Annotated in this window: 114 protein-coding genes and 1 riboswitch (1 of these 115 running past the window's edge); of the genes, 42 read left to right on the top strand and 72 right to left on the bottom strand. The window is 45.1% G+C overall.

What is annotated here, in order from left to right:
- Positions 1-6: 6 nt before the first annotated feature.
- The gene (locus Q9R23_RS13140) at positions 7-2,088 is read right to left on the bottom strand and encodes a heavy metal translocating P-type ATPase (protein WP_311247251.1); all 2,082 of its coding nucleotides are present in this window, start codon (positions 2,086-2,088) and stop codon (positions 7-9) included.
- Between the two features lie 174 nt (positions 2,089-2,262).
- Between Q9R23_RS13140 and Q9R23_RS13145 the strand changes: the two genes are divergently transcribed.
- From Q9R23_RS13145 to Q9R23_RS13165, 5 genes are all read left to right on the top strand, one after another.
- Positions 2,263-3,099, top strand: coding sequence for an undecaprenyl-diphosphate phosphatase (locus tag Q9R23_RS13145; RefSeq protein WP_035410984.1), 837 nt, complete (start codon positions 2,263-2,265; stop codon positions 3,097-3,099).
- 108 nt (positions 3,100-3,207) lie between these two features.
- Positions 3,208-3,801, top strand: a complete 594-nt coding sequence (locus tag Q9R23_RS13150; protein ID WP_029340715.1) for a LemA family protein — start codon at positions 3,208-3,210, stop codon at positions 3,799-3,801.
- A complete protein-coding gene (locus Q9R23_RS13155; protein ID WP_311247252.1) occupies positions 3,798-4,538 on the top strand; it encodes a TPM domain-containing protein in 741 nt (246 codons plus the stop codon). The genes Q9R23_RS13150 and Q9R23_RS13155 overlap by 4 nt, the downstream gene beginning before the upstream one ends.
- A 17-nt stretch (positions 4,539-4,555) precedes the next feature.
- Complete coding sequence (locus Q9R23_RS13160; protein WP_396136376.1) at positions 4,556-4,819, top strand: DUF1294 domain-containing protein; 264 nt, start codon at positions 4,556-4,558, stop codon at positions 4,817-4,819.
- A gap of 177 nt (positions 4,820-4,996) precedes the next feature.
- Positions 4,997-5,959, top strand: a complete 963-nt coding sequence (locus Q9R23_RS13165) for an EAL domain-containing protein (protein WP_311247253.1) — start codon at positions 4,997-4,999, stop codon at positions 5,957-5,959.
- Positions 5,960-6,013: 54 nt separating this feature from the next.
- Here the strand turns inward: Q9R23_RS13165 and Q9R23_RS13170 are convergent, their stop codons facing one another.
- The gene (locus Q9R23_RS13170) at positions 6,014-7,039 is read right to left on the bottom strand and encodes an iron-containing alcohol dehydrogenase family protein (RefSeq protein WP_311247254.1); all 1,026 of its coding nucleotides are present in this window, start codon (positions 7,037-7,039) and stop codon (positions 6,014-6,016) included.
- A gap of 132 nt (positions 7,040-7,171) precedes the next feature.
- Between Q9R23_RS13170 and Q9R23_RS13175 the strand changes: the two genes are divergently transcribed.
- Positions 7,172-7,987, top strand: a complete 816-nt coding sequence (locus tag Q9R23_RS13175; RefSeq protein ID WP_214856053.1) for an aldo/keto reductase — start codon at positions 7,172-7,174, stop codon at positions 7,985-7,987.
- A 111-nt stretch (positions 7,988-8,098) separates the two neighbouring features.
- Here the strand turns inward: Q9R23_RS13175 and Q9R23_RS13180 are convergent, their stop codons facing one another.
- From Q9R23_RS13180 to Q9R23_RS13190, 3 genes are all read right to left on the bottom strand, one after another.
- Complete coding sequence (locus tag Q9R23_RS13180; protein WP_215085086.1) at positions 8,099-8,842, bottom strand: general stress protein; 744 nt, start codon at positions 8,840-8,842, stop codon at positions 8,099-8,101.
- A 128-nt stretch (positions 8,843-8,970) separates the two neighbouring features.
- A complete protein-coding gene (locus Q9R23_RS13185; protein ID WP_023467016.1) occupies positions 8,971-9,288 on the bottom strand; it encodes a DMT family transporter in 318 nt (105 codons plus the stop codon).
- A complete protein-coding gene (locus tag Q9R23_RS13190) occupies positions 9,285-9,614 on the bottom strand; it encodes a DMT family transporter (RefSeq protein ID WP_035399004.1) in 330 nt (109 codons plus the stop codon). The genes Q9R23_RS13185 and Q9R23_RS13190 overlap by 4 nt, the downstream gene beginning before the upstream one ends.
- Before the next feature lie 269 nt (positions 9,615-9,883).
- Here Q9R23_RS13190 and Q9R23_RS13195 point away from each other — a divergent pair, with 269 nt between their 5' ends.
- Both Q9R23_RS13195 and Q9R23_RS13200 read left to right on the top strand, forming a co-directional pair.
- Positions 9,884-10,438 (top strand): GNAT family N-acetyltransferase, encoded by a 555-nt coding sequence (locus Q9R23_RS13195; RefSeq protein ID WP_311247255.1) that lies wholly within the window; start codon positions 9,884-9,886, stop codon positions 10,436-10,438.
- Positions 10,439-10,579: 141 nt separating this feature from the next.
- Positions 10,580-12,934 (top strand): SH3 domain-containing protein, encoded by a 2,355-nt coding sequence (locus Q9R23_RS13200; RefSeq protein ID WP_311247256.1) that lies wholly within the window; start codon positions 10,580-10,582, stop codon positions 12,932-12,934.
- A 58-nt stretch (positions 12,935-12,992) separates the two neighbouring features.
- Here Q9R23_RS13200 and Q9R23_RS13205 read toward each other — a convergent pair whose 3' ends face one another.
- Positions 12,993-13,286, bottom strand: a complete 294-nt coding sequence (locus Q9R23_RS13205) for a putative quinol monooxygenase (RefSeq protein WP_029340705.1) — start codon at positions 13,284-13,286, stop codon at positions 12,993-12,995.
- A gap of 77 nt (positions 13,287-13,363) precedes the next feature.
- On the opposite strand from Q9R23_RS13205, the gene Q9R23_RS13210 reads away from it, so the two are divergent.
- Positions 13,364-14,542, top strand: coding sequence for a M20 metallopeptidase family protein (locus Q9R23_RS13210; protein WP_311247257.1), 1,179 nt, complete (start codon positions 13,364-13,366; stop codon positions 14,540-14,542).
- Between the two features lie 62 nt (positions 14,543-14,604).
- A riboswitch (SAM riboswitch) is annotated at positions 14,605-14,708 on the top strand.
- A 94-nt stretch (positions 14,709-14,802) separates the two neighbouring features.
- Positions 14,803-15,333, top strand: coding sequence for a peptide-methionine (S)-S-oxide reductase MsrA (gene msrA, locus Q9R23_RS13215; RefSeq protein ID WP_023467010.1), 531 nt, complete (start codon positions 14,803-14,805; stop codon positions 15,331-15,333).
- Between the two features lie 76 nt (positions 15,334-15,409).
- Here the strand turns inward: msrA and Q9R23_RS13220 are convergent, their stop codons facing one another.
- The 4 genes from Q9R23_RS13220 to Q9R23_RS13235 form a co-directional block, all read right to left on the bottom strand.
- Positions 15,410-15,892, bottom strand: a complete 483-nt coding sequence (locus Q9R23_RS13220) for a DMT family transporter (protein WP_311247258.1) — start codon at positions 15,890-15,892, stop codon at positions 15,410-15,412.
- 12 nt (positions 15,893-15,904) lie between these two features.
- Positions 15,905-16,573, bottom strand: coding sequence for a Crp/Fnr family transcriptional regulator (locus tag Q9R23_RS13225; RefSeq protein WP_214856062.1), 669 nt, complete (start codon positions 16,571-16,573; stop codon positions 15,905-15,907).
- 15 nt (positions 16,574-16,588) lie between these two features.
- Positions 16,589-17,017 carry a DMT family transporter gene (locus Q9R23_RS13230; protein WP_214856064.1) on the bottom strand — a complete coding sequence of 143 codons (429 nt, stop codon included), beginning with the start codon at positions 17,015-17,017 and terminating at the stop codon, positions 16,589-16,591.
- 136 nt (positions 17,018-17,153) lie between these two features.
- The gene (locus Q9R23_RS13235) at positions 17,154-18,092 is read right to left on the bottom strand and encodes an NAD(P)H-dependent flavin oxidoreductase (protein ID WP_311247259.1); all 939 of its coding nucleotides are present in this window, start codon (positions 18,090-18,092) and stop codon (positions 17,154-17,156) included.
- Positions 18,093-18,183: 91 nt separating this feature from the next.
- On the opposite strand from Q9R23_RS13235, the gene Q9R23_RS13240 reads away from it, so the two are divergent.
- Complete coding sequence (locus tag Q9R23_RS13240) at positions 18,184-18,723, top strand: gamma carbonic anhydrase family protein (RefSeq protein ID WP_311247260.1); 540 nt, start codon at positions 18,184-18,186, stop codon at positions 18,721-18,723.
- 46 nt (positions 18,724-18,769) lie between these two features.
- Here the strand turns inward: Q9R23_RS13240 and paaX are convergent, their stop codons facing one another.
- From paaX to Q9R23_RS13300, 12 genes are all read right to left on the bottom strand, one after another.
- Complete coding sequence (gene paaX / locus Q9R23_RS13245; RefSeq protein ID WP_214856067.1) at positions 18,770-19,654, bottom strand: phenylacetic acid degradation operon negative regulatory protein PaaX; 885 nt, start codon at positions 19,652-19,654, stop codon at positions 18,770-18,772.
- 73 nt (positions 19,655-19,727) lie between these two features.
- The gene (locus Q9R23_RS13250; protein ID WP_214856068.1) at positions 19,728-20,495 is read right to left on the bottom strand and encodes an enoyl-CoA hydratase-related protein; all 768 of its coding nucleotides are present in this window, start codon (positions 20,493-20,495) and stop codon (positions 19,728-19,730) included.
- Positions 20,492-21,700: an acetyl-CoA C-acyltransferase gene (locus tag Q9R23_RS13255; RefSeq protein WP_214856069.1), complete on the bottom strand. Its 1,209-nt coding sequence runs from the start codon at positions 21,698-21,700 to the stop codon at positions 20,492-20,494. The genes Q9R23_RS13250 and Q9R23_RS13255 overlap by 4 nt, the downstream gene beginning before the upstream one ends.
- Positions 21,697-22,563: a 3-hydroxyacyl-CoA dehydrogenase gene (locus tag Q9R23_RS13260; RefSeq protein ID WP_311247261.1), complete on the bottom strand. Its 867-nt coding sequence runs from the start codon at positions 22,561-22,563 to the stop codon at positions 21,697-21,699. The genes Q9R23_RS13255 and Q9R23_RS13260 overlap by 4 nt, the downstream gene beginning before the upstream one ends.
- Before the next feature lie 74 nt (positions 22,564-22,637).
- Entirely contained in the window at positions 22,638-24,146 is a 1,509-nt protein-coding gene (locus tag Q9R23_RS13265) for an aldehyde dehydrogenase family protein (RefSeq protein ID WP_311247262.1), read from the bottom strand.
- A 5-nt stretch (positions 24,147-24,151) separates the two neighbouring features.
- Positions 24,152-24,931: an enoyl-CoA hydratase/isomerase family protein gene (locus Q9R23_RS13270; RefSeq protein WP_290782616.1), complete on the bottom strand. Its 780-nt coding sequence runs from the start codon at positions 24,929-24,931 to the stop codon at positions 24,152-24,154.
- Positions 24,909-25,232, bottom strand: coding sequence for an EthD family reductase (locus tag Q9R23_RS13275; protein WP_023466996.1), 324 nt, complete (start codon positions 25,230-25,232; stop codon positions 24,909-24,911). Before Q9R23_RS13275 ends, Q9R23_RS13270 begins: the two co-directional genes overlap by 23 nt.
- Positions 25,233-25,247: 15 nt before the next feature.
- Positions 25,248-25,742 (bottom strand): 1,2-phenylacetyl-CoA epoxidase subunit PaaD, encoded by a 495-nt coding sequence (gene paaD / locus Q9R23_RS13280; protein ID WP_056063796.1) that lies wholly within the window; start codon positions 25,740-25,742, stop codon positions 25,248-25,250.
- A 14-nt stretch (positions 25,743-25,756) separates the two neighbouring features.
- Positions 25,757-26,542 carry a 1,2-phenylacetyl-CoA epoxidase subunit PaaC gene (gene paaC, locus Q9R23_RS13285; RefSeq protein ID WP_214856074.1) on the bottom strand — a complete coding sequence of 262 codons (786 nt, stop codon included), beginning with the start codon at positions 26,540-26,542 and terminating at the stop codon, positions 25,757-25,759.
- On the bottom strand, positions 26,539-26,883 hold the full coding sequence (paaB, locus tag Q9R23_RS13290) for a 1,2-phenylacetyl-CoA epoxidase subunit PaaB (RefSeq protein WP_290755800.1): 345 nt from the start codon (positions 26,881-26,883) through the stop codon (positions 26,539-26,541). Before paaB ends, paaC begins: the two co-directional genes overlap by 4 nt.
- A gap of 14 nt (positions 26,884-26,897) precedes the next feature.
- A complete protein-coding gene (gene paaA / locus Q9R23_RS13295; RefSeq protein ID WP_311247263.1) occupies positions 26,898-27,869 on the bottom strand; it encodes a 1,2-phenylacetyl-CoA epoxidase subunit PaaA in 972 nt (323 codons plus the stop codon).
- An 18-nt stretch (positions 27,870-27,887) separates the two neighbouring features.
- The gene (locus tag Q9R23_RS13300; RefSeq protein ID WP_311247312.1) at positions 27,888-29,141 is read right to left on the bottom strand and encodes a phenylacetate--CoA ligase family protein; all 1,254 of its coding nucleotides are present in this window, start codon (positions 29,139-29,141) and stop codon (positions 27,888-27,890) included.
- A 355-nt stretch (positions 29,142-29,496) separates the two neighbouring features.
- Between Q9R23_RS13300 and Q9R23_RS13305 the strand changes: the two genes are divergently transcribed.
- The 7 genes from Q9R23_RS13305 (at position 29,497) to Q9R23_RS13335 (ending at position 36,350) form a co-directional block, all read left to right on the top strand.
- Positions 29,497-29,898, top strand: a complete 402-nt coding sequence (locus tag Q9R23_RS13305) for a thioesterase family protein (protein ID WP_311247264.1) — start codon at positions 29,497-29,499, stop codon at positions 29,896-29,898.
- 37 nt (positions 29,899-29,935) lie between these two features.
- Positions 29,936-31,078 carry a Glu/Leu/Phe/Val family dehydrogenase gene (locus Q9R23_RS13310; RefSeq protein ID WP_311247265.1) on the top strand — a complete coding sequence of 381 codons (1,143 nt, stop codon included), beginning with the start codon at positions 29,936-29,938 and terminating at the stop codon, positions 31,076-31,078.
- A 13-nt stretch (positions 31,079-31,091) separates the two neighbouring features.
- Positions 31,092-32,141 (top strand): pyruvate dehydrogenase (acetyl-transferring) E1 component subunit alpha, encoded by a 1,050-nt coding sequence (gene pdhA / locus Q9R23_RS13315; RefSeq protein ID WP_311247266.1) that lies wholly within the window; start codon positions 31,092-31,094, stop codon positions 32,139-32,141.
- 1 nt (position 32,142) lies between these two features.
- A complete protein-coding gene (locus Q9R23_RS13320) occupies positions 32,143-33,141 on the top strand; it encodes an alpha-ketoacid dehydrogenase subunit beta (RefSeq protein ID WP_290755813.1) in 999 nt (332 codons plus the stop codon).
- Between the two features lie 13 nt (positions 33,142-33,154).
- Positions 33,155-34,372, top strand: coding sequence for a dihydrolipoamide acetyltransferase family protein (locus tag Q9R23_RS13325; RefSeq protein ID WP_290755815.1), 1,218 nt, complete (start codon positions 33,155-33,157; stop codon positions 34,370-34,372).
- Position 34,373: 1 nt separating this feature from the next.
- A complete protein-coding gene (locus Q9R23_RS13330) occupies positions 34,374-35,771 on the top strand; it encodes a dihydrolipoyl dehydrogenase family protein (RefSeq protein ID WP_290755817.1) in 1,398 nt (465 codons plus the stop codon).
- A gap of 78 nt (positions 35,772-35,849) precedes the next feature.
- Positions 35,850-36,350, top strand: coding sequence for a methylated-DNA--[protein]-cysteine S-methyltransferase (locus tag Q9R23_RS13335; RefSeq protein ID WP_290755819.1), 501 nt, complete (start codon positions 35,850-35,852; stop codon positions 36,348-36,350).
- Positions 36,351-36,430: 80 nt separating this feature from the next.
- Here Q9R23_RS13335 and Q9R23_RS13340 read toward each other — a convergent pair whose 3' ends face one another.
- The 11 genes from Q9R23_RS13340 to Q9R23_RS13390 all read right to left on the bottom strand — a co-directional run bounded on the left by Q9R23_RS13340 (position 36,431) and on the right by Q9R23_RS13390 (position 48,548).
- The gene (locus tag Q9R23_RS13340; RefSeq protein ID WP_290755821.1) at positions 36,431-37,435 is read right to left on the bottom strand and encodes an aldose epimerase family protein; all 1,005 of its coding nucleotides are present in this window, start codon (positions 37,433-37,435) and stop codon (positions 36,431-36,433) included.
- A complete protein-coding gene (locus Q9R23_RS13345; protein WP_290755823.1) occupies positions 37,432-38,928 on the bottom strand; it encodes a UDP-glucose--hexose-1-phosphate uridylyltransferase in 1,497 nt (498 codons plus the stop codon). The genes Q9R23_RS13340 and Q9R23_RS13345 overlap by 4 nt, the downstream gene beginning before the upstream one ends.
- 30 nt (positions 38,929-38,958) lie before the next feature.
- Positions 38,959-39,957: a UDP-glucose 4-epimerase GalE gene (galE, locus tag Q9R23_RS13350; RefSeq protein WP_290755825.1), complete on the bottom strand. Its 999-nt coding sequence runs from the start codon at positions 39,955-39,957 to the stop codon at positions 38,959-38,961.
- Complete coding sequence (locus tag Q9R23_RS13355; RefSeq protein ID WP_290755828.1) at positions 39,958-41,130, bottom strand: galactokinase; 1,173 nt, start codon at positions 41,128-41,130, stop codon at positions 39,958-39,960.
- Positions 41,127-41,252, bottom strand: a complete 126-nt coding sequence (locus tag Q9R23_RS13360; protein WP_290755830.1) for a YgdI/YgdR family lipoprotein — start codon at positions 41,250-41,252, stop codon at positions 41,127-41,129. Before Q9R23_RS13360 ends, Q9R23_RS13355 begins: the two co-directional genes overlap by 4 nt.
- A 29-nt stretch (positions 41,253-41,281) precedes the next feature.
- The gene (locus Q9R23_RS13365; protein ID WP_055970124.1) at positions 41,282-41,764 is read right to left on the bottom strand and encodes a hypothetical protein; all 483 of its coding nucleotides are present in this window, start codon (positions 41,762-41,764) and stop codon (positions 41,282-41,284) included.
- Positions 41,765-42,184: 420 nt separating this feature from the next.
- Positions 42,185-43,345, bottom strand: coding sequence for an ROK family transcriptional regulator (locus tag Q9R23_RS13370; protein ID WP_311247267.1), 1,161 nt, complete (start codon positions 43,343-43,345; stop codon positions 42,185-42,187).
- Between the two features lie 110 nt (positions 43,346-43,455).
- Positions 43,456-44,160 carry a hypothetical protein gene (locus Q9R23_RS13375; protein WP_311247268.1) on the bottom strand — a complete coding sequence of 235 codons (705 nt, stop codon included), beginning with the start codon at positions 44,158-44,160 and terminating at the stop codon, positions 43,456-43,458.
- Positions 44,161-44,473: 313 nt separating this feature from the next.
- A complete protein-coding gene (locus Q9R23_RS13380; protein WP_311247269.1) occupies positions 44,474-45,322 on the bottom strand; it encodes an MBL fold metallo-hydrolase in 849 nt (282 codons plus the stop codon).
- 84 nt (positions 45,323-45,406) lie between these two features.
- Positions 45,407-48,073, bottom strand: coding sequence for an MMPL family transporter (locus tag Q9R23_RS13385; protein ID WP_311247270.1), 2,667 nt, complete (start codon positions 48,071-48,073; stop codon positions 45,407-45,409).
- 31 nt (positions 48,074-48,104) lie between these two features.
- The gene (locus tag Q9R23_RS13390; RefSeq protein WP_290755839.1) at positions 48,105-48,548 is read right to left on the bottom strand and encodes a MarR family winged helix-turn-helix transcriptional regulator; all 444 of its coding nucleotides are present in this window, start codon (positions 48,546-48,548) and stop codon (positions 48,105-48,107) included.
- Positions 48,549-48,676: 128 nt separating this feature from the next.
- On the opposite strand from Q9R23_RS13390, the gene Q9R23_RS13395 reads away from it, so the two are divergent.
- On the top strand, positions 48,677-48,874 hold the full coding sequence (locus Q9R23_RS13395; protein ID WP_311247271.1) for a hypothetical protein: 198 nt from the start codon (positions 48,677-48,679) through the stop codon (positions 48,872-48,874).
- 40 nt (positions 48,875-48,914) lie between these two features.
- On the opposite strand, the gene Q9R23_RS13400 is transcribed toward Q9R23_RS13395, so the two are convergent.
- The 3 genes from Q9R23_RS13400 to Q9R23_RS13410 form a co-directional block, all read right to left on the bottom strand.
- Complete coding sequence (locus Q9R23_RS13400) at positions 48,915-49,364, bottom strand: universal stress protein (RefSeq protein ID WP_311247272.1); 450 nt, start codon at positions 49,362-49,364, stop codon at positions 48,915-48,917.
- 28 nt (positions 49,365-49,392) lie between these two features.
- Entirely contained in the window at positions 49,393-49,842 is a 450-nt protein-coding gene (locus Q9R23_RS13405; protein ID WP_214748489.1) for a general stress protein, read from the bottom strand.
- 64 nt (positions 49,843-49,906) lie between these two features.
- On the bottom strand, positions 49,907-50,641 hold the full coding sequence (locus tag Q9R23_RS13410) for a hypothetical protein (protein WP_290755844.1): 735 nt from the start codon (positions 50,639-50,641) through the stop codon (positions 49,907-49,909).
- 123 nt (positions 50,642-50,764) lie between these two features.
- Between Q9R23_RS13410 and Q9R23_RS13415 the strand changes: the two genes are divergently transcribed.
- A complete protein-coding gene (locus tag Q9R23_RS13415; RefSeq protein ID WP_214748485.1) occupies positions 50,765-51,403 on the top strand; it encodes a FusB/FusC family EF-G-binding protein in 639 nt (212 codons plus the stop codon).
- Positions 51,404-51,481: 78 nt separating this feature from the next.
- Here the strand turns inward: Q9R23_RS13415 and Q9R23_RS13420 are convergent, their stop codons facing one another.
- The 5 genes from Q9R23_RS13420 to Q9R23_RS13440 form a co-directional block, all read right to left on the bottom strand.
- The gene (locus Q9R23_RS13420; RefSeq protein WP_214856097.1) at positions 51,482-53,020 is read right to left on the bottom strand and encodes a GGDEF domain-containing protein; all 1,539 of its coding nucleotides are present in this window, start codon (positions 53,018-53,020) and stop codon (positions 51,482-51,484) included.
- Between the two features lie 196 nt (positions 53,021-53,216).
- The gene (locus tag Q9R23_RS13425; protein ID WP_290755847.1) at positions 53,217-55,787 is read right to left on the bottom strand and encodes a HAMP domain-containing sensor histidine kinase; all 2,571 of its coding nucleotides are present in this window, start codon (positions 55,785-55,787) and stop codon (positions 53,217-53,219) included.
- 150 nt (positions 55,788-55,937) lie between these two features.
- Positions 55,938-58,838: a S8 family peptidase gene (locus Q9R23_RS13430; RefSeq protein WP_290755849.1), complete on the bottom strand. Its 2,901-nt coding sequence runs from the start codon at positions 58,836-58,838 to the stop codon at positions 55,938-55,940.
- 143 nt (positions 58,839-58,981) lie between these two features.
- Complete coding sequence (msrB, locus tag Q9R23_RS13435; RefSeq protein WP_290755852.1) at positions 58,982-60,082, bottom strand: peptide-methionine (R)-S-oxide reductase MsrB; 1,101 nt, start codon at positions 60,080-60,082, stop codon at positions 58,982-58,984.
- Between the two features lie 207 nt (positions 60,083-60,289).
- Positions 60,290-61,147 (bottom strand): YihY/virulence factor BrkB family protein, encoded by an 858-nt coding sequence (locus Q9R23_RS13440; RefSeq protein ID WP_035411153.1) that lies wholly within the window; start codon positions 61,145-61,147, stop codon positions 60,290-60,292.
- A 187-nt stretch (positions 61,148-61,334) separates the two neighbouring features.
- On the opposite strand from Q9R23_RS13440, the gene Q9R23_RS13445 reads away from it, so the two are divergent.
- The 3 genes from Q9R23_RS13445 (at position 61,335) to Q9R23_RS13455 (ending at position 63,622) form a co-directional block, all read left to right on the top strand.
- A complete protein-coding gene (locus Q9R23_RS13445; protein WP_396136377.1) occupies positions 61,335-62,429 on the top strand; it encodes a nitric oxide synthase oxygenase in 1,095 nt (364 codons plus the stop codon).
- Entirely contained in the window at positions 62,426-62,872 is a 447-nt protein-coding gene (locus Q9R23_RS13450; RefSeq protein ID WP_290755854.1) for an NUDIX hydrolase, read from the top strand. The genes Q9R23_RS13445 and Q9R23_RS13450 overlap by 4 nt, the downstream gene beginning before the upstream one ends.
- Positions 62,873-62,938: 66 nt before the next feature.
- Complete coding sequence (locus tag Q9R23_RS13455) at positions 62,939-63,622, top strand: hypothetical protein (RefSeq protein ID WP_290755856.1); 684 nt, start codon at positions 62,939-62,941, stop codon at positions 63,620-63,622.
- Positions 63,623-63,718: 96 nt separating this feature from the next.
- On the opposite strand, the gene Q9R23_RS13460 is transcribed toward Q9R23_RS13455, so the two are convergent.
- From Q9R23_RS13460 to Q9R23_RS13485, 6 genes are all read right to left on the bottom strand, one after another.
- Positions 63,719-64,501 carry a GNAT family N-acetyltransferase gene (locus Q9R23_RS13460; protein ID WP_290755858.1) on the bottom strand — a complete coding sequence of 261 codons (783 nt, stop codon included), beginning with the start codon at positions 64,499-64,501 and terminating at the stop codon, positions 63,719-63,721.
- 90 nt (positions 64,502-64,591) lie between these two features.
- A complete protein-coding gene (bcaP, locus tag Q9R23_RS13465) occupies positions 64,592-65,977 on the bottom strand; it encodes a branched-chain amino acid transporter BcaP (protein WP_290755860.1) in 1,386 nt (461 codons plus the stop codon).
- A gap of 217 nt (positions 65,978-66,194) precedes the next feature.
- A complete protein-coding gene (locus tag Q9R23_RS13470) occupies positions 66,195-68,018 on the bottom strand; it encodes a mechanosensitive ion channel (protein WP_311247273.1) in 1,824 nt (607 codons plus the stop codon).
- 216 nt (positions 68,019-68,234) lie between these two features.
- A complete protein-coding gene (locus Q9R23_RS13475; protein ID WP_214856125.1) occupies positions 68,235-70,091 on the bottom strand; it encodes an ABC transporter ATP-binding protein in 1,857 nt (618 codons plus the stop codon).
- Positions 70,088-71,812, bottom strand: coding sequence for an ABC transporter ATP-binding protein (locus Q9R23_RS13480; protein ID WP_311247274.1), 1,725 nt, complete (start codon positions 71,810-71,812; stop codon positions 70,088-70,090). The genes Q9R23_RS13475 and Q9R23_RS13480 overlap by 4 nt, the downstream gene beginning before the upstream one ends.
- Positions 71,805-72,290, bottom strand: coding sequence for a MarR family winged helix-turn-helix transcriptional regulator (locus tag Q9R23_RS13485; protein WP_311247275.1), 486 nt, complete (start codon positions 72,288-72,290; stop codon positions 71,805-71,807). Before Q9R23_RS13485 ends, Q9R23_RS13480 begins: the two co-directional genes overlap by 8 nt.
- Positions 72,291-72,445: 155 nt before the next feature.
- On the opposite strand from Q9R23_RS13485, the gene Q9R23_RS13490 reads away from it, so the two are divergent.
- Complete coding sequence (locus Q9R23_RS13490) at positions 72,446-72,577, top strand: hypothetical protein (protein WP_311247276.1); 132 nt, start codon at positions 72,446-72,448, stop codon at positions 72,575-72,577.
- 44 nt (positions 72,578-72,621) lie between these two features.
- Here the strand turns inward: Q9R23_RS13490 and Q9R23_RS13495 are convergent, their stop codons facing one another.
- On the bottom strand, positions 72,622-73,491 hold the full coding sequence (locus Q9R23_RS13495) for a cation diffusion facilitator family transporter (protein ID WP_311247277.1): 870 nt from the start codon (positions 73,489-73,491) through the stop codon (positions 72,622-72,624).
- 298 nt (positions 73,492-73,789) lie between these two features.
- Between Q9R23_RS13495 and Q9R23_RS13500 the strand changes: the two genes are divergently transcribed.
- Positions 73,790-74,113: a thioredoxin family protein gene (locus Q9R23_RS13500; protein ID WP_023466923.1), complete on the top strand. Its 324-nt coding sequence runs from the start codon at positions 73,790-73,792 to the stop codon at positions 74,111-74,113.
- Between the two features lie 39 nt (positions 74,114-74,152).
- Here Q9R23_RS13500 and Q9R23_RS13505 read toward each other — a convergent pair whose 3' ends face one another.
- The 6 genes from Q9R23_RS13505 to Q9R23_RS13530 form a co-directional block, all read right to left on the bottom strand.
- On the bottom strand, positions 74,153-74,449 hold the full coding sequence (locus Q9R23_RS13505) for an excalibur calcium-binding domain-containing protein (RefSeq protein WP_311247278.1): 297 nt from the start codon (positions 74,447-74,449) through the stop codon (positions 74,153-74,155).
- A gap of 31 nt (positions 74,450-74,480) precedes the next feature.
- Positions 74,481-75,335, bottom strand: coding sequence for an anti-sigma-V factor RsiV (rsiV, locus tag Q9R23_RS13510; protein ID WP_311247279.1), 855 nt, complete (start codon positions 75,333-75,335; stop codon positions 74,481-74,483).
- Complete coding sequence (locus Q9R23_RS13515) at positions 75,319-75,837, bottom strand: RNA polymerase sigma factor SigV (protein ID WP_311247280.1); 519 nt, start codon at positions 75,835-75,837, stop codon at positions 75,319-75,321. Before Q9R23_RS13515 ends, rsiV begins: the two co-directional genes overlap by 17 nt.
- Before the next feature lie 114 nt (positions 75,838-75,951).
- Complete coding sequence (locus tag Q9R23_RS13520; protein ID WP_311247281.1) at positions 75,952-76,425, bottom strand: hypothetical protein; 474 nt, start codon at positions 76,423-76,425, stop codon at positions 75,952-75,954.
- A 380-nt stretch (positions 76,426-76,805) separates the two neighbouring features.
- Positions 76,806-77,840 (bottom strand): family 1 glycosylhydrolase, encoded by a 1,035-nt coding sequence (locus tag Q9R23_RS13525; RefSeq protein WP_311247282.1) that lies wholly within the window; start codon positions 77,838-77,840, stop codon positions 76,806-76,808.
- Between the two features lie 218 nt (positions 77,841-78,058).
- Positions 78,059-79,072 carry a LacI family DNA-binding transcriptional regulator gene (locus Q9R23_RS13530; RefSeq protein WP_311247283.1) on the bottom strand — a complete coding sequence of 338 codons (1,014 nt, stop codon included), beginning with the start codon at positions 79,070-79,072 and terminating at the stop codon, positions 78,059-78,061.
- Positions 79,073-79,279: 207 nt separating this feature from the next.
- Between Q9R23_RS13530 and Q9R23_RS13535 the strand changes: the two genes are divergently transcribed.
- The gene (locus Q9R23_RS13535; RefSeq protein ID WP_035411200.1) at positions 79,280-79,702 is read left to right on the top strand and encodes a VOC family protein; all 423 of its coding nucleotides are present in this window, start codon (positions 79,280-79,282) and stop codon (positions 79,700-79,702) included.
- An 88-nt stretch (positions 79,703-79,790) separates the two neighbouring features.
- On the top strand, positions 79,791-80,426 hold the full coding sequence (locus Q9R23_RS13540) for a DUF3885 domain-containing protein (RefSeq protein WP_311247284.1): 636 nt from the start codon (positions 79,791-79,793) through the stop codon (positions 80,424-80,426).
- 40 nt (positions 80,427-80,466) lie between these two features.
- Here Q9R23_RS13540 and Q9R23_RS13545 read toward each other — a convergent pair whose 3' ends face one another.
- Positions 80,467-81,315, bottom strand: a complete 849-nt coding sequence (locus tag Q9R23_RS13545) for a P-loop NTPase family protein (protein ID WP_311247285.1) — start codon at positions 81,313-81,315, stop codon at positions 80,467-80,469.
- 128 nt (positions 81,316-81,443) lie between these two features.
- Between Q9R23_RS13545 and Q9R23_RS13550 the strand changes: the two genes are divergently transcribed.
- Positions 81,444-82,406, top strand: a complete 963-nt coding sequence (locus tag Q9R23_RS13550; protein WP_311247286.1) for an HNH endonuclease signature motif containing protein — start codon at positions 81,444-81,446, stop codon at positions 82,404-82,406.
- Between the two features lie 39 nt (positions 82,407-82,445).
- Here Q9R23_RS13550 and Q9R23_RS13555 read toward each other — a convergent pair whose 3' ends face one another.
- The 4 genes from Q9R23_RS13555 to Q9R23_RS13570 are packed head-to-tail and all read right to left on the bottom strand — an operon-like array spanning position 82,446 to position 86,455.
- The gene (locus tag Q9R23_RS13555; protein ID WP_311247287.1) at positions 82,446-82,892 is read right to left on the bottom strand and encodes a hypothetical protein; all 447 of its coding nucleotides are present in this window, start codon (positions 82,890-82,892) and stop codon (positions 82,446-82,448) included.
- Between the two features lies 1 nt (position 82,893).
- Positions 82,894-84,876 carry an AAA family ATPase gene (locus Q9R23_RS13560; RefSeq protein ID WP_311247288.1) on the bottom strand — a complete coding sequence of 661 codons (1,983 nt, stop codon included), beginning with the start codon at positions 84,874-84,876 and terminating at the stop codon, positions 82,894-82,896.
- The gene (locus tag Q9R23_RS13565) at positions 84,876-85,058 is read right to left on the bottom strand and encodes a hypothetical protein (protein ID WP_075642718.1); all 183 of its coding nucleotides are present in this window, start codon (positions 85,056-85,058) and stop codon (positions 84,876-84,878) included. Before Q9R23_RS13565 ends, Q9R23_RS13560 begins: the two co-directional genes overlap by 1 nt.
- Before the next feature lie 17 nt (positions 85,059-85,075).
- The gene (locus Q9R23_RS13570) at positions 85,076-86,455 is read right to left on the bottom strand and encodes a DEAD/DEAH box helicase family protein (protein WP_311247289.1); all 1,380 of its coding nucleotides are present in this window, start codon (positions 86,453-86,455) and stop codon (positions 85,076-85,078) included.
- A 136-nt stretch (positions 86,456-86,591) separates the two neighbouring features.
- On the opposite strand from Q9R23_RS13570, the gene dptF reads away from it, so the two are divergent.
- The 3 genes from dptF to dptH are packed head-to-tail and all read left to right on the top strand — an operon-like array spanning position 86,592 to position 94,225.
- Positions 86,592-88,868 (top strand): DNA phosphorothioation-dependent restriction protein DptF, encoded by a 2,277-nt coding sequence (dptF, locus tag Q9R23_RS13575; RefSeq protein WP_311247290.1) that lies wholly within the window; start codon positions 86,592-86,594, stop codon positions 88,866-88,868.
- Between the two features lies 1 nt (position 88,869).
- Entirely contained in the window at positions 88,870-90,243 is a 1,374-nt protein-coding gene (gene dptG, locus Q9R23_RS13580; protein ID WP_311247291.1) for a DNA phosphorothioation-dependent restriction protein DptG, read from the top strand.
- Complete coding sequence (dptH, locus tag Q9R23_RS13585; protein ID WP_311247292.1) at positions 90,224-94,225, top strand: DNA phosphorothioation-dependent restriction protein DptH; 4,002 nt, start codon at positions 90,224-90,226, stop codon at positions 94,223-94,225. The genes dptG and dptH overlap by 20 nt, the downstream gene beginning before the upstream one ends.
- Before the next feature lie 49 nt (positions 94,226-94,274).
- Here the strand turns inward: dptH and Q9R23_RS13590 are convergent, their stop codons facing one another.
- The 7 genes from Q9R23_RS13590 to dndD (Q9R23_RS13620) all read right to left on the bottom strand — a co-directional run bounded on the left by Q9R23_RS13590 (position 94,275) and on the right by dndD (Q9R23_RS13620) (position 103,300).
- Positions 94,275-95,396 carry a cysteine desulfurase family protein gene (locus tag Q9R23_RS13590; protein ID WP_311247293.1) on the bottom strand — a complete coding sequence of 374 codons (1,122 nt, stop codon included), beginning with the start codon at positions 95,394-95,396 and terminating at the stop codon, positions 94,275-94,277.
- 14 nt (positions 95,397-95,410) lie between these two features.
- A complete protein-coding gene (locus tag Q9R23_RS13595; RefSeq protein WP_311247294.1) occupies positions 95,411-95,782 on the bottom strand; it encodes a DndE family protein in 372 nt (123 codons plus the stop codon).
- Positions 95,779-97,785, bottom strand: coding sequence for a DNA sulfur modification protein DndD (dndD, locus tag Q9R23_RS13600; RefSeq protein ID WP_311247295.1), 2,007 nt, complete (start codon positions 97,783-97,785; stop codon positions 95,779-95,781). The genes Q9R23_RS13595 and dndD (Q9R23_RS13600) overlap by 4 nt, the downstream gene beginning before the upstream one ends.
- Positions 97,760-99,409, bottom strand: coding sequence for a DNA phosphorothioation system sulfurtransferase DndC (dndC, locus tag Q9R23_RS13605; protein ID WP_075642726.1), 1,650 nt, complete (start codon positions 99,407-99,409; stop codon positions 97,760-97,762). Before dndC ends, dndD (Q9R23_RS13600) begins: the two co-directional genes overlap by 26 nt.
- Before the next feature lies 1 nt (position 99,410).
- The gene (gene dndB, locus Q9R23_RS13610) at positions 99,411-100,514 is read right to left on the bottom strand and encodes a DNA sulfur modification protein DndB (protein ID WP_075642727.1); all 1,104 of its coding nucleotides are present in this window, start codon (positions 100,512-100,514) and stop codon (positions 99,411-99,413) included.
- 126 nt (positions 100,515-100,640) lie between these two features.
- Positions 100,641-101,045, bottom strand: a complete 405-nt coding sequence (locus Q9R23_RS13615) for a hypothetical protein (protein ID WP_311247296.1) — start codon at positions 101,043-101,045, stop codon at positions 100,641-100,643.
- Positions 101,045-103,300, bottom strand: coding sequence for a DNA sulfur modification protein DndD (gene dndD, locus Q9R23_RS13620; protein ID WP_311247297.1), 2,256 nt, complete (start codon positions 103,298-103,300; stop codon positions 101,045-101,047). Before dndD (Q9R23_RS13620) ends, Q9R23_RS13615 begins: the two co-directional genes overlap by 1 nt.
- Positions 103,301-103,486: 186 nt before the next feature.
- Here dndD (Q9R23_RS13620) and Q9R23_RS13625 point away from each other — a divergent pair, with 186 nt between their 5' ends.
- A complete protein-coding gene (locus Q9R23_RS13625) occupies positions 103,487-103,876 on the top strand; it encodes a RidA family protein (RefSeq protein ID WP_311247298.1) in 390 nt (129 codons plus the stop codon).
- A 55-nt stretch (positions 103,877-103,931) separates the two neighbouring features.
- On the opposite strand, the gene Q9R23_RS13630 is transcribed toward Q9R23_RS13625, so the two are convergent.
- Entirely contained in the window at positions 103,932-104,294 is a 363-nt protein-coding gene (locus Q9R23_RS13630) for a hypothetical protein (RefSeq protein ID WP_311247299.1), read from the bottom strand.
- Positions 104,291-104,728, bottom strand: a complete 438-nt coding sequence (locus Q9R23_RS13635; RefSeq protein ID WP_311247300.1) for a hypothetical protein — start codon at positions 104,726-104,728, stop codon at positions 104,291-104,293. Before Q9R23_RS13635 ends, Q9R23_RS13630 begins: the two co-directional genes overlap by 4 nt.
- Positions 104,729-104,877: 149 nt before the next feature.
- Here Q9R23_RS13635 and Q9R23_RS13640 point away from each other — a divergent pair, with 149 nt between their 5' ends.
- The 6 genes from Q9R23_RS13640 (at position 104,878) to Q9R23_RS13665 (ending at position 109,708) form a co-directional block, all read left to right on the top strand.
- Positions 104,878-105,558: an ABC transporter ATP-binding protein gene (locus Q9R23_RS13640; RefSeq protein ID WP_311247301.1), complete on the top strand. Its 681-nt coding sequence runs from the start codon at positions 104,878-104,880 to the stop codon at positions 105,556-105,558.
- Entirely contained in the window at positions 105,551-106,549 is a 999-nt protein-coding gene (locus Q9R23_RS13645; protein WP_311247302.1) for an ABC transporter permease, read from the top strand. Before Q9R23_RS13640 ends, Q9R23_RS13645 begins: the two co-directional genes overlap by 8 nt.
- Before the next feature lie 48 nt (positions 106,550-106,597).
- The gene (locus Q9R23_RS13650) at positions 106,598-107,248 is read left to right on the top strand and encodes a Type 1 glutamine amidotransferase-like domain-containing protein (RefSeq protein ID WP_311247303.1); all 651 of its coding nucleotides are present in this window, start codon (positions 106,598-106,600) and stop codon (positions 107,246-107,248) included.
- A complete protein-coding gene (locus Q9R23_RS13655) occupies positions 107,245-107,649 on the top strand; it encodes an NUDIX hydrolase (protein ID WP_035411230.1) in 405 nt (134 codons plus the stop codon). Before Q9R23_RS13650 ends, Q9R23_RS13655 begins: the two co-directional genes overlap by 4 nt.
- Positions 107,650-107,792: 143 nt before the next feature.
- Complete coding sequence (locus Q9R23_RS13660) at positions 107,793-107,969, top strand: hypothetical protein (protein ID WP_167507521.1); 177 nt, start codon at positions 107,793-107,795, stop codon at positions 107,967-107,969.
- Positions 107,970-108,058: 89 nt separating this feature from the next.
- Complete coding sequence (locus tag Q9R23_RS13665; RefSeq protein WP_311247304.1) at positions 108,059-109,708, top strand: methyl-accepting chemotaxis protein; 1,650 nt, start codon at positions 108,059-108,061, stop codon at positions 109,706-109,708.
- A 47-nt stretch (positions 109,709-109,755) separates the two neighbouring features.
- Here the strand turns inward: Q9R23_RS13665 and Q9R23_RS13670 are convergent, their stop codons facing one another.
- The gene (locus tag Q9R23_RS13670; RefSeq protein ID WP_311247305.1) at positions 109,756-110,283 is read right to left on the bottom strand and encodes an NUMOD4 domain-containing protein; all 528 of its coding nucleotides are present in this window, start codon (positions 110,281-110,283) and stop codon (positions 109,756-109,758) included.
- 132 nt (positions 110,284-110,415) lie between these two features.
- On the opposite strand from Q9R23_RS13670, the gene Q9R23_RS13675 reads away from it, so the two are divergent.
- Positions 110,416-110,994, top strand: a complete 579-nt coding sequence (locus Q9R23_RS13675) for an AAA family ATPase (protein WP_311247306.1) — start codon at positions 110,416-110,418, stop codon at positions 110,992-110,994.
- 37 nt (positions 110,995-111,031) lie between these two features.
- On the opposite strand, the gene Q9R23_RS13680 is transcribed toward Q9R23_RS13675, so the two are convergent.
- The 3 genes from Q9R23_RS13680 to Q9R23_RS13690 are packed head-to-tail and all read right to left on the bottom strand — an operon-like array spanning position 111,032 to position 113,460.
- Complete coding sequence (locus Q9R23_RS13680) at positions 111,032-111,373, bottom strand: GNAT family N-acetyltransferase (protein WP_290783449.1); 342 nt, start codon at positions 111,371-111,373, stop codon at positions 111,032-111,034.
- A complete protein-coding gene (locus tag Q9R23_RS13685; protein ID WP_311247307.1) occupies positions 111,374-112,420 on the bottom strand; it encodes a DNA alkylation repair protein in 1,047 nt (348 codons plus the stop codon).
- Complete coding sequence (locus tag Q9R23_RS13690) at positions 112,417-113,460, bottom strand: bifunctional transcriptional activator/DNA repair enzyme AdaA (protein WP_311247308.1); 1,044 nt, start codon at positions 113,458-113,460, stop codon at positions 112,417-112,419. Before Q9R23_RS13690 ends, Q9R23_RS13685 begins: the two co-directional genes overlap by 4 nt.
- Positions 113,461-113,622: 162 nt before the next feature.
- Between Q9R23_RS13690 and Q9R23_RS13695 the strand changes: the two genes are divergently transcribed.
- From Q9R23_RS13695 to Q9R23_RS13700, 3 genes are all read left to right on the top strand, one after another.
- A complete protein-coding gene (locus tag Q9R23_RS13695; RefSeq protein ID WP_311247309.1) occupies positions 113,623-113,760 on the top strand; it encodes a hypothetical protein in 138 nt (45 codons plus the stop codon).
- Complete coding sequence (locus tag Q9R23_RS15940; RefSeq protein WP_396136378.1) at positions 113,761-113,922, top strand: ATP-binding protein; 162 nt, start codon at positions 113,761-113,763, stop codon at positions 113,920-113,922. It abuts the gene before it with no gap.
- 136 nt (positions 113,923-114,058) lie between these two features.
- On the top strand, positions 114,059-115,343 hold the 5' portion of the coding sequence (locus Q9R23_RS13700) for an acyltransferase family protein (protein ID WP_311247310.1). Its footprint extends 509 nt past the window's final position; only the first 1,285 of its 1,794 coding nucleotides appear in the window; it begins with the start codon at positions 114,059-114,061; its stop codon lies off the right edge, out of view.

Here is a 115,343-nt window from a genome sequence, read left to right on the forward strand (position 1 = left end):
ATTTGTTCATGCACGTATCTTTAATAGACGCATCGCATTCAGGACCGCTAACACTGTCACACCGACATCAGCAAAGACGGCTTCCCACATCGTTGCGATTCCAAAGGCTCCAAGTAACAAAAAGATTGCTTTGATTCCAAGGGCAAAATAGATGTTTTGATAGACGATCTTTCGCGTCGTTCTGGCAACATCCATCGCATCGGCAAGCTGTTTCGGCTCATCGGTCATCAAAACGACATCCGCTGCTTCAATCGCCACATCACTCCCGAGTCCGCCCATGGCGATTCCGACATCCGCCCGTGTCAGGACAGGGGCATCGTTGATTCCATCCCCTACGAACGCTGTTTTTCCTTTTGCTGTCTTCATCAGTTCTTCCAGCGCTTCGACTTTTTGATGCGGCAACAAGTTCGCAATGACGTGATCGAGATCCAACTGTTTTTTGATTGCTTCTGCCGTCTGTTTCCGATCGCCTGTCAGCATGACGATTCGACGGATGCCTCGCTTTTTCAATTGGATGATCGCTTCCATCGTCGTCGTCTTCAGTTGATCTGCAATTCGAATCCATCCCAGATAGTCTTGGTCCTGAGTAATGTGAACATAGGTACCGGTTTCGGTTTCTTTATCAGGTGTAAAGCCCAGTTCCTTTAACCACTCGGCATTTCCTGCACGCAGCAGTCGACCATCGTACTCCCCACTGACGCCTTTCCCTGCTATTTCTGATAAGTGAATGCCACCATCTTTAGATGGTAAGCCATCAACCGCCCGGACGATTGAAGTCGCGATCGGATGATTCGATTGCCGTTCCACCCGAGCTGCTACTTGTAGTAACTCTTGTTTCGTCATCGTATGTGCTTGAATAGCGACGACTTCAAAATTCCCTTTCGTCAACGTACCTGTTTTATCCAAGACGAGGGTATCGATTCGTTGCAACGATTCTAGATGATTTCCGCCTTTGACGAGTATGCCTCGCTTTGAAGCAGCACCGATTCCACTAAAAAAGCCGAGCGGGATGGAAAGCATGAGCGCACAAGGACAACTGATGACGAGAAAGACAAGCGCCCGGTACGTCCACTCGCTAAAGGAAGCATTCAGTAAGAGAGGCGGCAGAACCGCTAAAATTAGCGCAATCACGACAACAGCCGGCGTATAAACTCGCGCAAATCGTGTGATGAACTTTTCCGTCGGTGCTTTATGACGAGAGGCTTGTTCTACCAGTGAAATGATTTTCGCGACCGCCGAGTCCGTATACGACCGATCTACTTCAATCACTAACTGTCCGTCCGTGCTGATCGTACCGGCTAGCACATGATCCGTTTCATGAACACGCCGAGGAACCGATTCTCCTGTCAATGCTGCCGTATCCAGAAAGGCAGTACCTTGCTTGATCGTTCCATCAAGTGGAATCCGTTCCCCAGCACGGACGATGATTCGCTGTCCTGGAATGACATCTTCCGGTCGCACACGTCGCCCATCCTCAAGCACGGCTTGCTGTGGTCTAATATCCATCAATGCTGAAATCGAGCGTCGTGATTGATTGACAGCCCTATGCTGAAAATATTCACCGATTTGATAAAACAACATGACTGCCACCGCTTCTGTATACTCCCCAATGACGAATGCCCCGATCGTCGCGAGCATCATCAAAAAATTCTCGTCAAACAACTGTCCGCGTCGTGTCGACCGAAGTGCATTACGTAATACTTCATTCCCGATGAATACATACGCCGTAAGATACAACCATATTTGTATGGACTCGGGAACAAGGAATGCTATTCCGAAAGAAGTCAGACCTATGAGTGTTTGAAGTTTCTTTGACCTTGTCCAAAATACCATTTCAGTCGTGTCTCGTGTATCCTGCTCGCGTTGCAGGAGAGCATCTGGTTCTAGTTCGTGAACACGCTGAACAACGTGACGATACGTCTGTTCTTGGATATCTGGGGATGCGTATGTGATATAGAGACGTTGCCCTGCGAAATCCAACGTCGCTTCCTTGACTCCTGTTACGTTTGCCACGCCACGCTCTACTTTCGCTGCACAGTTCGCACAATCAATTCCTGAAATCCGGATCGGTTCAGTCGCTTCACGCATTCTCTCACCTCATTCAAATATTTGTTTGATTATACAGTCATCGTACGCCTTTTTCCTTCCGTTATCAATCCGTACTTTCCTCGGTCTTGCGCCCGATATTCTGATTGGTTCTATCTCACAAGAATAAAACATGATATGTTTTTACATAGCACATCATTATAGAAGGAGATTACCATGCACATCATTGAACTCTTGAAAGCTCTTTTACTCGGTTTCGTCGAAGGGATGACGGAATTCGCACCTGTCTCCTCGACTGGTCATATGATCATCGTGGATGACATGTGGTTACAAACAACAGAATTTCTTGGTAAGTATTCGGCGAACACCTTTAAGGTCGTCATCCAGCTCGGATCAATCCTTGCGGTCATCGTCGTCTTTTGGAAACGTCTCTTCAGTTTGATTGGTCTGTATAAAATTGAAGGAGAACACGATGCGACGGGTACACACAAGTTAAAACTACGTCACGTTTTGATCGGTCTATTACCTGCTGCTATCCTCGGATTGTTATTCGAGGACTTCATCGATGAGAACCTCTTCTCGATTGAAACAGTCATCATCGGTCTTGCGGTCGGTGCCCTCTTGATGATTGCAGCCGACAAACTCGGACCAAAGGAACCGAAAACGACATCGCTTGATCAGATTACATATCGCCAAGCAGCATTCGTCGGTCTGTTCCAATGTATTTCCCTTTGGCCTGGCTTCTCCCGTTCTGGTTCAACGATTTCAGGAGGGGTCTTCCTCGGCATGAATCACCGGACGGCAGCTGACTTCACGTTCATCATGGCCGTACCAATCATGTTCGGTGCCAGTTTCCTTTCGCTCGTTAAGAACTGGGATAACATTCATGCGAGTGATTTCGGTTTCTATGCCGTCGGATTTATCGCATCGTTCGTGTTTGCCCTCTTATCGATTCGTTTCTTCTTGAAGCTGATCAACAAGATCAAACTCGTCCCGTTCGCGATCTACCGTCTTGTCTTAGCAGCTGTTCTTGCTGTCATCGTCTACATGTAAATTCTAACCGTTAGCTATTTTAGCTGACGGTTTTTTATTTTTTTTGAAACTAATTCATTCGGTTAAGGGTATATAGGGATGAGACATACTTAAAGGAGTGAACGCCATATGGCACGCAGAAGTCGGAGTCGATCAAAACTCCCATTAATCATCGGAGTCGTTGTCGTCGTCGTGATTGCGTTTTTAGCAATCGGCCAATACAACAGCCTCGTCAATGTAGAAGAAGATGTATCGAATAAATGGTCGCAAGTCGATAACCAGATCAAGCGTCGTGCGGATTTAATTCCGAACCTCGTCGAAACGGTCAAAGGTGTCGCGGGTCAAGAAGAAAAAGTATACGGCAAAGTCGCTGAAGCTCAAGCTGGTCTTGCGCGCGCCGCGTCAACCGAACAACGGATTGAAGCCGATCAACAAGTCACGTCTTCGCTTCGTGGATTGATTGCTTTGCAAACCACTTATCCGGAACTAAAATCAAGCGAACGATTCCAATCATTGATGGATACGCTGGAAGGAACAGAAAATCGTCTCGGGATCGCCCGCAAGGATTACAACGATGCCGTGACGCTTTATAACAAAAAACGTCGGAGCTTCCCAACAGCACTCTATGCCTCTGCATTCGGATTTGAGAAAAAGCCGTATTACGAAATTTCAGACAGCGACCGAGAAAATCCGACTGTCGACTTTAACAGTGATTCGAAATGATTCGGCGGTGGACGCGACTTCTGTTGAGCGCGTTCCTCGTCTTCTTCCTCTTCGTTCCGACGGCTAGTGCCGTTTCAGAACGAACGGGAGCAGCCTTTTTCATTCAAGATGATGCTCAGTTGCTCACACCGTCGGAAGAAGCCGAACTCGCGCAACTCGGTCAGGAACTCGAACAGTACACGACGGCGCAAGTCGTGCTGAAGACGGTTCCCGATCTAAAAGGACAGGACTTAAGTTCTTACGCCAATGAAACATTCCGGCGACAAGGAATCGGTCAAAAAGGAAAAGACAATGGGGTACTCGTCGTCGTCGCTCCGAACGAAAAGAATCGGCAATTCCGGATCGAGGTCGGTTATAAACTAGAAGGCATTCTGACGGACATCACGGCTGGGCGCATCCTCGATCAATACGCGGTTCCTTATAAAGAGAATGGCGAGTATGGAAAAGCGGCGACTGAAACATATAAAGCTGTCGTCAGTGTCATCTCAAAGGATCAGTCGCTCGAGTCACAAGATCCTCCGAAAACCCAAAATGATGGGGGTCTTCCGCTGTGGACGAAGATTCTGATCGGTGCCGGATTGCTGATCTTGTTATTCCTCGATATGAAGTTCACCGGCGGTATGTTCTTCTTTGCGATTTTGAACATCTTTTCCGCGATCATGCGCGGTGGCGGTGGTGGAAACGGCGGCAGTCGTGGTGGCGGCGGTAGTTCCGGCGGCGGCGGTGCCGAACGTTAGAAAAGGAGTCGGTTTTCATGAGGATCATCTTAGGGTATTACCTCCTCCTGACACTCATCGGATTTGGCTCGATGTGGCAGGATAAACGTCGAGCACGACAACATGCTTATCGGACACCGGAAGCGACACTATTGACGATTGCTTTCCTCGGTGGTGCGCTCGGTTCTTGGATCGGTATGTATACAGTCCGGCATAAGACACGGAAAGCGAAATTCCAATGGCTGGTGCCGCTTGCAGCTGTGTTGCATCTCGCTTTCTGGATATTTTACACTTCACAATGAAAGAATGTGACCGATAGAGAAGGAAACGTACGGAAATGTGTCCGTCGTTCCCTTCTCTTTTTTGGATGAGGTCAATGATTATAAAAGATAGGTTTAAATTCTTTTTCTCTCAGGGTAAAGAGTTTAACCAATTTAATTAATACATCTTTTGATGTATCGAGAGGTGGACATCTTTTTATGTGGCATCCTTGCGCCGAATGCACGACATCCATCCGTTTCGTTGAAGCGGGAGCACTCCATATCCAGTCACCAACACCAGAAATCTATTCCTATCAATCATTCGAACAACTCGAACAGTTACTGACGTCGCTCTTGCGTGTAGCGGATTATCCGGTATCCTGTCGCGCCACACAATCGCGCTATGTGACAGCACCTATCCTAGCTTCAGCACTTCTAGAACAGCTAAAGCATCGGTCAGCGATTGATTTCATCCAGCACGGCGTCATGACAAGCCATCTGCAACCGATTTATGATATTCAACAAAATATCCTCGTCGCGAACGAAGCCTTACTGCGCGCAGCAGATGACAACACGCCGATCTCACCGGGTGTCCTGTTCTCCACTGCCTCGAAGATGGGGCTTCATTCCCGTCTTGATCAGCGGGCGCGTGAAGAAGCCATCCGTGCGACGCATCATATCGGTGGCACAACAAAAACGTTCATCAACTTTCTCCCTTCGACGATCTATAATCCGGAGTACTGCCTGCGCCATACGTTTGAGATCGTCGAACGTTATCAAGTCGATCCGAGTCGGCTCGTCTTCGAAGTCGTCGAAACGGAAAAAATTGAAGACGTCAACCATTTGAAACACGTCTTCGAACAGTATAAAAAGCAAGGCATTCAAGTAGCACTGGACGATGTCGGCGCTGGTTTCTCGACACTCGATATGTTGTCCTTGCTTCAACCGGATTATATTAAAATTGATCGTTCCTTCATCGATCATTGCGATACGAACTCAGAAAACGAAGCCTTTTTACGAAAAGCCCGTCATCTGACACGAGAAATGGGGATTCAAATCTTAGCGGAAGGCATCGAACGGCAAGAAGAACTCGATCTTTGCCGCGAACTCGGCTTCGATCTTGGTCAAGGATACCTACTCGGTCGCCCTGCTCCTTATGCTCGCTTTGCGAAAGCACAATAAAAATACGCACATGGACCGTTTGATGATTATTCGGCACATGTGCGTATTTTTATGTTAAGTCGTCGAAACGAAAACTGTCTCGTTCCGTGTAATAGCATCCACTAGTTGTTCCATTGACACGATCGGACGCAACAGACGACACAATTCCTCTTTCGATGTCCGTAAAGCAAGTGTTTCGACGACATCGAGCGATAATGCGAAGTCTGCGAGTGCCGTCGGCTGTTCTTGTGCAATAAGATAGTCACGCAACTCTGCATAATCATCATCATGTCCGAGTAACTTCTCCTGAACGAGTAGTCCGTAACCGACCTTACTCCCGTGCAAGAACGCATGCGTTTCTGGATGAGGAGATAACGCGTTATGCACTGCGTGTCCGATTGCACCACGCGTCGCCGCGTCACCAAAACCGCCGATACTTCCAGCTAACGGAATGACGGTTTCGACGAGATGTTGCATTTCAACGGGATACTCACGAAAACGCGTTTCCGTTATATTCGTCGACAAGATAAGATCCTTACAACGTTCAGCTGTTCGAAGCGCCATCTCAATGACGGGATCTTCAGCCGATGATCCGCTTAAGGCACGTGCTTCATACCACTTCGCTAGCGTATCGACGAGTCCGGCTACGAAATAATCATACGGACTTGCTGCGATAATCCGATGATCGAGTAAAAGAGCTTCAATCACGACGGGAAACGTATCAAATCGGATGTACTGTCCCTCTTCGTTATACATGACACTGAGCGGAGTCCACGGAGCACAGTTCGAGACGATCGTCGGAATGACGATGATTGGGCGTTGTAATTGAAACGCGACTTGTTTTGCCGTATCGATGACACTTCCACCTCCGAGCGCGAGAATCACATCGTATGGAGCACATACCTGTTTGAAAGCTTCCACCTGTTGATCCGTACAATGTCCTTCAAATAAAAAACGTGGTAATTCTGGTAAAGCAAAAGCGGCTGCTTCATAGGCCTGACGTCCATGAATCAGGACTGCTGAACGATTACCTATCACTTCTTTGAGTTGATCGAGCGTGTTTTCCTCATGTATGTATTGCAAAACAGCTTGTCGAATCACAGAATCGCCTCCTAATATTTGTTATCGCTCAGTATACGCAAAAGAACTCGCTTCGGCAATCATTCGATTTTCATAGAAGGAGAGCGTACACTAGAAAAGACAACAGTTCACTACAAAGGAGTCGATGAATCGATGCAACAGATCACGTTAAACAACGGCATCAGTATGCCCCAACTCGGATATGGTGTCTTTAAAGTACCGGAAGAAGAAGTATATGAAGCGGTCAGCGAAGCACTCCGCGCCGGGTATCGTTCGATCGATACGGCGATGATTTACGAAAATGAAGAAGGTGTCGGTCGTGCGCTGCGTGACTCCGGCATTCCCCGAGAAGAGATCTTTCTGACGACGAAAGTCTGGAATTCCGATCACGGCTACGAAGAGACACTTGCCGCTTTCGAGACGAGTCTGCAAAAGCTTGGTGTCGATTACGTCGATTTGTACCTGATTCATTGGCCGATGCCAAAAGAGGATCGTTATGTCGAGACATGGCGGGCGCTCGAACATCTCTATGCAGAAGGAAAGACGCGTGCCATCGGTGTTTCGAACTTCCATATTCCGCACTTGGAACGAATTTTAGCCGAAGGATCAATCGTTCCTGCCGTCAATCAGATTGAACTCCATCCGTTCCTTAGCCAAGAAGCGATCCGAGACTTTTGCCGCAAGCACGGTATCGTCGTTGAAGCTTGGAGTCCGTTGATGAAAGGACGCGACGCGTTAACGCATCCGGTCATCGTCGATATCGCCGATCGTCATCAGAAAACGCCAGCTCAAGTCGTCCTCCGTTGGCACTTGCAACACGATATCGTCGCGATTCCGAAATCTGTCACGCCAAGCCGCATTCGCGAAAATCTTGATGTCTTCGACTTCAGCTTGTCAGACGCTGATATGCAAGCCATCGATCAATTGAACGCCAACGTGCGTACAGGATCAAATCCGGATCATAAATAAGACGAGACGCTTCTCGTTTAATCTCCATACAAAAAGAAGGTACCTTTCGGAATTGATCCGGAAGGTACCTTCTTTGATGATGACCCTGATGCGTGATTCTAATCTATTATTTTAGCGGTCTAAATTATTTCCATGATCTTGCTTGGCGATGTCATCCGATTGATGTTTCGATTGACGATGTTCTTCGCCGTCTTGCGTTGCATCATGTTCTTTTTCCTCGCGTTCTGTTTCCGGCCGGCGGAAATCGTCATCCCGACGCATCGCGATGTCCGGTTCCCGGTTCCCGTCGAGTTTTTTTGAATGATCGATTGCCTGCTCGTCTTGCGGCATCTTATCCGTACCGGCACGGTGCAAATCAATCTCTGCATGCTCTTCCTTCGAATCTTTATCAACATCAAGCGGATTACCGGATCCGAGCTGTGCATTGGAGTTCGCATCTGATGACGTATGCGTCTCTTCACCACTACCATAACGGACTTTTACGTCAGGATGCGTATTATCTGTATTTAAATGTGGATCGAACTGGATGTCTTGGACTTCAAGTAACAGAACGAAGCCCCCACCTTCGACTTCCGTTTTGCGTTGTTCGATTTCATTGTCTGATAGATCAAGTGACCCGAACAGATCATCGACTTCTTGATCGCGTCCTTTGTTCCCACGAATCCGATCAATCCAAGACGGTTTCGTCGTCGCGATTTCTGCATCCATTTGGCTACGGACGAGTGCGATGTTCGACTTCTCCTTGACGATGACGTAGAAGTCTTCCTCCCGGTGTCCTTGAATGTGCAGTTCGTCCATTTTTGAAATCAATTCTTCCTCTGAATAGAACGTTCCGATATATTGTTTTGTTTTCATGGATGTTCTCCCCTTATTAACACGATTTGTCATGCGTGACTTCTATAAGGAGTATTTCCTCTTTTGCGTTAAAATATGCCAAAAAACATGCGTTCCATTAAAACGTCATCTGTTTGACATGTAAACAATCATTCGCCGACGAGTTTCAGACCAATCGTCGCACTTAAGACGAGACCGATACAAACCAGTCGCTTCCAGTCTTTTGATTCGTTATAGAGTACCATGCTGAGAATCGCACCACCCGCTGCTCCGATTCCCGTCCATACCGCGTACGCCGTTCCCATCGGTAAACCATTCATCGCAAGTGTCAAAAATAGAAAACTGAGTCCGAATCCTGTTCCCATCAACAGTAGATTCTTCGCATTCTTATTTTGATTGAACGTATTGATCAAGACGACACCAAACATCTCAAAGATTCCGGCAATGATTAAATAAATCCAACTCATGCTGATTTCTCCTCTCCACTGACTAATTTCAGACCGATGACACCGACGAGTAAGACAGCAATCAATGCTAATTTCATCACGGAAGCGGTTTGATCGAACAAGACGATATCCGTCACGACCGTTCCTGCTGTTCCGAGACCGACGAAGACAGCATAGACCGTTCCGACCGGTAAATGGTTACTCGCTTTAATGAGCACGGTAAAGCTAACGATGATACAGACGATCGTTGCAGCCCACTCAAGTGGTGTTGCCGCATGTTTTAATCCGATGACCCAGCCCACTTCAAAACACGCTGCGACGATGATGCCAATCCAATACTTTGCCATAGTAATTGCCTCCTGATAGGTAAATTCAAATGAAAAAGCCCGGGAGCAAGCGAGACGATTCGCTTTACTCCCGGGCTTTTATCCCTCCGTTGCATGGACAAACGTCCATGTTCCTCCCTCGGTCCAGCCGTACGGAACCCTAGAGGATACTCCCTATTCCATTCGATACAACCACCCTAGCACGCCCTTTTTCCCGTGTCAAACAGGAATCCGTTCCCCATCTGTCAAATAGAATCAAAGTGACTTCATCTGAAAGAGGAGGATGCTGCATGCGTTATAAAATCAATGATCAACTTCGGATTCGTCGTTTTACACCAGAAGATGTAGAAGCGGTTCACGCCTATGCCTCACAACCCATCGTCAGTCAATTCCAATCATGGGGACCGAATACCGAAACGGATACGAAACAATTCCTACATGATGCGCTTGAAAGTGAACTCGAGACACCAAGACGTCGTTATGTCTTTGCCGTGACGTTTCCAAGTGACGTCGTCATCGGTGCCGGTGAACTCGTCATCACAGACGTTGATAATAAAATCGCCGAAATCGGATACGTCCTCTCGCCTGATGAATGGGGGAACGGATATGCGACGTCGATCGCCTCTTTCCTTCTCCAATTCGGTTTCGAAAAACTAGAACTACACCGCATCACGGCAACGTGTGACCCATGGAACGTCGCTTCCGAACGCGTGTTGCAAAAGGTCGGCATGACGAAGGAAGGACAGCTTCGCGAGACGGTCTATCTCGAAGACCACTGGCGCGATTCCTTGATTTACGGCATGCTCGACTGGGAATGGCAAGTGGATCACGAAGAAGATAACTAACATATGACTTCAAACGGTGTGCCGAGGTATACCGTTTTTTTATGGACAATCTCCTATTTTTTTGATTTTTATCAATTTTTAAACAAGCGCATGCTACACTATTCATAATGACAAATTTTAAGAATTGGAGTGAACCTCTTGATGAAAAAATGGACTGCTCATGTTGCTGGACTTGCCGCAACGTTAATGTTGAGCTCGGTTTTACCCGCACCCGCTTTTGCTGAATCGCCACCTGCTCAACCAACGGCAGAAACACAAACAGTCACCGAGACGATTGGAACGGCTTATTTGAAAGAGGATGCTGCGTTGCTACAAACGGCTGATTCCGCAACGGTCATCCAACAACTACCAGCAGGAACGACATTCAAGACACTTGGCACGGACGGTGACTTTACCCGTGTCAGTTGGCAAGAAGGCGCTGCTTATGTCGCAACAAACGCGTTGACGCAAACAGCACCTGTCTTTCAAAAACAAGCAACACTGACGTCGAAAGGTCCACTCTCATTAGTTGCTTCACCATTTGATTCCACCGTCGTGACGACACTTCCCGCCTATCAGCGAATCGATACATACGGCACTTTCGACACGTTCACACGTCTGAAATGGGACGAGCAATACGTCTACGTCTCTACGACACAACTCGAGCAACTTCCGAAATTAGTTGGAACGCGTTATGCCAAACGAGCAACTTCCCTTTTCGTTGAGCCGAAGACGACAAGTACAAAGACAGCCGTCACTCAAAATCAAGCATTCGAAACGTTTGGTACGACGGGTACTTTTACGCGTGTGGCGACTAAAGCGGGTTATGCCTTCGTATTGACGACTGATTTAGCAGATACGCCAACCGTGAACCATCCGGAAACAGGCGTGCGTTACATCCAACAACAGACGACAGTCTATGCTACTGCGACTACGAAAGGAAAAGTCGTACAATCGCTTCCTGTGAATACCTCGCTTCAGACGTACGGCATCGAGGGTTCGTTTACACGAATCAAACGAAACGACGATTACGCCTATGTGTTGACGGCACATCTTGGGACATTAAAGTACTATCCGAAGACCGCACGCCTCTATGTTCAGCGTGCTACACCGATCTATTCGGATGCCAAATCTTCAAGTCCTGTCTTAAAGCAACATCAAACGAATACGCTGCTGACGGTGTATGGCGCAAGCGGTGCCTATAGCCGGATCATCTTCCGTGGAGTTCATGCTTACGTCAAGACAGCTGATCTCGGTACTGGAAAAGTTTATGCATCAACCGGGACACGATACGCGAAACGCAACTTGTCCGTCTACACATCTGCGTCGACGAAGAGCAAAATCATGTATTCCGTCAAACGAGCTGACAAGCTAACGATTTACGGCACAAGCGGCAGTTACACACGCTTGAAAAAAGGAGCGGTCTACGGTTACGTCAAAACGACGGATCTCGTGACGAAAAAGCCGGATCTGTATGACGTCACTGGTCAACGCTACGTGACGGAAGACGATGTCGTCATTCGTTCGCAGGCAAAACTTTCGAGCAAAAAAATCGGCACACTAAAAAAAGGTACCTCGATTTCGATCTACGGAAAAAGCGGTTATTATACACGCGTCAAATATAAAAACACCTTTGGTTTCGTCGATTCGAGTCGCATCGGACTGAACAAGCCGACGGCAAAAGCAAAAAAAGGAACGACATTTTATGTCCACCTGGACCAGACGCCACTCTTCTCTGCTGACGTCGCTTACAGTCGCCCAGCTGCCTATTTGAAGAAAGGAACGAAACTAATTGGTCTAAAATCAATTGATGATGATTTTTGGCAAGTTCGCCTGGCAAATGGTCAAACGGGTTACGTCCTCAACCCTTATATCAGCACGAGCAAACCCGATATGAAACTGACACAAAAAGCGATCGACCGGGCGAAAATCTATACGGTCAAACAGACGACGTCGTTCTTCGCAAGTCCGACGAGCCCAAAAGGCAGTGGACTCGTTGAACAAGGCAAACGCGTTTATCCGCGTCATCGAGTCGGAAACTTCTATGTCATCCAGTCAGGCTGGACACCTGTTTATCTTCCGGTATCCGCTGTGACGATCACGTCCGATAAACGGGTCGTTAAAAAGAATAATACGCGTGGTGAAAAGCTGATCCAAGCAGCCGTCCAACATATCGGCACACCATACACATGGGGTTCGCAAGATGCCGTGAACGGTGGTTTTGACTGTTCCGGTTTGATTCACTACGCGACGAACAAGGCTGGAAAATACGGTGGTCGGACGAATGTTCGTGGCTACTGGTATGGTGCTTTCTTTACGAATCGCCGGACGAGTATCTCGAGTGGTAAACGCTCGGATATCGTCTTCTTCCAGAACACCTACACGGATGGTCCATCGCATATCGGAATCATGCTCGATAGCGAACACTTCATCCATGCAGGCGGTTCACAGCTTCAAATCAACTCGATTTACGAACCGCGTTGGCAGGAGCATTTCCTCGGATTTAAATCGATGTAAGACAAAAAAAGACGAACCCGTCGAAATCGACGGGTTCGTCTCTTCTTATCGCAATACGTTAAAATGTCATCTCGACGTATTTCGTTACTTGTCGATCCATCAAGTATAACTCGATCTGTTCACGGTAGGCTTTATAGTGATCGGATGCGATATGCGCTTCAAGTGCCTCTTCATCACGATACACTTCATACAGCATGAATTGATGCTCATCCTCGATCGATTGGTGCAAGGAATAACGTAAGCATCCTTCTTCTTTTTGTGAAGCATGATAAACCGTTTGTAAAATCGGGAAGACTTGATCCGCAAGTCCAGCTTTGATGGTAAGTACAGCATTAACGACGATTTCTCCCATGTTACATTATCCCCTTTCGTGATTACCTGTATCTGTACCCATTTTCACGAAAAGACACACGTTAAAGGAGCTAGAACATGCAAAATCAACTTTTTGAAGCACTCGAACAATTCGAACCCACGATGATCGCATTACGCCGTGATTTCCACCGCCATCCGGAACTATCCTTCCAAGAAGTCCGCACACCAGAACGGATTGCCGCCTTTTACGCAGAACAGAGCATTCCTCATCAAACAGCCGTCGGAGGTCGTGGTGTCGTCGCGACGATCGAAGGCAAACAGCCTGGTCCGACGATTGCTGTCCGCGCAGATTTTGACGCATTACCACTTCAGGAAGAGACAACGCTTGCTTTCCGGTCGATCCATCCTGGTATCATGCATGCTTGCGGGCATGATGGTCACACGGCAATGGTGATGGCCCTTGCTGCTACGCTCTATCCGATACGCGATCAATTGCAAGGAACGATTCGGATCATCCACCAGCATGGAGAAGAGGTCTTCCCCGGCGGAGCAATCCAAATGATCGAAGCCGGCGTCCTCGAAGGAGTCGATGCGATTTTCGCGACACATCTCGAAAATGATTTACCAGTTGGCACGATTGGGTTTCGGGAAGGACATACATTGTGTGCGATCGACGAATTCGAAATCATCGTCCATGGTCAAGGTGGGCATGCCCAGGCACCGCATAAAACAAAAGATGCTCTCGTCGCTGGAGCGCAACTCGTCTGTAACTTACAACATCTCGTTAGTCGACGGGTCGATCCGTTTGAGCCGGCTGTTCTCGCAATCGGTTCTTTCCATGCAGGAACAGCACCAAATATCGTTACGGGTGAGGCACGCATTGTCGGGGAAATTCGGACGTTCAACGAGACACTGCGGCATCAGCTCCGGCAAGAAGTCGATCTTGTCGCTAAAACGACGTGTGCCGGCATCGGTGCTTCGTATTCGATTGACTTCACGACTGGTTACCCGGCGCTCTGGAATCACCCGGATGAGACAAAGCTCGTTCAGGAAGCTGCTGCTTTCTTACCGGAAGCATCCGTCCGGGCACTCACACCAATGATGGCGGCGGACGACTTCGCACATTACTTAACACACGTCCCGGGTAGTTATTTCTTTACCGGCTCTGGCTATACGGACGGTCGCGTCAACTATCCGCAACACCATCCACAGTACGAGATCAATGAACAAGCGTTGTTGATCGGTGCGAAGACACTTGGAGCAACCGTTTTACGTGCCTTAAATTCTAAGGATTGACTTTATTTCTTTGTGAATGGTATCATCACAACAATGATGACGAATGACATCAACTTCATATACCCTTATCAAGAGTGGACCGAGAGATCTGGATCGATGACGTCCCAGCAACCTGCGCATAGCAAGGTGCTACGACCAGCAAAGCGAAAGCTTTGGTTGATAAAAAGCGGCGACTCCTTTTGCAACCAAGCGAAGGAGTCGTTTTCGTTTTCTCGCTGTCAGACATACAATGGGGATTTCCCACGGAGAGGAAGAGACAGATGGAAAAAGCAACATTTGCAGGTGGATGTTTTTGGTGCATGGTGACACCATTTGAAGAATTACCAGGAATCGAGGGGATCGTATCAGGTTACATGGGCGGACACGTCGACAATCCGACGTACGAGCAAGTCAAAACAGGAACGACGGGACATCTCGAAGTCGTCCAAATCACGTTTGATCCGAGCCTGTTCCCGTACGAGCGTTTACTTGAACTCTACTGGCCCCAAACGGATCCGACGGATGCAGAAGGTCAATTCCAAGATCGCGGTACGCAGTACGCGCCAGCAATCTTCTATCATACGGATGCGCAGCACGAAGCAGCGATCGCTTCCCGTGACGCTCTTGCTGCAAGCAATCGTTTCAAACAACCGATCGTGACGCGGATCGATGCCGCTTCTGAATTTTATCCGGCGGAAGAGTACCATCAAGACTTCCATAAGAAAAATCCAGAACATTATAAAAAAGATCGTGCTGCCTCTGGTCGCGATGCTTTCATCGAGCAGGAATGGAAAGATACGACGACGGTCTGATTCAAAAAAATGTATATAAAAACAGGTCAGTAAACGTTGGTTTGCTGACCTGTTTCATTGTTATGGAAAAAGTAAGTCATGAAACACGTTCTACTTGATCCTTTGCCTGTTGTTCCGGTGCCACGACTTGATACCGTTTCAAGACGAAGATGCCACACACCATGACAGCGAGACCGATGAGCTGACCAAACGATAAGTCGATTTGTGGCAAACCGAACCAACCGAACGTATCAACAGCAAGGGCAAAGCTCAACTGCGAAATCAACACGACAGAGATCGCGACGGACGGACCAAGCAATTGAATCCCGCGCATGACACAAAAGACGACACCGACACCCACGAGTCCACCGAACCAGTAGAGTGGTGACACGTTTTGAATCTGTCCGATCGTTCCACCACGAAACAGGACATACGTGATGCTTGCTCCGATGAAGCCGACGAAGAAAACCAGCGTCGTCGTTGCCCATGCGCCGAACGCGTCACTCATCCGAGCATTCAATACCGTCTGCAAACTGATTAACATTCCAGCCAATACGGCACACACAATGCCTATTATCATGTTCGTTCCTCCTTACTCATAGCTGTTACCGTTCGCTTTCTCGCGAATCCGTTCCAAATCGACGATGATGATCTTGCCACGTCGTCGAACAAGAATCTCTTCCTCACACAACTTCGTGATGATCCGGTTGAGATGACGATAACTTGTTCCAAGCCAGTCAGCGACGTCATGTAGATTCGACGTCCGCATCTCCTGATAAAACAAACTGTCACTAGCTTCGGACGCAATCGATAATAAGTAGCCTGCAAATCGCTCCTCGACCGTATAGAGTACGTGGTGCGACGCTGATTTCGAATCGGCATACCACTTCGCTGTAATTGTTCTTAGTAAAAATTGCAGAAAGACGTTCGTTGTATTGTGCTCGCGTAAAATCGTATACGGCACGCTCAACACATCGACATCGGTCACTGCTTCGACCGTATTCAGCACTTCCCGTTCGTTGATGAATTCAGCGTCACCAATCACTGTCAGTGGTGTTTTGAATCGTAAAATCCGTTGTTTTCCTTCTGACGAAGCAGCAGAAATCTTGACCTTGCCTGCGACGATGAAGTACATCCGGTCGATTGTCGCACCGGTCGTACAGAGGAGTTCTCCTTTTCGGAAGGTTTCTTCACGCAACCAAGCGCGCGTCTCTTCCGTTAAAATCGTATCCAGTCCATACTGTTGGATGACGGTTTCCATGTTCGTTCCCTCCCTTTAGGCAAGTGAGAAAATCGCAACTCCTGCAAGCATGAGACCCACACCAACCCACTGACCACGATTTCCTTGTTTTTTTAAGACACCGAACCATCCTTTTAAATCAATCAGAAAGGCACAAAAAATCTGCGCGACGAGTAACAAACACATCGCCCATGTCATGCCGAGTTTTTGGATCGCTGTCAGTTCCGTTACGACGACTAGCACGCCAATCAAACCACCGCTCGCATAAATCCACGGTAACTGACGGAATCCGCCGATTTTCCGATCTCGTACGAAGCTATAAATGACTAAACAACCCATCAGACCAACAAAGTGGACGATCAATACGGATAACCACGGTCCGACGCCTGTCGCAAGGCGCGCATTGAATATGCCTTGCAGGGCGATGAACAGACCGCTCATCAAAGCAAACACGACTCCTTGCACGTCATCTCCTCCTTTAATCTCTACACTAGAGTAGACCTTATTCGTGCCTCACTTGAAAAGGACAAATGTCCCATTTTCAAAAAAACATGAAAAAACCCGCTTTCCACAAGCGGGTTTACGGGTCATCATTGTATGTTCATGTCGCAAAACGAGCAGTCGTCCGCTTCAGCTGTTCCTCTGCTTCCTCCATCATGCGCGTAAACAACTCAGCAACCGTTGGCACATCACGAATCAAACCGGCAACCAGTCCAGCGTTGACATATCCTTTCTCTTCATCGCCTTCAAGAGCGCCTGTAATATGATACGACTCATTCGTCTGATCGAGAAAAGCAGCAGGTGTCTTGGCTGTGAGGTGTTCGACGTAAGGACCATCAAGGACACGTCGGACGAATCCAACGGAGCGCCCGATGATGCGTGTATCGGTATCTGTCGCATCCGTTAAGCGCGATTTATAAACTGGATGGACCTTCGCATCTTCCGTCGCGATCAACCGTGTTCCGAGCTGGACGCCGGCAGCACCAAGCAACAGGACAGCTGCTAGTCCACGCCCATCGCCAATCCCACCTGCTGCAAGGACCGGAATGTTGACCCGATCGACGAGTTGCGGAATCAAGGTCAGTGTCGTCAACTCGAGCGGTGAATTGATGCCTGCCGCTTCAACTCCCTCCGCTACGAGTACATCTGCCCCTGCCTGTTCTGCCTTTACTGCCTGTTTGACTGAAGCGACGACCGCGATCGTTTTGATACCAGCGGCTTGAAGTCGCTCTATGTACGGTGCTGGATTTCCCGCCGACAAGGAGACGACCGGGATCTTTTCTGCAATCGCGAGATCAATCAGTGCTTCCGTATAAGGAGATACACGAATCGCGATGTTCAAGGCAAATGGTTGCTCCGTCAGGATTCGTGTCTCCTGAATCCGAGACTTTACTTCATCGACCGACAACGTACCGCACCCAAGCGTTCCGAGTCCTCCGGCATTCGACACCGCTGCCGTGAGTGCTGCATGACTAATGTTACCCATCCCTCCTTGGATCAATGGATAACGAATGTTGAATAGCTCACAAATCGGAAACATATCTTTCCTCCGTTCTCGACTCCCACCGCATGATATACTGACAGGGAATGAATAGTAGTTCATCTTATCCTAGAAATGAGGTCGTTCTGTTATGAAGATTCCGTATCAATCGATTCATCCGAACGTAGCATCCGATGTATTCATCGCTCCTGGCGCTTATCTGATTGGAGACGTCACGATCGGTTCCGAGTCTACCATCTGGTTCAACGCTGTCTTACGCGGTGACGAAGGACCGATTACAATCGGCAAACGCTGCAGTATCCAAGACAACGCAACGATTCATCTGTACGAAGGCGCACCTGTCGTCATCGAGGATGAAGTGACGGTCGGACATAACGCGATTTTACACGGCTGTAAAATCGGACGTCGTTCGATCGTCGGAATGGGCGCGACCGTTCTTGATCATGCAGACATCGGTGAAGAATGCATCATCGGGGCGAACACGTTGATTCCATCAGGAAAAGTCTTCCCACCCCGTTCGCTGATCATCGGCTCACCCGGTAAAGTCGTGCGTGAACTGACGGAAGAGGATCTCGCGATGATTCAGGAGTCGATTGATTCCTACGTCGATAAAGGATATGCTTTCCGAAACATTCTCGCAGGATCAGCTGAACAGAACACATCTGAATGACACGAATGCGGGGCGGATCGCGCGATCCGTCCCGCTCTTTTGTATATCATCGTTCCGCAAACAGCGGGTGTTCTGTTGCATCATACGAAGCGCTACGTTGTGACACATCGTGTGTCTCTTCAAAGATTGATTCAAAGAACCGGCTCGCCGGTTGCGCAAGCAGACGGTAATATTGCTCGAACAACAGTGCCGCATGGTGTCCGCTCCAAGCATCCGGTAATAGTTCTTGCGGGAGTCCCGGATCCGTGAAGAGGAATTTCCGGTACTCATGTACGAGCATCGTCCGTTCGACGAAACACTGCTCATCCGTCATTTCTCCTAGTTGGAGCTGACTCTGATGGACGATGTATTGCCGGCTATAATCCGTGATGAACGTTTCGTAACGTTCCTGCAATTCCTCTAGTGGAAAAGCGCGCTCAACAAGGGATTGGTCTTGCTTTGGACCGTGGTATTCACCGACGAAGAAATCGACATACTCTTCGATTTCGTACGCTTCAATCAATCGTTCCGCCTCTTTTTCAAGCGGATTCGGCGAAATCCAGACCCCGTTTGATAAGTTGCCAAACCCACTCCACGTCAGTTCTTTACGAAGCTCATCGCGAATCTGTCGCTTATCCTCAGGAATCGTGTACATTAACGTCCGCCACTTCCCGTCCCAGTCGTGCGGTGTTGATTTATAGATCCGGCGCGCTGCTTCTTCCATCCGTTCCACCCCACGCGGCGTCAACGAATAGAAGCTTTTACTCCCCTGCTTCTCGGAGACGAGCCAGCCTTGTTTGACCATCCGGGATACTGCGACCCGAACGGCTTGTTCGTTATGTCCGAACTCTTTGACGAGTCGAATTAAACTCCCGACCCAGATTTTGTTTCCGTAATGACGGATATAATCGCCGTAAATCGTAAAGATCATTGATTGGGTGTTCGCACTCATGGTATTCACTCTCTCTTCAGTCGTTCATAGTGTGTATCGTTAGTATACGGGTTATTTCAAACGTCGACCATCCTCATCTTCCTTCAAAGCGTGGTGGTCGTTTTTCAGCGAAGGCTTGTAGCGCTTCCTGACGATCAGCCGTCGGAATGACGACTTCATAAGCTTCCGTTTCGAGCTGCAGTCCTTGTTCGAGCGAGACGTCCCGCCCTTGATCAATCGCTCGCTTCGCCTGGCGCAAGGCGATTGGTCCGTTCTGTAACATTTGATGGGCAAACTCAAGACAGGTCGTCATCAACGCTTCCCGGGCGACGACGGCTGTCGCGAGTCCGTACCGTTCTGCTGTCATCGCATCGATTTTTTTCGCCGTGAAGATCAATTCCTTTGCCCGGGTCTCCCCAATCAATCGTGGCAAGCGTTGTGTTCCGCCAGCCCCAGGAATGATTCCGAAGCTAGTCTCCGTCAACCCGACGAGTGCATCCTCGACGAGAAAGCGGAAATCACAGGCAAGAATCCATTCAAAGCCACCACCGAGCGCGTGCCCATTGACGGCAGCGATCGTCGGTTGGGGTAATTGTGCAATCGAGGTGAAGACGTTGCGAATCGCAAGGACATTACGTCGGACTTCTTCTTCATTCAAATGTACGCGTTCCTTTAAATCGGCGCCGGCACTGAAAGCTTTACCGGTTCCGGTGAACAGGACGACCCGCGCTTCCGAGTCGACCGACAACATATCGACTTGTTCCTGTAAGGCGACAAGTGTCGGATAATCGAGACAGTTCAACCGTTCTGGGCGATCGATCCGGACGATCGCGATATAGCCTTCTCGTTCCAAATGAATCATACGAGTCCCTCCCGATCGACGACGAGTGCGATCCCTTGTCCAACTCCGACACACATCGTGGCAAGACCATATGTCCGGTTCGTCCGGCGCATCTCATGCAGTAGCGTCGTCAAAATCCGCGCTCCACTTGCGCCGAGCGGATGACCGAAGGCAATCGCTCCGCCGTTGACGTTGACTTTTTCGCTCGGTAGACCGAGCGCTTCAATACAAGCAAGACTTTGAGCCGCAAACGCTTCGTTCAACTCAATCTGATCGAGCTGTTCGACCGTCAATCCTGCCCGCCGGAGAACTTTTTCCGTCGCGTCGATCGGTCCGATGCCCATGATGGCGGGTTCAACGCCTGCTGTCGCACTCGCTCGGTAATACCCAAGCGGTGTCAAGCCGAGTTCGTTTGCTTTTTCTTCACTCATCAATAACAGCGCCGACGCACCATCGTTGACGCCAGATGCATTTCCCGCCGTCACGGTACCGTTCGGGAATAAAGGACGAAGCGTCGCGAGTTTCTCACGTGTCGTCTCAGGGCGTGGGTGTTCATCTTGATCAAAGACGCTGACGTTGCCTTTCCGATCCATTTGCGTAACCGCAACTAGTTCTTCCGTGAAGCGCTCTGCCTCGATGGCTCGTTTTGCGCGTTGCTGACTCTCAAACGCAAAGTCATCCTGTGCTTCGCGTGAGATGCCGTACTGACGGGCGACGTTCTCAGCTGTCTCTGGCATCGAATCCGTTCCATATTTATCTGCTAAGCGATCATTGACGAACCGCCAGCCAATCGTCGTATCATACATCGTCTGATTGCCACGTGGGTTGGCTTGATCCGGCTTCGCGAGGACGAACGGTGCACGTGTCATGCTTTCCGTTCCTCCAGCGATATAGATGTCCCCTTCACCTAAGGCAATTCCGCGAGCAGCTGCGATGACAGCATCGAGTCCTGATCCACATAAGCGATTGATCGTCGTACCGGCGACTTCGACCGGTAGACCAGCCAGCAGTCCGGACATCCGGGCGACGTTCCGGTTATCTTCCCCCGCCTGATTCGCATTGCCGAAAATGACTTCCTCGATCGTCTTTGGATCGACTTGTGGATTGCGCTTCAGCAACGCTTCGATGACACGTGCCCCTAAATCATCCGGGCGAACTTGACGCAACGCGCCGTTATAGCGACCGATTGGTGTCCGAACGGCATCGATGATGGCAACACGTTTCATGACGTCACCTCACGATTCGTGTAGTCGTAAACCCCACGACCTGTTTTACGACCGAGTCGACCGGCTTTGACATACTGTTCAAGCAGTGGTGCCGGACGGTATTTTTCACCGAGTTTCTCATGGAGATACTTTAAGTTGTGGAGTCGAGTATCGAGTCCGACCAAGTCACCCAGTTCAAAGGGTCCCATCGGATAATTCAAGCCGAGTTTGATTGCTTTATCGATCTCTTCCGGTGTTCCAAGCCCTTCTTGCAACATATAAAACGCTTCGTTTCCGACGAGCGCACTGATCCGTGAAGTCACATAACCGGGAAACTCACGGATGACGACCGTTTCCTTTTGCATCTGACGCGCCACTTTCTCTAAGGCAGCAACCGTCTCATCCGACGTCTCAAGACCACGAACGAGCTCGATCAGTGGCATCAAATGAACCGGATTGAAGAAATGCATCGCCATGACCCGGTCCGCCCGGTTCGTAAAAGAGGCAATTTCCGTCGGACTCATCGTCGACGTGTTCGTCGCAAAGTAACAGTCCGGACGTGCATTCGCTTCTAACGTTTCAAAGACTTGCTGTTTAATGCTGAGTTGTTCCGGTACCGCCTCAATGACGAGATCCGCTTGTTGTGCAGCTGTTGCTAAATCCGTCGACAAACTTAGCCGATCGAACAGTCCCTCGACTTCACTCGCGGACATTTTGCCTCGCGTAATGCCTTTCTCCGCGATGCGTTCGAGTTCTTGATAGGCACTTTCGACATACGCTTCTTTGATATCAACGAGTGTCACCTGAAATCCGCGGTGTGCGGCAACGTACGCAATGCCACGTCCCATGACGCCGGATCCGACGACAACGATTTGTTCTATCATCTGACTTCCCCCTTATCCCCTGTGCTGTTAAAAAAGGCTGGACTTCCCGACGGAACTCCAGCCTTCCCTCTTGCTTATAGTCCGAACGGATTGAGTGGACGACTGCCGTAATACGACAAGATACTCTTCGTTTCTGTGTACAGATCAAGTGTTTCGATACAGAGTTCACGACCGAATCCTGATTGCTTATACCCACCAAACGGTGTACCTGGGAAAGCAGAGAACGGACAGTTGACCATGACGATACCGGCTTTGATTTGGTTGGCAACGCGCGTCGCTTTTGCACCGTCTTTTGTCCAAACGGCTGATCCGAGTCCAAACGATGTGTCGTTCGCTAAACGAATCGCTTCTTTTTCATCTTTGAACGGCATGACGACGACGACCGGTCCGAAGATTTCTTCATTGACCGCTTTCATCTCGTGCGTGACGTCCGTGATGATCGTCGGTGCATACCAGAAGCCTTTTTCGTATCCTTCTGGTGCTGAAGCGTGACCACCTGTGACGATTGTCGCTCCGTCTGCTTTCGCTGACTGGACGTATCCATCGATGACATCGACTTGTTGTTGGTCGATGATTGCTCCGACGTGTGTCCCTTTATCAAATGGATTGCCGAGAACGAGTTGTTTTGTTTTTGCGACGAATTGCTCCATGAACGCGTCGTAAATCTCTTCGTGAACATACAAACGTGAGCGTGCTTCACACGATTGACCGCTGTTATAGAAGATTCCGAACAACGAACCATCAACGGCTGCTGTCACATCTGCATCTTCAAAAACGATGTTCGGCGATTTCCCACCGAGTTCGAGCGTGACTCGTTTTAGTGTTTCCGACGCACGTCCCATAATGTCTTTACCGACTGGTGTCGAGCCCGTGAAGGCGACTTTATCGACGTGAGGATGCTCGACGAGATGGTTACCGATTTCGCGTCCTGAGCCTGGGATGACGTTGACGACACCTGCCGGAACGCCAGCTTCTAGACAAATCTCACCGAGAATGATCGCTGTCAACGGAGTCAATGTCGCTGGTTTGACGACGACCGAACAACCGACTGCGATTGCTGGTGCGACTTTCCAAGCTGCCATCATCAACGGATAGTTCCACGGGATGATTTGCGCACAAACACCGACCGCTTCTTTTTCTGTGTAGTTATGGAATTGTCCCGGCACGTTATTGACGACACCGCGGTGACCGACGATCGCACCTGCGTAGAACTCAAAGTCTTCAATCGCTTGCGTGACTTGTCCTTGCGCCGCTGCTAGTGATTTCCCTGTATCGAGAATCTCAAGTTCGACGATTTCGTTGAAGCGGGAACGTATGATGCTCGCAATCTTATTTAAGATTTGCGCGCGGCGTCCGACTGGCCACATCTTCCACTTCCCGTGATCAAACGCATCCCGTGCGGCTTGAACGGCACGATCAGCGTCTTCCTTCGACGCTTTTGCAACTTCCGCAATCACTTCACCTGTTGCCGGATTATATGTTTTAAATGTCTCGCCTGTTGCACCTTCGACTTGTTCGCCGTTAATGAGCAAATGATAGACGGACCGTTTCATTTCAAGTGTTTTTTCATGTACTGTCGACATTTTATTCACTCCTGTTCCTGTTGATTGAAAATCGGTGGGCGTTTTTCGAGAAAAGCTTGCATACCTTCTGTTTGATCGGCTGTTGCGAACAACAGATAGAAGTTCCGACGTTCGTGCTCCATGCCATCTTGTAACGATAAATCGACGGCTTTGTTTGCTGCATCCTTGATCAGTCGTAACGCCATGCTCGGCTGGTTCGATAACCGCTCTGCCATCGCAAGCACCGTCGCTTCAACATCCATCGTCACTCGATTGATGATGCCAAGTCGTTCTGCTTCGTCTGCCTGCATCCGGTCACCCGTGAAGAGCCATTCGAGCGCCCGCGTCCGACCGATGCATTTTGTCAAACGTTGCGTCCCGCCTGCTCCCGGCATGACGCCGAGTCCGACTTCTGGAAAACCGAACTGTGTCGCAGGATCGGCGTAGATTAAATCACAAGCAAGTGCGAGTTCGAAACCGCCGCCAAGGACGAAACCATGGACACCTGCAATGATCGGCTTTTTGATTCGGCTGATCCGGTCCCAGTCCGCGAACGGATCGAGGAGTTCCATCGAGATCGGTGTCGCTTCGAGCATCTCCTCGATATCAGCACCTGCTGAAAACGACTTTCCGTTTCCCGTCAAGACGATGACCGTCACCCGATCGTCACGATCAAATATCTCCATCGCCTCGACGATTTCGCGGACCATCGTCCGGTTCAGCGCATTGTATCGTGCCGTCCGGTCGAGCCGAATTCGACCGATCCGACCAACCGTTTCTGTCTTAACGTACTGTTGTGTCGGCATGGACATCTTCACCAATCATCAATGTGACGAGATCCCCCGCAAAGCTCATCAAGTCTTTCCCTGACGCTTTTCCTTCGAGAGAACGCATGCCTGCTTGCATCGCTTCCTGACTTTCATAGACCATCTCGCACATCAAGTAATACTTTCCGTCCCCGCCCATTGGTGAACCGACGATTTTCGTGACATTCATTTCTTGCAGTCCTGGAATTTTTGCTGTCAATGGACCATGGACCTCAAAGTAATGCTGATCGAATGCTTCCTTGTTTTCCGGATGTTTGTACAGTGCGATTAATTTTGCCATATTGATTACCTTCCTTCACATGAGAGTAGAGACGGGTTTCATCGCCTCGAATGGATTTTTACACGATTTACAATAGAGAATACTTCGACAAGCGGTCGGTCCGAATAAGTTTTCCATCGTCACGTACGTCGACCCACAGTACGGACAGTCGATCTCCCACTTCCCTTGTTCGAATCGAGGGGGTGCGATGCCGAATGCCTTCAATCCTTGCATCCCTTGTTCTGTGATCCGGTCTGACGTCCACGGTGGATCAAACCGGAACTGGACATCGACCTGCTCGACGTTCGGAATCACCTGCAAAGCAGCTTCGGTATTTTTTTTAATGATTTCAAGCGCCGGACAACCGAGAAACGTCGGGAGAAGCGTGACGTGCACCGTGTAGCCATGCGCCGTCGCTTCCGCGTCCATCGTTTCGACCATGCCAAGATCTAAAATACTGACGCTATCGATTTCTGGATCCTTCACCCCGTTCAGGGCTTCACGGATTGCATGTTGAAGTGTCGTCGTCATGCTTCCCTCTCCTTTCACCACGTCGCCGTTTGATCAATCAGATAGACTTCTCCGAGTGTCGCGAGTGCATCATTCAAGTCTTCCGTATGATCGCCGTCCCGCCCGTTGCGTGTCATCTGCATTTCTGGGAGGGTCACGTTCAATTCGACGAGTAACGGTGTGATCGTCTGATACCAACAATCAAGTAAAATCCCTTGCCCTTCAATCAACCGCATCTCTTCGATCAGTTGACCGTGTTCGCCATAATCGAACATGTCGCCGAAGTCATAGAGGACTTTTTCTAGGGCTGCATCCATCTTCTGGCGAGCTGTCTCCGTCGATTGATAAAGTTGGGTGAACCATGTTTGCCAGTGCAGCAAATGATAGTACAACTCCATGTTGATCTTGACGGCAGCCGCAGCGAGTGGCTCGTAACTGCTCGATTTCAACGCATCAATCCGAATCTTTTTCGCGACTGTATAGCAATAGTTCCGGACGACAGCGAATGCCCAGTCATATTCGGGTTTTTCCATATAATAGCCGGGTCCATTGACACGTTCGACAAGAATCGAGTTCTTCCGTTCGTGTGCCAAGCGGACGTGGGCTAACGCATCAGCATTCCCTTCACCAAGTTCCTCAAGGAGTTGGTAATACATCGCCGCGTGTCCCATCGAATCTTGCGCGATCGAGGATGAAGCGACGTCCTCTTCGATATGCGGTGCAAGCCCGAGCCATTCCGAACCACGATACGCATAGAGAAAGTCATCATCTGCGAGTTGATACAGTAAGGAGGCGAGTGCCGTCCGTTCTTGTTCCGTCATTTCGAATCGCCTCCTTGCCACGACATGATTTCTTTTTCATCGAGCATCTGTTGCTCATAATGCCGCCATTTTTTCTTCAAGTAGCCGTATCCTTTCGTCGTCCGGTAATCTTTATTGTCGAGCCGTTGGAGCATCTGCTTTTCATCGGGTGTCAAACCACGGATATCTTCACGTTTGACGACCCAGATATCGACGACTGGTTCTCGGCGCATGAAATTTTCTTGTGCCATCAGTAACGCCATCTCTTTATTTGGAGCAAGTAAACTGAATTGATGCGTGAACGCCGCGTTCGGCGTCCGTTTGCTAAAGACTTCGAATTCGTGATAGAACGTCTCGTTCATCGTACCTTCCCCTCTCATGCCTTCGTTTCAGCGAGTGCATCCCGTACCCAAGCATTATTCTCATAAGATGTCCGGCGCAGATCCAGTCGCTCTTTCGAACGCGGTCCTCCACCTTGGATGATTGTCTTGAATTTCGTCCAGTCCGGCTGTGCGTATTCCCATTGCCCTGTCTCTTCATCAAAACGTAACGTCGGGTCTGGAATGACGAGTCCGAGCGAACGAATCCGCGGCACGTACTTTGTAAAGAAGTTTTGCCGGAGCTCTTCATTCGTTTTCGTCCGAATCTTATAAGCAATCGTCACGTCCTGTTTCGATGTCCCGGTCGTCTCTTTCGAGGCTGGTCCAAAGAACATCAACAAGGATTCCCACCACTCATCCAGTGATTCTTGAATCATTTCCCGCTGTTCCGGTGTTCCTTCTGCGAGTGCCATGATGATTGACTCCCCGTGCTGTGCGTGGAAGACTTCCTCTGCACAGATCCGTTGCAAGGCACGCGCGTACGGTCCGTACGAAGCGCCGAGCATGTTCGTCTGCGTGATGATTGCCGCCCCATCGACAAGCCAACCAATCATTCCGGCATCGGCCCATGACCGTGTCGGCATGTGGAAGACGTTGTGGAATTTCAATCGTCCCGTAAATAAATCATCCATCAAATCCCCACGTGTCTTGCCATACGGCTTCATCAAATCCTCGACGACACGAAGTAACAGTTGTCCATGCCCCATCTCATCCTGGACCTTCGCCATGATGCCAAGCTTCCGGCGAAGTGATGGTGCTTTTGGAACCCATTCTTTTTCCGGAAGCGCACCCATGATTTCACTGATACCATGCATCGAAATCAATTTAATTAGCGTGTCCCGGTAAAAATCAGGCATCCAGTCATCGGCTTCGATTTTTTCACCTTGCTCGATTCGTTCCTTGAAGCGTGCTAATTTTTCTTCTTCCGTCAGTTGGACGGGTTCGAACAGTTGTGTTGCATCATACATGCTAGTTCCTCCTTTGAATCAGACGAGTGATGTCGAGCGTCGATCAACGATCCGAACGGCTTTCCCTTCCGATCGTGGTAACCCTTGGTGCGGGTGACAGACGAGATCAATGGAAATGAGGCATTCCGACTTGATGGCGTCACATATCGAACGCATTTGTCGCTCCGAGATGTTTTCGAATTCGATATGTAGCTCAACGGCATCGAGTCCTGCTTTACGCACGAGATGAATTTGATAATGCGGCGTCACGTCCGGCTGTTGGAGTAAGACCCGCTCGATTTCTGACGGGAAGACGTTGACCCCTCGGATAATCAGCATGTCGTCCGTTCGCCCTTTGACACGTGACATCCGTGTTGTCGTCCGACCACAAGCACACGCTTCGTGCGTGATCGATGCTAAGTCACCTGTCCGGTAACGAACTATTGGAAGCGCTTTCTTTTTTAAGCTTGTAAAAACGAGTTCCCCGACCATGCCATCTGGTACCGGTTCCCCCGTAACGGGATCGACGACTTCCGTAATGAATAAGTCATCCATGATATGCAGACCTGCTTGCTCTTGACACTCCATTGCGACACCCGGTCCTATGATTTCGCTGAGTCCATAGATATCGAGTGCCTGCAGATCAAAGGTCTGTTCGAGTGTCTGCCGCATCTCTTCCGACCAGGGCTCGGCCCCAAAGATGCCATAACGCATACTTGTCTTGCGTGGATCGATCCCCCGTTCGATCATGCGTTCTGCCAAGCGTAAAATATACGAAGGTGTCCCACAGATTCCGTCCGGTCGGAAATCCTCGATCAATGTGATTTGGCGATCCGTGTTGCCACCGGAAATCGGTAAGATCGTCATGCCTAGTTTTTCTGCTCCTGCATGAAGCCCGAGACCACCTGTGAACAATCCGTAACCATACGCATTGTGCAGCAAATCAGCTGGTGAACCACCGGCTAAGACTAAACTGCGTGCCACGGCACCGGCCCAGTCATCTAAATCTTCTTGCGTATATCCGACGACGGTCGGTTTACCGCTCGTTCCAGACGAGGCATGAATCCGGGTGACCTGTTCTCGTTCGACGGCAAATAGTCCGAACGGATAATGATCGCGTAAATCTTGTTTACGTGTGAAGGGAAACTTTCGTAGATCCTCGATCGTTTGAAAATCGTTCGCCGTCATCTGTAAGGTCTGCAGACGTTCTTGATAGAACGGGACGCGCGTGACGTGTTCCATCGTTTGGCGCAATCGCTCCATCTGCAACTGCTCCCGCGTTTGAGCATCCATCGTTTCGTGATGTTGATCGTACACATCTGCACCTCCTCATCATGTATACAATAATAAGACGGTCGTTTATTTTTAGTTATATGTTTAACGTACGATACGTTCACAATGTTGTCAATCTTGTTTTGTTAAATGCTCCCAAACGATTCTCACTTTATCACTTCAACGCACCTTACCAGTAAATCAATCGGCTTATAAAGCTATTTTTTCATGACGAGAGTCTTTTTTTGGAAAATATTTCTGAAATGATTTGCTCATTTTGTAACGGATTGATAAAATATCGTGTGACAAGTGTTATACTATTTTTGGTAAGACCACTTGATGGAATGAGGATTCGTTGTAGTGAAGGGGGATCACGATGAAGCCAGGTTTAGCTGTCGGGGATACAGCAGAGATTCAAGCAGTCGTCTCGGAAGATATGTTTGCACGATTCGAAGGTCAGCTCGTTCATCCAGCATACTCCACCGTTTCGATGGTTTATCACATGGAATGGGCAGCACGTCAACTGATCTTGCCTTACCTAGAAGCTGGTGAAGAAGGTGTCGGGGGTGCAGTTTCACTGAAGCATCTTGGTATGGCAGCTGAAGGCGCACGATTGATCGTGACCGCTACAGTAACACGCGTCACAGCACGTCGCGTTGACGCTGACATCGAAGTCCGAGACGGACAAACGATCATCGGTACAGGAGAAGTCACACAATTCATTTTAGAAAAAAGCCGGATTCAAGAAAAATTACAAAATAATGTTCCGACAAAATGAAAGCGCTTACTTATATTTGATAGAGGAGGACTCTACTATGAACATGTTAAACCCATCTACGAATCCAACGCTCTCGATCATGGAAAAAATCGCGGGTCACGAACAAGTCGTCTTTTGCAACGACCCTGTCTCGGGGTTACAAGCCATCATCGCCATTCATGATACGACGCTCGGTCCTGCTCTCGGTGGATGCCGCATGGCGCCTTATGCTTCTGTTGATGAAGCACTTGACGATGTGCTGCGTTTGTCGCGCGGTATGACGTACAAATGCGCTGCCGCTGATGTTGATTTTGGTGGTGGTAAAGCCGTCATCATCGGTGATCCAGCGACGGATAAATCACCAGAGCTTTTCCGTGCCTTCGGTCGCTTCGTCGATTCGCTCGGTGGTCGGTTCTACACGGGAACGGACATGGGCACGACGATGGATGATTTCGTTCATGCTAGTCGGGAGACGTCACGGATCGTCGGCATTCCGGAAGCCTTTGGCGGAAGTGGCGATTCATCGATCCCGACGGCTGAAGGTGTCGTCTATGGACTCCGGGCGACAATCGAGACGTTATTCGGTTCGGACGACTTAAGTCGCGCGACTTATGCGATTCAAGGACTTGGAAAGGTCGGCTTCAAGGTCGCAGAACAACTGTTACTCGCCGGTGCGACGATTTATGTTTCAGACGTCAATGAAGCCGCGCTCGCAGCAATCGTAACTCAAGCCGAAATGGCACCCGGGACAGTTCGCGTCGTCTCGCCTCACGAAATTCATCTGACGGATGCTGATATTTTTGTCCCGTGTGCATACGGTGGTGTCATTCACGCTCAAAACATCGCGCTCTTACCGTGCAAAGCCATCTGTGGTTCGGCGAACAACCAACTCGCGGAAGAACAGCTCGCTCACGTCTTGATGGATCGTGGCATCTTATATGCCCCAGACTATATCGTCAATGGTGGTGGGCTGATCCAAGTGGCAGACGAACTGTATGGAGCAAATCACGAACGGGTTCTCCTAAAAACGCGTCACATCTATGACGCAGTTCTCGAAGTCTTCAAAGAGTCGCAAGCAGAAAACATCACGACGGTCGAAGCGGCGAACCGGATGTGTGAAAAACGGATGCAGATTCGGGCGAAACACAACAACATCTTCACGAACACGACAAAACCAAAATGGGATATCCGTAACCACTGAAGGAGGGACTGACATGGAGCAACATTTTCCGATTCAACGCATTATCGATGAAGAAGGTCGTATCATCGATGCCTCAAAAGAACACGATCTGACAAAAGAGCTTGCCCTCACCCTATATGAACAGATGCACCGGATCCGGACGTTCGACCGGAAGGCGATCAACTTACAACGCCAAGGGCGCCTCGGCACTTATGCACCGTTCGAAGGACAAGAGGCAGCGCAAGTCGGTAGTGCACTCGCGTTGTCCGATCAAGACTGGTTGTTCCCGACGTACCGGGATCACGGCGCAACGTTGACGTTCGGTGCCGACATGGTGCGGACACTCCTCTACTGGAACGGTCGTGTTGAAGGCTGCGTTCCGTCTGAGAAACACATCTTCCCTCCTGCCGTTCCGATTGCGACGCAAATTCCGCATGCCGTCGGCGCCGCGTGGGCGGAAAAACGAAAAGGTACGACGAACGTCGCGGTCGCCTACTTTGGTGACGGGGCGACGTCTGAAGGCGACTTCCACGAAGGGATGAACTTCGCGAGTGTCTTCCAAGCACCAGTCATTCTGTTCAACCAAAACAATCAATTCGCGATTTCTGTTCCGATCGAAAAACAGATGCATTCCGAAACGATCGCACAAAAAGCGATCGCCTACGGGATGCCAAGCGTCCGAATCGATGGGAACGATGCATTTGCCGTCTATTTCACGATGCAAGCAGCCGTTGCGCGTGCCCGTTCTGGCGGTGGACCAACATTGATCGAAGCCGTCACGTGGCGATTTGGTGCCCATACGACAGCAGACGATCCAACGAAATACCGTGATCAAGCCCGCTCGCGTGACCGGGTCGATCCGCTCGATCGACTTGAACAGTTCTTACAACATCAAGGCTACTTTGACGAAACCTGGATGCAACAGCTGCAGGAACGGCACCAGGCAGAAGTCGAAGCGGCAGTAACTGCGATGGAGCAATTCAAGGCACCAGACGTCAATGATCTGTTCGACCATACGTACGCGACCTTACCGGTTGATGTCCAGCAACAAAAAGAAGCGTATCTGCTAGCAAGGGGGAAATGAGATGGCAACACCAATCAATCGTCAAACAGAGATGACACTCGTTCAAGCTGTCACGGATGCCCTGCGGACAAAATTGTCGGAGGATGAGACGACACTCGTTCTTGGAGAAGATGTCGGAAAAAACGGTGGCGTCTTCCGAGCGACGGACGGCTTACAAGAAGAGTTCGGTGAAGACCGGATCGTTGATACACCGCTCAGTGAAGCCGGCATCGTCGGTACATCGATCGGTCTTGCCATCAATGGCTTTAAACCGATCGTCGAGATTCAATTTCTCGGCTTCATCTACCCTGCCTATGAACAAATCATGACCCATGTCTCTCGTATCCGGATGCGAACGATGGGGCGCTATAGTGTGCCGATGGTCATTCGTGCGCCTTATGGTGCCGGCATCCGGGCACCGGAAATCCATTCCGATAGTACGGAGGCGCTCTTTACATCAATGCCCGGTCTCAAGGTCGTCTGTCCGGCGACACCGTACGACGCAAAAGGGTTATTGATTGCTGCGATTGAAGATCCAGATCCCGTGTTGTTCCTCGAGTCGATGCGTAGTTACCGTTTATTCAAGGAAGTCGTACCGAGCGAGTCCTATACCGTCGAGATCGGAAAAGCGCGCTACGTCAGTGAAGGGACGGACGTGACGTTGATCGCTTGGGGGGCAATGGTCCAAGTGGCTCACAAGGCAGCGATGGCTGCACAGGAACGCGGTATTTCTTGCGAAGTCCTCGACTTACGGACGCTCTATCCGCTTGACCGGGACACAATCGCTGCTTCCGTTCAAAAGACCGGTCGTGCCGTCATCGTGCATGAAGCCGCAGCGATGGGTGGTCTCGGGAATGATCTCGTCACGTTGATCAACGATACGGCGTTTCTTTATTTACGGGCACCAATTGCCCGTGTGACAGGTTTTGATGTTCCGGTTCCACTGTTCGCCCTCGAAGACCATTACATTCCGACGCCGGAACGAGTCCTTGCGACGATTCAGCGTACGGTCGAGTTTTAAGGAGCTGAGTCCCATGATCGAAGTCAAGTTACATGATGTCGGGGAAGGTATGACGGAAGGTGAAATCGCCCATTATCTCGTTCAAGTCGGAGACCACGTCACGACCGATCAACCGGTCGTTGAGGTTGCGACCGATAAGATGGTCGCTGAACTACCGGCTCCTGTCTCCGGAATCGTCAAGGAAATCATCATTCCGGTCGGTCAGACGGTGCAAGTCGGTACGACGTTGTTGCACATCGAAGTAAGTAACGCTTCTGAAGTGCCGGTCGCGGTAAAACCTGAAGTGTCGCGCGTATCTGAACCAGCGCCTGTCGCCGTCGCGGCCCCACCTGCTCAAGCATCTCCATCAAAACGGGTCCTTGCGACACCGTACACACGAAAAATTGCTCGTGATCACGGAATTGATATCGAATCTATCACGGCCTCCGATCCATCAGGTCGAGTCTCGGAGGACGATGTGCTTCGCTTCGTCCAGGCTACTACTGCTCCACAAGAGACAGCTACACCGATTATTGAAGAGGTCACATACCAAGAAACATCACCGGAAACGATTCCGTTTCGCGGCATTCGTAAGCAAATCGCGAAAAAGATGACCCAGTCGCTGTACACGATTCCCCATGTCACTCACTTCGAGGAAGTCGACATGACACGTTTGCTCGCATTACGTGCCGAATGGAAAGCAGCTGGACGAAACATTAACGTCAATGCTTTCTTCATCAAAGCCTTGATCGTTGCTTTAAAAGACTACCCCGTCTTCCATGCCAAACTCGATGAAGCGAATGAATGTATTCGATTAGAGCGGGATTTCCACTTTGGCATGGCAACCGAGACACCAGACGGGTTAATGGTTCCTGTCATCCGTCATGCCGATCGGCTCTCACTGACGGAATTGCATGATCAACTGATCTCGTTGCAACAACGTGCTCAAAACGGTGCCTTACGTGCAGCGGACTTAAAGCCAAGTACCTTTACGATGAGCAATGTTGGTCCACTGGGCAGTACGGGGGCTACACCAATCATCAACTATCCGGAAACGGCATTGATTGCCTTCCACAAGACGAAAAAACGAGCCTGTGTCGATGAAGACGATCAAATCGTCGTCCGCTCGATGATGAATTTGTCGATGTCGTTCGATCATCGCGTCGCAGACGGGGCAACGGCTGTTGCCTTTACGAACCGATTCGTGTCACTGATTGAACATCCGACTACCCTACTTTTGGAGTTGATCTAACATGGTTGTTGGCGAACTTACACAAGAACGGGATCTCCTGATCATCGGTGGGGGTCCCGCAGGTTACACGGCAGCGATCCGTGCTGCGCAAGGCGGTCGTAAGGTGACACTGATTGAACAAGCTGAACTCGGTGGACTTTGTTTGAACCGAGGCTGTATCCCGTCCAAGGTTTATGCGCATGCGGCAGAAGAAATGTTACGCTTGCCTCATCTTGAAGACCTTGGATTCACCACCCCTACTGTCCATGACTTCAGTAAACTGAATGCTTACCGCAATCGTGTCGTGCAGCAATTACGTCAAGGTGTCGTCGCCCTCTGTCAGGCGAATCAAATCGAGCATATTTCTGGTGCAGCTTCCTTCCTGTCAGAGGACCGGATCGGCGTCGAGTCGGGACATCAGTTCGATACGTATCGATTCCAAGATGTCATCATCGCGACCGGTAGTCACAGCATCCAGTACGAGGAATCGTGCCGACTGAATGCCGAACAGCTTTATCAACTCGAGCAGTTACCAAACAGCTTATTGATCATTGGCTCCGACACATTAGCACTTGAAGCCGCAGCCTGTTTCCATGCGCTCGGTACAGAGGTGACGTTGTTTGCCGATCAATTGTCGCTTGAACCAAGCCTTGAAAAGGAACTAAAGCGGACATTCAAAAAACAAAAAATCCGTCTCGTGCCGGATGTCGTGACACGGATCGATGCTTCAATGGACGCGACCGTCACGGTCATGAAAAACGGTGAAGAAGTCACCTATCAGGGCACCTATCTATTCCAATCCCTTTCCCGGATTCCGAACAGTTTGACTCTCGGTCTCGAACGGATTGGTGTGACGCTTGCAGAAGACGGGACGATTCCAGTTGACGCAACTGGACGAACGAATCAACCGCATATTTACGCAATCGGTGATGTCACACCAGGTCCACAGCTCGCCATCCGTGCGATTCATGAAGCGAAGCGAACGGCAGCTCACTTGTCCGGTCAAGACGTCGATTCAACGACACCGTATAATCCGACGGTTCTACGGACCTTCCCACCGATCGCTTCGGTCGGGATGACGGAACAAGAAGCGGTCGAAGCTGGACATACTGTTCAGAGCGGACAATTCCCACTGAATGCAAACGGAGCGACGACGATTGAAGGTGGCAGTGGGTTCGTCAAGGTCATTGCTGATGAGCAAACATCACTGATCCTTGGTATTCACATGATCGGGGACGATGCCCATCGTCTCGTCGGACAATTCACCCAAGCACTGGAACTGACAGCGAAACGAGAAGATCTCCTCTTCCCTGTCATGGCCCATCCGAGTCGAAGCGAAGCCTTGACGGAATCAATGGAAGCCTTATTTGGTCAATCGATCCATCTTCCACCGCGGCAACAAGTCGGTTCGCGCGCGTAATCCAAAAGAGGTGCCTCTGCGCCAGAAGCACCTCTTTTGGATTCATCACTTCATTTCGTGTAGAAAGGAAAACATGTCATGGAACTGTACTTCACTCGTTTGCACTGGAATACGCATACGTTTCCGGTCTCTGCTACAGCAGATGGTCTCTGTTATGTTGGCGCTTGGGATGAACCGGAGGAGTTATTCGACGACTGGTCGCGGAAACACTTCCCCCGAGCCGATCGGATTGCTTCTGACACCGCGCTTGCTCTGTATACGGAGCAGCTACTAGCTTATCTAAATCAGCAGTCGACGACACTGTCCTTTCCAATCGCACCAGTCGGTACCCCGTTTCAACTTGAAGTCTGGAATGCTTTACGCGCGGTACCGTACGGTCAAACCGCCACCTACTCCGATATCGCGGAACGTCTCTTCCGCCCGAACGCGACTCGCGCGATTGGCACGGCAATCGGAAAAAATCGATTACTGCTCGCGATCCCGTGTCACCGGATCATTGGCAAAAAAGGCGATCTGCTCGGCTATCATGGTGGACTGAATATGAAGCGGACACTACTCGCGCTCGAGCAACGTCTGTGAATTAAGACTTTTCCTTCCCTGTTCTACCACAAATAAGCCCCGCTTCCCTGTCCAATTGGACACGGGAAGCGGGGCTTATTTCAAGATACTACACTAAAATGATAAGCTGTTTTCCAGTGGTAGGTCTCACCAGGTGATAACAGGATTGATGGAAAATCAGATTCATGGATTGCATTTGGATGCACTTGTGCTTCAAGACATAAACCGAGCGACGGTCGAGCAGGAACACCATGAACTGTATAATCGGTCAGTAGTTGCGTTCCGGTATAGAGCACAACTGTCGGCTGATTCGTCGTGACGTCGACGAAACGACCGGATATCGGATCTGCGAGTCGAAGTGTGTTATCCTGCAACACGAAGGGATGATCGTAGCCATTTCCGACAGCGATCGTCTCGGGATGCTCAAGCGTAATTCCCTTACGAATCGACTGACCGTTCCGGAAATCGAATGGGGTTCCGGATACATCCCGTTGTTCGCCTGTCGGCAAGCCGTCTGGCTGGACCGGTAAGTAACAGTCGCTTGGTAACGTCAAGACATGATCTAACACATCTCGCTTCGCATTTCCAGATAGGTTGAAGTACGTATGATTCGTCAGATTGAGTGGTGTCGTCTGATCCGTCACCGCCGACATCTCAAGTGTCAATGTCGTATCTTTTAGTCGATAAAACACATCGAGTGTGACTGTTCCCGGATAACCTTCTTCTCCGTTTGGACTTTTTAAGCGCAAATGGAATAATGTATCCGTCGCTTCGATGACATCAAACCACGCTTGATCAAATCCGTGAATTCCACCATGCAGATGATTCGCCCCGTCGTTTGCGACGAGCTGATAAACGTCTCCCGCTACTTCGAAACGTGCCTGTCCGATTCGACCAGCGACGCGTCCGACGATTGCCCCGAAGTACGGCGAGTGTTGTTGATAGTCTTTCACCGTCTCTAGACCTAAGACGACGCTTTCCAAATGACCATCCCGATCAATCGTCCGGATGTCCTGGATAATGCCGCCATAGTTCCAGAGTGTCACTTCGATGCCTTCCTGACGTAATGTATGTCGAATCAACTCTTTCTCAAGTAGTCGTGTCATCGTTGTTCCTCCACTGGTTGGCGCGTCACGAGTTGAACGAATCGTCCGAACGCCGCCTGACCTTCCTCTGTCTGTTTAAAGACACCACAGTCCTCGAGACCACGTACGAATTTTGCAGCAACTGCTTGCTCGACGTATATCGTGACATCTTGTCCGACATACGCTTGTTTTAGTTCTTGCGCCCAGTCAGCATGAGCGACAGCTACTTCGTCGACTTCACCTGTGATGAACTGTTCGACCTGTTGCAACTCTTGAAGCAGGCGTGCCGGTAAGACTGCCAGTCCCATCACCTCGATCAAACCGATATTTTCTCGCTTGATGTGGTGAATATCGGCATGCGTATGGAAAATACCGTCCGGATGTTCTGCTGACGTCCGGTTGTTCCGTAAGACGAGATCGAGCTCGAATTGTCCATCACGTTGACGGGCGATCGGCGTCACTGTATTGTGTCGCGTCTCACCAGTATGTGAACGAATCTCTTGACTCTCATCCGTGTACGTCAACCATGTCTCATAGACGGTCGTCGCAGCATTGAGTAATGCCGACGCATCTTTACTCTTCAGACGCAACACACTCAGTGGCCAGTGTAAGGTTTCGCCAGTGACTGTCGGCTGATCCGGGAACGTAAAGGATGTTAAAGTTTTTGCTCGGTCCATCGCAAACGTATAGCGTCCGCCCTGATAATGATCATGCGTCAGAATCGATCCACCGACGATCGGCAGGTCAGCGTTCGAACCAGCGAAGTAATGTGGAAACTGCTCAACGAAGGCAATCAGACGTGCAAACGCATCCCGATTGATGACCATGTCACGATGTTCCTGTGACAAGATGATGCTATGTTCGTTGTAATAGACGTACGGTGAGTATTGTAATGCCCACGGTTCTTCCAGCAGTGTCAGCGGAACGATTCGGTGATTTGCACGGGCCGGATGATTCGCACGACCCGCGTAGCCGACATTTTCGACGCACAACAGACAGGTTGGATAGTTCGACGCCGTCGGTGCTTCCGTCCGAGCTGCCGCGATTTCACGCGGGTCTTTTTCCGGCTTCGATAAGTTGATCGTGACATCGATCGTCCCGTAAACCGTCTCTGCTTGATAACGTTTATTCTTAGCGATCCGTTTCGTTTGGATGTAGTTACTCGCTTGGCTCAGTTGATAGAAGTAATCTGTTGCCGCTACCGGTGATTCAGCGTACAGACGGCGGAATGCCGCCGTCACGTCAGACGGACGGGCAACGAAAATGTCCATCACATCTGCTGCGAACTGCTCTTTGTCTTCAAGATGTGCCGGCAACTGCCCACTTACGATCAACACTTCAATCATGTCGTCCAAAATATCGGGAATTGGGCGAGATGGTACGTCTGCCTGTTCTTCAAAATCGGCTTGACCGATTCGCGCTAGAATCCGGTTCCGGGCGTAGATCGCATCTTCCTGTTCAATCAAGCGTTCCTGGATCGCTTGCGCTACTAACTGTTGGATGAGTTCATTCATCACCGTCACTCTCCTCATTCTGTCTCTCTATTAACGAACGCTCGTCCGGTACCCTTCTGGATGATGTGCATGCCAATTCCAAGCATCACGGATGATCGTTTCGATGTCGGTACGTTGTGGTGTCCAGCCGAGAACTTCTTTTGCTTTGGCAGATCCGGCGATCAAGATACTCGGATCCCCTGCACGACGTTCAATGATCCGTTCTGGAATCGGATGTCCCGTCACGCGACGGGCTGCTTCAATGATTTCCCGAACGGAAAACCCTTGGCTTGAACCAAGGTTAAAGACCGTACTCTCGTTTCCATCAGCCAAATAATCAAGTGCTCGCATATGGGCGTCGATCAAGTCCTCGACATGGATGTAATCACGAATACAGGTACCGTCAGGCGTTGGATAATCATCGCCATAGATCGAAATTTCTGACCGTTGTCGGTTGGCAACTTCGAGGACGAGCGGGATTAGATGGGTTTCCGGCGCATGATCTTCCCCGATTTCTCCTGTTACGCGCGCACCGGCAACGTTGAAGTAACGTAATGCGACATAACGTAAGCCATATGCTTGTTCAGACCATCGCATCATCTTCTCCATCATCAACTTCGTCTCACCATAGGCATTCGTCGGACGCGTTTCTGCTGTTTCGAGAATCGGCATCTGCTCCTGTTCACCGTATGTGGCTGCCGTCGAAGAAAAGACGATCTGTTTGATGTCGTGCGCGATCATCGCTTCGAGCAACACTTGTGTCCCGTAAACGTTGTTATCAAAGTAGCGTAATGGTTCTGTCATCGACTCGCCAACGAGTGAAAAAGCAGCGAAATGGATGACCTGCTCAATCGTCTCTTCCGTAAAGACGCGATCGAGAAAAGCACGATCGCGTATGTCTCCTTCATATAGACGTGCCCGCGGATGAACCGCTTCACGGTGACCGGACTGCAGATGGTCGATGACGACGACATCCTTTCCGGCATCAATCAATTGATAGACAGCATGGGAGCCGATATAACCAGCTCCACCTACGACTAAAGTTGCCATTTAGATGACCTCCCGTTCGATTTCACGTGCTCCGTCACCGACCGTCGCCGTATAGAACGTCGCCGGGTAACCGATCCTTGCTTCATATTGTTCGCCGACAGCTTGTTTGAACGCGTCGACTGCCTCGTCTTCAACGATCGCAATCGCACAGCCACCAAAACCAGCACCTGTCATCCGTGCGCCGAGCACGCCCGGTTGCTCCCAAGCGGCTTCGACGAGTGTATCGAGTTCAATCCCTGTCACTTCATAATCTTCCCGTAACGAGACGTGTGAAGCATTCATCAACTGACCGAACGTCTTCAGTTCTCCCGCTTCGAGTGCCGCTAGTGCTTGAAGTGTTCGTTCATTTTCTGAAATCGCGTGTCGGGCGCGACGCATCAAGATTTCGTCTTCCCATGCGACTTTCGTGAATTCTGATGTCGTCCATTGTCCGAGCGTTTCCCGTGATGTGAACTGATTGAGATAAGCGAGTGCTGCCTCACATTCCGCCCGGCGTTCATTATATTTCGAATCTGCCAGTTCACGGCGTTTGTTCGTATTCATGATGATGATCGTATATCCCGTCAAATCGAGTGGGGCATACGTATAGTCGAGCGTCTCACAATCAAGCAACAATCCCGCTCCCGCTTTCCCCATACCGATCGCAAATTGATCCATGATGCCACTATTGACGCCGATATAACGGTTTTCGACCTGTTGACCAAAGCGGACGAGATCAAGACGTGGAATGTCTAATCCGTATAATCGATCGAGCAAGACTCCGATGACAAGTTCAAGTGAAGCGGATGACGAAAGACCGGCTCCGTTCGGGATGTCACCTTGAATCAAGATGTCGCATCCTGTATTGATCTGGTATCCTGCTTCCTGTAGGACTGAAATCATACCCTTCGCATAGTTCGTCCAACCGTGCGTCGCGTCATACGCCAGTTCTTCGAGTGCGACTTCGATGATGCCGTCCTGCTCAAAATTCAGCGAGTAGAAGCGGAAACGTTGATCGTCTCGTTTTCGCGCAATCGCGTGTGTACCGAACGTTAACGCGCACGGAAAGACGTGACCGCCATTGTAATCCGTATGCTCACCGATTAAATTGATTCGACCTGGGGCAAAAAAGCGATGCGTCGACGGTGAGCCAAACCGCTGTTCAAATTGTGCTTCTAACGTCTGGTTTGTCATACGATCGTCTTACCGTCTTTCGTTTTCGTTTGTTGCTCATCTTCTCCACCACAACCAGCAAGGAATGCGGATAATGTCAGGACAGATGCTGCAGCAACGAGTTTCGTTTTTTTGAATTTCATGTAAGAGCTCCCCTTTTATGTGTAAGTAGTCAAGCGTATCGTCTAGCGTGTTCCCCTTCAATTTGTGCTTGTTTGCACCATTCTTCGATCACTTTCGTCTGAATCGGCATTCCCTGTAGCTGAATCAATACGCGGGCAATCAATCGAAGACGGTACGCCAGCGTATCAACATCCGGTCGGACGAAGAGGTATAACTCTCCACCGAGCGTCAAACAACCGGCAGAGCGCATGTGTTGCATGAGTGCGCGTAATTCAATGTATCCGCTCTCATTTTTTCGAATGTGTAGCTCGGATGAACGGATCGTCAGGACCCCTTGTACCGATGACATCCGGAATTGAAATACACCGTCACGTCGTGGTCGGACGAGCACGATATCCTGCTCGTCTGTCGGGACATCGCCTGGACCCTGTTCTGTCATCTGTTGCGTCGACCGATGAAAATAAAAACCGCGGATTGCTCCGTAACGCCCGAAAGCTTCACGGTACGAAACCCATGGATCGTGTGGTTCCATTGCGCGATGCCTCCCTTTCCTGCTTCAGCTTGATTAGCCCCTGCTAACCTGCATCCACCTCCACTTAGTTGACCATGAACTTAGTAAATTAAATTTATTATCTAACTTTATATCGACTATAGCACATCGGTTTTTAACTTGTAAACGGTTTCAAAAAATTATTTTTTGAATAACAAAGGGCTGACTCAAAAGTCAGTCTCTACAAAGATAAGGGTGGCAGAATGATGATCTGCCACCCTTATCTTTTAACAAAAAGAATGACGCGTTTCGCGCCACTCCTACAGGAAAAAGCGCATTATGCGCTGTCAGAGACAAACAAGACCCGCTTTCCTGCTTGAATGAAGCAGGAAAACTGGCTTGTGTCTCGCCTGAGGAAAGGGCGTGAAAAGACGCGTCATTCTTTTTTTGAGTCAGCCCCCATTAAATCGTTTGAAATAAACTATTTGTCGCAAGGGCAGCCGCACTGAGTGCTCCTTGTTTTTCACCCCACGGGACCATCTTGACATCGGTTTCACGTGAAGCAGCGGTCAACGCCGTGTGCTCGACCCGTTCCTTGATTTGATCAACGATCGTGGGTGCGAGCTCAAACATCGGTCCCCCAAGTAAAATCCGGCGTGGATTCAGGAGATGAATCGTATTCAAGACACCGATTCCGATATATTCCCCCGCCCGTTCATATGTACGAACTGCTTGTTCATCGCGTTCGTTTAACCGTTTGCGCAAATCAGCAATCGTCATGACTTGCGGATCCATGACAGCATAATCCCGTAACAATGCTTTTTCGCCTGCTAATGCTTCTAGGCATCCTCTGTTCCCACACGAACAAATCGGTCCATCGAGATCAAGACGCATATGTCCGACCTCTCCCGTAATATGATGTTGTCCGTCGACAAGCTGTCCATCGAGCACATAAGCACCCCCGATGCCTTCCCCGGCATAGAGATAAAAGAATTGTTCGACCCCAACACCTTCACCGAATAATAGCTCAAACGAAGCGAGTGCTCGAACATCGTTTTCGATGAAGACAGGATAGTCAAAGCGTGATTCAAGTTGTACCTTCAACTCAACGTCATGCAGGTGGAAACGTGGTGCAAACAAGATGACACCTGTCTCCGGATTGACCATCCCGTGGACGGAGATCCCGATACCGTGAATCGTTCCCCGTCCTTGTGTCTGTGCAATCAAGGTCTTGCATAATCGACCAATCGCTTCAATCAATTCTTCATTCGTCTCAAAACGTCCCACGGCTTCGGACTCATGAATCGTATTACCACTTAAATCCGCGACGACTCCGATGAATTGGTGACTCGTCGCATCGATGCCGATGACGTATTGCTCTGTTGCGACGAGTTCGAGCATGATCGGTTTTCGTCCCCCATTTGATATCCCAAGCTCTCGCTCCGTTACGAGTTGTTCTGCAATCAATTCACTGACGATGTTCGATACCGTCGGCTTCGTTAAATTCGTCCGTTGTGCTAACTCAACCCGCGAAATCGGTTGATGCATCCGAATCAGTCGCAAGACGAGTGCCCGATTATAGGAACGCATCCATTTAGAATTACGCGGTGTTTCTTTCACCATGTCCCCATCAACCCCTTTGGTCTGTCTCTTTACTATCTTCGCATATTTTGTAAGGGATTTCACGGTCTCACTTAAAAACCGTTCATCTGCTGAACGGTTTTTGTGCACTTTCATGCTTCGTCATATGGTTGTTCTAAAATCAGGACGCGTGAACCGTCCGGATTCTCGGTCAGTTCGATCTCAACGATTGCCTGACCGACGAGCAAAACGATTGGTAAAGAGGGATCATTCTCGCGAAAGAAACCGATTTTTCCATGGTGTGCGTCCATATAGTCCGCATATAAAAACGTTCCATTGACGTGCAACTCATCCTTCATTCGATTGAACGACAAGCGCGGGACACCATACCAGGCTTCCCCGTTCAAATAAAGCAAGGGACGCTCGCCGACCGATTCATTCGTCGCCCGCCGGACCTCGATTGCTCCCGTCGTATCGTAATACAATCGATCTTGACCACGTGTCGCGATGACGATCGGATGGTTCTGATACAAGACGACTTCTAAAATTTCATCCGCTTGTTCGACGAAATAACCAGTCTCATCCGACTGGGCAAAACTAATCGTATACAGCTGCATCCAGGACACAATATCCGTCACTTGAACCGGTTTATGAAAAAGCGCAGAAACAAGCAGTGTTTCTTGCGGAGTCACAATCAGATTGACGGAGATATCCGCTAAGCGGATCGTCCGGATTTGTGTCGAAGGATACGTATGGTCATAACTCGGAACAAGCATCGCTTCATAGTGATCGTCCTTTTCGACCAGCTCAATCGATGGCATGCGTCGATCAAAATCCGCAATTTGAATTCGTTTCATCCGACATCTCCTCTCACTTTCACTAACAGTCTCACGCAAGTCATTACCCAATATCTGGTTTTCGTGCACTCCCCTGAATTCAAAAAATCGGAACGCATGCGTTCCGATCATTGTACGTACAGATCATATAGTAGATATAGAATGCCTCCCACGATAACCAAAAATGAAAAGATGCCCGCTTTTCCAAAAAAGACGCGATCGATGGTTTCATCCCGTTCGAATTTTGGCTTTGTCATATAGTACCGCTCCCTTTAACAAGCTCGTAGTACTTTTTTATTTCAACGTCCTCCATTTTATCCCTTGTTACGATCTGTCATTTCAATCCATTTGCAAAATAGATCAATGTTTCGGTTTCGTCTTCCTTCAACGATCGTCCTGTCTCTTCTGCATATAAGATCCGCATATCCTTCAGTCGTCCTCCGGTCGCTTCCGTTACACGAATGGCTCGACGCAACATGTTGACCTCTTCTTCAAATTCAGACTTCGGCATCGCTTCTCCATGCGACCAGACATAATAATCGGCTTCTAAACGATCGATTGCTGCTAATAAGCGCTTCGTCCGTTCGACCGTATAATTCCACTTCGATGAAAAGATATCCGCATACATCGCGTCTCCTAAGAACACGACGCGTTCTTCCGGAATGTAGACGAGTAGGCTACCAGGAGAATGATCATTTTCGACTTCAATCAGTTGGCACTGCACGCCACCTAAGTCAATTTCCAATTGTCCAGTAAAGCCAATCGTCGGTAAGACGACTTCAATATCACGTGTCGCTCCGAACTCGAGCTTGATCGCGTCCGCACAAAACGGAATCTCGATGCCTTGATCCATTCGTTCTTGTAACGCTTCATCCGTCCAAGCGTAAGGTTGCATCTCCTTCATATGCGTGATCGTTTGCTTAGTCGCGATTGATGGCAGACCGAGATGTTTCATGCCAAAAATATGATCCCAGTGCCAGTGGGTCAATGCCAATAAGTCAGGTGATCCAAGATTGTGTGTCTTCATTTCTTCTAAGAATAGTGCTGCATGGGCTGACGAGTTTCCAGCATCGATCATCAATTGATGCTTTTCCCCACGCACGACGGCGAGAATCGGGCGATCCGTCTCGCTGACCGGTGTCTGATACCAAATCCGTGAAGTCAGTTGTTTGAAGTGTTGCATGCTCTACCTCCTTATCATCTGCTCTTAGTATACGTCATGACAAAACCGGGTTCATCTAGAAGACGAACCCGGTTTGGTTAGTTCTTATTTTTTAGCGTTTGGTCGAAACGGCCACCAGACCCCTTTACCAAACGATACTGTGATCGCTGGAATCAAGAGCGGTAAGACGATCAATCCATACAAAAGTAGACCTGTGATGACGATCGTCGCGATTTGAACGAGACTCAAGACACCAGACGGCATCATCGCTCCGAACGTTCCTGCGAGGATGATCGCTGCCGTGATGATAACAGATCCCATCTTTTTCATCGACAGGAACATCGCTTCCTTCGTATCGAGTCCCTTGATCGTCTCTTCCCGGAAACGGTCGAGGAGGAAAATCGAGTAGTCGATACCTAGGGCAACCAACATGACGAATCCGAAGAACGGAACGGCCCAACTGATACCGTCATATCCAAGTCCATTGACGAAAATCAATTCAGCGATCGACATCGACGTATAATACGTCAGCAATAACGAACCGATCATGAACAACGGCATGATCAACGAACGGAACATGATTGCTAGAATCACGAAGAGACTGATCAGCATGACCGTCACCGTTCGTTTGAAATCGGCTTTCGACGTATCGTTTAAGTCACTGTTAACGCTTGAAATCCCGCCATATGCGACGGTGCTGTCTTCAAACGGTGTTCCTTTGATCGTATTCGCTGTCGTCTTTTTGATTGCAGCGACGGTTTGAATCGCTTCTGGTGAATACGGATCATCTTCGAGGATGACTTCAAACTTCAATCCGGTTTGCTGATCAATCGCGTAACGGTCAATTGCTGGTTTAAAGGCCTTGTCCGATAACGTATCTTTTGGCACGAACACACCTGTCCCACGGATCGATGTCGCTTGTCCCATCTCGGTTAACAAATTCGAGATGTCATCTAGACCATTACTAATTTTCGCAAGCCCTGTGTTTGCTTGACCAACACCATCCGCAAGTTGTGTCAGCCCACTTCCAAGTTGACCGGCTTGTGCTCCTTGTGAGGCTATTCCACTTGCTGCTTGACTGATGCCAGATTGAACTTGGCTCAATTGACCAGACAAGGCATTTAATGTCCCAATGGTTTGCGGGATATTTTGAGTCGATTGCAGACCTTGACCGACGAGCGTCAACTGTTGGTTGATCTGTCCAAGTCCGTCTGCTGCTTGTTGCAACTGACTTGCTCCTGCTGAAGCCGAGTCTCCTGCCGGTAGTTGTCCTGTGATACCGTTGAGATTGTCTTCAACTGTCGTCAGACCAGACTGAACGTCCGTAAGACCGGCGGTTGCTTTCTTCATGCCGGAAGCAACTTGTTTTAATTGACGATCGACGTAGAAGTCATTAATGATTTCGCCTGTCGGACGAGAAATCGAACGAACCGATTTGACCCCGTCGATTTTCACGAGCTCACGACTCAACTGTTCCGCATAAGGAACTGTCTTTTCTGTAATCAAATCTTTGTCGCTCTTAAGAATGACATTGACCGGGAGCGACTCACCTGCTCCAAATCCATCCGAGATCGCATTCAGTCCTTTGACCGTATCATACTTCGCACCAATCTCATCGACAGTATTAAACGAGAGGTCATCATCGTACGTAAAGAGTGTCGGGACCGTGACGATCGCAACGATGATCATCGCAAGTAAAGGACGACGGATCGATAACCCACCATAATGTGACCACAGTTTGCTATCTTGGTGACTCGCTGCCTTCTTTGACGGCCAGAATAATTTTTCTTTGAGTGTCGCCATGAAGAAGGGGACAAGTGTAAATAAGACGAGTAAGAGGACGGCAATCCCAACCGCAACAGCGACCGATGATTTGAAGATTGGGAAGTCCGCAAACCCAATCGCTGAGAAACCGACAAGAACAGCAAGACCACTGATTAGTAACGTACGCCCTGCTGTCTTATACGTGTTGACGATCGCTGTCTCGACATCGTGTCCTGCCGTCAATTCTTCCTTATACCGGCTCAGTAGCAAGATACAGTAATCCGTCCCAATCCCAAACAGGATGGCAACGAGGAAGATTTGCGTATAGTTCGATACCGGGAATCCGAACCAGTCGACGAAAAAGGCGACAAGTGATTGGCTGATCAGGTACGTAAAGCCCACTGCCACAAGTGGTACGAACGGTGTGACGATGGAACGGAAGACGAGCAGAAGTAGTCCGAAAATCAACCCGACGGTAATCAGTTCCGTCCGCTTCAACCCTTCTTGTGAGCTTGTATTGACGTCATCGTTGATTAACGCTTCACCCGTTAGATAAATCGTTTGATCCTTTGGTAAAAGATCCGTCCGGATTTGTTTTGCCAGTTTGACGATTTCTTCTTGCGAACCGTCGACTGTGATCGGTACGAGGACCGTCTTTTTATCTTTTGAGACGAGCTGTCCTTCCGTCTCTTTGTTTTCAAACGGATCGAGCACATCCGTGACCGGACGATCGAGTGCTTCTAAATCCTGAACGATTTGCCCGATCGACTTTCGATCGGCATCGCTGACTTTGTCTTTGAGCGGAATGACAAGCGAGATCGTTTCTTCGCTTGCTCCCGCTTTTTCTAAAATATCAGCTGCTCGCTGTGAATCAGCATCATTTGCAAGCTGAATCGCCCCTGCGTCCTCTGCTTGTTTTGCCAAGTTTGGTGCCGTAAATAGTAAACCTACTGTGACGATGAGCAATAATGCAAGAATTGCCCAGCGCCATTTGACGATTTGTCGCATGTCTGATTCTCCTCTTCCTTCTATTCTGGCTTTAGACGTTCAACTGCAGAATCTCTTTGATTTTCTTAAAGGTTTCGATGAACTGGATGATTTCTTCTTCTTCGACTTTTCCTTCAATCAAATTCTCCAGATACGTATAGATTTCTTGCTCCGCTTCAGTTGCCACTAACCGACCTGCTTCCGTCAAAGAGATGTACTTCGTTCGGTGATCATCTTCTCGACGTTCGACGATGACGAGACCTTTTTCCGTCAACTTTTTCAGCCGGTTCGAGATGGCACTTTTGTGAACACCCTGTACTGCCGCGAGACGTCCGGACGAAATCGGTCCATATTTTCCGACGAGCTTCAACACATGAAGTTGTTCCGGTGAGTACATTTGCCAAACGGGTGCTTCGACCGACTTCAACACGCGTTCTGTTCCGTGGATCATGACTTCTTCAAACAGGAGGACTGCTTCACGTAAATTGTCTTTCATTTTTAGTTTACCCCCTAAACTTATGAAGTTAGTTTAGCCCCTCAACTAGAAGTCTGTCAACTCTAAACTGTCACAACTTACCGATGCAGAACATGACCAATTTCTGTATGATAAAGGAAGAGAGGAGCATGCTTATGTTGACTTTATTTTGGATCGCATTAGTCATTTGTCTCGTCGGACTCATCTTTACGTTGCGGATTGCTAAGCAACCAGCAGAAGAGCAGTACGATCACAAGACTTCGGCAAAAAATATGTCTTGGATGTATTTCATTTTTCTCCCGATCATTCTGATTTTATTAGGCATTTTCTATTATTTTCTAACGTGACATAAAACAGCACACATCAGCCGATGTGTGCTGTTTTATGTCACTTCAAGGTTTTCGGACGGACGATATAGATATCGCATTTTGCATAACGGGAAATGTTTTCAGAAACACTCCCAATCATGATTCGTTCCATCGCATTCGTCCCGACTGCTCCGCAGACGATCAGACCCGCACCAACGCGTGGTGCGATGACCTTTGGAATCAGTGTTTTCGGAGAGCCGTTTTCGATGATCAGCTCAACTTTCTCGACACCTGCTTCTCGTGCCCGCTTTTCGTAACGATCGAGCAATTCTTGTGCATATTCGGTAACGTTTTGATCAATGAAACGTTTATTGGCACGTACGTTAGCAAACGTCTGAATATCGATAACATGGGCGATGACGAGTTTAGCATGATCATGTTTGGCAAATTTCACTGCCTTCTCAAATGCTAAATCTGCTGTCTCTGATCCATCGACTGCTACCAAAATCGTATGATATTGGCTCTCCATCAAGATTCATCCTTTCCGCACGACTCTCTTACAACATCCGATCATTTTCATTTTCAAGGGCACGGTTTTCGTGATCAAGTTTTCGTTCCGCTTCGATTCCCTCTGGCTCTGTTTCCAGAATACTTTTTGGTTCCGGCGCAGGACGAGAAGCCCCTGCTTCGTCTGCCAACAGGACATAATCGCCTTGCTGGACACGTAAGACATGTTGACGAATATCCGACTCCGGTAATCCGAGTTCCGTGAAGGCGGTTTGAATTTCCTCGGCCGAAGCCGGTTTGCCTGTAAATCGCTCAAATAGCGTCCGTTTACCGGAGACCAGTTGCGCCGCTGATTGCCCGCGTAACATCGCCATATCGGTTTTGTCTTGCAACACGACATACAAATCTTCTTCTAGATAACCCGCAAAATGTAGATCCTCAATTTTTCGAATCAAATCCGTCTCATTTTGATAGACACCAATCCATTGTTTTTTTCCCATGACACACGTCTCCCCCTTTTATAGCAACTATATGAGATATACCCCAAATTCATCTAAAACATGACTAGGATGAAGAAGACTTAGGTGAATGCTGTCGAAAAAGACGTTGACGTTTCTGAAAGACGTAATAACATAGGAGTAAAACACACATTATGCCAATTCCCGCTACGATTTGTTGCAAGAGAATGAGACGTTCGTTAAACAATAGTCCAGCTAAATACCAGATGAGTGCGAGACCAAATACCCAATCTGAATGGATTGCGATGAACAGGAGTCCACCGATAACAGCTAATGCGAGCGCAATCGTGCTCCATTGGGTTTCGGAAAGACTGAATAGAGAAGTGAACTGAAAATCCGACAAGATCCGAAATGGTAAAATCAATAGCATCGTACTGATCCAGGCAAGCAACACTGAAAATGGAGAGCGCATCCACGGCGAACGCCGGGGATGGTGTTGAATTTTCATATAGACTAAGCAAAGGCTAATGAAAGAAATCGTCGTCGAGACGAGTTCCCAAGGGGGGCCACTCATACTACTGATTCCAAGCGTCACGAGTGATAATGCAAGCCACCCTCCGATATCTTCAATCAGTTCTCGATCCGCAGGGAAGGCACGTACCGGTCGAATACACCAAATCAATAATGTCGTAAACACGACACCGGCAATGGCGTCAAAGAATGGTGCAGGAACAAGAGATAACTTAAGAATGGTCATCGGCTGTTGCCAAACGACGCGTGCTAGCATTGCAAAGAGGAATGCTCCTACATTCATCAAGCGTAAAAATGTTAAATACTGCACTTCTCTTTTCACCTCCTCGTTCAGTCTGTTATTTAATTCCCGCTGTAGAAGTCTGAAAAACTAAAATGTCGCTTTGTTCTGTTGCCAAATTACGGTACGATGAAAAGAAAAGGAGGAACGAGAATGGACGCATTTTTACTACCCTATCAATACAATTTCATTCGGAATCAAGTCGAGCTGCTGCAACATCAATTCGCAGCTGTTCATGACCCCGATGTTCGTGATGCTGTTCGGTACAGTGCCGCTGAAAAGATATTTGATCTATTGCCAATACTTACACCGGAACAGGAAATCTTGCTGACGAACATTCGTGACGCTGAATCCGAACAGGATCTCCTCGCGTATTTAGCACATGTCGAACCGTTCGTCCAACCGTTTCCGAGTATTTCTGAATCACGGATCCGACAGCTCTTTAAAAAAACGAAAAAGTTACACATTCCGTCACTTCACTCCTTTGAGTGGACACACACGACGTTTTTAAGCTGGAACGATACCGGAAATCGGAAAAAATATTTCGTCTATCCCTTGAATGGTGAATGGATTGGCGTAGAAGGTACCTATCTACCATCGATTCAAAAAGGGATTTGTGCGATTTGTCATACGTATAGTGATATTACACTCGTAACTGTCACGACACGCCGTTCGACTGAACAGCATCAGACGATTGGTCATCATATGTGTATCGACAGCGATGCATGTAATCAAGCTGTGACGAATCCAGAAGTCATTGAAACGTTCTTAGCACGCACGCAAAAGAAATGATCGGCATCAAAAAAACACGTTCGTATGACTGATCCGATAAGGTTCGGTATACGAGCGTGTTTTTGAATGTGACGACGTTCATGTGTTCATTATCGCTGGATCATGCAAGCAAAATTGATTCTTCCCGCGACGTTTTGCCTCATACATCGCTAGGTCTGCTTGCTCGATCAAGTCCGATCGCGAGGCTGCATGCGCCGGATAGATTGCTCCACCGATGCTCGCTGTTACCGGAAGTGGAATGATACCATGGTGAAACGGCTGTCGGAACAAGGAAACGAGATGTTCCCCACACTGCACCACTTCTGCTTCTTGTTCAACGTCAAATAACAAGACGACGAACTCATCTCCACCTTGTCTTGAAATGACTGTATTGGGCGGCAATTTCTTTTGTAGACGTGTCGTGACATCGACGATGAGTTGATCTCCGACATGATGTCCATACGTATCGTTAATCTCTTTGAAGTGATCGATGTCAATAAAGAACAACCCAACCTGCCCGTCAGTCGCTTCCGCTCGGTACAAGGCGTCTTGGAACAGTCGCGCAAACAGATATCGATTCGGTAACCCTGTTAAGGCATCGTGATATGCCATGTGTCGCATCTCCTCCATGGCAGTTGCTAATGCTTCCGTTCGCTCTTCCACCTTCGCTTCGAGATTTTCGCGCAACCGTTGATTGTCAACAACAATCCGGATTTGACGGGAAATCAACAACGGAATCGCAATCATTAATCCAATCGTCAAACCGTTCCAACTAATCGTTTGTCGTGCCATCGTCACGAATAGAATCAATAAGAATAAGTAAGGAGTGATCAAACGTAAGACATCGATCCACCTCCGTGTAACGTCAAGAGGAACGAGAGATTCCTCAGCATCAAAGCGATACGCGGCAAGCCCGACAATCAGGACAGTCGCTAACCATAACGGATCGAGCCAACTCGAAGGAAATGGATAATCAAATCGTTCGAGTACCACGTATAATAGATCAGCGAGTAACTGAAAATGAAATGCGAGTAGAATCAATAATAACGAGCCGCCATTGCCACGCTTCATCAAACCAAAGAATAAGACAATCATTCCACCGAGCAACAATAAATCACCGATCGGATAGCGAAGCCATAAAAGCGTTTCGATCGTCAGCAAGGCATTTGCTTCTAAATAAGGCGTCACTAAGTAGTGCCACGAAAGAGATCCTGCAACGACTAAAATGATGAACTCATCGAACAAAAAGACCCGCAAATTGACTTCTTGTCGTCGATTACGCAGGAAATAACCGAAAGCAATGATATAGATCAAGATTTGAAGACTGAAGATCAAGTCGATCCAATCAAACGGTTCCGTTCGTGTACGTCCTTGCAGGAAGTATAGGAGCTGTCCACATTCGCCGATACCAAGCATCGCATTAGCGAATAATAATAGAAGAAATAAGCGGTAAGTAAAAGGGCGTCTTGCCTGGCGTCGCTGTGCCCGCCAAATCAAATAGAGGGAGATCGTTACACCACCGATCGTGAACAGGCTGTTAACGACTTGTCCAATTGCCGTTTCCGTGCCCATATACGTCACCCAGCCGATATGAAACAGTAACCAGCCTATAACGATTCCCAGCCATTTCTCATACATGACGATTCCCCCTTTCCTTTTTTAACCATAGTTCGTTTGTCCTATAGGTATATCGGTTCAGGATTGCTGTTTATTCACTCTTTTTTTATTTTATTGAAATCTTTTTTGACAAGATTACTCGTTTCAAACATAAGAAAAAACCGTGCTCGCACCTAGCGGATTGAACACGGTTTAACAGAAATACATCATGTTTTCTTTAACTAGAACGTCGATTCTCTTCTGTCGACTCGATCGATTCACTTAAACTGAGCGGTAAGACGATGATGAAGCGACTGCCTTTACCGACTTCAGATTCGACGTGGATGACGCCTTCATGTTCTTTGACGATTTCTTTACAAATCGATAAACCGAGTCCAGTTCCACCGATTCGACGTGTATCGGAATTATCGACACGATAGAATTTATCAAATAAGTGGGCAAATGCATGGTGAGGAATTCCAATTCCTTCATCTTTCACTTCAATGATGGCTTGATCATCTTTCGTATCGATCCAGACATCTACACGTCCGCCATCGGGAGAATACTTGATTGCATTGTTGATCAAGTTACTCATCAATTGTTTGATCCGGTCTTCATCTCCTAATATGAATGGACGATCCGGACTGAGCAATTGCAAATGAAGATCGTGTCGTTCACTTGAAGCGTCATACAGGGACATCACTTGTTCAGTTAGGCTGAGCAAATCAAGATGTGCCATTTGGTACAACTGTCCACCCGACTGCATCCGTTGAACGTCTAAGAAGTCCGTGACGAGGTTCGATAAGCGTTCTGTCTCATTATGGATCGTCGCTAGATACTTCTGCTGTTTTGAGTCATCGATCTTTCGATTTAGCATCAACTCTGTAAAACCGTAAATCGATGAGAGCGGCGTTCGCAATTCATGTGACACAGTCGAGACAAGTTCTGTTTTTAGACGATCGGCTTCTGTTTCCCGGGTAATATCCCGTAAGACGAGAATGATTCCCTTCCATCCCCCGACGACATCAATGCGTTCCGCGTAGACTTCTAGATGCGCCGTATTGTTTCGAACATCAAATCGGACTTTGTCCGGTGAAATCTTACCGGAACGAATTAAATCCAGATACGTATTAAAGGCTTCAACATCATCCACCAACTGACGCATCACATCAATGACGTACTCACTCGAAGGTAACGTTCGATCTACTGTGAATTCCGTTTGAAGTTCTGGAATCAAGTCAAACAATGGACGGTTGACGTATAACTCTCCATTTCCATCCTCGAGATAAATGATCGCTTCTCGAATTGAGTCCAACACTTGCTCGGTCTTTTCTTTTTCCTGACGCATTCCTTCATAAGAACGCGTCCGTAGAAGTGAAAGCGTCATTTGTTGCGCAAACTCGCGAATATCCGTCAGCTGTTGTCCTTTATATGCAGATTTGTAGCGAACGAGATAGATGGCAGCAATCAATTCATGCGTTTCTGGATCTTGAACCGGAATCGTCACCTCATACGTACTAAAGGAATACGGATGCTCTTTTTCACGTGTAACGCGCTTCTCCGATTGAACGAATTCCATCTTGCGAACCGATCGATTGATGACGGACATCTCATCTTTCAGGAGATCTTTTAAATAGTCCATCGTCATGCCGTTTGTTGTTGCACCCATAAACTGCCCTTCTTCATAAAGCAATAGAGCACCGTACTCTGAAGAAGTGATATCGATCATCTTTTGAACGATTGCTGGATACGATTCGACAGTTTCGCGAACGGCAAGTGCCTCTGTTAGTTCACTACGTAATCGCAACTTTTCCTCATTCTTTTTCGTCGTTTGATACGCTTCTTCGAGTTCCTCTTGTTGCGCCTGTAACTCTTCTTGTTGCGCGAGCAATTCCTCACTTTGCGCTTGCAATTCTTCATTTTTACCTTGCATCGCATCCGTATGAGAATTCGTCGTCACGACCATCCGATTAAAGGAAGCACGTAATAATCCGATTTCGTCTGGACGTTTTTCTGTCGTCTTATCGATTTCAATTGGTTCCTTGCGAGCAAGTTTTTGATTATCGTCTACTAATCGTAACAACTGCCGCGTCATCCGGCGAAGGAACGGGTGAACGAATAAGAGAATGAATGCGACGAGCACAACGATACTTGAGATCCAAATCCATTGTGACTTCGCGACTTCACTCCGCAGTTCCCCGACAGCTGTTTCTTGTTGTTGGCTGAGATTCGTCCGGTATTCATCAAGTGCCGCAGATGCTTTTTCAATATCTGGCGTAATATCGATCGAACCGTCTGCAGTTGGCTTTAACTGTCCTTGTTCAACGAGTCGTTTCGCAATTGGTAAGGAAAATAGACTATCCCCCTGTAAAAAGTCTTCATTGATCCGATTCGCCTTTTTTTCATTGACGTAAGACTGGGTCAGCGGAAATAAGACGTCATAGTACAGTTCATATAAATTCGTCATTTGTGCCGCGAATTCTTCTTCTTCATCCGTTTTGGCGTTTCGCATGAACCAATCTGTCTCACTTTTGATATCTGTTCGGAGCGCTTGGATTTCATCAAACCGTTCCTGATTACCAAAAATGACGAATCCGCGTAAACCGAACTGAACCGTTTGCCAATTGTCCCATAAATCATTGGCTCGGCGATTTTGTTCACTGATTGTCTCGAGATTCTGTTTTGATGTTTCGATTCGTCCTTCCATGTAGTCATAGACAAAGAACGAAGTAATCGATACTACGATCAGTACCGCATAAAAAACAGTCAGCAACTGCCGACCGATTCGTCGCCGAATCCAATTCACCATGAATGTATCCTCCTCATCATTCGTTGAATGATGCTTTTTCATTTGTTTCTATAGATTTAATATAATAGAAACGCTTTCGAAGCAACAGCTAGGATATCCAAAAAAAGACCTTTTCTCGGAATGTACCCGAAAAAAGGTCTTTCTACCCTCTTACTTTTTCGCTTTCTTCACTGTCACAGACGTTACGGGACTGAGTTGTCCGCGCGTATTCTTAACGTAAACCGACAGTTTCACTTTTGCTTTTTGCTTCGGAATTTTGACGGAATAGTTTCCTTTAGAAGAAACCGTTCCTTTTCCGATGACTTTTTTCTTCGCATCTTTTACGTAGACGCTCAATTTCTTTTCAGCTGTTCCGGTTACTTTCGTTTGACCGGCATAGACCGATTTCACTTTTGGTGCCTTTGGTGCTGGTAAGACTTTTACGATCGTCGGTTTACTTGTTCGTTTTGCAATATCCGTTACCGTAACGATCAAGCTTGAACCACCCACTTGCTTTGGTAACTTCGCGCTGAACTTACCTTTTGCATCGACTTTCGCTGTGGCGATTTTCTTTTGTTTCGCATCTTTGACTGTAATCGTACCACCCGCGAGAGCTGTACCTGTCATTTTTGTCGCACCGGCAAGAATCGCATTCACTTTTGGTGCTTTTGGTGCTTTTCCAGGAAGGACTTCTGTCCGTTCCGATGTGACGTCTAATCCATTTGCATAGCGAACAGTCAGAACTGTTTTTTGGTTTTGACGCGGAATCTTGACGCTGTATTTTCCTGCTTGTGCTGTTGTTGCAGCTAACTTTTTATTCGTTGTTGTTTCTTTGCCATTCTTATCTTTTGTTACGACAGCTGCCCACACTTCAACTTTCGTCCCTGTCTTAACTGTTCCAGAAACAACTAGTTGGTTATCGTAGACATCATTGACGTTCCCGTTCAAGTTCAACTGGGAGATCGCACGTGGAATACTGACTTTCCCGTAGCCAGCGACTGGACTGACGTAAGCTGGGAACTCAGGCTCGATTTTCTCACCATCTTCGTCCTCATCTTCAAATTCATACCAGTCATTCAGATTTTCAAACGCAAGCGGTTCTGCACTCTTGCGCAAGATTTGTTCGATTTGCGCTGGTGTCAGTTTCGAATTTAGTGATTTCAAGATACCCGCTACTGCGGCAACATGTGGCGAAGCCATACTTGTTCCATCCATGTACACCGTGTTACCGTCTGGAATCAAACTAGCCACTTTTGATCCTGGCGCTACGACATCAAGTCCAACACCATAGTTTGAATAATCCGCGACCATTCCGAGAGGGTTCGTCGCTCCGACAGAAATCGCGTATTCCGAGTTCGCTGGGTAACCGACCATCATGTCGTAGTCATTTCCTGAAGCAGCTACGACCGTAACACCATGATCTGCTGCATATTTCATCATATAAGCCATCGTCCGGCTCTCACCGCCACCAAGACTCATATTGATGACTTTTGCGCCGTGATCAACTGCATATTTAATCCCGAGTGCGATGGCGTCTGTTTCCCCTTCACCGTTCGCATTCAAGACTTTAACCGGCAGGATTTGTGCCGATTGATGGATTCCCTGGATACCGTAATCATTGTTCATCGTTGCTGCGATGACGCCTGCCACGTGTGTTCCGTGACCGTTGTCATCAATTGCGTCCCCGTCTCCATTAACAGAAACATAGTTCTTTTCATTTGCGATATCAACTTTGCCTTGTAAGTCCTTCAAACGATAATCAACACCTGTATCGATGACCGCAATCTTCACAGGCGCTAATTTTTTCGTTCCGAAACGTTGTTGGAACGCTTCAAAACCGATTCCAACGTTATCGAATTGCTCGAAGACAGTCTTTTTGTTGACGGCCCATTGATAATCAAAGTTGATATCCTTCGTCGCCCGGTACGTCTGAATCTTTTCAACGTACTCGACCGCTGACGAACGGTTGAGTGATTGTTTTAATGCTGCCGCTGATTGACCTTTAACAGTTGGATCTTCCGTTACGATGACGAAGTCTCCCGCATTGCCAAGGGATAAACGTTCTACATCATTTGCCTGAACGCCCGCAATCTTCATCGAACGGTTCATCTTACCTGGTTTTAGTTTGACGATGTAACGTGTTGCTTCTTTTGATTGGATACTCATACCCATTGACTGGAATGTTTCGCTTAACGAACTACCACTTAATTTCGAGATATCCATTTTATTTGCATATCCATCAATCTCTTCAGCGATCACAGTAGGTGACGCTTCACGTGATAATTTGTAAAGACGATCGACAGCTTGTTGATCAGCTTTCGTCAACGTGTATGACGTTCCACGCACGAGTGCTTCCATCGCTGGTTTCAATGTTTTTAAATCTTCGTATGCTTGTTGACGCTTATCTTTGTTAAATAAAAGTGTTTTGACGACATAAGGCGATGCTTTGTAGTAAAGCGATGTCAAAGCGCGTCCAGCATCTGATTGGCTCAATACTTGTTTTTGAATCGAGTGCATGAGCGCAAGCATCGGTTTTTCTTCTTTTGTTTGTTTGAGCGATTCTTCTGCCATACAGCTGATATCATTGATCGGTTCATACTCAACCGGCAATTTGACGTTGTTATACGTTAGTTTAGCGTGCGCTGCTTTTGTCGTCTTCCCTTCTTCGATGTTCGGGTAATATTCTACTTTGACATAATACGGTCCATCCCATGCGTATGGAACAGCTAGTTTTGTCGGTGTTTTTTCATTTGGCTCTGCTTCTGTCCGGTAACGATCAAACGTATCGTCTTCTGCAGCCATCGCTTCGCTCGGATAAGCTGTTACTTGAACAGGTTGATCCGTATCGATTGATAACTCGAAGTGAGAGGCAGTTTTTTCTACACCCGCTTCATGATTGACGCGGTACCAATATGTATTTTTTTCTTCCGTTCCTGTTTCAAGCGTCGTCTCTTGACCTGCTTTCAAAAGCGTTGCTTTAGCAAGGGCAGTCTCCGCCTTTGCTGTCGTAGGTCCTACTCCAAGCGTCAAAATCAGACAGCTCAGCATGACCCAAATCATCAGTTTCTTCACAGATGTTCCTCCTTCAAAATGGACGTACTTTACCTTGATTATAAACAGGATATGGATAAAATGGATATTTATTTTATGGATGTATCTTACAATTTTGAAAGGAAAGGCACTCAATGCTCACACGCATTGAATGCCTTTAATGATTATTTAAAATCTGCTACATATTCGCTGTATCCTTCTTGTTTCAATTCCTCTTTCGGAATGAAACGTAAAGCAGCCGAGTTCATACAATATCGAAGTCCGGTCGGTTTCGGACCATCCGAGAAGACATGTCCAAGATGGGCATTCCCATGTCGGCTCCGAACTTCCATCCGTTTCATGCCGATTGAAAAATCCCTTTTCTCAATGATATTCCCCGGCTCAAGTGGTTTTGTAAAACTTGGCCATCCTGTCTTCGAATCATATTTATCATTTGATGAAAACAGTGGTTCGCCAGAAATCAAATCGACGTAGATCCCGTCTGCCTTTAAGTCATGATACGGATTATCAAACGCCGGCTCCGTCCCGTCTTCTTGTGTCACTTTATACTGGATGGCGGTTAATTTCTTTTTAATTTCTGCGTCTGATAATTTTGGATACGTTGGAAGGTTAAGTTTTGGTTGATCGTTCCAGTAGCGATTGATAAAGTCATCGCGTCCAGAAGCTGCCCGATAAAACTTATATTTTTTCTCATTCGTTAAATAATAATCCTGATGGTATGCCTCCGCTTCGTAAAAAGGACCTGCTGCAATCAGCGGTGTGACGATTTTTTCATCAAAAACCTGTTGTTTCTCTAAACCCTGTTTCGATTGCGTTGCAATTTCTTTTTGTGTTTCATTCGTGTAGAAAATCGCTGTCGTGTACGATTCCCCTTGGTCAACGAACTGACCGTTTGCATCCGTCGGGTCAATCTGACGCCAGTAGACATCGAGTAATTGTTTATATGAGATGACGTTTGGGTCAAACGTGATTAACACCGCTTCCCGATGCCCTGTCGTCTCCACCGATACTTGATTGTATGTCGGATTTTTAACATCACCGCCCGTGTAACCGGAAATGACCGATTTAACTCCTTTTAACTCCTCAAACGGTGGCTCCATACACCAGAAGCATCCTCCAGCTAAGATTGCCGTCTCTTCCGGTTGATAACTCAATTTCTTACTACCACTTGATTTTGCCTGCTGTTGCTGGAACACGAAGTATCCCCCGACCATGACGACGATGAGACCAATGACGGATAAAACTGTCCACATTCGTTTCTTCATCTCCCTTCGCCTCCTTTATTTAGCTTACGTTACGTGACGTTTATTGGATGTTATTTTATTTAACTGTAACGCGCTGATGCTGGCTTGTCGTAGCATGTGCTTAAATGAAGCACATTCATTTATCTCTTCCTATGATCCTACTAAGATATATGTTTTTAATAAAAAGCAGCTGACACATCGTCAGCTGCTTTTGTGTGTTCAAAATGATTAACGCACGCTTTCTTCTTTGATTTTTTGCGGCTTCATGATTTTTGCTTCTTTTTTCTGACGCATGCGTTCCGCATTCATCAGTCCCCCTAACATCAAAACAACAGCAGATAAATAGAACCATGTCATCAAGACGATGATTCCGGCAAGCTGACCGTAAAGACGGTCGTAACTCCCAAATTCAGCGTAGTAAGAGAAGAATTCCGAAACGACTTGCCAAGCAATCGTTGCGAAGATCGCCCCGGGAAGTACCTGACGAACCGTCAAATGGACACTCGGTAGGATCCGATACAATAAGATGAAAAAGACAAGTAAGAACAATGTTCCGAGTCCCCAGCGGAATAAGAACCAAATCCATGAATAGTTCGTTACGAAATCAGCAACGATTGAAAAATGATTGATGAAACGTCGTGTTAGTTTCTCTGAAATCGGAACAATCAATGAAATCGGTAAGATGATCATCATCCCGATTGTAAAGGCGAAGTCTTGCAACAGCCCGCGCCAAAACGGTGCTTTCCGTGTCACTTCGAGCGCATCATTTAGCGAGCGGACAAGTGACTGGACCGACATCGAAGCAAGCCAAAAAGCGGCAATGAAACTGATCGAGGCAAGCTTAAAGCCGCCTTGATCAAAGATTCCGACGACGTTCCGCTGAATCAAGTCGTACGTTTCTGCTGGAGCAAATGGTCGAATCAAATCCAGCACGTTTTCCGACGTAAACGGTAAGAACGAGACGATCCCAACCACAAATAATAAGAATGGGAATAAGGACAACATCAGATAATAGGCAAGCTGAGCCGATTTATCAAAAAAGGCTTCACCAAAAAAACGGGCAAATACAGGTTTGATTAAAGACATACAAATTTCCTCACTTTCAACTCATTCTCTACACTATCCTCCATTTCATAACTCCTTTAAAATTTTTGGAGTCTTTTGAACTTATAACAACCTTATACATCATTCAAGTTTGGCGCTTCGTTTCTTCGCGGGGTACACTAGGAACAGAGATTGTATCGTGCTTGTTTTTCAGAAAGGATTTCGATTCGTGGACCCATTCATTCAATCCGAAGCAGAACGCTTCTTTACTTCTTATATAGAGCAATACCCCGAAATGTCCGGACGTCAGCAAGAAGTCATCCGTTCGATTCAAACGACAGGAACATATGAACAGACGGCTTCCGAGCTCGCATTCGGTGCTAAGCTCGCTTGGCGCAACAGTAACCGATGTGTGGGACGCCTCTTTTGGGAGCAACTTCATGTCTTTGACGCGCGGGATGCGTTGACCGTCGAAGCGGTCCGCGACGCGTTATTTGAGCATATCCGGTTCGCGACGAATGAAGGACGAATTCGTTCGACGATCACGATTTTTCATCCGACACGTGTGCGGCTGCATAATCACCAACTGATTCGCTACGCTGGTTATGAGACTGCAACAGGAATCATCGGCGATCCGGCTTCTGTCCAACTGACACGACAATGTGAAGCACTTGGCTGGAGAGGGGCAAAGACACCGTTTGACATCCTTCCTCTCTTGATTGAACTCGATGGACAACGTAGTCTGCATCCGATTCCAGACGAGCTCGTGCTCGAAGTCAGCATCACACATCCTGACTATGACCTGTTTGATGGTCGCGAAGTCCGCTGGTATGCCGTACCGATGATTGCTGATATGCAGCTTGAAATTGGCGGTATTGTTTATCCGTGTGCCCCGTTCAACGGTTGGTATATGGGAACAGAAATCGGCGCTCGTAATCTCGCCGATACGGATCGTTACGATCTATTGCCACTCGTCGCGACGCAACTCGGTCTGAACACCTCGCGTGAACGTTCACTCTGGAAAGACCGAGCGCTCGTCGAACTGAACGTCGCCGTACTCGAATCTTTTGAACGCGCTGGTGTTACGATCGTCGATCACCATACCGCTGCCAAACAGTTCGCTCGTTTCGAAAAAAATGAATCGGCATGCGGTCGCGATGTCACCGGGGAATGGTCCTGGCTCGTGCCACCGATGAGTGGTGCAACGACGCATCTGTTCCATAAAGATTACGACCCAGAAATCAAACGACCGAACTTCTTTCCAAAATCAACACAGACAGCGCCTGTGACGGGTTGTCCGTTTCACCAAGGAGCACTGAAATGAATTATGTCGAACAGTTACGTCGAAAAATCGGTCACGATCCGGTCATTCTCGTCGGTTCCGTTGTCCTCGTCGTGCAACATGAACACATTTTGCTGGAACAACGGAACGAAGCACAAGCTCGCTTCGGTTTGCCAGGTGGATTAATGGAATGGGCGGAATCACCGGAAGAGACCGCTCGTCGGGAACTCCTCGAAGAGACTGGACTGGAAGTCGAACGATTGACGTTACTCGATGTCTACTCCGGTCCGCAATACGTGACGATTTTAGCGAACGGAGACGTCTTTCAAAGCGTCACTCTCGCCTATATCGGTGAACATCCGATCGGAACGTTAAAGCAAAGTGACGAAAGCATCAAGCTTCAGTTCGTTTCGCTAGACGACTTACCCGATCACTTGGTCGGTTCTCACGCTCGAATGATTGAAGACTACAAAAAACGCCGTTAAAGTATAGCGGCGTTTTTTCATTTGTTATAAAATGGAATAAATTCATTTTTAGAAAGGAGCTTTCAGATGAAACCACTTGTAATTGCTGGAATGTCCATACTCCTCAGTCTTTCATTAATCTCATCGACAGAAGCTGCTGCTCCTAAATCTGTCAAACAGACGTATACGATTGTCGATGCAAAAAACAAAAAGTATACTGTATCTGTTCAATCTAAAGCAGCATCTTGCCGAAAAGCGACAGTAGACGACTTTTGGTGGGTAAAAGGAAAGGATTCGTTATGCACTGGGAAGTTTTCTCTGTACGTAAATAACACGTCGACAGCTTACCGCTATACATTCTCGAAGGATTTTCCGTATGTGATTGCTACTCACGATTTTCGCACGAGTGGGAAATTAAAAAATGTATCCGGTCATCCGACCGTCTTTTCACTTTCTTTCCGAGAAACACCTTCTTATATGAGTTTAACTACATTCTCGATTCAGAATGGAAAATTAATTCGTCATCCAGGAACAGTCATGTCTTACGGTATGCGACCTAAGATGAAAAGTGACTTGTTACAAGTTCCAATCTACTCGAATGCTGGAGACGAAGTCGGCTTTTTGTTCCAAGATAAAAAATTATCTAAAGGAAAATGGGTAAAAGGCAAAGAACACTCATTCTTATCCTCAAGTTTTAATAGCAAAACATATAAAAAAGGAGTTCAAGAATGGAACGCCTATAGCTCTAAGACGAATTACTTTGTAAAGTGACACTTACCTAAGTAAATAAAACCCTTATATTTTTTGTATCTTAAAGTAGCATACATAAAAAATTTAAGGGTTTTTGTAGTTAAAATCATTCCCTTCTTATTTTAGTGACTGACGCATGATGTATTGCTTCAAATCCCGTTGTATCCATCCTTCAGAACGTAATGCTTCCCACACTTGTACATCTGTCGATTGATAATGATAGGTCGTTCCCGGTAAATGGCGGACGACTTCTGTCGCATGCCTTGCTTTATGTTCTGCTGGACCGACGACCGACAATAAAGCAGCCTCCGCTACAGCGACGACACTTTCCTCGAGTTGATAATAATTCGCCTGCAAGCGTTGCATGACATGAGGATCTTGTTGCCAGATGTATTCTCCTTGTCCACGATACTGTTTTAAGAACTCTGTTTCTTCGATCGCTGGCAAAGCGGATTTTTGATGTTCATCGGTTAAATGAAAATATCCAATTTCTCCAACAATCTTGTAGTGAAGCGATTGATACAATCGAATCGCCGGATCGTTCCCTTGAATGACTTCAAGCATCAGTTCATCCATTCCGATTTCCTTAGCGTGGCTCAGTTGCGCTTGGTACAAGGCTTTTGCAATGCCAAGTCGTCGATACTGCGGTGAAATGCCCAGCCCTCCACATCGCATGATGCGTTGACCATCGATTTCCTTCCAACCGTTCAGCCAAAGACCAACCGGTTTTTCTCCATGGTAGGCAATAAACGAATGTTCCAACTGGTTTCCGTCTCGCTCGAGAATTCGCTTCTGAAACTCTGCTTCTGATAAGTGCAGCGGAATCAGATAATCTTGAAATCCATCCTGCATCGTTTGATATGCTGTTTTTAAGTCAGGCGCGCGTTGAATATGAATCATCGAAAAACCTCCTTTTCCACTGAGCAGTTTCGCTATCTTTCTTGCGGTTTCCTGCAGACAAAAACACCCTTGTCGCCAAGGGTGCCCTACTTATTGAATTTTAGAACGGCTACGTCCGTAACCAAAGTAAACAAGCAGTCCGATTGCTGTCCAAACGAAGAAGGCAATCCATGTGAATTTCTGTAAGTTGACCATCAACATGATACAAGCGAGGACTGATAGAATCGGTAAGACTGGTACGAACGGAACCTTAAAGGCGCGCTTCAAATCGGGACGCGTCCGGCGTAGGACGATGACCGCGATCGAGATGAGCGAGAAGGCTGCCAGTGTTCCGATGTTGATCAATTCAGCAAGTGTACCGAGTGGCACGAATCCGGCAATCAAACCGGCGATTGTTCCGAGGATCCATGTCGCTTTGACCGGTGTATGGGATTTTTCATTAACATCCGAGAAGACTTTCGGCAAGAGTCCGTCACGGCTCATCGCGAACAAGAGACGAATAAGACCAAATGTCATGACGAGGATGACCGTCGTCATACCAACGATGGCACCCAAGTCAACGAATCCAGCAACCCAGTCTTGACCTGCGACTTTTAACGCAAGCGATACGGGACTATCGACACCCTCGAACTGTTTGAATGGAACGATTCCGACCATGATAGCCGAAACGACGACGTATAGAACGGTAACGATCGCAAGCGATCCCAAGATTCCGATTGGTAAGTTACGTCCTGGGTTTTTGACTTCTTCTGCCGCTGATGTAACCGCATCGAACCCAAGGTACGCAAAGAAGGCAATCGCCGAAGCTTGTAAGATCCCACTCATACCAAACGGAGCAAATGGTTTATAGTTGCCTGGTTCGACATACCAAATCCCGACGACGATGAAAAGAACAACGACGGCAACTTTGACGAGTACCATGACATTGTTGACGCGTTTTGTTTCTTTAATGCCAAGCGAAAGCAAGAGCGTGATGACCATTAAAATCAAGAATGCCGGTAAGTTAAAGAATGTCTCGCTTCCCGGTACAGCTCCTGGCGCAGCTGTTAAAGCCGTCGGTAAATGGACGCCGAAACCTGCTAAGAGCGACTGGAAATATCCTGACCAGCCAGTTGCAACGGCACTTGAAGCGAGTCCATATTCTAAGATCAAACACCACCCGATGATCCAGGCGACAAGTTCCCCGACCGTTGCGTATGTATACGTATATACACTACCTGAAACAGGAATCATCGATGAGAATTCAGCATAACAAAGGGCTGCGAGTGCACAAACGACTGCAGAAATAATGAATGAGATCGGTAAAGCTGGTCCAGCATAAAGAGCACCCGTTCCTGTTAGAACGAAAATTCCGGTTCCGATGATGGCACCGATTCCAAGTAAAATAAGGTCAAACCCTGATAAATGACGTGCCAGTTTGGAATGTTGTTTCATATCCATCATTACACTGACATCTTTCTTGCGAAGCAAACTCATGTTTCATCCTCCGAACTTTTCTCTTTTTTCTGAATATTCAAATCATTTAGGTAATTGACTTTCTAATCATAACAAATGATGTCAGGTTCGATAAGTCTTTTTTTCTGTATTTTTTCACAAAGCGGTCAAACCACTTTTGTGAAAATACGACAACGCTTTGATGCATCAACGCGAAAACACCCTTTCCCCTAAAGTTAGAGGAAAGGGCGTACTCTCATTACGGACGATCATTAGGGTGATCGAGGTTTGGACGATTGTTAGGATGATCGAGGTTTGGCCCTTTATGATCATTTGGGTCAATCGGATAATCATCTTGTTGTGCTAAATCATTTTCTGGCAACGCACCTTTTGGTGTACCATGTGTCGTTTCATCTGTTGAAGATGAACGCGCTGAACGTGGTGCACGATCTGGTGTGACATCATCCGCTGCTTGTGACGCAGCACCTTTTGCTGCATCTTTCAAGCTTGGTGAAGAAGAAGTCGATGCAGACTTACTTGGAAGATTCGATGTGTCGACTTCCGTGTTATCTGCTTTCTTTTGCAGACGATCGAGGTAACGCGATGCATTATCACGTCCACCGAGACCAAAGGCAAGACCGAAAGCAAGCGCAAGTGCTCCAAGGATCAAGATGAAGGCTGAGTTGACGATTGTATCCGCAACACCCAATTGATCAAGTGCCATGAAGACAGCAAGTGCAAGAATCGCATACTTCGCAACGATTGAGAGGACTTTCAGTTCAGAGTTACCGAACAGGCTGTCCATCGTACGTTTGACAAGGTTGCTGACGATGATCCCGATTGCGAGAATGATGATCGCTGTCAAGACGCTTGGCAAGAAAGCAAGGACGGCACGACCGAGGTCGACCATGAAATCAAGACCAATCAAGTTGAAGGCTTCGACGACGAAGAGAACGACGATGACGATCTCAACGAGTGCACCAACGATGGAAGCTGGTGATGTAGACGCTTGGTTCGCATCCCACGTCCCGATTTTCAAGTGACGTGTTAGGTTATTGAATCCAAGACGTGACAGGAGATCCGTAACGAATTTTTTGATGAAACGTCCGACATAAAGACCGACAAGAATCAGAACGACCCCGATAATGATATTCGGAATCATACCTAGGACATCGTTCAACATGTTAATCGCTGGTCCTGTAATTCCTTTAATATTTAATTGATCAAGTGCTGAAATCGTGATTGGAATCAGAATCAAGATGAAAACGACTGTTCCAAGAATCGACGAAAGTGATTTCGAATCTTTTTGATCATTTGACCCAAGATTGAAGCGAGATGCAAATTTATCCGTTCCAACAGCATGAAGGAAATTCGTCACGATATCGCGGACGATTTTCGCTACGAGGAAGCCAACGAAGAAGATGGCTGCCGCAGCAATCAAGCGTGGAATGAATCCAAGGAATGACGATAACAATTGGCTAAACGGTTGTGAGACACTCTCAATGTTCAACGCACCAAGTACACCTGGTAGGAACAGAAGCAAGACGAGGTAGAAGACGATCTCCCCTGCGATTTTTGGATAAGCTGAAAGATCTGTCTGACCTTGAAGCATCTTGTTCGAACGTACTTTGTCATTCGCCATCAGCTTCGTACCTGCTTTGACGATGATCATGCGGAGAACGACCGCAATGACATATGCCAAGAGGAGAATGAGGGCTGCTTTCAGGATATTTGGGATTGCCGCGAGCAATGTACTCATCGTATCCGCAAGTGGTCCTGCAATGATGTTCAGATTAAGGATATTGAAGACCAAGATCAGGACGAAGACCATGAGAATCCAAAAGACGACAGTCCCGATAATTTTTTCAGGTGTCCACTTTTTCTTCTTTGGTGGCGCCCCTTCTTTTTGAGGTGATAACTTGTTGACGACTCCAGATTTCTCTAACGCTTTTTGAATCCCATTCGCAATCAGCTTAGCAATGAGCCATCCAATTAAAAAGACGATGATCGCTCCAAGCAAGTTGCCGAGTGATCCGAGAATGCCGTTCAAGTTCAACGACGTTCCGTTCCAAATGTTATTCATCTTTTCACACTCCTTCACCTAAAATAAAATTATATGTTTCTGACACTTCTTTAATTTCCCCAGCTAAAGGATTTGTTAAACCCTTACCTGTACCAGAATGTGGCGTTTCTTGTTTTTCCTACAATAAATTGGATAACTGCGGTATGTGAAAATACACATTTGTAATAATCATTTCTAAAAAAAGCAGCATCGTCTACATGACGACACTGCCTTATATCATACGACTTCTTTTTCAGAGAATTGGCTGTTGTACAGATCCGCATAAAATCCATCTGCCTCGAGTAATTCCTCATGAGTACCTTGCTCGATGACACGCCCTTGATTCATGACGAGAATCAAATCAGCATCTTTGATCGTCGACAGACGGTGAGCAATGACGAAACTCGTCCGTCCTTCCATCAACCGTCGCATTGCTTGCTGGATGAAGACCTCCGTCCGTGTATCGACACTAGAGGTCGCTTCATCAAGGATCATGATCGGAGGATCGGCAAGAACTGCCCGAGCAATCGTCAACAACTGTTTCTGACCTTGCGAGATGTTCGAAGCTTCCTCGTTTAAAACCGTATCATAACCGTCCGGCAATGTCCGGATGAAATGATCAGCATGTGCGGTCTTCGCTGCCGCGATAATCTCTTCTTCGGTTGCTCCACTTTTACCGTAAGCAAGATTGTCTCGGATCGTACCGTTGAAGAGCCACGTATCTTGTAAGACCATACCGAACGTCGTCCGTAAGTCTTCGCGTGACATCTCACGGGTATCGATGCCATCAATCCGAATCGTCCCGCCGTTTAATTCATAAAAGCGCATCAATAGATTGATCATCGTCGTCTTACCGGCACCCGTCGGTCCAACGATCGCGACGGTTTGTCCCGGTGCGACATCAATGTTCATATCCTCGATCAAGAGATCATTTCCGTAACCGAAATCAACGTGTTCGAATGCAACGGCTCCTTCAGCCTGCGCAAGACGATGCGTCGTCACTTCTTTGATCTCTTCTTCTTCATCCAACAATTCAAAGACACGTTCCGCTGCTGCAACCGTCGATTGGACGATGTTCGCGATGTTCGCCGTTTGTGTGATTGGTTGTGTGAACTGACGTGTATAGGTGATGAACGCTTGAATATCCCCGATCGAGATCGCCCGTTGCGTGACAAGAATCCCACCGACGATACTGATCAGGACGTAACTGATGTTCCCGATGAACATCATCATCGGCATGATGATCCCGGAGATGAACTGCGCTTTGCGCCCTGCTTCATACAACTCCTCGTTAACGGCATCGAATTGCTCGACCGCTTTGCGTTCATGTCCGAACGCCTTGACGACAGAGTGTCCGGTATACATCTCTTCGACGTGTCCGTTCAACTGACCGAGTGTTCGTTGTTGATCGGCAAAGTATTTTTGGGATCGTTTCAAAATCGGACGAATCGCAAAAATCGAGACCGGCAACGAGACGAGCGAGATCAGTGTTAACAATGGACTAATCGTCAACATCATGATTAGAATCCCGACAATCGTCACGATCGACGTGATGAATGATGTCACACTTTGTTGTAACGTACTCCCGATCGTATCGATGTCGTTCGTCACGCGGCTCAGCGTCTCCCCGTTCGGACGACCATCATAGTATTTTAATGGCAAGCGTTCGAGTTTATGGTTGACGTCCTCACGTAAATCGTAGACTGTTTTTTGAGCGATGCCCGACATCAAATACTGTTGCAAGTAATTGAACAGACTACTGATGATATACAGTCCAGCGAGCCACAAGAGGATCTGTCCGATTTTCGTGAAATCAATTTCTGCTCCTGGCACACCTTGGAATTTCGCATACGCCCCTTCAAACAATTCCGTGATCGCCGTTCCCATGATTTTCGGACCGGCAATCATGAAGACTGTACTGAGGATCGCTGCTAAAAAGACACCGATCAGTGCCGTCCGACGCGGACGCAAATACCGAAGCAAACGACGGAACGTTGCTTTGAAATCCTTTGGTTTTTCACCAAGCATCATCATATTTCCGCCACCGGGACCACCAGGCGGAGGACCGCCGGCAGGTCGTTTCTTCTCACTCATGCGATTTCCTCCTCTGATAGTTGTGACTTAACGATTTCCTGATAGACGGCGTTGTTCGCAAACAACTCGTCGTGCGTTCCGATTCCGGCGACTTTCCCTTCATCGAGGACGATGATTTGATCGGCATCGATGACAGTACTGACACGCTGAGCAACGATCAAGACCGTCGCTTCGCGTGTTTCTTCCCGTAACGCTTTTCGAAGGGCCGCATCGGTCTTGAAGTCGAGTGCTGAAAAACTGTCATCAAAGACATATAGATCCGGTCGACGAACGAGGGCTCGAGCAATCGACAACCGTTGTTTTTGCCCACCAGAGACGTTCGATCCGCCTTGTTCGATCCGCGCATCGTAACCATCCGGCATCCGTTCGATGAAGTCCGTCGCTTGCGCAATTTGTGCTGCATGCGCGACCTCTTCATCTGTCGCGTCCTCTTTCCCGAAACGAATGTTTTCGGCAATCGTACCTGTGAACAGTAACGCCTTTTGGGGAACGAAGCCGATTTTCGACCGCAGTTCCTCTTGCGGTACGTCCTGGCTATTAACGCCATTGACGCGAATGCTTCCTTCCGTCACATCATAAAAACGGGGAATCAAATTGACGAGCGTTGATTTACCGGAACCGGTCCCACCAATCACAGCCGTCACTTCACCTGGTCGTGCCGTAAAACTAATATCGGATAAAACGGCTGTCTCAGCTCCTGGGTAACGGAACGTGACACGATCAAAGACGAGCGTTCCTTTTTCACGGTCAGCGGTTTGTGTTCCCTCATCTGTCATCGTTGGTGTCATCTCGAGGACTTCATTGATCCGTTTCGCCGAGACGGCTGCCCGCGGAATCATGACGAACATGACTGAAGCCATGACGAGAGCGAACATGATTTGCATGACGTACTGGATGAACGCCATCAAGTCCCCGATCTGCATGCCACCATTATCGATCCGGATGCCCCCGAACCAAATGACACCGACGACCGTCAAGTTCATGACGAGCATCATCACTGGCATCAAGAACGCCATGATTTTATTGACCTTGATCGAGACTTCTGTCAAATCAGCGTTCGCTTTCGTTAACCGGACTTGCTCATCGCGTTCCCGGTTAAAAGCACGGATGACACGGATTCCGGTCAAGTTCTCACGTAGGACAAGGTTCAGTCGGTCGAGTCGCTTTTGGACCTTTCCGAACAACGGAACCCCTTTCCACAAAATCAATAGGATTGAAAGCACAAGGACCGGCATCGCCGCGACGATGACGAGCGATAGTTTGGCATCTTTTGAGACGGCCATGATCAATCCACCGATGAACATGATTGGTGCACTGACGACCATCCGTAACATCATGATGACGACTTGTTGGACTTGTGTGATGTCGTTCGTCGTCCGCGTAATTAGTGACGCCGTTCCGACTTGGTCGAACTCTTGCAGTGAAAATCGTTCAACATGGTTAAAGACTTGGCGACGGATATCCCGTCCGAGCCCCATCGATGCCTTCGATGAATAATAACTGGCGGCAACTGCAGCTAACGCTCCGATACCGGTAATCCCTAGCATGACGGCACCAATCTTCCAAATGTAGGCGGTATCGCCAGTGACGACCCCTTTGTCAATGATGTCCGCCATTAGTGTCGGCAAATAGAGATCAGACATTGATTGTGCGAAAACCAAGACGAGCACGGCAAGAATTGCCCATTTATAGACCGTCAACCGTTTGAGTAACTTAATCATCCGAGCATCCTCCTTTCATATCTGGCTGTAAGATACGTCCGATGCCTTCTGCAATCTGAGCATGCGTCGCAAGCATCTGCTCGAACACCTCTTGATCAATCGTCTCAAGGACCTGTTCGAGTTGACGTTGCATCCCCTTCTCTTGTTCTTGAATCTCCGTCACGAATTGTTGTCCTTGATCACTAAGCGATAGGACGACTTCTCGTCGATTTTCAGGATTCGTCTCCCGAATGACCCAACCGGACTGAACGAGGCCCTCAATCGACTGACTCAGTGTGCTCTTTGGTAAATGTGTATGCGCGGCGAGCTCTTTTTGTGAGATCGGTCCACGTGGCGCAATCGTCATCAAGCTATGAAATTGCGGTAAACTGAGTCCGTTTTCCTGTGCCGTCTGGTGTGCTGCTCGGACGAGATGTCGTTGTACATTCCAAAACGACTGCATCATCGCCGTTGAACGAACCGTTTCCGTTTGCTCCATCTTGTTTCGCCTCCTTGTCCCATTTCAAATCGTTCCAAAAGGAACAATTACTTATATGAATTAAAATACGCCGATTACTTTCAGTTGTCAACGAAAACACAATGTGAAAACTCACATAGTTTTGTTGTGCTTTTGTAGAGAAGGAGTGGAGATAGATGAGACAGGAATCCATCGACTGCGTCGGTTGGTCGATCGATGAATTCGTAACATCTACGTATACGATCTATTCACCAGAAGCCGAGCAACAGTACGGAGCACTGGCTCTTCACATCGAGTTATTGCCATAAAAAACGTCTTTTCTACTGTCAGCGTAGAAAAGACGTTTTTGAATTCATTCGGGTTCGACGTGAACATGGATATCATAAACTCCGTATTCTTCCGTCAGCGTATCTTCAACACGTGTCGCAATATCGTGCGCTTGATGGATGTTCAAGGTGGAGTTGACGAGGATGACGACATCGACGACTTCATTGTTACCGTAGTTACGTCCTTTGATGGACTTGATGTCTTTGACACCTTCAAGATCGAAGATGACATCTTCGTACATCTTCAGTTTCTTCTCATCAAAGCCATCTGTCAGTTCGTGTGACGCTTCCGTGAAGATATCCCATGCTGTCTTACAGATCAAGAAGCCGACGATGATCGCTGTCACGACATCGAGCCAGGGCATGCCGAACTGTGATCCGACGATTCCGATCGTCGTCCCGACACTGACCCACGCATCGGATAGATTATCTTTCGCTGCCGCCATGACGGCTTTGCTTTCAATCTCCTCGGATAACTTCTTATTGTAACGATAGACGAAGTACATCACGAGAGCTGAACCAATTCCGACGTACGCTGCAAGAACATCAGGCGATTCCTGCTTGCCTTCGAACAACGTCGAGATCGTATCGATCAAGACTTGGAGACCGACTGCCATCATAATGAAGGAAGCTACGAGCGAGGCAATCGTCTCACTTTTCCAGTGTCCGTACTTGTGATCGTCATCTGCCGGACGTTGTGAGATCCGTAAGCCGATTAAGACGGCAATCGACGCGATGACGTCAGTCGCGTTGTTCAAACCATCCGCCCGGAGTGCGGCGGAATCTGCTGTATACCCAATGATTAATTTTAAAGATGATAACAAGATATAGGCTGCAATACTGATCATCGCACCGCGTTCGCCGCGTTTTAGATTATCGTATTTTTGTTGTTCCATTCTCGTCGCCCCACTTTCTCTGCGATTAGCAAACCTCATCGTACCAGTCGGAAATCGAGTGGGTCTAGAGAAATCATTTTGTTTTGAACTAGGTAATTAACAAACACGCAATAATGTTTCCCTATACCAAATTGAATTCGATTGCGTCATGTGGCTCTTTTAAAGAAAATCGGTAGCATCCCCTTAAAGATTAACCAACTTTTTTGACTTGTCAGACTCTTTGACGAACATAATTCGTGCAAGTTCTGAAGGGAATCGGTAGACTAAAGGTACAACACCAAGAGGAGGAGTTCTCACAATGGCAGAATTCATTAAGAGTGAAGAAACATTCAAGGAATTGATTTCAAGTGATGCACCGGTCATCATCAAGTTCGAAGCAGACTGGTGCCCGGACTGCAAACGGATGGACTATTTCATGCCGGACGTCGAGTCCCAGTTCGACCACTTACCAATCCACACGATCGACAAGGATGAGTTCCCTGAAATCGCATCGAACCACGATGTCATGGGAATCCCAAGCTTGCTCGTCTTTAAAAACAATGAAAAACTAGCGCATTTGCACAGTGCAAATGCGAAAACACCAGAAGAAGTTACAGCATTCTTAAAGCAAAACTTCAACTAAGCAAAAATAACCTGACGCCGCAGCGTCAGGTTATTTTTTTTAACGTTCACACGCGATGCCGTCTTTATCCCGGTCTCTTTTCGTGTTTAAGTTATACGTCGCAAGGCTCACGTATGCCTTATATTTTGTTGCTTTGTAGATTGGTTTTCCATTCTTGTCATAACCCGTTCGATTCTTTAGCCCCGCTTTTTTCGCGACGCCACCTTTATAGTTCTTCTGCATTTCCGTACAGTTCTTAAAGGCTTTGGCTTTCGTCGCCGCTTCACTAGCTGCCGGAACATGAAGCAAAGCGAGACTAACAACACCCGCGAGTATAAGCCGACTCCATTTTTTCATTTTTACGTCAATGATTTTTAAAATCTGACAATCAACGAATATAGGATGAGCTGACGAGGTCGTCTTTTAAGATTGAAGTCGGGATCTTAAACTCAACGATACCCATATATCCTGGAGCGATGCTGTATTCATCAAACGACAGGACTAATTTGTGGTCTGTTGTAATATAGAAATTTTGCTTCGCGGAAATGCGCTTGAACTGTTCGCTCTTCGGTACATCTGGTGTTCCTTCGACAAAGTAGACTTTCCCTTCATCTGCCTTCATTTGCCGACGCATTTCTTCCTTTAGATAATCACTGATCGTCGTGATATATCTGTCATTCTTGAACAAAGATGGTAACGTCAGGACAAGCTGTTGCTTCTTATCAATCGTATCGTACTGGACGCTTTCCGATGCACTTGCCCGTGTCTCCGTGACGATTCGACCAATCGACAGCAGGTCGTCCGTATCCGTCTTGATGTCGTATCGGCTATCGATCGCAAATACTCCCTCTTGTCCGTGCGTCTCTTGTTTGAACTTTTCATATAACGCTTGTCCTTCCGCGATATACTTTTCATTCAGCTGTTGCTCGAGCGCCTTGTCCGGTAACGTCACTTGGGGTGCTTTAATATCAGCCGACTGTTGTGTCTTCATCTCTTTCCAGTCGATCGTCACGATCTCAGTCAGTTGACCGAAGACCGGCACCTTCGCCATCGCGTCCGCAAATGATGTATTGCTATTTAATCCACCGACGAATAACGTGATGGCGGCCGCTGTAATCAACACGGATTGCTTCGTCCGCGAAGGACGAGTTCGACGCTCGACTCGGGCAATCATTTCATCGAGTTCCTTTGGGACCGGTGGTTGTTGGTAAGCCTGTTTCAGATCATCAAGTTTGTTTGACATCTAGATCATCTCCATTCAATTTCATTTTCAGTAAGGTCAACCCTTTATAGAGGCGAGACTTGGTCGTACTTAGATTCAGCTCTAAAATCGTCGCGACGTCTTTTAAGATCAAGTCCTCGAAATAGTGTAAGATAACGACTTCCCGGTACATGACCGGTAACTCCTCGAGTGCTTGTCGCAAATCGGCATCCGGATATGTATCTTCTTTCGTTGCAACGAGTTCAATCAGTCGCTCCGAGTCGTAACTGATACTATGCTGACGTTTCCGGATCGCATCGATCGCTGTTCGTGTCAAAATCTGATAGAACCAGGCTTTCATCCGTTCATCATCCTCGAGTCGGTCGAGTGATTGTAACGCTTTTTGGATGCTGTCCTGAATGACATCCAGACTATCCTGTTCATTTTTCATATAACTGTAGGCTAACCAGTAGAGATTCGGTTTGTATTGCTTTAAAAAACGGACGAATGCTTGTTCCCGTTTTCTCATTTGGCGAGAGGTCATAGGCCGCGGCTCCTTTTTTCGATATCGTTCTGTGTATACATCATTAAGACGGGCGAGTCGAGAAAAAAGTTGACGACACAACAAAAAAAGGCGACACAAGGTCACCTTTTTGAATCAATAATCTAAATGCCGTGATGCATCATTCCAGACTTTTACGTGAAGCGTGATCAAGGCGATACCGTACAGAAAACTCATGTATAAAGAAAACTCACCAAACAGAACATCCGTCCAGGCATTTAATCCAAACAATGGGATGACGAACAGGAAATAGAATATGAACTGAACACTCGCAAGCCCATCAAACCAAATCGTCTCAGAAAACGCGCCTTCAAGTAACGAAACACCGTAAATGAATAACGCCGCAACGAGACCAATCCGGATATACCAGACCATAAGTCGAAGCGCTTTATCTTCTTTGATATAGAATAGAGATCCGACTAAACCAATAAGCCAGACAACGGAGGCAATGCTTTGCCATCCGTTAATCATTCCGTCCGGATGGAGCATGGCGGACCATCCGTTAATTCCGATCATGACAAGTAAACCTAAAATAAAGATGAACCGATACGGTAAGTCCCTCTGACGCATGACGTTTCCTCCCCTGAAAACGAATAGATGTCACCTCTACCCTTTACATTCCATATGATGGGTTTTAATCCTTTTTCTTTTACACATTTTTTCACCCTATTTCTATTGATTTTTTATTTAATCCGGGCAAAATGGGCTGACTCAAAAAAAGAATGACGCGTCTTTTCACGCCCTTTCCTCAGGCGAGACACAAGCCAGTTTTCCTGCTTCATTCAAGCAGGAAAGCGGGTCTTGTTTGTCTCTGACAGCGCATAATGCGCTTTTTCCTGTAGGAGTGGCGTGTGACGCGTCATTCTTTTTGTTAAAAGATAAGGGTGGCAGATCATCATTCTGCCACCCTTATCTTTGTAGAGACTGACTTTTGAGTCAGCCCCTTTTCCTTATACGCTTTGGGGAAGCGTAGCTTTATGTCGCTTGATCACGTTCGCATACCAATGAGCACTGTCTTTCCAAATTCGTTCCTGTGTCTCGAAATCGACATAAAGGATTCCGAAGCGTTTTTCGTAACCGAAGCTCCACTCGAAGTTGTCAAGAAGCGACCATAAGTAGTAGCCATCAATATTCATGCCTTCTTCGTTCAAATCCGAGATTGCTTGCAAGTGTTGCGCAACGTAATCGATTCGATTTTGGTCGGCGACCCGTCCTTCGATCAGCTCATCGTCAAATGCGGCTCCGTTTTCTGTAATATAGATCGGTAAATCTGTATATTCCGCCCGCAATCGGCGAATTAAGTCCTTGAATGCGTTCGGTGCAAGGGCCGTATATTGTTTCGTACGGAGTTCTTTTGCGTAGTCCATATATTCTTTTCGTGCATCGGTCAAGACGAGCTCCTGCTTGTCGTTGACCCATGGTTGTGGATCATTGCCTTGCACGAACCAGCGAATCGACCCTTCATCCGGGAACATTTTATAGCCTTTTTGCTTCATTTTATCGGCGACTTCAAATACCCCATCCATTGAATTCATCATGCTACCGATTTTTTTCGGGTCATCTGTTCCGAGTACTTTTTTCGCGATGCTTCGTTTGTAGTAAATGCCTCCTGGTGTCGTTTGCCAAGAGAGCGCACGCACGTTTCCTTCTTTATCTTTCCCCATGTCAAATACATACGGAATATAGTCTTTTGCGACGTCATCTGCATTAAACGGCTTTTCAGATAAATTTGCCCAGTAGCCAGCGTCGACCCATTGTTTCAAGAAGGCGATTTCACCCGTGAAGATATCTGGTGCTCCGACGCCACTTTCAAGAGCTGGTTTCAACTTCGTCGGATAGTCGGCCATTGGCACGATCGTCAATTCGACTTTAACGCCATTCTTTTCTTCAAATTTTTTGATTGGTTTTTTTAATTCATCCGTAAATGACCAAATCTTTAAGACCTCTTTGCCACCACTCGTAGTGTCTTCGCCACTTCCGTACATCCCGCTAAGACAGTTGCTGTCATGGCACCAATCGTCATTGCACTAATGAACGCCTTTTTCATTTCATCCCATCTTTTTTTAATAGTTTTTAAGTAAGCGTTTTCAATTTAATCGTTTAATTCGAAAGCGCTTTCGGAACTGCCGTAAAAATAATTTCGGAATCGCTCTCGCGTTTTCTCCCTGACAACCAGCGAGAGCGATTCCGAAATTGGCGCACGTCACTCAGGTGCAGGACCTGTCGAATGACGAACGATCAACTCGACGGGAATGACGTCTTGTGTCGTCATCCGCTGTTTATCGACAATCTGTTCGATCAAGACTGAAGCCGCATGCTGACCAATCGTTTCCGTATCTTGCCGGACGGTCGTCAGCTTCGGTGTGATGTACTTCGCCATCTCGATATCATCGTAGCCTACGAGTGAGATATCTGTTGGAATCTGTAAGCCAGCTTCATGAATCGCTTCAATAGCGCCGATTGCCATTTGGTCCCCTGCCGCAAAGACAGCAGTCGGTCGATCCGGTAGCGCCAGCAACTCTTGCATCGCCCGTTTTCCTTCTTCTCCGGAAAACAACCCACCGTTTGCAATATAGCCGTCCGGAATCGGCAAACCGAACTGAGTCATTGCTTGTTTATAACCTTCAATCCTTGCTGCACCAGCATCCGTCGTCGTGTCGCCAGCGATATGCGCAATCCGGCGATGACCTAATTCATATAGATGCTCGACGGCTAGTCGCCCACCCGTAATATTGTCGGAATAGACGACGCTACAATCCGGACTGTACATATCAACGACAACGATCGGAATCGTACTTTGAATCAATTCTTGAACGTGCAGATCCAACTGGTCCGAACAGATGACGACAATGCCATCAACTGCTCGGTGCCGAAAGTGCTCCAAGTAACTCATGTCCCGATTACGTAAATTTCGTGATGCAAAAATCAGATCATAACCTTGTTGCTCCGTTGCTTTCCGGAAGCTTTCAATGATCGCATTAAAGAACGGATGCATCATGCCGACACCATGTGCTTCTGAAAACATGACACCAATCGTCCACGAACGTTTCGTCGAGAGCGATTGAGCATGTGCATTCGGCAAGTATCCCATCTCAGCTGCCGCCTGGACGATCTTCGCTTTCGTCTTTTCACTGACATCCGAATAATTATTTAAGGCTTTCGAGACCGTTGTAATCGAAAAACCGGTCATCTTCGCTAAATCATAAATTGTTCCCATACTACTCACTCCATTTCACCGAAAGCGCTTTTGATAAATTTAGTATACGAAGTCTTTTTGGAAGTTGTAACCTATTTTTTATAAAAATCAGATAAATTGAAACTGTTATCATTTATACTAAATAAATCAGCAACCCACTCTTTTTATAAGAACGAATGTTCGGTATACTAAAAGAAACACATTCTCCCTTTTGAAAGGAGCTTTCCCATGCCGATTAATCCGTATCTTGTCTTTAATGGAAATACCCGTGAAGCGTTGACGTTCTACACGGAGGTGTTCCAGGAAGAAATGCCGGAAATCATGGAGTTCGGACCAGGTCCTGGACCGGATGGTCAACCGTATCCACCGGAGCACCAGACACTGATTTTACATGCGCAGCTCATCGTCCATGGCACACGTCTCATGTTCTCAGACGCGATGCCACAAAACCCTGTGACGTTCGGACAAAACATTACGCTAGCCCTTCACTTAGCCGATGTGGAGCTATTGCACGAAACGTTCGCGCGGCTCGCTGAAGGCGGCAAGATTATCATGCCGATTCAAAAGACGTTTTGGAGTGAAGCCTACGGCATTGTCGAAGATGCGTTTGGCGTACAATGGCAGGTTAATCATGAAACGAGTATGGGCTAATAAATAATGATCCGGCTTTTAGAAGCCGGATCATTATTCATTCAAGAAACAAGTGTAGCGCATTAGACATTGAAGGGAGGGGTTCCTATTGAATCACCAAGAGCTGTATACGATCTTTCCCCAGCTCGTCTTATATCCGAACTTATTTTATCACAATGCGAACGGAATCCGCTTTGAGCTAGGCGATTCAACATTGCTCAAAAACATTGGTCTAGATGATCCGAATTATCTAGAGTCCGCCTATCGAAAAGCCCTAACCTTATTCGAAGCCATTCATGCTCCATCTGATCTTATCACATGGATCGTGCAGGTCAGTCCCTACAAAAGAACAAGCGGTCGGAAACCGGTCGTGCATAGTGGATTTGTGAAGTACTTGAAGTCCCCTTCTTTACGCTATCGCCTGCGGTGCGATCGTACACCGCAATATGTGGAAGAGCATCCCTATGCTACATACACATTGTCTTTGACTTGTACGCGGCAAGAGATTCATTATCCAGCTTTAATCCGTGATATTTGCAGTCACGATGTCACGGATCGCCCTTCTTTTATCCACCGTACCTTTTTCTTTAATCCGAGACGAAAGAGTCTGTTCCACATCTATGATGACCGAGGCTGTGACCTGATCGGCGAAACACCTGACGTTATCCGTGATCTCTACGATGATTATAAGCATTGGATATTGAACCATGATAAAAACACTATTGATCAGACATTCTCACTATAAAAAGGCGATTCTTTGACTTAGAATCGCCTTTTTATTAGCTCTAGCTTAAAGAAGTCGAACACACAGTCGACTGAATCAACTGCTTCACCCAAGCTTGTCTTGCTTTTACTGAAAACTCTTCATTTCCAAATACCTCTACTCTAAAGGGAAGCGTTTTTAACAACTGATGTTCCAATGCTTTTCGTTCCCTTAAGATTGAAATCGTCCCTTCCACTCCTAATAACGAGTGATTCACACCATATGCTTGCTCGGTGTAATAGGATACGAATCCATCTGCCCATTCTGTCGGACGCTCTTGGAATGCTTTGTGGAAGCTTCTCTCTACATCCTGTTGATCAACATAGACAAGAACAGGTTGTAGCGGCGTAATGATTGTCGCTATGCGTTCGATGTACGCTTGTAACGTCGCTTCCGGTAGATCGTATTTGATAAGCCCTATCGTCAATGGATTTTGTAAAAAGCAGCATTCAAAGACATACGTTGTATCCGTCGTTAACGCTTGAGCAACGAACGCTTCCCACTTTTTAAAGATCAATGACTGATGTAACTCGAACGGTAGTTCATAGATATCACGTGCTTGCAAAAATGAAAGCGCAGCTTCAGGAACATTCTGTTTTGACTGCCACTGACGATATGATATAAGCACATAATCATTGAACACCTCAGCAAATCGTAAGACATCGAGTGAAGCGTACTTACTTTGAAAATCCGTCCATTCATCCATCGTTAAGTAAGCGACACTCTCATAATCCGCAGGATGGTTGAGATCACCTTCGATATGAAGGCGTGTATTGATTTGTTTCTTTTGCAATAGACGAGTTAATGCTTCAGCTGTCGTTGTTTTGCCTGAGCCTGGGAGCCCTTCGATAAGAAATAATCTTTTATTCATAAAAGTCCTCTTTCAGTTAAAAAGTTATTAAATCGTCATGAAATTAATTTTATAGTTTGTAGTATGGTAAATTAAAAATATAATTCTTGTGATGTAAAGGATTGTAAAAATACTGTGAGGTGCTTTAATTGGGTTGGAAATTAGATATTGCAGAAGCACAAGAAAGTTATTTATCAGAAAGCGATTTATGGCGTCTAACACAGCAATTCTTAATGCATTCAACTCATACCACTACCTATAAACATATTTTGATGAAATCATTATTAGAGTCGATTGCTGAAACTGACGAAACAGGAAAAATCACTTTTTTAGAAATATCTAAGCATGTTTCAAAAATCTACTGGAATTTAGTTATTACGCATGGATTGCGTCAAGTTAATACAAAAAATGGACAGAGTTCTGTAGAAAAGATTTTAATAAATTTTCAAGAAATACATTGCATACCTTCAAATTGGAACTTTGAAAAATTATCTACAACTCATCAGAACGAGTTAATTAAACTCATTAATACCGTCTATAAAAAATATGTATATGGTTCATTTTACTCGTCATTTGACGGAACAATTTATTCTTTTAATAAGAAAGAAGAATGGATTAAACTTGTACCTAGTTATCTAGTTTTCTTCGAAAAGTACAAGCGTATCTTGATGAATATTACAAATTATCAACTGTCTATATTCTTAGAAAAATATAATTCTAGTCATTTAATGAAAAACATATTAAATAAAGTTGAATTTGTATCAGCAAGACATTCTTTAGTCGAGTTTAAAAATATACTACTACTCCATGGTCAAACCACTTGTTTTTATTGTTATAAAAAACTGCAAAAAATACACGTAGATCATTTTATCCCGTGGTCTTACATTCAAAATGATGTACTTTGGAATTTTGTGCTATCCTGTCCAACTTGTAACACGAGTAAAAATAATAAGATTGCACAAAAAGATTTTTTGTATAACTTGATAGGTCGAAATGAGCAATTAAACTCTGTAATTAGTATGAGTAGCTATAATGAGAAAAAGCTGAAGCATACCTATGAATATGCTATTCAAAATGGATTTAAAATATGGACTCCAAAAAGAACCTACTAATTTTTTAAAATACAAAATATTAGTAGGTTCTTGCTTCATTTAGAGATGATCTTTATATAACTTTTCTGTAACTAAACGATCTCTATAATTTTGTAACGAATCTTCGTCCTTAAATTCATATAACAATTCAATGTAACGGTCTATTGCATTACTTCCGCTGTTTTTTATAAGTGTTTCATATAAATGTGACACTCCGCCTGCAGCGTAATTTTCAATTCTCTGTAACTCTTCTTTCCCAGGTTCAACTTCTCCAAATTCATCATAAATAATAGAGTAAATAAGTGATTCGTCATCGATAGAAAAAACAGATTCATTAAAAGACTCAGCATTTTTACCTCTTTTGAACGCAATCACTTTACCAGTTTCACGTCCAATCATTAATCCAGCCATAAAAATATCTTTAAAAGTGTTAAAAAATCCAAATTCTCCATCGCGATGTAACTCATCATATTCATGTTGTTGCTCTAAACTTCGTGATAGTCGCATGTTAAATTCTTCCTTCCACTATTTGTGTAAACTCTAATGCATCATCTTCAATGTAGTGTAAGGTATATTCTTTTCCTGAATGTTTACTTAATTGATTTTCCACCTCACCATCCCATTGAGAAGTTGAAACTATAACAATCACTTGATCAGATAATTGGTGTATACCTTCTGCTACTCGCTTTCTATGATCAGCATCTAATGCCCCAAATGGAGAATCCATTACAAGAGGATATACAGCTTTCATATTTGCACCTTTTATCTGGAAATCACTATTAGGTTTTTCAGCTTTTTTACGTTGCATATCAACAATGGCACCAATAAATGCAAGACTCGTTAATTGTCCCTCGCCTTGCGACATCCCTACTTCCTCGTGACTATTATCGGTAACAATTAATTCATAATCACTAGTCATAGTAACGTTGTAATTTTTTCGAAGAAACTTAGAAAATACTTCTTTTATTTGAAAAGCAAGACGTTTTCTAACGTCGTCTTCTTGAAATTCTAAAAGACGACTAATTACTTTTTCGAACTTCATAGATGTATTTAAACTATTTTGGAGATTTAGCTCTTTTAAATTCTCTCGTTCTTTTTTGGCTATTTGTTTTTCGAATAAGTCTGCTTTCATATTTAATTCTTCACGTTGTTTTTCATAGTACATAATCATTGCTCTTTGCTCTTGAATTGAATGCTCAAGTTGAGTAAATTTCTTTTGTAAATCAATTAATTCTGGATTGTTTTTTGATCCCTTATTAACATTAAGTTCGGCAATCTCTTGTTGGACCGTTACGATATCCTTCAATTGTTGATTTCTTTGATTTGAATATACACGTATTTGCTCAAATATATTTTTTCTTTTTTCTTTAATACCATTCATTTTTTTATTTAAGACCTGAATTCCATTATGCTGTGAGTAAGCAGAAGAAGTTCTTAAATGCGAAATATGTTCTTTTTCATGTTCTGAGATTGGTCGACCACAAATACAGAATTCCTCTTTTTCTAATTTCTTTAGAAATTCTTTGTCTACATACGATTCAAGGCGATCGTCATTTTCAGATTTATTTTCAATTTGTTGAATAAGGGAAAGCGACATGACAAGATGACCATTACTACTTAAGAGCTTTGCTAACTCATTTTCAATGGAAACTAATGCTTTCTGCAGTCGTTCTAGCTCTTTTTTCTTTGAATCATACTCGATTTGTAGCGCTCCAATTTCTGCATCTGCTTGAAGTTTTTCATCAACTACTTTAATTTCTTCTTGTAACGCTACAATATTACTTCTAGCATCTGAAAGCCTATTTATTAATTTTTCTTTTTCATCATTAAGCTCATTTCTATTAATTATTAGCTCTTGATATTCACCTCCATTTTTTTTGGCTAGCTCTTCTTGAAAGTTTTTTTTCGCACTTTGTAAATGTTTTTTTGCTGCTACAAATAAATCCAGACCCATCATTAATTTTATTGATTCTTTAATTTCGTTTTTCGCTCGTTGCTTACCTAAGTTGTCAATTCTTTCACCATCGAAAAAGAAAAATGAACTCAGCTTTTGCGGAATAATTTTATCAATTGTATCAGAAACACTTTTAATTATTTCTCCTTCACCTGATTCATTGATTCTTTTCAAAAGTACTTCTGTTTTTTTGGAAGGAAGATAAGCAGTACCATCAAACTTATGATTTAAAAATCGTTCAATCTCAAATTGATGACTTCCATCTTCAAAATATAGCTTTACTGAAGTAGTTATCTCAGCCACACCTGTTAGCGAAGACTCTCGTACAAATCTTCTATTGATTACTTCATGGGAATTGGGTAAATTTAACGGTTTACCATACAAAACCCATAGAAAAGCATTGATTAGCGCTGTTTTTCCTGAACCGTTTTCGCCATGTATAACGGTTACGTTATCAGTTTCACCGTAAGCAAAACTAATAGATTGCTGACCATAATATTGTCGAAAATTATTTAGTATTAGTTTTTTAATGATCATCAGTTATACAACCCTTTCAAAAGACGTACAATTTCTCCAACAACATCTCCGTTTGATCCACTCTTAGTACTTAAATAAGCGTCTTCAAGATTTAAAATTTTTGAAAAAGCCAATTTTTCTTCTATAGTAAAATCTCGAAGTTCTTCTTCTAATACATCTTGCAAAGTTTTTGATTCCTCCATTAATTTTCCCTCTTTTCTCATAGATGTTGTAAGCTATATAGTTTTTTTAATTTAAGTAAAGACTGCGAAGCTTTGGGACCATTGATAGCAAGCGAAGCAAATTCTTGAACTCTCTTTAATTCCTTTTCTAGTAATCCTCGCTCAATATTAAAATCTGTATCTGACAACTGATTTGTATCTGAAATTTCCTGAGAAATAACAATAAAATCATGTAAAATAGCAAACTCCTTACCTTTTGCTTTTCTTAATACTCGCCCTCTTCGTTGAATAAATTCTTTTGGATTTGAGCTACTAGCTAAAATATAAGCAGTTCGAGTATTAGGAATATCAACGCCTTCGTCTAAGCATCTAATGGCAACTAATGTTTCGATATCTCCATTATCAAACTGATTCAACAATTCACGCCTTTGCTTATTATCTTCTTGAGATGTATAACTGCTACTATAAATACCTAATCGTTTACCCATCATTTGAATCAGTCGATCTACTTGTCGTTCCCCTTCTTTCTTTTGGTCACCACAGTAAACTATCGTATGTCTTAATTCTCCTGCATCTTTTTGTTCTTTTAAAAGTTTTTCAAGTAATTCTTCCTTATTCTGAGCACTGTTAACTAAACGAGCACGCTTTATTAAAAGTTGCTCTAAATATTCATTTTTATGATCGTCACCTTGAGCAGCAAATAATTTCGCGATTTTTCTACTCAATACCATGTACTCCTCGCGCTCATTTTCAGTTAACACTACAATATGTGGATGATAGTAATATGGCGTTAAATATCCCGCCTGAATAGCATCACTCAATTCATATTTAAAAATAGGTTCGCCTCCAAAATACGAAAAAATAGCTTCCGTTCCTTCATCATCGTTCCATCGACGGGGCGTCGCAGACAATGCGAGACGATATTTAAAATGATTTGGTAATGAATTAATTGATCTTGATGTTCCAATATTATGAGCCTCATCGACAATAATTAGACTCTCTGTTGAAAGTCTTTTTAGTTGGAGTTGAACATCTTTTGACATTTTTAGAGTCTGCATGGTGGTAATGAAACACAACACGTCTTGATTACCGATATTGTATTGAGTGATTTCACTACTAGTTAAATCAAACCATTGACTTCGATTTTGATAAATACGTATTGGTTGTAGGCCAAATTCAACGGCATTTTTCGCCCACTGATCCACTAAATCAATTAATGGACAAACTATGATAATTGCTAAGCGCTTTTTATTATTAAATAATCTATTGGCAGCTGATAGCGCTGTCAGCGTTTTACCTGTACCAGTAGCCATTTCAAATAATCCCTTGTAATCATTCTCTTCCCAACTCGTTATGGCTTGCCTTTGATAGGGATGAAGATTTAACCATTTTGGAATTTCGTAAGACATTGGTTGCATAATTTTCTCAACTCCATCATCAGAAAGAAAATTTTTGTTATACTTTGATTGTAATCTTTTTAGCAAATAATTGTTATTTTTTCTATTGTTAGTGCCTGTAAATAATAAATTTAACTTTATATAAGGAGTAAGTAATATGAGTGAGAGTACTTTTGATTTTTTAAAAGAATATAATGAAGATGCATTAGCATTAGCGCTCGATATGGAAAGGCAATACCACATTGACCCCGATGCAGCGTTAACATATTCACGTAAGTTTATTGAAGAACTTGCGAAGGATTTGATTTGGAGAACAAAATTAACTAGGAGCTCTATTCCTTTGATAGAGATGATTCGTTTAATTCAAGGAGCACACGTTCTTTCTAGTAAATCAATCGATGATTTGCATTATGTAAGAAAACTTGGAAATAGCGCTGCTCACGGTTCTTCCACTGAAAGTAGCATTCATTTGCCACGTGTTCACAAGGCAATGTTTGATATTGCAGTAGACTATGCTACTCGACACTTTGACGTACCTAATCTTCCACACTATACGTTACCTAGAATCCCTTCTTTGGCTTCGCCTCAAATGGATGAAAAAAGCGTAAAGGATATCTTGATGAAATTACTCGGAGATAATGGTTTGACTGTTGCACCTGTAGTGGCTCCTAAAGATACTCAATTGACTGAAGAAGCGATGCGTCCTGCTATTCGTTATTTAAAAAATAGCGATATTCAAGATAACTATCTTTATACCTATATTTCTCGCTTACAAGAAACATCTAAAGATGCCGTAGAGAATGGTAACGACCCATTGGGTGAACTCAGTGATTATTTACACGTTGATCGTAAAATCCAATTAGAACTTGTCGAGAAATTAAAGACTACTTCTGAAAAACAACTTATTTTACTATGCGGAAATGTGGGTGATGGTAAATCCCATTTGCTAAGTTTCGTTCAGAAAAAATATCCTGATCTTCTTTCTGATTATACAATTTATAATGATGCCACAGAAAGTTTTGATCCCACCAAAAATGCTGTAGAAACACTATTTGAACGCCTAAAAGATTTTTCTGATCAACGTTTACAAGATAATTTAAATTCTTCGAAAATGATTCTTGCAATCAACATTGGAATGCTCGCTAAATTTCTTGATTATTCAAATGAAGACTCTGAATATACTTATTCATCACTCAAAGATTTTGTAGATCAAACGAATGTACTTAAACCAGGAACTACTTCAAACGTTCTTTCACAATCATTTACGTTATTTAGTTTTTTAAGCTACCAGCCTTACGAATTAACAGAGAATGGTCCAAAGTCAGCTTTTTATTCAACATTACTTGAAAGAATTTGTTCTGATACTCCAAATAACCCTTTTTACGATGCATATCGAATAGATCGAGAAAATGAGATTGATACAATTTTACATCGTAATTATGCATTGTTGAGCCAAAAAAATATTCAAGATCAAATTGTACAAGTCTTAATTGAATTGATTGTAAAACACCACGTTTTGATTTCAGTGCGAAACTTCTTTAATTTAATTTCTGATTTACTCATTCCTGTTAACTGGAATGAGTTAAAGCAGATTACTGTCAAACCTTCTATTATGCTTGAGAACGGTTTACCCGAACAATTATTCAATCGTCCAGAACGTTCTAGCTTGCTAAGTCAAATTGCTAAACTTGATCCGCTAAGAACGCGTCATCGTGAGATTGATGACCTCTTTCTTTCTCTTTATACAGGAGGAGAAATTGATGAAATTATAGAGCATCTGGATGAAAATGCCCAATCTTTTTACTCACCCGATCAAGTAGACAGTATACAAGAATGGACGGGTCAGCTCATTCGACTAATGGTTTTAAGTAATCCAGAATTCGCAAAAAAAATTCTAGATTCAGTCTATCAAAATTACCTACAATTCCTATATCAATATAATAAAGGCGATATACGTCGTTTACAGCCTTTATATGAAATCAGTAGTTCCGCTTACTATAAGTGGTTTGGATCTCCAAAACCATTTTACGTTTATACAAAAAAAATCACTAAGCGTCATCGTATTGCATTTAAAGCGGAAATCGAGGGGAATCCATCAAATATTAAATCTAGTACGGAAACTATTCTAAGTAAATTTAGTTCAACCATACTTTTAGATTTTAATAAAAAAGGTGACGAAAATAACCTTGCTAAACTAGAAATTGATTATCCACTATTTCAATTGTTTATGGACATTCAAGATGGTTATCGTCCTACTAAAGAAGACGATCACCGCTCAATAAAATTTCTAGAATTTGCCGAAAAAATTCACGAAATGTGTACCTCGTCTTCAGAAATAATGATTGTAACGGAAGATTCTAAACAAGCATATTTACTAAATCAAGACCGTTTTGGAACACGAAGCTTCAGACATATGGGAACTGCGGAGGACTAACATGGAATTACTAAGAGGAGTTATTGAAAAAAAGGTTATCACACGAACAAAGAGAGAGTTAAATGCGTTTCGTCAGATGTTTCCATTTAACACTCACGTTTCAAAACTAAAAGCCGATGAGACATTTAAAGAAAACTGGACAAATGAGTTTGCATCTTTCGCACGCTTAATTAGTGGCTATAAAGCTGATTATTCAGTTGACGATCAAGTGGTAGATTTTGAGCCTCTTTTAAATGAAATGTCTATTGAGACTGAAGATGAAGATGAATTTGTTGCATTATTAAATGAATTGTTAGTTACAGGCGAAACAAAACAACAGCTTCAACATCCAAACATGTTACTTCATTTGGAGAGTGCCGAAATAAAAAATCGTGTTTTCAAAATTTCAGATTATCTTTACGATTTATGTAAAGAAAATGCTCTACTGCAAGATTTATTTAAAGCAAACAAACAAAATAATGTTCTACAAAATATTTTCTCTGAGTTGAAGCCTGAACTAGAGCCAATAGATAAAAAACCGTCTTCTTTTGATCATAAATTGCCTTGGATAGGTGATTTATTTGCTGACGATTTATTATTTTTAAGAAAACATCCTGATTTCTTTGTAAAGTATGCTGACTTAGTTGCATACTACTATACTTTCTTTTTGCTAAGCCAGAATGTTGTTAAGCTATCTTTACTCGAACATGCTGATTATAAGCAGAATACTGTTGAGCCTCTTTATTTTACGTTGGATTGGGAATCTACTGTTTCAAGCAGACGCGATGCGGTTCGAAAAGGATTTAAATACTTAGACGAAATGTCTACTAAGCTATTTAGCACGCAACTTACGTTAGCTCAATTAAGTTGTAACACCGAAAACTCAGAGTTAGAAAAAATGATGGATTTTCCAACTCTCAAATCAATATTTGATCAATTATCAAGCGAAGAACAAGAAAAGTGGATTCAAGAGGTAGACACGCAAGCTGAATCCATCATCGAAACATCTAAGCTTCAGCATAAAATTACGCAGAGTTCAACATTTTTAGACTCAGTCAAACAATTGATTTATGTTATGGAAGTATCTTCTCCTGAATCTGCTCAAAAGCGTTACGGTAGCGGCATAACAGAAATCGCAAAAGTACGACTTGTAAAACAACGTGGTAGAAACGGAAATGTATTATCGCTCAATCAAGAAGTTCTGACTATGTTCCTCATAGTGATTATTCGATCTTCAAAAATGCGTCTTCAAGATGTTTATGTCGAACTCGAAAAGCGCGGTATTTTCTTAGATCGATATAGCCGTGTTGAATTTGAAAATACACTAGAAAGAATGAGCTTACTTATAAAAATGAGCGATAGCGGGGAGGCACAGTATGTCAAATCAATTTTATGATTATTTATCACTGCATATTAATGACTATTTCATTAAAAATCCACCTAACAGTGGAGACAAGTTTTTCATTCGCTTTGACCATCAAGAAGAGGTTACACAATTTTTATCGTCTATAAAAAATAAGATATCAGCAGATTTTTTAAGCCCTTTTGAATACACGCATGAAGGACAAAGTTCCTTCCATTCGTATTCGATTCAGTATGGGGACACAAAATTAATTTTAGCCGCTCAAAGTTCTTCTGTTACTGCTGACTATTTAGTATTACTTCGAAATCTAGTAAGTCAGCAACAAGAACATTGGCAAAATACAGCGCTCCTGATGATACTTCCTCAACAGCTGGATAGTATTGAAGGGGGTAGTCGCAATTTGCAAAAACAAGGAATGCCACTTCATGTAAAATCTCTTATCCAGTCTTTAAAAAACGATGTAGAACATAAACTTTTTAATGAGTCAGATCAAGCCCTAATGTCTTATTACTTATCTCAGTTTATCGAAGACCATGGAGATAGTGGAAATGTAAACTTTATGGATTTCGAACCTATTCTTGATGTTTTAGCAAAAGGAAAAGTTGCAACGAGTGATTACGAAAAGTTAGGTTTTTTTAAAGACGATTTAACTCAGTACGTAGGAACAAGAAATATTGAATTACGACTTAAAGAAAACCAAGAACTTTATCAAATCATTCAAGATTATCATCTTTATAATGTAGAAAAAGTTCTCGATCGAAAATTTACTCCTGAAGGACAAAAAAAATTGAAGGCTGATGGTTGGAAAGATTTAAGTTATTCTCAAGTTAATTCATATATTGAACAAACAAAGAAAAAGTTCGAGTTAATAAATTCATCAGCTAAACAAAACAATAAAAAGTTAAGTCTCTGGGAAGTACCTAAAAGTAGTTCAGCTGCTGGTCGGAAACATCGTCATATAATTATTTTTAATCCAGAAGCGCTAGAACAAATCACTCTCACTTTGGAATTCAATATTGATGGTGATCACAAAATGCCTAAAAGTATTAAATCCTCTGGAGCTAGTTATAAAAACATCTCCGGTAAGGCAAATGTTTCTTTTGAACACAGTGGTAAAAAATTAAAAGTACTTCTAAACGACTTAGAACACCAGCCTTTTCATGTCCATACTGAATACACTCATGTTCGTGGTTTAAAAAACAATTTCTATATAACTATTCTTCCTTTTGACGAAGAATTAATTTCTAATTACAAAGCATCTTATTCTAATGGTTGGACAAACGACCATCCTTATCTCTCTTTAGAAGACTCAGAAGGTCAAATACGTATTGGGAATCCTAATTTTTCACATCCTGAAGAACATACTATAACGAGCTCTAAAGAAACAATTAAAGTGCATAAAGAGACGAACGCAGCATTCTCTTTCGATCCTGACTTAATGGATGGCAATCAAGTCTTAAAAGTGAATTTGCAAGTTGAGGAATTCAATCCTATCGAATTACTAATTTCTGATTTGCCTAATAAACCTCACCCAATCACAGGTACTCGACTATGGCAAATGAAACGAGAGAAAGCATCATCTGTTATTGTTTCAGGGAAACGCCTAATCATTGGAAATGAGCAGTTCTATGATCATGCTGAATACCGTCAGTTCATTCATTACGAAACTCGCTGGATTGAAGAAAGCATGTTCACCGGTATTATTCAAAACGGAGAACTATTTTCTAGCGAAGATTATGAAGTACAAAATCTTCCGTTAAGAGAGGCATATAATCGTTTTGTAAATTATTTTAAAGGAAATAACAGAATTCCCTTTTATGAAAAAATTGATGAAAATTATTTAAGCGTAGCAATTCCTTATCTAAACGCCTACATTCATTTTGTTGAAAATCTTAGCGCGGATACTAAATTAATGGAGGATGGACTGGGCACCGATCGTCTAGGAACTATTTATTCAGTTGATCAAAATCAAGTGTTCTTGACGCCTTTCCATCCGTTAAATGTTGCTTATCAAATTGAACTCTACAATCAGTTACAGAGTACACATATAAATTACTCTATTATTAATCGATTACGACCCGATGCCCTTTTACCGATACTCAGTTATCAGCCTGACGGAAGAAATCAGCAGTGGTACAAGCCTGAAAGTCAAAATGTAGCTCCTGAATGGATTACGTATAAACCAATTGATGAACTTGCTATCGTCGACGCAGAAAAATTCTTAGACAAAGTCATATTCGATAAAATGAATCAATTCATTAATCATTTCGACTTTTTATTTAATACCGAAACAAAAGCTTCTTTGAAGTTGAATGTTATTGAGATATCGAGTGGACAACCAATTTTAAAAGGTATTGTTTCTTGGATGTTCAAACAAATAGAAAAATATGGTGTTGATCGTTTAATTCCTGTAGAGGTTCGTTTATATAATCAGCACTATGAACCTGGACATAAGGACTTGGATGATTTTTCACAGTACGATTTCTTCAATGATCTTGAGCATCAATTCGATGATCTTCGGTCCCTTATGAAGAGAAGTAGTAATTATCTCTTTGAAGATTTAATTCAAATCGTTCGCTCTCACTTAAAATTTTATCGATTTAATCAAAGTAGTAAATTTGAATATGCACACATCAGCTTTTACAAAATGCGTGGAAAAGAGAGTATCTATCCAGACCGAGCAGATAATATGAAGACTGGAATGGCCTTAGGCGGGCTTTACTCTACTTTATCCGCTACAATTAATAAAAGCTCTTATTTGAGCGGATTCGGAACAAAGTTGTATCCTATTGAGGAACAAGAGACGCTTGCAAAGGTCGCATATGCAGTAAATGAATTTAATTTCAATATGCGTGATGCAGGAAATAATCCTTACTCAAAAGGAACTGTTGCAGTCTCCTCTATGAAGGTCTTACCAGATGATACTTTTACTGAAATTTACGAGCAATCTCATTGGGTAACCTTCATTGAGCCTACAGTCGACCTAGGATACTTTCATGGAAATAAAAACGTAGATCAAGACTTACTTGTCATTCATTATAGCGACCAGTACACTTCATCATTCCGTTACGATGCTATCACGGTTACTAATAAAGCAGGCCAATACCAATCCATCGTAAAAGAGTTTTTCAAGGCGAATCCGATGATTCATCATGAACCAACTGATCAACATATTGTACAAGCTATTAAAGCCTTTAATACCATTAATGGTGAGTGGCTCCTTGAAATGATTAGAAGAGGAATAGAAAGTCCTGATAAACGAAAGCACTTCAGTCGAGAGAAATTTAGTATTCTTTCAGCTGTTCGATACGCACTCGCTCTATTTGATCACCCTGCTATTACCTGGGTTCCGATTTCACTTGAAGAAGTTCTTCGAGTTGCTGGTGCCGCTGGATTTACGCGTGATAGTGTGTTCTCAGCCAAATCGTTAAATCGATCTGGAACTCATTCTGATGATTTACTTTTAATTGGTCTTGAAGAATCTGTTAGTGGATTAAAGCTTCACTTTTTCCCAGTTGAAGTGAAGATTGGTATAAATGATGACAGTGTGATCAAAAAAGCAATTGAACAAATACAACATACAAAAGATTTATTCCGTACCAATCTGTATAATCGTGCCGATGATACTTTTGAAAATGATTATTATCGTCTCTTTTTCGCTCAACTCTTTTTAACAAATGCTAAAAAGATTCATGAAAGCGATCTTTGGCCAGAACGAAATAATTATGATTTTGAAAAACATCGTCAACCAGTCATTACGGCGTTGCTCAAAGGAGACTTCACAATTGATGATTCACTTGAATCACATCTTGGAGATGGAATTATCCTTTCCTTTAAACAAGATGTTCCGAACGCTTCTCTCGTTAAAGGTGAAGACTATACACTGGTTCATTTACCAGAAGCCTTCGGAATTAGAGGTATTCTTCAACCGATTCAGCAAATCAAAGAGCAAATCGATAAAATTACAAGTGACATCAAAAAAGAAGATTTAATAGAATCTCTTTATACGCCTTAAAAAAATCAGCATCGGATACCCGATGCTGATTTACTTTTTACGAATCTAATTACAACTCTAAAAAAATATCTAGTTCTTTTTCCGATTGATATGGTGAAAGAGAGAAACGTATAGTTGATCGAAGTTGTTCCATAGTACATCCGATTTCTTGTAACACATGACTTGGTTTACTAGAACTACAAGCAGATCCAGTAGATACTGCCATAACAGGTGCTAGTTCTTTACAAAGAATCTCATTATTTAAGCCTTTGAATTGAACACTTAGGATACCTGGAATCTTGTTACTTTCATCATTATTAAACTGAATAACATCACCAAACTGTTGCCTTAATAGCTGCTTGAGTTTAGATTCAAGCGTTAGTAAATGTTGACGATGTTCATTCAATTTTGAATAAGCTATCTCAGCTGCTTTTCCCATACCGACAATTAATGGAACTGCGTGAGTTCCGCTTCGATATCCATTCTCCTGAGCTCCCCCGTGTAAAAGAGGAGTAATTTTTAGTGATAAGCCCATTTCATCTTTACGAACGATTGCCGCACCTATTCCTTTAGGACCATAAAACTTGTGCGCAGATACGGATACCAATTGAACGTAAGGAAGATTTTCTAGATCAACAGATACTTTTCCAATTACTTGCGTCGCATCAGAATGGAAAAATGCATTATATTTATGAGCTAATTCAGATGCCTCTTTAATTGGATTCAATGAACCTAGTTCATTGTTTCCCCAAAGGAGTGAAACTAGAAGAGTTGGTTCCTCTGAAAGAGCTTTTTCTAATTCTGCCAAATCAATTCTTCCAAATGAATCTACCGAAAGATATACAACATCAAACCCTTGAGTTTCAAGATAGCGGAGTGTTTCTAGTACTGAAGGATGTTCTACAGTACTAGAGATGATTCGCTTACCTTTATTAGAATGTGACATTGCAATTCCCTTTAATAGAAAATTGTTGCTTTCAGTGGCTCCACTCGTAAAAATCACTTCTTCTACCTTACTGTTTACTAATGTCGCTACAGCTTGTCTAGCGTGATCCACTGCTACTTTTGCATCAACAGCTTGAGAATAGTACTTGCTTGATGGGTTACCAAAAATATCTGTCCAATAAGGTAACATTGCATCTACTACTTCCTGGTGCGTTGGCGTTGTCGCACTGTTATCTAGATACAGCATACTATCCTCCCTACTTACTCAGTTTCTAAAATCTTCATCCAAAATTTCTGTGGATTTCCTGAGTATTGATAAATTTTAAATAGCTCCTTTGCACCACGATCAATATGAGCATTAAAAAGATCTGGAAAATAACTTTCTTCGTCAATTGATTTGTTTGCATGTTGTAAAATCATTGCCTTGTACGAAAAATCATTTTCCCCAGTTAATGTTGCTCTTGAAATTTCAAAATTAGAAATATCATTATTATTTACTTTAGGCATTTCTTTATCTTTTAGTGAAAACGCAACTGCTATTCTTGCTAAAACGTTTGGCGTTATATTTGTACTCGCCTGTAGTTGTTGAAATATTTCTAACGTCGAATTAGATAGTTTTAAGCGATGATTCATGATATTTTCTCCGTTTCATTAAAGCGGAAGTAACTTGGAACAACCTTAATTGAACGTTCTGCTGTATCAAAGTTCAAACTGTATTCTTTATTTATAAAAGGCTTCAACAAATTGTAATTTGCTTCAGTCACTTCAGAATCCGTTGAGAGAATTAATACTTGTTCACCAAAGGCAGGAATAAGTTCTGTCAGTAAGTTTTCGCGATGCTCAACGTCTAATCTTCCTAAAAGTGTATCAAAAATAAATGGCAACTTATTTCCTGAAACATCAAACACTGCCCAAACAAGAGACATCAGTAACAATTGTTTTTCTCCTGCAGAAAGCGTTGATTGTGGAATTCTTTTTTGGTCTTCTGCGTATAGAGTAACTTCATAGGTTTCTGAATTGATCATCAAACGGTGAAGGTATCCTCTTTTTCGGAAAAGACGATTAATCATTTTTAAGGCTTGTTTTTCGATGAGCTGAATTCCTTTTTGTTGTTGTTGACTTTGGAACTCCAGTAAAAGAGCTCTCATAGCAGTTGCATTATGCATGACGCTACTAGATTGGTTTGCTTCTCTATCAATTTCTTCTCTCAATTGTTCAAATTCTTCTTGTAATTTCATTCGCTCTTCTTGAACGCTTCCCCATTGTTTCGTTGTTGTTTTTAGTTCTTGATTCTTTTCAGCGATATTTGCTTGTAACTGTTCAAGCTGAGTTAGCATGCCCATAAAATCTTCAACACTATCACTTTGAACAGTGAGTTTTTGTTTAATTAATTTAATTTCTTCATCCATCTCTTGTTGATCACTTATTTTTTGTTTGTAGTATGAAAGATCAATACCTTTTGTCATTTCAAATAAGGACTCAATTTGAGCTTTTTCACTAAAAGAAGCACGATGGATGGTTGCTTGACCCTTTGGTTGAATAGAGACCAAAGAGTCTTCTAACGCTTTTTCTAACTCTTTTGGACTTGTTGAAATACGATTGGAAAGTTCACTGGCTAACTCTTCAAGTAACTCTCGTTTCACATCGTCAATACTTTCAATTAACTTTTCTCCTTTTAACTGTTCTCTTACTGTTCCAATCAAATCTCGATTCAGTAAAAAAGGCAAGCTACCATTGATCAGATCTTGAACACTCATTTTATTTTCTTTTTTCTTACGTTCCAACTCGTTTAGTTGACTTTTTAACTGATCTTCTTCTTCTTTCAATAAACCTCCGAAGGACTTCAGTTCACTTTTTTGTGCATTCATCGCTAACTTAAGTTCTTCTAAATCAATAGATAACCCATCATATCGTTTTTGTAATTTATCATCTTCTTGAATAAAGTGATTTAGTTTTTCCTTTAAGCTTTCAAATTTTCTTTGTTTATTCGTATCGATTGTATTCTTAGTTTCATCACTGATTACACGATTAATCGTATCCTCTAACAATACTGGTACTTCTAACTTCAAAGCACTTTTTATTAGTCTCTCAAGATGATTCGATAACTCATCTTGTTGGATAATCCGATTAATTTCTTCTCCATCAAATAAACAAACATCGTATAGATAGGGAGGCAGTGATTCGCAAAAACGATTAAAAATCAAATCTCTTTTTTCATCACTTACAGGTAAACTTGAACCATCTTTATAAATCGAAAAAAATTCTTTCCCACCTGTTTCTGTGAAGTTCCACTCTCTTACGAAACGAATTTCCTCTCTGACAGAGGACTCCACTTGTTCAAAAGTTAAATCAATTTTGAACCATGGCACTGAAATTTTTAGTCCCTCTATTTTCTCTAATTCATCGTGATTCATTAGACCTTTTATTTTTTTAAAATATGTTGATGAAGCAGTTTTCATATCATAAGCAAGTGGTCCAAAAAGTCCTAATTTCATTGCCGATAAAAATGTTGTTTTACCAGCACCATTTTTTCCACCGATCAAGGTCACATTTTGTTTACTGCGTTTACTTGAAAAATCAAATGTTTGTTGCTTATAAGCCCCTATATTTTTAAGCGTCAATGACTTTAGTTTCATTTTCTATCTCTCCTTCATGATACAACTGAAGGTAATCTTGCTTTAGCAAAGATGTCACTTCTTTTTGGAATCCGCGTTTTACTTTTAAACTTACGTATTCATTTCCGATATGGAATAATTTTTTAACAGTATTTAAATCAAGTTGATGTTTTTGAACCAACAATTCCAAATCTGACATTTGATCTGCTGTCATCAATGGTCGATCATCATGTTCCCAGTCAAGTTCAGTACCGTAGACTTCGTAATAAATTTGTGGCAATGAATCATTCCAGTCGCCTTCACGTAACCACATTCTTCTAATCATTCGAAGCTCTTCTTCTTGAATCAATGGAATATCATGTGATGTAGGCGCATTTAAGTCCCGTTGAACTTCTAATAGTTCTTTTAATAACATTTGCCGTGCCTCAAGCGTAAAAGGTCCTAAACCTAGTTGAGAATAAGATACGTTTCCTTCTCGATCTACCTGGCGGATGAAAAAATCTCTATGTTTTTCAGGACGACTCAAATCAATTTGATTGTTTACGATATAGGAATTTAAGTTATATTCATCTACTACTTCAGCAGTTTCCACTTCAGGAAGCTCAACGTTCTCTATAGAATAGAGCTTAGCTGATCTCCCGCCCTTTTTCTTGATTGAAAGGTATGTGATCCCATCTTTTTCGTAATGCTCTACACCGATTAAATAGAACTTACCATTCATGCGACGATGCATTCTTAAGTTACGATCGTCTCGTACACGCACTAAACGATTTCTATACTTCAATAATGGTGTCATCCACTCTTCGCCACTGTTAATAAATCCAGTAAGTGATTTATCTTCTGATACTACTGGACAAACCCAGCATCCAAAGCGACTGTTTCCACATGATCCAGCACTTTCTTTTATTGATTGATCAACTACTAACGGACATTCTCCACTAGAGTTCAAGTACATTTCTTGTAACTTCGCATTGTCCTCTCCCCATGGTGAGGGATTGGATAAAAGATAACCCCAAACATCATCTAATCCAAACTCTTTAATAGGTGCAAAAACAAAGGCATTATTTAGTGTCGTATGCTTTAGTAGTTCAGTTCCTTGAATTTCATGTTCTTTAATTGAATTTCCTCGACTCTGACTTTCTTTAGAACGAACACCCAAAACCATAATAACTTCACCAAAACGATTTACTTTATCCTTAATGAATCGATCTGCCGGGTCAATTTTTAAACGATCTGTACACCATCTAAACGTTTGATTGGGTGTTGGGTATCCTCTGCCAATAATATTCGACCAGAATGTTTTTTCCGTTAATGGTTTTACTTTTTGTGTTTCTAAAGGTAATCCAGTTCGTAAGGCAGTGTCTTGCATACGTTGCAACGAACCATTGATCATTGCTGCAACTAGTGGATTTTCAACCATCGTATCAGAAGAAATAACGTATACTTTTTTGTGCCATTGTTCTGGTAACATTTCTAACAGTGCTTCAAATATTAGTTGTACAGTTAAAGTTGAATCTTTCCCTCCACTGTAACCAATAACCCAAGGTCGATCGTCTTGTGCGTATACTTTTTTTATCAGTTCCTTAGACTGTCTTGCTAAAGGATTGTCTTCTTTTTTAGCTAGTTGATTACTTATAATCCCCATATTAATTTAACTTCCTTTCAACAGAGAAATCTTCTTCCATTGCTTTCTCTTTTTCATTCAATTCAATATTTAATAGCTGTTTAATTCGAATAGATGTTAATGCGATTGTTCGGCGATTTTTGATGATTCTCCCGGAATCGTCATAAGCTCTTCCTTTCCAATCTTTTTCATTTGTTCGACTCCAATCAATTCGTGCCAGCTCCTTAATACCTATTAACCAAGAATCTGGTCGTTGCGCAATCAAGGTTCTTCCTACTTCTGCCACTGCTTCGATAAATAATCCTTGAGCTGTAATCGATTGTAATCTCAATGTTCTCGGAGAAATATTTCTTTTCAGTACTTCTTCCCATTCAGGAATAGTCTCACATAATGTACTCCAAAACAAATTTATAACTTCTACATCCTGCTCAGTAATTGGTTCGCCTTTAGACTTTTCGATTAGTCGTAAATTAGCATTATATATATGATTGATTGATAATAGTTTTGGTGAATTTTTTGAGAGCGAGGTTCTTTCTTTTTCTGTATATCTAGATAAAAGTGGAATTTCACTTAGTAAGTTTTTAGTCACCATAGATAATTGATCTCGATGGTCGTACAGTATGCCAATCGATGAGGTTGTATTAACTGCATGACGATTTAAATCTGAAAATATTTGTTGAGATCTCTTCAATCCAGCGTCTTGAAAGAAAACAACTGATATCGTTTCATTTCCAAGTTCAGGTGCCAGTTTGAGCGCCTCTTCAATCGCTGCTCTTCTATGCTGACCGTCATTGATTAAAAACCTAGATTCTAAAGATATGGAGAGTTGCCCAAGATTTTGGTAATTAGGATGGTCATTGAACGGTTCAAAACTCATCTCGCCGTCTACAGAAGCCGTTAATGAAGAAAATACGTAGTCTTCTGGATGATGAACAATATATTCTGTTATTTCTGGAATACGTCCTTTATTAATAATCCGTTGAGCACGATATTCAACAGGTACTTCTTCTTCATCAAACAAAAAGATTTTAGGTATTAGTTTCAATGGACACATTACTACAAAATATTCTTTATTAGCTTGATAGCCTTTTAACGCAGGAAAATTATAATTAAAAGTAGCATTCATGTTATATATAATCCCCTCTCATTACGTACGTAACTTTGATATAAGTATAAAAAAATAAAGGTTATTATTCAAGTAAATATAACCTTTATTTGGATTTAATCTATTTAACATTTATTTTAAAGTCTTTTAGCTTAAAATCTTAATCCTGAAGTCTTCTAAATCTCCACTATTATGATGGTTTTCCCACACTGTATATAATGATTCAATCCCGTGCTCAATGAAGATTCTCATTTGCTTCTTAATATCAGAGTCTGTTAAAGTTGAACCTGCTTCATTAATAATTAGATGTTTGAAGATCGTAAAATCTTCTCCTGAAATAATTGCACCCATTTCCCAATCACTACTTTCGCACCCTGAAGGAAGTTTTGTATACAACCCTTTACTGTTTGCAATTCCTTTTGATAAGCCTAGTTTTACTACAAATGGTCGAACATCTTTTGATGATTCATCAAAAGTATCTACGAATTCTCCCATCAAATTATCAATTCTTGTTTTCGTTAATTTAGAAAGTTTAATTCCCTTTGAATCCATTATGATACTCCTTTCGTGAATTCGAAGTATCCTTCACGAATTACTGTATACTTTTCTTGTTCGTTGTAATCTAACATCAACTGTTTTGCTGTATTTTGCTCCATTAACTCCATATATTCTTTTGTGATTTCTGTATCTGTTGATAAAATCACAACTTGTTTACTCAACTTTCTATAGAAATGCGTAATCAAATTATTTCGATGGTGACTATCTAATCGTCCTAATGGTGTATCGATTACCACTGGTAAATCTAAGTCAGAAGCTTTTGTCATCGCCCAAATAAATGCTGAAGAAATAATTTGTTTTTCCCCTGCAGAACGTTCTTCGATTGGAATTTCTGTCCCTGCTTCGTTTTTTATTCTGATACACATGCTTTTCTCGTCAAAATAAGCGTTCCCAAATTCATTTTGCTTTCTAAATAAAGCAGATAGCATTTCTTTGAATTCAAAGCTGATTAAAGCAACTTTCCAATTCAAGACCTGTTCAGTGTAATGATTCACTGCATTTTGAACTTTTTTCGAGAAGTCATATTTCTTCTGTAATTCAGAATCAGACTCTACATTTTCTCCAAGGCGTCTTAATTCATGCATCAATTTTGTGAGTTCTTCTTTAATTTGATTCACTTTATTTCTTCTTACACGACGAGTTTTTTCTTTATCGCCTACGTCGCGATTCAACACCTCAATTTCGCGTTCAACTTCAGAAGCATCTACCGCAGATGGTGCCAAACTCACTCTTCGATTTAAGTTTTTCAAATCATTTTCGTACTTTGAAATATTTCGAATTACACGCTTTATTTGATCAGCTTTAGCATTTGAAGCTAAATTCGATAACATACGTTTTGTATCATTTGTAATATCATGAAGTACTTCTACTTCTTCAATCTTTGAAATATTATGATCTTCCATCCAAATAGTTTTTCCTAGTTCTTGAATTTGAACAAGCTGTTGTTCCGTTAAAGCAGGGCTTAAAGGCTTTGCCAGTAATTGATTCATGAACTCTTCATAAGGCTTTAATGCAGCTGTTGAACGAATCACCTTTTCTTGAGCGAGTTGTTCTTCATTTAAGCGTTTAGATAAAAGATTTATTTTATCCTTCAGGATAGTTGGAATAATATTTTTTTTATAGAGCATATTTAAATTGTTTTTTTCGTTTTTCAATCGTTCTTCCAACTGACTGATTTCTTTAACAATCACATCACGCGTATCTCTATTTTTCATCAAAATATCATTTCTCTGCTTACGCAAATCCGATAATTTTGTATTACGTCCGCTTAAGTACATATCTACTCTTTCCAACTTCTCTTCTGCTTCTTTTAACTCTGTTTTCAGTGCTCCTACCATTTTGTTTATACGATTCACTTTTGCTGAGTCAGCCATTTTTGCTAGCGATCTCTCATAATCTTTTACAATAAAATCAATATCACTTTTTAGATTATCGTAAAACATTAATCCAATCATTCTATTGATTGCATCTTTAAATTTTGTCGAGTTTCTAGAAGCAACTAATGTACTAATCTCTTCACCATCAAATATAAAGTATGGTGATGATTCCAATGGAAGCCAACCATCAATCAAGCGATTAAAGGTATCTAAATTATTATTAGTAATAATATTGTTGCTGATAGGTCTGACCGAGCCATTTCTTCTTTTAATCAATGTTCTCGTTTCACTGATCATTCTTTTGGCATTATCATATTGCCAAACTAATTTAATAGTATGCGTATAATCACTATCAACAGAAAGCGTTAGCTCTGCGCTAGACTCTCTACCACCCTCAGAAAAAAAGCGATTATTAATCGTATTTGCAAATTGTTCTTTATATTCAAGATCAGTCATGTTTCTTTTACCATACAATAAAACACGTAAAGCTTTTAAAATTGTAGTTTTACCAGCACCATTCATTCCGCCTACTAAGATAATATTTTCTTCAGAATGAACAGGCATTTTAAAATTTAATGTCTGTTTCCCATAATATGTTTTGTAGTTATTTAACTTCAACTCAATAAAATCAACCGCTTGAACTTGGAGTTTTAGCGCCGAATCGTCCGATAAAATCTTTTTCTCTTTCGAGTATTGAATAATCTCTTCTTTAATTCGTTGTCTTCTTTTAGCACTTGATCCGTTTTCTGAGTAATGATCAATTTTTGCGCTTTGTAAAATTTTATATAGTGTATTGGGGAAAATATTATTATTGAGAGCCGCTTCTTTAAGAATATCGACTTCTGTTTTATTTTTAAGTGAATAATCTTGCATTGTTACTACCTCCGTTATCTTTACAAAAAGACTAAATCTTATTACATTAATCAAGAAGTGACCAAACTTGTTTTGCAACTTCAAAAAAATTGTATCTATTAACTAATTTTATCATGCGTATTTACATTTTAGTTCATAGACTACCACTATATTTTTCAAATTCAAAAAAATAATGGAGGTCAACTAATGAATAATTTTAATGCTATAAACACAACGAACGCCCCTGCCGCGATCGGTCCTTATTCGCAAGGCTTTATCGCAAACGGAACACTCTATGCTTCCGGTCAAATCCCGATTGATCCGGCAACAGGTGAACTTGTACCAGGCGGAATCACGGAGCAGACGGAACAAGTCATGCGCAACATCGATGCTATCCTGAAAGAAGCAGGACTGACACCTGACCGCGTCGTCAAGACGACATGCTACTTAACAAGCATGGAACACTTCGCTTCTTTTAATACAATTTACTCCGATTACTTCGCACCACATGATCACTTCCCAGCTCGGTCTTGTATCGCTGTGAAGGAACTACCAAAAGGTGCATTAGTTGAAGTCGAGATCTTAGGACTCGTGTGATCTGATCGCTACGCACTCGTTGCGTAGCGTTTTTTCTACTTAGAGTGATTAAATACTATCTGCCTTCTTCACCTAACTCTTTTTTCATCACTTTGTTTTGAATCGCATTCATCACAATCGGTATTTGTACGACCAGATTCAAGACACTTATTCCAACAACCAGTTGACTGGCTGTCAATGGTTTGAAGTATCCTTCGCCGTACCCTTCTCCTACGCTGAGCGCGATCCCGTACGAAATCGCAAACGAAACCATGTTGCCGATGACGATGTATTTCGGTTTTCCACTCCGTGCAAGTGAATATGATAGAACACCAAGTCCAAATAAAAATAAGGCATACCCTAGTATCGAACCCTCTTTCCAATCAAGGTAAGGTCCTAGCCACGCAAACGGAATCAGATACAATAGGGCTCTTTTCATTGTTCATCCTCCCATTCTTCATCTTTTCGGTTACTCCCCGCGTCATAATAACCGTATAGCAGTTCTCGAATCATCCACCATCCAGGTGGATAGATATTTGATCCTGAAAGTTTCTCTGTACCATTTTCTGTCGTCACATGAATTTCCCAATCCGTGCCGTCACAAATCATAACGCCTTCAGGATACGGATAGTTTCGCCAAACTTCTGCATCGAACCGATCCGACCACATGTCGATTAAATAGATGTCCTCTTCTGTCAGTTCTATCAGTAACGGATTCAATTCCTCTGGTAAATTTAGTTCTTGAAACCACCATCCGGATAATCGTCTTTCCTCATCTTCCGCACGAACCGTCCGACTTGCACGGTCCCACCAAAACGTCTGTCCTCTTCCCATGCCGGACTCACGGAAATAAATTCGTTCGACTGTTTGCATCGTGATCATCCTCTAAAATTGATATTTCCATCATAGCCCATTTGTTATTTTTAACCTGTTACATTTTTTACTATGGTTCTGCTGATTTCTGTTGCTGTGAAACATTTTTCTTCTTCTATCAGTAGATGTAGTGAAAGGAGATGTTTCACATGCATGTATCCATTCAACAAGCCGGTTATGACATCGGTCAGCCCGTCTTACAAGAGATTGCGTTTGCCTTACAGCCTGGATCCATCACCGGTTTGATCGGTACGAACGGTGCTGGAAAAAGTACGACGATTCAAGCGATGTTCGGTACGTTGCCTTGGGTCGAAGGAGAGATTGATTTACCGGTCTCCCTCGCCTATATTCCGGAGCTGCCGACCTATTACGAATATTTGACGCTCGCCGAGCACCTTGAGCTGGTCGCCTCGCTCCACGAGACGGATCATACCTATACAGAACGACTCTTAAAGACGTTCGAACTGCATGCTGTCACAGGTGACTATGTATCCTCTTTCTCTAAAGGAATGAAACAGAAGGTGATGCTCGTCTGTGCCTTGATGCAACGCGCAGACTGCTTGATCATCGATGAACCGTTCGTTGGTCTCGACGCGGTCGCAACGATTCGGTTGTTACATTTACTCGAAGCAGAACGAACGCGTGGCGTGGCGATTCTGCTCGTCACCCATGTCCTTGATTCCGCAGAACGTCTGTGTGACGACTTTATCTGGATTGATCAGGGGCGCACCAAACATCAAGGAACACTCGCTCAAATCGGTGAAGCCTCTGGTCAGCCCGGTGCCCGCTTATTCGACATCATGGAAGCGATGGTGCTCGAGCATGATTGAAACCTTTCTGAAGCAACGGATCCGTCGACGTCACGCTGAACAACGTCGCTTCTTTCGAGAAATCTTCGACTGGACGATCTTGCTGTATCTTGTCGTTCCAGTCGGTCTGTTCCTTATCTATGAGACGATTCAGATCTTAAATGGTCAAGCGGACTGGGTCCAAACCGTTCCGATCGCTTGGATTTTACTCGGATGGATCTTGTACGGATTCCTGCCCGCCTTTTATGCTTGGTTCGAACCGGCGGATCGTCTCTTCTTCAAACCGGTTTCTGGAGCGATTGTCCGAATGAAGCGATATTCTGTTCGGTACCACTTCTTGCGGATTTTTCTATTGACTGCCGGCTTACATCTACTTTGTTTTCCATTACTTAGTATCCGGTTTGATCAATCCAGTATCACAGTACTACTGACTAGTCTCGCGCTTTCTTTACTCCAACCTTTCTTTAGCTTCTGGACATACCGATTATCTGGGCAACGGTTCTTGCGGAAATGGAGCGGCCATCTCTTCCTGGCAGCAGGACGCATCTCTCTGTTGCTCCTGCTTTGGCTTCAACCGCACCCTGTTCTCTTCGTTGTCGCACTGGGTGTGTTACTGTTCGGATCTTTTCATGTCCGGCACTGGTCACAGCGTGAGGACGGATTAACGGAGGACATTCTGTTGTCAACGAAACGACAGTCGAGTTTATCGGCGACCGTTCTTGAACTAAACGGTGATTTACCAAAACCGTCTCACCGAAAGCGACCCTTCCTTCATCTGCGGCTATTCAAGCAAACGCATCAGCAACTCCCACTGCTCACGTATCTGCGGGATCCGAGTAAGCGCCGCTTCTTGCTCCAGCTGTTCGCTGCGATGAACTACGGTCTTCTCGTCTTACCATGGATCGGACGCGGACTCGTCATCGCCTTCGCGCTATTCGTTCTCTTTCAAGAACGGAAACAACATCACACGTGGTTCCGCAGACAATCATTCTACCAGCATATTTCCAATTGATTGATTTCTGCTATACTTTTTCTAATACATGGTTGGAGGGATGACTTCATGCGTACTCATTTATTCTTATTTGGAGGCGGTCCTCCATTTACACCGAATTTGCAAAAACGGTTTGCTGCATTAACGAATGGTGGTCCAGTCGCGATTCTGTATGTCCCACGTACTGGTAAGGACTGGACGAGCTATGCCTCGATTTATACGGAACCGTTGCAGGAAGAGGGTATTTCGTCCTTCGTCCATCTACCACTGTCTGACGCGCCAACGGATGAACAGCTCGCGCAACTACAGCAATGTCAAGGAATCATCATCTCCGGTGGTGAGACCGAATTGTATCAGCAATACTTGGTCGCGACACCGATTGGTGACATCATCCAGTCCCGTTTCGTAAACGGTGTTCCGGTCGCCGGCTTTTCTGCCGGTGCCCTCGTTTCGCCTGAACGGTGCGTGATTCCGGAGATTGACCAACGCGATAATCGACGCCTTCGCTTGCCTGGTCTTGCCCTGCTGAAAGACGCGGTCGTCTGTGTGCATTACGAGACGTGGGGTGAAGCCGCCCACCTCGTGCAATCCTTTACGGAAGAAGGCACGAGCCGTGCCTTCGGACTTGCCGACGCAAGCGGGATCTATCTGTGCGATCAGTACCTGATCGAAACAGAAGGAACCGATCCCGTCGTGTTATCGCGGAGTCCCGTCAAATGACGGCGATCGTCCCTGCCGTCAAAGGCATCATCATTCACGAGCAACGTCTCCTGATCGTCCGCCGGGCTGTCGCTGACTTCGGTGGCGGGACATGGGAATGTCCAGGTGGAAAGATCGACTTCGGTGAATTGCCGCTCGACAGTCTCGTTCGCGAGATGAAAGAAGAGACACAGTTGACGGTTACGCCAGAGCGTCTACTCTATGCCTCGAGCTTCCTAACGCATCCCGATCGGCAAATCATTTTGTTGATGTACGTCTGCTCGACGAACCAGACGAGCGTTCAGTTATCCGCAGAACACGACGCTTATCTCTGGGCGGACGAAGAAATGATCCGTCAGTTGATTGCGCCAAATATTTTGGCTGATTTTGAGCGATATGATGTCTGGTCTCTCCTTAGTTGACCGTAAGATACTGCCCTGTCCACCGCTCTCGTCAGACAAGGCAGTATTTTTTTCATTACCGGACAGTTGTCGTGTTTTTAAAGTAATGAACAGGGAATCCCTTAAATATACCTATCGTATACATTATTAAGGGGGAATCTTTCATGGATCGTCAAACTGAAAAACGAAAAAGTAAGATGCCGTTCTTCATCATTCTCGTCATCGCCATCTTCGTCATCGTTGCTGCTGCGTTGATTATTTACGTCACATCTGAACCAAAAGAAGAGACACAAGCACTTATGACACATCTTGCAACTGTCCTTCCGATTTACGTAAACTAGATTCACAAGACCTTTACACAAGCCGTACAACACCTTCATACATGTTGCTTTATCTCCTTCCGATAGGTACACGGGAGGAGATGTTTTTTATGCTTACGAAAAAACGATTACTAGCACAACAATTAAATGGATGGTTGATTCCGATCGTCGCCATCGGACTGATCGTGATCAGTGGTCTAAGCGTTTACGCGTCGTACCAACAATCCGTCGCAGCGACTGAGGAACGGCTGATGCGCGAATTAACGATGTTTGATGCGAACGTCCGGGCAACGTTTCTCGCATATCCGAATGACGCAACAGACCGTACGCGTGCCATTAAACGATTGCAACAGCAACAGCGAACCGACTTATCACGTGACGACTATACGGTTCGCTTCCAAAGCCTGAACACGAGTGAGGCGTTCCGACCGTTGACACTCGACCCAGCAAAACGAAAACAACTACTACAGCACTTAAAAACAGCTCGTACATATTCTTTTTCGAATCAAGACCAGTTTCTAGTCGCAATGACGATTCCAGAACTCGATGATGTCATCTTACTGACGACCGACCGTGATAAATTAATCGCTCCTGCTCGAGATTTAGCTTGGACACTTATCTGGGTGAGCGTGATCACACTTGTCAGCATCAGCCTCTTGATCCGCTGGCGAATTCAACGACAACTGGCACCGTTATCGAAACTCGCCCTACAAATTGAAGAAGCCCATGCGAAGCGCTCGTATCGTCCGTTAACGCTCAAGACGACGACCTTTGAGTTACAACAGCTGACGTTTCAATACAATCAGTTGATGCAACAAATTAATGACTTAACGACGGAGATGCAACAAGCCAGTCAGGAACTTGAATCCGTCCAGCCTCACTTTTCCTCGCGCTTATCCGCGATGGATCAATCGGTCCAAGCCGTCGATGAAGTCGCCGGTTCTTTACTTGCGCAATCGACGCAGATGGATCAGACGATCGTCGCTTCGACACGTTTGACTGCCCAAGGACACGATGCGTTAAGCGAAATGCAAACGACACTTCTGAACAGTCAACATGCCGTAACCCGTTTTCAACAGACTGTTCAGATAAATCACACGACACTTGAGACATTACAAGAGGAAAGCCACTTGCTGAAGGAACAATCCGCGACGACAGAGCAAATCTTGCAACAGACCTCACACCTACAGCAGCAGATGGAGACCTCAATTTCCCACATCCAGCGTGTCGCTGAAGAGACGCGCCGCCTATCGCTAAATGCGCTGATCGAGGCAACTCGTGCTGGCGAAGCCGGTCGTGGCTTCACGGTCGTGGCCAAGGAAGTCGAAAGACTAGCGATCGATATCCGGACGAGTACGGACCACATCCGTCAGGTCAATCAGACGTGGACGACAGGGCTCAATCAAGTCGAACAAGCGCTCTCGCAGATGACGGAACGGTTTCTCTCGACGTCACAACAGCTTGAGACGGCAACGGAGCACTTGCAACAGATGCTGACTGAAGCGACGACGATCGAGACAACACTAGGGACCGTTGAACACCAACGTCAAATCGTCGCAGAAGTCCAGTCGAATATGCAACAGCATCTACAATCTGTCCAAAAGTTGATGTCAGAGCTCTCGTCCTATAGCCAAGTGCTCGGGGATCAAATGCAACACCACGTCATTCAGCAAACGGAATTGAAGACACATAGCGCGGTACTCGAGTCACGGATCAGTTCGTTGCAACAGACCGTTCGCTCGAGCGAATCGTCGTCTTAACAAAAAGAGCGCCTGCCATTCCTGGCAAGCGCTCTTTTCCTCTGTTCTCAGCCGATATAACGTGCTTCCTTTTTATCGATGATATTGCGAATCCGGTTCTCAGTCACCTGATACTGCTCCGCCAGTTGACGAATCGTCTTCCCTTTTTCATATTGGGCGCGAATCGCTCGAATCTGGAATGATGACAGTGTCACATGTTGTTCTAATAAGAGTTCAAACTCACCAAGTAGTTCGGTATACTGCTGATCAAATGAAGGCAACACGTCTAAGTTCGACAACTGATCGTCAGCTCGTTTACCGTTGCGTCGGACGAGTCGCACTTCCGTAACGTCGACCGTCAGAAAAGCTTGCGCAACGAGTAGACCGACCTGCACTCGTTCTCCTCGCCCCCGTTGATAGAGCGTGACTTTCCGATATCCTTCCCGATTGAGCCGCGGTCGGAGCAAGACACCTTTTCGGCGTTGTCGGACGCTGTGACACGTCACGATTGTCCGATCAAGCGACCTTACGCGACCAAGTGACGAGACTTCATATATACCTACATAGCCGATGACGGCCTTCCATTGCTCTTGCATAGTTGTCCTCCTTCAGACAAGGACACGACGGGACTTCATACCTGAATTATATCAAATTACGAACAAGCGTTCTAGTGATGTCACTCATCGGAATGTGCTATTCTTAGCAGAAAAAGGAAATGAGGTTCGTCCATGAAATTTGTCTTGTTACTTGGTCCCCAAGCGGTCGGAAAGATGACGATTGGTCAGGAAATCGAACGGTTGACGGAGATGAAAGTCTTCCATAACCACCAGACGATCGACTTGTTATTGCCTTATTTTGATTTCTCTGAACCCGCCCATCACCGCTTAAAAGATACGATTCGGCGCGAGATGTTCAAGGAAATGGCGAACAGTTCGCTTGAAGGTGTCCTGTTTACATTCCTCTGTTTATTCGGCGTCGAAGGTGGTGGTCTCGAGTTCATCGAAGAAACGGTTGAGTTGTTCGAACAAGCAGGTGCTGACGTCTATATCGTTGAACTGGATGCGCCGTTCGCGATCCGTCTGCACCGGAACACGACCGAAAACCGATTGACGCACAAAGTGACGAAGCGCGACCTCGCTGCTTCTGAACAAGACTTACGCGAGACGGCAGACGGATACCGGACACGCTCGCTGCCAGGCGAATTGCCGGACGTCAATTATCTCTTTCTTGATACGGAACAGTTAAGTGCGCGTGAAAGCGCTGAAGCGATTTGCGACCATTTCAACTGGTCGAAAATAACGGTCTAATCACAAATAAGCCCCGTCCTGCTCAGCAGACGGGGCTTTAATGATGAAGTTCACGTGCATATCGATTCGCCTGCAACTGAAATCCATTCCGACGCCAGACCGTTTCACTGCCCGCTTCACTATAGACACGCGTCAATAATAACGTCCGCGCGAGATATGACAAAATCGACGTCAAGGCTTCCGTAATGTACCCGTGCTGATCGTCCTCATCAGTCGTCGTGTAACGTAAGATTCCGATGGATGCATTCCAAGTGAAGATAATCGTTCCGACGATCGTTTTCTCACGTATCGCATGCAACGTCCACTTACAACCCGATTCTTCATCCGTTGCTTCGACAAATAATCGTGACGTTTTAAAATCCGGATGCCGTCCTTGCATTCAGCTCTCCTCCTCGACCTCAAACGTTGCTGCCGCGTAAGCCTCTCCATTAATCAAAATCGTCAATGTGTGTGTACCAGGATAATGGACACGCGTCGTCATGTTCCGAAACGATTGGCGTCGTTCGACTTGTAAGACACCTTTGACTTCCCGCTCCCGCAGTTGAAACACCTTTCGACTCGTTCCGCGTTTTTTGACGTAATCGATCGCGTACTCCAAGCGTAGGCGTTGTGGAACAGAACTCGTCACGGTGAATGAGAAATCGAGCTCTCCGCCAATCGTAACCGGCGAGACGACTAAATTTGTAATCTCGACCTCTCCTTGCGTAACGTGTCCGAACAACTGCAGGACTTCTGGATTTCCACGTTTGAGTAACGTCCGGGAGGCGTGGCGTAAAATCCAATCCGTGTTCGGATCTGTTCTTAAGTGACGTTCGATCCGCTCAATCAGATATTCCGGATGCGTCTTTGAAATATCGTTCAAGTGATTAGCGACACTTTTTCGGACGTAGAGTGACGGATCCTGTAGTAACGCGTCAAGAATTGGTAATGACGGTCGCGGATCAGCAATCAGACTCGGAATCGCTTGTCCCCATGGCAGACGCGGTCGTGTCCCTTCCGACGCTAAGCGCCGGACATGTTCATCGTCTGATGTTGCCCATATGAGTGCTTGCTCGAGATAACGCTCTTGATCAGCGAGTAGAAAACGCCGGACAGCGAACTCAGACGTCGAATATGGCGTCAATTTAGCGAGTGTCTCTAACGCAAGCTTCCAGTCAACGAGTGTTGCTGTCCGCTCGACATACTCGGGAAAAACAATTCCTGGTAGTCCGGTAAACTGCGGTGCGAGCCGCTCTAGCTCCGGCACCGAGTCCGGAAACGGTGGCAGGACGGATTCTAGCGTCTCTGCAACACGACGGACGCGTTGTTTAAACGCAAGCTCGTCCCAATCCTCGCGTTCGACTCGTCTGCGAAAATCTGGTACATCGACCGCTTCTTCTAATTCATCGAGCCAACTCGGTGAAAACACATCTTTAATCAAACTCATCCTATATCTAGTCCCTTCCGTGTACGCTCCAGTTTGAGCAATGTTTCCTTGCGTGCAAGTCCCCCGGCGTATCCACCTAAATCTCCATTCATTCGAATGACCCGATGACATGGAATGATGATTGCCAGTTGATTTGCTCCGTTTGCCCGTGCGACAGCACGAACAGCGGTTGGTTGACCAATTCGGATGGCCAGTTCCTGATACGAGATCGTCTCGCCACTCGGAATCCGCTCGAGTTCTTCCCAAACGCGGCGTTGAAAAGGCGTCCCGTACCGCATCAAGGGTGTCTGAAATGAGACCGGTTCTCCTCTGAAGTAATGACGCAACTCGGCTTCAATCTGTCCAAAGATGGGTGACTCCCCAGGCACGATGACAGCTCGCGCTTTTTTGCGCAATTGTTCGATTTCCCGCTCAAGCCCCCGTCGATCGACGAATTCAAGCAGATGTAACTGTTGTTCGTCGGCAATCGCAAGCATCGAACCGAGCGGTGTATCGAGCCATTTCGCGCGCAAGACCTGTCCGTCAAAACGAGACGGTGCTTCCCCGAGCATCCGTGTCGAAGCTTCACGAAAACCGCTGCTTGATTCATAACCACCAGTTAACTGTCCTTCGATGACCGACTTCCCAGTTCGAATCTCCTTCATCGCAAGACCCATCCGCCGTGCCCGGGCATAAGCGACGAATGTCATTCCGAAGCGTTTCTTGAACTGACGCCGTGCTGTTGATTCATCCAAACCAAGTGCTCGAAAATCGGCTTCTTTGAACCGTTTATCTGGTTCCGCCTCGACTGCTTCGATCAAGCGTTGAATCGTACCGTGATCGCCTGGATAAGCGAGCGGATGACACCGTCTGCACGGTCGATAAGAGGCAAGCAATGCCTCTTGCGCCGTCTCGAAAAACTCGCAGTTCTCCGCCTTCGGTTTTCGTGCTGGACACGTCGGACGGCAAAAAATACCGGTCGTCTTGACCCCGACGAAAAACGTTCCTTCGTACGTCACGTCTCGTCGAACGAGTGCTTCGTAATACGTGTGATGTTCCATCGCTTTCCCCTCCTTTGCTTTTAGTATAACGGCTTGTCCGGTTACGATGTCGCCGAAAATCAGGCATTGATCTGTTTAAGATTCAGTTAAGAATTCTCCTCCTGTTTTCGAAAGGGACGACGTGCATACTACATGCTATACTCAACGGAAAGTAGGGTTTTCATGTTAGATTTCTTAAAAGAAGCACTTCACGGAATCGGTGATCTTCGGATTTCAATCAAAGAAGGAGCACAAGGCATCCAACTGATTTGCTCGAATGCGATTGAAACGATCTATACGCTAGCGGAACTAAACGCGTGACTGACGCCGTTCGGAACGTCTGACACATCGCGTTCTTCCGGCGGTTCCGGTATCGGTCTGTCGATCGTTCAACAAATCATGGCGCGCCATCAAGGAAGTGTCCAGCTCACTTCAGCAGATAACCGCTTTTCCGTCACGTGTCGTTTTCCGCGTCATTCGTAAGTCAGCATCCGATGCTCTCGTCGGGTGCTTTTTTGGGCTAGGTTGTTACTTCTTAGACACTTCTTTGAAATTGGAATTCGATACACTAAAGACTGTTAGAAATTAGTTGTCGTTTTAAAGGAGTTGTTCGTGTCTTATGAAATCTTCGTCTCGTTCGATTACATATATGCCAGGGCTTGACGGCTTACGTGCTTTCGCTGTCCTGTCTGTCATTCTCTACCACTTATCTGTTTCATTCTTCTCTGGTGGTTTCCTCGGTGTTGATCTCTTTTTCGTCCTATCCGGTTACCTGATTACTGGTCTTTTGTTACGCGAGTGGCAAACGACCGGGCGCCTCGATTTGAAACGGTTTTGGATTCATCGTTTCCGTCGTTTGTTCCCAGCTCTATTCGTCATGCTGTTACTCGTTCTCGGATATGTAACCGTCTTTGAACGCGAGCTATTGCATACAGTTCGTCAAGATAGTGCCTTTGCGCTTATTTACGGAACGAACTGGTGGTATATCTTCCATGACGTCTCGTATTTCGAGTCGTTCGGGAAACCGTCACCGATCCAAAACCTTTGGTCGCTCGCGATCGAAGAACAGTTCTACCTGCTATTCCCGATCCTACTTTGGTTCGGCATGAAAAATCGTCGCCTGTTCCTTCAATTGATTGGTGTCGCGATCGGCGCATCCGTGCTCGCGATGGCGATTCAATTCACACCGGGTGAGGATCCGAGTCGTGTCTACTACGGTACCGATACACGATTATTCGCCTTATTGATCGGAAGCTTGCTCGCGTTCGCGTGGCAACCGACCCGCTTTAAGATTGATATCCCAAAACGTGGTGTTCGATTGTTGAATCAAACAGGTGCTGTCACGTTGCTACTCTTACTTTTACTGATGGTTGTCACGAGTGAGTTCGGAAGCTTTTTATATCGCGGTGGCTTTTTCATCGTTTCGCTCCTTGCCGCCCTGTTGATTGCTACGATCGCCCATCCGGCGTCGATTTGGAGTCGTTGGTTTGCGCATCCATCACTTATTGCGATCGGCAAACGGTCGTACGGCTTATATCTATGGCATTTTCCCGTCATCACGTTGCTGACACCGGTCGAGCAAATTGGAACATTCTCGGTACTACGGACTATATTGATCATAGTTATTCTTGTTGCGTTAACAGAAGCGTCGTATCGCTTCATCGAGCGTCCGATTCGTCAACACGGACTGTCTGGTTACTTGAAGCGTTTATCGCTACATCCGCAACAGTTACGTCAGTTCTCAACGGTACAGTGGGCGAGTGTTGCCGTGTTGACGATCCTTATCGTCAGCTTCATTGGTAACTTATCGATTCTTGCTGTTTCCGATACACCGAAGCCAAAACCCGCCTTCCATAAGATAGCGGCGCCAAAAGAAAAACCGAAACCGGTCCTCAAACCGACGA

The organism is Exiguobacterium sp. BRG2 (assembly GCF_031844245.1).
Classification (GTDB): Bacteria; Bacillota; Bacilli; order Exiguobacteriales; family Exiguobacteriaceae; genus Exiguobacterium_A.

Bases quoted from the DNA above. Each gene is read 5' to 3' on its own strand.
- Q9R23_RS13185 (WP_023467016.1), bottom strand. From the start codon at position 9,288: ATGAGTTGGATTTATTTAATCATTGCCGGAATCTTTGAGATGTTTGGT.
- paaA (WP_311247263.1), bottom strand. From the start codon at position 27,869: ATGTATGATGCAACACAACTGTTCGAACCCGTCCAACTGACGGAAGAA.
- paaB (WP_290755800.1), bottom strand. From the start codon at position 26,883: ATGAACGAGACGTTCTATCACGAATTCGAAGTCTTTAGCAAACGGACG.
- Q9R23_RS13320 (WP_290755813.1), top strand. From the start codon at position 32,143: ATGGCAACACCAATCAATCGTCAAACAGAGATGACACTCGTTCAAGCT.
- Q9R23_RS13490 (WP_311247276.1), top strand. From the start codon at position 72,446: ATGAGACAGGAATCCATCGACTGCGTCGGTTGGTCGATCGATGAATTC.
- Q9R23_RS13305 (WP_311247264.1), top strand. From the start codon at position 29,497: ATGAAGCCAGGTTTAGCTGTCGGGGATACAGCAGAGATTCAAGCAGTC.
- Q9R23_RS13265 (WP_311247262.1), bottom strand. From the start codon at position 24,146: ATGTCGACAGTACATGAAAAAACACTTGAAATGAAACGGTCCGTCTAT.
- Q9R23_RS13525 (WP_311247282.1), bottom strand. From the start codon at position 77,840: ATGTACGGAAGTGGCGAAGACACTACGAGTGGTGGCAAAGAGGTCTTA.
- Q9R23_RS13555 (WP_311247287.1), bottom strand. From the start codon at position 82,892: ATGCGACTATCACGAAGTTTAGAGCAACAACATGAATATGATGAGTTA.
- Q9R23_RS13345 (WP_290755823.1), bottom strand. From the start codon at position 38,928: ATGAATGAACTCATCCAACAGTTAGTAGCGCAAGCGATCCAGGAACGC.
- Q9R23_RS13400 (WP_311247272.1), bottom strand. From the start codon at position 49,364: ATGGAGAGCCAATATCATACGATTTTGGTAGCAGTCGATGGATCAGAG.
- Q9R23_RS13340 (WP_290755821.1), bottom strand. From the start codon at position 37,435: ATGACACGACTACTTGAGAAAGAGTTGATTCGACATACATTACGTCAG.
- Q9R23_RS13635 (WP_311247300.1), bottom strand. From the start codon at position 104,728: ATGCAAACAGTCGAACGAATTTATTTCCGTGAGTCCGGCATGGGAAGA.
- Q9R23_RS13375 (WP_311247268.1), bottom strand. From the start codon at position 44,160: ATGAAACGAATTCAAATTGCGGATTTTGATCGACGCATGCCATCGATT.
- dndB (WP_075642727.1), bottom strand. From the start codon at position 100,514: ATGAATGCTACTTTTAATTATAATTTTCCTGCGTTAAAAGGCTATCAA.
- Q9R23_RS13645 (WP_311247302.1), top strand. From the start codon at position 105,551: ATGATTGAAACCTTTCTGAAGCAACGGATCCGTCGACGTCACGCTGAA.
- Q9R23_RS13680 (WP_290783449.1), bottom strand. From the start codon at position 111,373: ATGCAAGGACGGCATCCGGATTTTAAAACGTCACGATTATTTGTCGAA.
- Q9R23_RS13615 (WP_311247296.1), bottom strand. From the start codon at position 101,045: ATGGATTCAAAGGGAATTAAACTTTCTAAATTAACGAAAACAAGAATT.
- dptH (WP_311247292.1), top strand. From the start codon at position 90,224: ATGTCAAATCAATTTTATGATTATTTATCACTGCATATTAATGACTAT.
- Q9R23_RS13210 (WP_311247257.1), top strand. From the start codon at position 13,364: ATGCAAAATCAACTTTTTGAAGCACTCGAACAATTCGAACCCACGATG.
- paaD (WP_056063796.1), bottom strand. From the start codon at position 25,742: ATGACGACGACACTTCAACATGCAATCCGTGAAGCCCTGAACGGGGTG.
- Q9R23_RS13655 (WP_035411230.1), top strand. From the start codon at position 107,245: ATGACGGCGATCGTCCCTGCCGTCAAAGGCATCATCATTCACGAGCAA.
- dndD (WP_311247295.1), bottom strand. From the start codon at position 97,785: ATGAAACTAAAGTCATTGACGCTTAAAAATATAGGGGCTTATAAGCAA.
- Q9R23_RS13450 (WP_290755854.1), top strand. From the start codon at position 62,426: ATGAATTATGTCGAACAGTTACGTCGAAAAATCGGTCACGATCCGGTC.
- Q9R23_RS13500 (WP_023466923.1), top strand. From the start codon at position 73,790: ATGGCAGAATTCATTAAGAGTGAAGAAACATTCAAGGAATTGATTTCA.
- Q9R23_RS13190 (WP_035399004.1), bottom strand. From the start codon at position 9,614: ATGGCAAAGTATTGGATTGGCATCATCGTCGCAGCGTGTTTTGAAGTG.
- msrB (WP_290755852.1), bottom strand. From the start codon at position 60,082: ATGAAGAAACGAATGTGGACAGTTTTATCCGTCATTGGTCTCATCGTC.
- Q9R23_RS13370 (WP_311247267.1), bottom strand. From the start codon at position 43,345: ATGGTGAAAGAAACACCGCGTAATTCTAAATGGATGCGTTCCTATAAT.
- Q9R23_RS13520 (WP_311247281.1), bottom strand. From the start codon at position 76,425: ATGCGTCAGAGGGACTTACCGTATCGGTTCATCTTTATTTTAGGTTTA.
- Q9R23_RS13260 (WP_311247261.1), bottom strand. From the start codon at position 22,563: ATGATAGAACAAATCGTTGTCGTCGGATCCGGCGTCATGGGACGTGGC.
- Q9R23_RS13275 (WP_023466996.1), bottom strand. From the start codon at position 25,232: ATGGCAAAATTAATCGCACTGTACAAACATCCGGAAAACAAGGAAGCA.
- paaC (WP_214856074.1), bottom strand. From the start codon at position 26,542: ATGACGGAACAAGAACGGACGGCACTCGCCTCCTTACTGTATCAACTC.
- dptF (WP_311247290.1), top strand. From the start codon at position 86,592: ATGAGTGAGAGTACTTTTGATTTTTTAAAAGAATATAATGAAGATGCA.
- Q9R23_RS13385 (WP_311247270.1), bottom strand. From the start codon at position 48,073: ATGCGACAAATCGTCAAATGGCGCTGGGCAATTCTTGCATTATTGCTC.
- Q9R23_RS13365 (WP_055970124.1), bottom strand. From the start codon at position 41,764: ATGGAACCACACGATCCATGGGTTTCGTACCGTGAAGCTTTCGGGCGT.
- Q9R23_RS13330 (WP_290755817.1), top strand. From the start codon at position 34,374: ATGGTTGTTGGCGAACTTACACAAGAACGGGATCTCCTGATCATCGGT.
- Q9R23_RS13415 (WP_214748485.1), top strand. From the start codon at position 50,765: ATGGACGCATTTTTACTACCCTATCAATACAATTTCATTCGGAATCAA.
- Q9R23_RS13665 (WP_311247304.1), top strand. From the start codon at position 108,059: ATGCTTACGAAAAAACGATTACTAGCACAACAATTAAATGGATGGTTG.
- Q9R23_RS13565 (WP_075642718.1), bottom strand. From the start codon at position 85,058: ATGGAGGAATCAAAAACTTTGCAAGATGTATTAGAAGAAGAACTTCGA.
- Q9R23_RS13325 (WP_290755815.1), top strand. From the start codon at position 33,155: ATGATCGAAGTCAAGTTACATGATGTCGGGGAAGGTATGACGGAAGGT.
- dptG (WP_311247291.1), top strand. From the start codon at position 88,870: ATGGAATTACTAAGAGGAGTTATTGAAAAAAAGGTTATCACACGAACA.
- Q9R23_RS13250 (WP_214856068.1), bottom strand. From the start codon at position 20,495: ATGATTCATTTGGAACGAGAAGGCTATATCGCGATCGTCCGGATCGAT.
- Q9R23_RS13225 (WP_214856062.1), bottom strand. From the start codon at position 16,573: ATGGAAACCGTCATCCAACAGTATGGACTGGATACGATTTTAACGGAA.
- Q9R23_RS13475 (WP_214856125.1), bottom strand. From the start codon at position 70,091: ATGAGTGAGAAGAAACGACCTGCCGGCGGTCCTCCGCCTGGTGGTCCC.
- Q9R23_RS13570 (WP_311247289.1), bottom strand. From the start codon at position 86,455: ATGCAACCAATGTCTTACGAAATTCCAAAATGGTTAAATCTTCATCCC.
- Q9R23_RS13535 (WP_035411200.1), top strand. From the start codon at position 79,280: ATGCCGATTAATCCGTATCTTGTCTTTAATGGAAATACCCGTGAAGCG.
- Q9R23_RS13625 (WP_311247298.1), top strand. From the start codon at position 103,487: ATGAATAATTTTAATGCTATAAACACAACGAACGCCCCTGCCGCGATC.
- Q9R23_RS13595 (WP_311247294.1), bottom strand. From the start codon at position 95,782: ATGAATCATCGCTTAAAACTATCTAATTCGACGTTAGAAATATTTCAA.
- Q9R23_RS13470 (WP_311247273.1), bottom strand. From the start codon at position 68,018: ATGAATAACATTTGGAACGGAACGTCGTTGAACTTGAACGGCATTCTC.
- msrA (WP_023467010.1), top strand. From the start codon at position 14,803: ATGGAAAAAGCAACATTTGCAGGTGGATGTTTTTGGTGCATGGTGACA.
- Q9R23_RS13175 (WP_214856053.1), top strand. From the start codon at position 7,172: ATGCAACAGATCACGTTAAACAACGGCATCAGTATGCCCCAACTCGGA.
- Q9R23_RS13255 (WP_214856069.1), bottom strand. From the start codon at position 21,700: ATGAAACGTGTTGCCATCATCGATGCCGTTCGGACACCAATCGGTCGC.
- Q9R23_RS13200 (WP_311247256.1), top strand. From the start codon at position 10,580: ATGAAAAAATGGACTGCTCATGTTGCTGGACTTGCCGCAACGTTAATG.
- Q9R23_RS13160 (WP_396136376.1), top strand. From the start codon at position 4,556: ATGAGGATCATCTTAGGGTATTACCTCCTCCTGACACTCATCGGATTT.
- Q9R23_RS13300 (WP_311247312.1), bottom strand. From the start codon at position 29,141: ATGGATGCTCAAACGCGGGAGCAGTTGCAGATGGAGCGATTGCGCCAA.
- Q9R23_RS13650 (WP_311247303.1), top strand. From the start codon at position 106,598: ATGCGTACTCATTTATTCTTATTTGGAGGCGGTCCTCCATTTACACCG.
- Q9R23_RS13180 (WP_215085086.1), bottom strand. From the start codon at position 8,842: ATGAAAACAAAACAATATATCGGAACGTTCTATTCAGAGGAAGAATTG.
- bcaP (WP_290755860.1), bottom strand. From the start codon at position 65,977: ATGAGTTTGCTTCGCAAGAAAGATGTCAGTGTAATGATGGATATGAAA.
- Q9R23_RS13205 (WP_029340705.1), bottom strand. From the start codon at position 13,286: ATGGGAGAAATCGTCGTTAATGCTGTACTTACCATCAAAGCTGGACTT.
- Q9R23_RS13640 (WP_311247301.1), top strand. From the start codon at position 104,878: ATGCATGTATCCATTCAACAAGCCGGTTATGACATCGGTCAGCCCGTC.
- Q9R23_RS13560 (WP_311247288.1), bottom strand. From the start codon at position 84,876: ATGATCATTAAAAAACTAATACTAAATAATTTTCGACAATATTATGGT.
- Q9R23_RS13195 (WP_311247255.1), top strand. From the start codon at position 9,884: ATGCGTTATAAAATCAATGATCAACTTCGGATTCGTCGTTTTACACCA.
- pdhA (WP_311247266.1), top strand. From the start codon at position 31,092: ATGGAGCAACATTTTCCGATTCAACGCATTATCGATGAAGAAGGTCGT.
- Q9R23_RS13380 (WP_311247269.1), bottom strand. From the start codon at position 45,322: ATGCAACACTTCAAACAACTGACTTCACGGATTTGGTATCAGACACCG.
- Q9R23_RS13440 (WP_035411153.1), bottom strand. From the start codon at position 61,147: ATGTCTTTAATCAAACCTGTATTTGCCCGTTTTTTTGGTGAAGCCTTT.
- Q9R23_RS13420 (WP_214856097.1), bottom strand. From the start codon at position 53,020: ATGTATGAGAAATGGCTGGGAATCGTTATAGGCTGGTTACTGTTTCAT.
- rsiV (WP_311247279.1), bottom strand. From the start codon at position 75,335: ATGTCAAACAAACTTGATGATCTGAAACAGGCTTACCAACAACCACCG.
- Q9R23_RS13685 (WP_311247307.1), bottom strand. From the start codon at position 112,420: ATGAGTTTGATTAAAGATGTGTTTTCACCGAGTTGGCTCGATGAATTA.
- dndD (WP_311247297.1), bottom strand. From the start codon at position 103,300: ATGCAAGATTATTCACTTAAAAATAAAACAGAAGTCGATATTCTTAAA.
- Q9R23_RS13235 (WP_311247259.1), bottom strand. From the start codon at position 18,092: ATGTTTCCGATTTGTGAGCTATTCAACATTCGTTATCCATTGATCCAA.
- Q9R23_RS13150 (WP_029340715.1), top strand. From the start codon at position 3,208: ATGGCACGCAGAAGTCGGAGTCGATCAAAACTCCCATTAATCATCGGA.
- Q9R23_RS13485 (WP_311247275.1), bottom strand. From the start codon at position 72,290: ATGGAGCAAACGGAAACGGTTCGTTCAACGGCGATGATGCAGTCGTTT.
- Q9R23_RS13140 (WP_311247251.1), bottom strand. From the start codon at position 2,088: ATGCGTGAAGCGACTGAACCGATCCGGATTTCAGGAATTGATTGTGCG.
- Q9R23_RS13695 (WP_311247309.1), top strand. From the start codon at position 113,623: ATGTTAGATTTCTTAAAAGAAGCACTTCACGGAATCGGTGATCTTCGG.
- Q9R23_RS13390 (WP_290755839.1), bottom strand. From the start codon at position 48,548: ATGAAAGACAATTTACGTGAAGCAGTCCTCCTGTTTGAAGAAGTCATG.
- Q9R23_RS13480 (WP_311247274.1), bottom strand. From the start codon at position 71,812: ATGATTAAGTTACTCAAACGGTTGACGGTCTATAAATGGGCAATTCTT.
- Q9R23_RS13460 (WP_290755858.1), bottom strand. From the start codon at position 64,501: ATGATTCATATTCAACGCGCGCCTGACTTAAAAACAGCATATCAAACG.
- Q9R23_RS13530 (WP_311247283.1), bottom strand. From the start codon at position 79,072: ATGGGAACAATTTATGATTTAGCGAAGATGACCGGTTTTTCGATTACA.
- Q9R23_RS13455 (WP_290755856.1), top strand. From the start codon at position 62,939: ATGAAACCACTTGTAATTGCTGGAATGTCCATACTCCTCAGTCTTTCA.
- Q9R23_RS13505 (WP_311247278.1), bottom strand. From the start codon at position 74,449: ATGAAAAAATGGAGTCGGCTTATACTCGCGGGTGTTGTTAGTCTCGCT.
- Q9R23_RS13220 (WP_311247258.1), bottom strand. From the start codon at position 15,892: ATGATAATAGGCATTGTGTGTGCCGTATTGGCTGGAATGTTAATCAGT.
- galE (WP_290755825.1), bottom strand. From the start codon at position 39,957: ATGGCAACTTTAGTCGTAGGTGGAGCTGGTTATATCGGCTCCCATGCT.
- Q9R23_RS13355 (WP_290755828.1), bottom strand. From the start codon at position 41,130: ATGACAAACCAGACGTTAGAAGCACAATTTGAACAGCGGTTTGGCTCA.
- Q9R23_RS13360 (WP_290755830.1), bottom strand. From the start codon at position 41,252: ATGAAATTCAAAAAAACGAAACTCGTTGCTGCAGCATCTGTCCTGACA.
- Q9R23_RS13630 (WP_311247299.1), bottom strand. From the start codon at position 104,294: ATGAAAAGAGCCCTATTGTATCTGATTCCGTTTGCGTGGCTAGGACCT.
- Q9R23_RS13405 (WP_214748489.1), bottom strand. From the start codon at position 49,842: ATGGGAAAAAAACAATGGATTGGTGTCTATCAAAATGAGACGGATTTG.
- Q9R23_RS13495 (WP_311247277.1), bottom strand. From the start codon at position 73,491: ATGGAACAACAAAAATACGATAATCTAAAACGCGGCGAACGCGGTGCG.
- Q9R23_RS13675 (WP_311247306.1), top strand. From the start codon at position 110,416: ATGAAATTTGTCTTGTTACTTGGTCCCCAAGCGGTCGGAAAGATGACG.
- Q9R23_RS13515 (WP_311247280.1), bottom strand. From the start codon at position 75,837: ATGACCTCTCGCCAAATGAGAAAACGGGAACAAGCATTCGTCCGTTTT.
- Q9R23_RS13165 (WP_311247253.1), top strand. From the start codon at position 4,997: ATGTGGCATCCTTGCGCCGAATGCACGACATCCATCCGTTTCGTTGAA.
- Q9R23_RS13660 (WP_167507521.1), top strand. From the start codon at position 107,793: ATGGATCGTCAAACTGAAAAACGAAAAAGTAAGATGCCGTTCTTCATC.
- Q9R23_RS13145 (WP_035410984.1), top strand. From the start codon at position 2,263: ATGCACATCATTGAACTCTTGAAAGCTCTTTTACTCGGTTTCGTCGAA.
- Q9R23_RS13670 (WP_311247305.1), bottom strand. From the start codon at position 110,283: ATGCAAGAGCAATGGAAGGCCGTCATCGGCTATGTAGGTATATATGAA.
- Q9R23_RS13425 (WP_290755847.1), bottom strand. From the start codon at position 55,787: ATGGTGAATTGGATTCGGCGACGAATCGGTCGGCAGTTGCTGACTGTT.
- Q9R23_RS13270 (WP_290782616.1), bottom strand. From the start codon at position 24,931: ATGCCGACACAACAGTACGTTAAGACAGAAACGGTTGGTCGGATCGGT.
- Q9R23_RS13240 (WP_311247260.1), top strand. From the start codon at position 18,184: ATGAAGATTCCGTATCAATCGATTCATCCGAACGTAGCATCCGATGTA.
- Q9R23_RS13155 (WP_311247252.1), top strand. From the start codon at position 3,798: ATGATTCGGCGGTGGACGCGACTTCTGTTGAGCGCGTTCCTCGTCTTC.
- Q9R23_RS13310 (WP_311247265.1), top strand. From the start codon at position 29,936: ATGAACATGTTAAACCCATCTACGAATCCAACGCTCTCGATCATGGAA.
- Q9R23_RS13690 (WP_311247308.1), bottom strand. From the start codon at position 113,460: ATGGAACATCACACGTATTACGAAGCACTCGTTCGACGAGACGTGACG.
- Q9R23_RS13590 (WP_311247293.1), bottom strand. From the start codon at position 95,396: ATGCTGTATCTAGATAACAGTGCGACAACGCCAACGCACCAGGAAGTA.
- dndC (WP_075642726.1), bottom strand. From the start codon at position 99,409: ATGGGGATTATAAGTAATCAACTAGCTAAAAAAGAAGACAATCCTTTA.
- Q9R23_RS13545 (WP_311247285.1), bottom strand. From the start codon at position 81,315: ATGAATAAAAGATTATTTCTTATCGAAGGGCTCCCAGGCTCAGGCAAA.
- paaX (WP_214856067.1), bottom strand. From the start codon at position 19,654: ATGAGTGCGAACACCCAATCAATGATCTTTACGATTTACGGCGATTAT.
- Q9R23_RS13335 (WP_290755819.1), top strand. From the start codon at position 35,850: ATGGAACTGTACTTCACTCGTTTGCACTGGAATACGCATACGTTTCCG.
- Q9R23_RS13395 (WP_311247271.1), top strand. From the start codon at position 48,677: ATGCTTATGTTGACTTTATTTTGGATCGCATTAGTCATTTGTCTCGTC.